The 109,436-nt window shown below is 66.6% G+C and carries 110 protein-coding genes, 1 tRNA gene and 6 pseudogenes (1 of these 117 running past the window's edge); 51 read left to right on the top strand and 66 right to left on the bottom strand.

From position 1 onward, the window contains the following. Positions 1 to 265 carry the 5' end (the start) of an ABC transporter ATP-binding protein gene (locus AB4Z46_RS24575; protein ID WP_442286159.1) on the bottom strand. The gene continues 803 nt to the left of window position 1, outside the view, so only the first 265 of its 1,068 coding nucleotides appear in the window; it begins with the start codon at positions 263 to 265; the stop codon falls past the left edge of the window. Between the two features lie 10 nt (positions 266 to 275). After that, entirely contained in the window at positions 276 to 1,310 is a 1,035-nt protein-coding gene (locus tag AB4Z46_RS24570; protein WP_442286158.1) for a putative 2-aminoethylphosphonate ABC transporter substrate-binding protein, read from the bottom strand. A 237-nt stretch (positions 1,311 to 1,547) separates the two neighbouring features. Between AB4Z46_RS24570 and AB4Z46_RS24565 the strand changes: the two genes are divergently transcribed. Continuing rightward, positions 1,548 to 3,314, top strand: coding sequence for an ABC transporter ATP-binding protein/permease (locus AB4Z46_RS24565; protein WP_442286157.1), 1,767 nt, complete (start codon positions 1,548 to 1,550; stop codon positions 3,312 to 3,314). Here AB4Z46_RS24565 and queC read toward each other — a convergent pair. From queC to AB4Z46_RS24540, 5 genes are all read right to left on the bottom strand, one after another. Beyond that, a complete protein-coding gene (gene queC, locus AB4Z46_RS24560; RefSeq protein WP_442286156.1) occupies positions 3,293 to 3,994 on the bottom strand; it encodes a 7-cyano-7-deazaguanine synthase QueC in 702 nt (233 codons plus the stop codon). The genes AB4Z46_RS24565 and queC overlap by 22 nt on opposite strands. Before the next feature lie 5 nt (positions 3,995 to 3,999). Continuing rightward, positions 4,000 to 4,437 (bottom strand): TA system VapC family ribonuclease toxin, encoded by a 438-nt coding sequence (locus AB4Z46_RS24555; protein WP_442286155.1) that lies wholly within the window; start codon positions 4,435 to 4,437, stop codon positions 4,000 to 4,002. Beyond that, positions 4,434 to 4,661 (bottom strand): hypothetical protein, encoded by a 228-nt coding sequence (locus AB4Z46_RS24550; protein WP_442286154.1) that lies wholly within the window; start codon positions 4,659 to 4,661, stop codon positions 4,434 to 4,436. The genes AB4Z46_RS24555 and AB4Z46_RS24550 overlap by 4 nt, the downstream gene beginning before the upstream one ends. Positions 4,662 to 4,733: 72 nt before the next feature. Further along, positions 4,734 to 5,210 (bottom strand): cyanophycin metabolism-associated DUF1854 family protein, encoded by a 477-nt coding sequence (locus AB4Z46_RS24545; RefSeq protein WP_442286153.1) that lies wholly within the window; start codon positions 5,208 to 5,210, stop codon positions 4,734 to 4,736. Further along, entirely contained in the window at positions 5,207 to 7,486 is a 2,280-nt protein-coding gene (locus AB4Z46_RS24540; protein ID WP_442286152.1) for a cyanophycin metabolism-associated ABC transporter, read from the bottom strand. Before AB4Z46_RS24540 ends, AB4Z46_RS24545 begins: the two co-directional genes overlap by 4 nt. Positions 7,487 to 7,613: 127 nt before the next feature. Here AB4Z46_RS24540 and AB4Z46_RS24535 point away from each other — a divergent pair, with 127 nt between their 5' ends. The 5 genes from AB4Z46_RS24535 (at position 7,614) to AB4Z46_RS24515 (ending at position 14,927) form a co-directional block, all read left to right on the top strand. Then, positions 7,614 to 9,854, top strand: a complete 2,241-nt coding sequence (locus AB4Z46_RS24535) for a cyanophycin synthetase (protein ID WP_442286180.1) — start codon at positions 7,614 to 7,616, stop codon at positions 9,852 to 9,854. 33 nt (positions 9,855 to 9,887) lie between these two features. Further along, entirely contained in the window at positions 9,888 to 12,455 is a 2,568-nt protein-coding gene (gene cphA / locus AB4Z46_RS24530) for a cyanophycin synthetase (RefSeq protein ID WP_442286151.1), read from the top strand. Between the two features lie 205 nt (positions 12,456 to 12,660). After that, positions 12,661 to 13,032, top strand: a complete 372-nt coding sequence (locus AB4Z46_RS24525; RefSeq protein ID WP_442286150.1) for a hypothetical protein — start codon at positions 12,661 to 12,663, stop codon at positions 13,030 to 13,032. A 108-nt stretch (positions 13,033 to 13,140) separates the two neighbouring features. Next, complete coding sequence (locus AB4Z46_RS24520; protein WP_442286149.1) at positions 13,141 to 13,392, top strand: hypothetical protein; 252 nt, start codon at positions 13,141 to 13,143, stop codon at positions 13,390 to 13,392. Between the two features lie 38 nt (positions 13,393 to 13,430). After that, on the top strand, positions 13,431 to 14,927 hold the full coding sequence (locus tag AB4Z46_RS24515; protein ID WP_442286148.1) for a CYTH and CHAD domain-containing protein: 1,497 nt from the start codon (positions 13,431 to 13,433) through the stop codon (positions 14,925 to 14,927). 9 nt (positions 14,928 to 14,936) lie between these two features. Here the strand turns inward: AB4Z46_RS24515 and AB4Z46_RS24510 are convergent, their stop codons facing one another. From AB4Z46_RS24510 to AB4Z46_RS24485, 6 genes are read right to left on the bottom strand one after another with little or no spacing between them, the layout of a single operon-like run. Beyond that, entirely contained in the window at positions 14,937 to 15,866 is a 930-nt protein-coding gene (locus AB4Z46_RS24510; protein WP_442286147.1) for a dihydrodipicolinate synthase family protein, read from the bottom strand. 9 nt (positions 15,867 to 15,875) lie between these two features. Further along, the gene (gene yjfF, locus AB4Z46_RS24505) at positions 15,876 to 16,910 is read right to left on the bottom strand and encodes a galactofuranose ABC transporter, permease protein YjfF (protein WP_442286146.1); all 1,035 of its coding nucleotides are present in this window, start codon (positions 16,908 to 16,910) and stop codon (positions 15,876 to 15,878) included. Beyond that, entirely contained in the window at positions 16,907 to 17,962 is a 1,056-nt protein-coding gene (locus tag AB4Z46_RS24500; protein ID WP_442286145.1) for an ABC transporter permease, read from the bottom strand. The genes yjfF and AB4Z46_RS24500 overlap by 4 nt, the downstream gene beginning before the upstream one ends. 8 nt (positions 17,963 to 17,970) lie before the next feature. Then, positions 17,971 to 19,500 carry a sugar ABC transporter ATP-binding protein gene (locus AB4Z46_RS24495; RefSeq protein ID WP_442286144.1) on the bottom strand — a complete coding sequence of 510 codons (1,530 nt, stop codon included), beginning with the start codon at positions 19,498 to 19,500 and terminating at the stop codon, positions 17,971 to 17,973. Between the two features lie 20 nt (positions 19,501 to 19,520). Further along, positions 19,521 to 20,486: an ABC transporter substrate-binding protein gene (locus AB4Z46_RS24490; RefSeq protein ID WP_442286143.1), complete on the bottom strand. Its 966-nt coding sequence runs from the start codon at positions 20,484 to 20,486 to the stop codon at positions 19,521 to 19,523. Positions 20,487 to 20,539: 53 nt separating this feature from the next. Further along, the gene (locus tag AB4Z46_RS24485; protein WP_442286142.1) at positions 20,540 to 21,994 is read right to left on the bottom strand and encodes an aldehyde dehydrogenase family protein; all 1,455 of its coding nucleotides are present in this window, start codon (positions 21,992 to 21,994) and stop codon (positions 20,540 to 20,542) included. A gap of 88 nt (positions 21,995 to 22,082) precedes the next feature. On the opposite strand from AB4Z46_RS24485, the gene AB4Z46_RS24480 reads away from it, so the two are divergent. The 5 genes from AB4Z46_RS24480 to AB4Z46_RS24460 all read left to right on the top strand — a co-directional run bounded on the left by AB4Z46_RS24480 (position 22,083) and on the right by AB4Z46_RS24460 (position 26,473). Beyond that, positions 22,083 to 23,042: a LysR family transcriptional regulator gene (locus tag AB4Z46_RS24480; RefSeq protein ID WP_442286141.1), complete on the top strand. Its 960-nt coding sequence runs from the start codon at positions 22,083 to 22,085 to the stop codon at positions 23,040 to 23,042. A 32-nt stretch (positions 23,043 to 23,074) separates the two neighbouring features. Then, on the top strand, positions 23,075 to 23,980 hold the full coding sequence (locus AB4Z46_RS24475) for an SMP-30/gluconolactonase/LRE family protein (protein WP_442286140.1): 906 nt from the start codon (positions 23,075 to 23,077) through the stop codon (positions 23,978 to 23,980). A 146-nt stretch (positions 23,981 to 24,126) separates the two neighbouring features. After that, complete coding sequence (locus tag AB4Z46_RS24470) at positions 24,127 to 24,477, top strand: alpha/beta hydrolase (protein ID WP_442286139.1); 351 nt, start codon at positions 24,127 to 24,129, stop codon at positions 24,475 to 24,477. Between the two features lie 253 nt (positions 24,478 to 24,730). Next, entirely contained in the window at positions 24,731 to 25,384 is a 654-nt protein-coding gene (locus AB4Z46_RS24465; protein WP_442286138.1) for a response regulator transcription factor, read from the top strand. Positions 25,385 to 25,507: 123 nt separating this feature from the next. Further along, positions 25,508 to 26,473, top strand: a complete 966-nt coding sequence (locus tag AB4Z46_RS24460) for a formylglycine-generating enzyme family protein (RefSeq protein ID WP_442286137.1) — start codon at positions 25,508 to 25,510, stop codon at positions 26,471 to 26,473. A gap of 47 nt (positions 26,474 to 26,520) precedes the next feature. Here AB4Z46_RS24460 and AB4Z46_RS24455 read toward each other — a convergent pair whose 3' ends face one another. The 4 genes from AB4Z46_RS24455 to AB4Z46_RS24440 are packed head-to-tail and all read right to left on the bottom strand — an operon-like array spanning position 26,521 to position 28,804. Next, positions 26,521 to 26,961, bottom strand: a complete 441-nt coding sequence (locus tag AB4Z46_RS24455; protein ID WP_442286136.1) for a glycine zipper 2TM domain-containing protein — start codon at positions 26,959 to 26,961, stop codon at positions 26,521 to 26,523. Positions 26,962 to 26,977: 16 nt separating this feature from the next. Beyond that, positions 26,978 to 27,541: a hypothetical protein gene (locus AB4Z46_RS24450; protein WP_442286135.1), complete on the bottom strand. Its 564-nt coding sequence runs from the start codon at positions 27,539 to 27,541 to the stop codon at positions 26,978 to 26,980. Positions 27,542 to 27,585: 44 nt separating this feature from the next. Then, positions 27,586 to 27,981, bottom strand: coding sequence for a hypothetical protein (locus AB4Z46_RS24445; RefSeq protein WP_442286134.1), 396 nt, complete (start codon positions 27,979 to 27,981; stop codon positions 27,586 to 27,588). A gap of 10 nt (positions 27,982 to 27,991) precedes the next feature. Continuing rightward, a complete protein-coding gene (locus AB4Z46_RS24440; protein ID WP_442286133.1) occupies positions 27,992 to 28,804 on the bottom strand; it encodes a hypothetical protein in 813 nt (270 codons plus the stop codon). 253 nt (positions 28,805 to 29,057) lie between these two features. Between AB4Z46_RS24440 and AB4Z46_RS24435 the strand changes: the two genes are divergently transcribed. Continuing rightward, the gene (locus AB4Z46_RS24435; RefSeq protein ID WP_442286132.1) at positions 29,058 to 29,447 is read left to right on the top strand and encodes a hypothetical protein; all 390 of its coding nucleotides are present in this window, start codon (positions 29,058 to 29,060) and stop codon (positions 29,445 to 29,447) included. 4 nt (positions 29,448 to 29,451) lie between these two features. On the opposite strand, the gene AB4Z46_RS24430 is transcribed toward AB4Z46_RS24435, so the two are convergent. From AB4Z46_RS24430 to AB4Z46_RS24420, 3 genes are all read right to left on the bottom strand, one after another. Next, complete coding sequence (locus AB4Z46_RS24430; protein WP_442286131.1) at positions 29,452 to 30,330, bottom strand: hypothetical protein; 879 nt, start codon at positions 30,328 to 30,330, stop codon at positions 29,452 to 29,454. A gap of 198 nt (positions 30,331 to 30,528) precedes the next feature. Further along, complete coding sequence (locus AB4Z46_RS24425; RefSeq protein ID WP_442286130.1) at positions 30,529 to 31,974, bottom strand: NAD-dependent succinate-semialdehyde dehydrogenase; 1,446 nt, start codon at positions 31,972 to 31,974, stop codon at positions 30,529 to 30,531. A 61-nt stretch (positions 31,975 to 32,035) separates the two neighbouring features. Beyond that, the gene (locus AB4Z46_RS24420; RefSeq protein WP_442286129.1) at positions 32,036 to 32,656 is read right to left on the bottom strand and encodes a hypothetical protein; all 621 of its coding nucleotides are present in this window, start codon (positions 32,654 to 32,656) and stop codon (positions 32,036 to 32,038) included. A gap of 274 nt (positions 32,657 to 32,930) precedes the next feature. Between AB4Z46_RS24420 and AB4Z46_RS24415 the strand changes: the two genes are divergently transcribed. After that, positions 32,931 to 33,374: a glycine zipper 2TM domain-containing protein gene (locus AB4Z46_RS24415; RefSeq protein ID WP_442286128.1), complete on the top strand. Its 444-nt coding sequence runs from the start codon at positions 32,931 to 32,933 to the stop codon at positions 33,372 to 33,374. Between the two features lie 271 nt (positions 33,375 to 33,645). On the opposite strand, the gene AB4Z46_RS24410 is transcribed toward AB4Z46_RS24415, so the two are convergent. The 17 genes from AB4Z46_RS24410 to AB4Z46_RS24330 form a co-directional block, all read right to left on the bottom strand. Beyond that, positions 33,646 to 34,692: an AI-2E family transporter gene (locus tag AB4Z46_RS24410; RefSeq protein ID WP_442286127.1), complete on the bottom strand. Its 1,047-nt coding sequence runs from the start codon at positions 34,690 to 34,692 to the stop codon at positions 33,646 to 33,648. A 10-nt stretch (positions 34,693 to 34,702) separates the two neighbouring features. After that, complete coding sequence (locus AB4Z46_RS24405) at positions 34,703 to 36,154, bottom strand: efflux transporter outer membrane subunit (protein WP_442286126.1); 1,452 nt, start codon at positions 36,152 to 36,154, stop codon at positions 34,703 to 34,705. A gap of 11 nt (positions 36,155 to 36,165) precedes the next feature. Beyond that, entirely contained in the window at positions 36,166 to 37,830 is a 1,665-nt protein-coding gene (locus AB4Z46_RS24400; protein WP_442286125.1) for a proton-conducting transporter transmembrane domain-containing protein, read from the bottom strand. Then, the gene (locus tag AB4Z46_RS24395; protein ID WP_442286124.1) at positions 37,827 to 39,338 is read right to left on the bottom strand and encodes a complex I subunit 5 family protein; all 1,512 of its coding nucleotides are present in this window, start codon (positions 39,336 to 39,338) and stop codon (positions 37,827 to 37,829) included. Before AB4Z46_RS24395 ends, AB4Z46_RS24400 begins: the two co-directional genes overlap by 4 nt. An 18-nt stretch (positions 39,339 to 39,356) precedes the next feature. Continuing rightward, positions 39,357 to 39,704 carry an NADH-quinone oxidoreductase subunit K gene (locus AB4Z46_RS24390; protein WP_442286123.1) on the bottom strand — a complete coding sequence of 116 codons (348 nt, stop codon included), beginning with the start codon at positions 39,702 to 39,704 and terminating at the stop codon, positions 39,357 to 39,359. After that, positions 39,701 to 40,645, bottom strand: coding sequence for a hydrogenase subunit MbhD domain-containing protein (locus AB4Z46_RS24385; RefSeq protein WP_442286122.1), 945 nt, complete (start codon positions 40,643 to 40,645; stop codon positions 39,701 to 39,703). The genes AB4Z46_RS24390 and AB4Z46_RS24385 overlap by 4 nt, the downstream gene beginning before the upstream one ends. Further along, positions 40,642 to 40,935, bottom strand: a complete 294-nt coding sequence (locus AB4Z46_RS24380; protein ID WP_442286121.1) for a cation:proton antiporter — start codon at positions 40,933 to 40,935, stop codon at positions 40,642 to 40,644. Before AB4Z46_RS24380 ends, AB4Z46_RS24385 begins: the two co-directional genes overlap by 4 nt. Continuing rightward, complete coding sequence (locus AB4Z46_RS24375) at positions 40,932 to 41,219, bottom strand: monovalent cation/H+ antiporter complex subunit F (RefSeq protein ID WP_442286120.1); 288 nt, start codon at positions 41,217 to 41,219, stop codon at positions 40,932 to 40,934. Before AB4Z46_RS24375 ends, AB4Z46_RS24380 begins: the two co-directional genes overlap by 4 nt. Next, positions 41,212 to 41,721, bottom strand: coding sequence for a Na+/H+ antiporter subunit E (locus AB4Z46_RS24370; RefSeq protein WP_442286119.1), 510 nt, complete (start codon positions 41,719 to 41,721; stop codon positions 41,212 to 41,214). Before AB4Z46_RS24370 ends, AB4Z46_RS24375 begins: the two co-directional genes overlap by 8 nt. Next, complete coding sequence (locus tag AB4Z46_RS24365; RefSeq protein WP_442286118.1) at positions 41,718 to 42,293, bottom strand: hypothetical protein; 576 nt, start codon at positions 42,291 to 42,293, stop codon at positions 41,718 to 41,720. The genes AB4Z46_RS24370 and AB4Z46_RS24365 overlap by 4 nt, the downstream gene beginning before the upstream one ends. Positions 42,294 to 42,324: 31 nt before the next feature. Beyond that, positions 42,325 to 45,390 carry an efflux RND transporter permease subunit gene (locus AB4Z46_RS24360; protein ID WP_442286117.1) on the bottom strand — a complete coding sequence of 1,022 codons (3,066 nt, stop codon included), beginning with the start codon at positions 45,388 to 45,390 and terminating at the stop codon, positions 42,325 to 42,327. After that, a complete protein-coding gene (locus AB4Z46_RS24355; RefSeq protein ID WP_442286116.1) occupies positions 45,387 to 46,490 on the bottom strand; it encodes an efflux RND transporter periplasmic adaptor subunit in 1,104 nt (367 codons plus the stop codon). Before AB4Z46_RS24355 ends, AB4Z46_RS24360 begins: the two co-directional genes overlap by 4 nt. Before the next feature lie 87 nt (positions 46,491 to 46,577). Beyond that, positions 46,578 to 47,768: an arginine deiminase gene (locus tag AB4Z46_RS24350; protein WP_442286179.1), complete on the bottom strand. Its 1,191-nt coding sequence runs from the start codon at positions 47,766 to 47,768 to the stop codon at positions 46,578 to 46,580. A 117-nt stretch (positions 47,769 to 47,885) separates the two neighbouring features. Further along, positions 47,886 to 49,307, bottom strand: a complete 1,422-nt coding sequence (locus AB4Z46_RS24345; protein ID WP_442286115.1) for a basic amino acid/polyamine antiporter — start codon at positions 49,305 to 49,307, stop codon at positions 47,886 to 47,888. A 235-nt stretch (positions 49,308 to 49,542) separates the two neighbouring features. Beyond that, positions 49,543 to 50,742, bottom strand: coding sequence for a surface lipoprotein assembly modifier (locus tag AB4Z46_RS24340; protein ID WP_442286114.1), 1,200 nt, complete (start codon positions 50,740 to 50,742; stop codon positions 49,543 to 49,545). A 375-nt stretch (positions 50,743 to 51,117) separates the two neighbouring features. Continuing rightward, on the bottom strand, positions 51,118 to 51,780 hold the full coding sequence (locus tag AB4Z46_RS24335; protein WP_442286113.1) for a ChrR family anti-sigma-E factor: 663 nt from the start codon (positions 51,778 to 51,780) through the stop codon (positions 51,118 to 51,120). Continuing rightward, the gene (locus AB4Z46_RS24330) at positions 51,777 to 52,436 is read right to left on the bottom strand and encodes a sigma-70 family RNA polymerase sigma factor (RefSeq protein ID WP_442286112.1); all 660 of its coding nucleotides are present in this window, start codon (positions 52,434 to 52,436) and stop codon (positions 51,777 to 51,779) included. The genes AB4Z46_RS24335 and AB4Z46_RS24330 overlap by 4 nt, the downstream gene beginning before the upstream one ends. Positions 52,437 to 52,545: 109 nt before the next feature. Here AB4Z46_RS24330 and AB4Z46_RS24325 point away from each other — a divergent pair, with 109 nt between their 5' ends. From AB4Z46_RS24325 to AB4Z46_RS24310, 4 genes are all read left to right on the top strand, one after another. After that, complete coding sequence (locus AB4Z46_RS24325) at positions 52,546 to 53,913, top strand: NAD(P)/FAD-dependent oxidoreductase (RefSeq protein WP_442286111.1); 1,368 nt, start codon at positions 52,546 to 52,548, stop codon at positions 53,911 to 53,913. Next, positions 53,910 to 54,704 carry a DUF1365 domain-containing protein gene (locus AB4Z46_RS24320; protein WP_442286110.1) on the top strand — a complete coding sequence of 265 codons (795 nt, stop codon included), beginning with the start codon at positions 53,910 to 53,912 and terminating at the stop codon, positions 54,702 to 54,704. Before AB4Z46_RS24325 ends, AB4Z46_RS24320 begins: the two co-directional genes overlap by 4 nt. Then, entirely contained in the window at positions 54,701 to 55,954 is a 1,254-nt protein-coding gene (locus tag AB4Z46_RS24315; protein ID WP_442286109.1) for a class I SAM-dependent methyltransferase, read from the top strand. Before AB4Z46_RS24320 ends, AB4Z46_RS24315 begins: the two co-directional genes overlap by 4 nt. A 75-nt stretch (positions 55,955 to 56,029) precedes the next feature. Next, positions 56,030 to 56,587 carry a fasciclin domain-containing protein gene (locus AB4Z46_RS24310; RefSeq protein WP_442286108.1) on the top strand — a complete coding sequence of 186 codons (558 nt, stop codon included), beginning with the start codon at positions 56,030 to 56,032 and terminating at the stop codon, positions 56,585 to 56,587. A gap of 22 nt (positions 56,588 to 56,609) precedes the next feature. Here AB4Z46_RS24310 and AB4Z46_RS24305 read toward each other — a convergent pair whose 3' ends face one another. Beyond that, positions 56,610 to 57,104, bottom strand: coding sequence for an Lrp/AsnC family transcriptional regulator (locus AB4Z46_RS24305; protein ID WP_442286107.1), 495 nt, complete (start codon positions 57,102 to 57,104; stop codon positions 56,610 to 56,612). Between the two features lie 139 nt (positions 57,105 to 57,243). Here AB4Z46_RS24305 and AB4Z46_RS24300 point away from each other — a divergent pair, with 139 nt between their 5' ends. The 3 genes from AB4Z46_RS24300 to AB4Z46_RS24290 all read left to right on the top strand — a co-directional run bounded on the left by AB4Z46_RS24300 (position 57,244) and on the right by AB4Z46_RS24290 (position 59,571). Next, a complete protein-coding gene (locus AB4Z46_RS24300; protein WP_442286178.1) occupies positions 57,244 to 58,440 on the top strand; it encodes an amino acid aminotransferase in 1,197 nt (398 codons plus the stop codon). Next, the gene (locus AB4Z46_RS24295) at positions 58,437 to 58,811 is read left to right on the top strand and encodes a RidA family protein (protein ID WP_442286106.1); all 375 of its coding nucleotides are present in this window, start codon (positions 58,437 to 58,439) and stop codon (positions 58,809 to 58,811) included. The genes AB4Z46_RS24300 and AB4Z46_RS24295 overlap by 4 nt, the downstream gene beginning before the upstream one ends. A 91-nt stretch (positions 58,812 to 58,902) precedes the next feature. Continuing rightward, positions 58,903 to 59,571 carry a murein hydrolase activator EnvC family protein gene (locus AB4Z46_RS24290; RefSeq protein ID WP_442286105.1) on the top strand — a complete coding sequence of 223 codons (669 nt, stop codon included), beginning with the start codon at positions 58,903 to 58,905 and terminating at the stop codon, positions 59,569 to 59,571. Positions 59,572 to 59,588: 17 nt separating this feature from the next. On the opposite strand, the gene AB4Z46_RS24285 is transcribed toward AB4Z46_RS24290, so the two are convergent. Genes AB4Z46_RS24285 through AB4Z46_RS24270 form a run of 4 tightly spaced genes read right to left on the bottom strand, consistent with a single transcriptional unit; the run spans position 59,589 to position 64,172 of the window. Then, positions 59,589 to 60,749 carry a CaiB/BaiF CoA transferase family protein gene (locus AB4Z46_RS24285; RefSeq protein WP_442286104.1) on the bottom strand — a complete coding sequence of 387 codons (1,161 nt, stop codon included), beginning with the start codon at positions 60,747 to 60,749 and terminating at the stop codon, positions 59,589 to 59,591. Between the two features lie 44 nt (positions 60,750 to 60,793). Continuing rightward, complete coding sequence (gene metC / locus AB4Z46_RS24280; RefSeq protein ID WP_442286103.1) at positions 60,794 to 62,011, bottom strand: cystathionine beta-lyase; 1,218 nt, start codon at positions 62,009 to 62,011, stop codon at positions 60,794 to 60,796. Beyond that, the gene (locus AB4Z46_RS24275; protein WP_442286177.1) at positions 62,008 to 62,976 is read right to left on the bottom strand and encodes an ornithine cyclodeaminase family protein; all 969 of its coding nucleotides are present in this window, start codon (positions 62,974 to 62,976) and stop codon (positions 62,008 to 62,010) included. Before AB4Z46_RS24275 ends, metC begins: the two co-directional genes overlap by 4 nt. Continuing rightward, positions 62,976 to 64,172 carry an amidohydrolase family protein gene (locus tag AB4Z46_RS24270; RefSeq protein WP_442286102.1) on the bottom strand — a complete coding sequence of 399 codons (1,197 nt, stop codon included), beginning with the start codon at positions 64,170 to 64,172 and terminating at the stop codon, positions 62,976 to 62,978. Before AB4Z46_RS24270 ends, AB4Z46_RS24275 begins: the two co-directional genes overlap by 1 nt. An 80-nt stretch (positions 64,173 to 64,252) precedes the next feature. Between AB4Z46_RS24270 and AB4Z46_RS24265 the strand changes: the two genes are divergently transcribed. After that, a complete protein-coding gene (locus AB4Z46_RS24265) occupies positions 64,253 to 64,969 on the top strand; it encodes an IclR family transcriptional regulator (protein ID WP_442286101.1) in 717 nt (238 codons plus the stop codon). 2 nt (positions 64,970 to 64,971) lie between these two features. Here the strand turns inward: AB4Z46_RS24265 and AB4Z46_RS24260 are convergent, their stop codons facing one another. Both AB4Z46_RS24260 and AB4Z46_RS24255 read right to left on the bottom strand, forming a co-directional pair. Further along, a complete protein-coding gene (locus AB4Z46_RS24260) occupies positions 64,972 to 65,181 on the bottom strand; it encodes a DUF2783 domain-containing protein (protein ID WP_442286100.1) in 210 nt (69 codons plus the stop codon). Continuing rightward, on the bottom strand, positions 65,178 to 66,797 hold the full coding sequence (locus tag AB4Z46_RS24255) for an FAD-dependent monooxygenase (RefSeq protein WP_442286099.1): 1,620 nt from the start codon (positions 66,795 to 66,797) through the stop codon (positions 65,178 to 65,180). Before AB4Z46_RS24255 ends, AB4Z46_RS24260 begins: the two co-directional genes overlap by 4 nt. Before the next feature lie 135 nt (positions 66,798 to 66,932). On the opposite strand from AB4Z46_RS24255, the gene AB4Z46_RS24250 reads away from it, so the two are divergent. Together AB4Z46_RS24250 and AB4Z46_RS24245 are read left to right on the top strand one after the other, a co-directional pair. After that, positions 66,933 to 67,448: a VOC family protein gene (locus AB4Z46_RS24250; protein ID WP_442286098.1), complete on the top strand. Its 516-nt coding sequence runs from the start codon at positions 66,933 to 66,935 to the stop codon at positions 67,446 to 67,448. Beyond that, on the top strand, positions 67,445 to 68,569 hold the full coding sequence (locus AB4Z46_RS24245; RefSeq protein WP_442286097.1) for an alpha/beta hydrolase: 1,125 nt from the start codon (positions 67,445 to 67,447) through the stop codon (positions 68,567 to 68,569). Before AB4Z46_RS24250 ends, AB4Z46_RS24245 begins: the two co-directional genes overlap by 4 nt. Before the next feature lie 93 nt (positions 68,570 to 68,662). On the opposite strand, the gene AB4Z46_RS24240 is transcribed toward AB4Z46_RS24245, so the two are convergent. Further along, the gene (locus AB4Z46_RS24240) at positions 68,663 to 69,649 is read right to left on the bottom strand and encodes a Bug family tripartite tricarboxylate transporter substrate binding protein (RefSeq protein ID WP_442286096.1); all 987 of its coding nucleotides are present in this window, start codon (positions 69,647 to 69,649) and stop codon (positions 68,663 to 68,665) included. Between the two features lie 381 nt (positions 69,650 to 70,030). Here AB4Z46_RS24240 and AB4Z46_RS24235 point away from each other — a divergent pair, with 381 nt between their 5' ends. From AB4Z46_RS24235 to AB4Z46_RS24195, 9 genes are all read left to right on the top strand, one after another. Beyond that, positions 70,031 to 70,558, top strand: a complete 528-nt coding sequence (locus tag AB4Z46_RS24235) for a DedA family protein (RefSeq protein WP_442286095.1) — start codon at positions 70,031 to 70,033, stop codon at positions 70,556 to 70,558. Between the two features lie 198 nt (positions 70,559 to 70,756). Then, the gene (locus tag AB4Z46_RS24230; protein ID WP_442286094.1) at positions 70,757 to 71,752 is read left to right on the top strand and encodes a hypothetical protein; all 996 of its coding nucleotides are present in this window, start codon (positions 70,757 to 70,759) and stop codon (positions 71,750 to 71,752) included. A gap of 69 nt (positions 71,753 to 71,821) precedes the next feature. Continuing rightward, positions 71,822 to 73,276: a hypothetical protein gene (locus AB4Z46_RS24225; protein ID WP_442286093.1), complete on the top strand. Its 1,455-nt coding sequence runs from the start codon at positions 71,822 to 71,824 to the stop codon at positions 73,274 to 73,276. After that, positions 73,273 to 73,533, top strand: a complete 261-nt coding sequence (locus AB4Z46_RS24220) for a YkgJ family cysteine cluster protein (RefSeq protein WP_442286092.1) — start codon at positions 73,273 to 73,275, stop codon at positions 73,531 to 73,533. The genes AB4Z46_RS24225 and AB4Z46_RS24220 overlap by 4 nt, the downstream gene beginning before the upstream one ends. A 152-nt stretch (positions 73,534 to 73,685) precedes the next feature. Beyond that, positions 73,686 to 74,657 (top strand): Bug family tripartite tricarboxylate transporter substrate binding protein, encoded by a 972-nt coding sequence (locus tag AB4Z46_RS24215; RefSeq protein ID WP_442286091.1) that lies wholly within the window; start codon positions 73,686 to 73,688, stop codon positions 74,655 to 74,657. A 51-nt stretch (positions 74,658 to 74,708) separates the two neighbouring features. Next, on the top strand, positions 74,709 to 75,779 hold the full coding sequence (locus tag AB4Z46_RS24210) for a 3-keto-5-aminohexanoate cleavage protein (RefSeq protein WP_442286090.1): 1,071 nt from the start codon (positions 74,709 to 74,711) through the stop codon (positions 75,777 to 75,779). 3 nt (positions 75,780 to 75,782) lie between these two features. After that, a complete protein-coding gene (locus AB4Z46_RS24205) occupies positions 75,783 to 76,772 on the top strand; it encodes a Bug family tripartite tricarboxylate transporter substrate binding protein (protein ID WP_442286089.1) in 990 nt (329 codons plus the stop codon). 43 nt (positions 76,773 to 76,815) lie between these two features. After that, positions 76,816 to 77,274, top strand: coding sequence for a hypothetical protein (locus AB4Z46_RS24200; RefSeq protein WP_442286088.1), 459 nt, complete (start codon positions 76,816 to 76,818; stop codon positions 77,272 to 77,274). Further along, entirely contained in the window at positions 77,271 to 77,636 is a 366-nt protein-coding gene (locus AB4Z46_RS24195) for a hypothetical protein (RefSeq protein WP_442286087.1), read from the top strand. Before AB4Z46_RS24200 ends, AB4Z46_RS24195 begins: the two co-directional genes overlap by 4 nt. A gap of 10 nt (positions 77,637 to 77,646) precedes the next feature. Here AB4Z46_RS24195 and AB4Z46_RS24190 read toward each other — a convergent pair whose 3' ends face one another. After that, positions 77,647 to 78,675: an AraC family transcriptional regulator gene (locus AB4Z46_RS24190; RefSeq protein ID WP_442286086.1), complete on the bottom strand. Its 1,029-nt coding sequence runs from the start codon at positions 78,673 to 78,675 to the stop codon at positions 77,647 to 77,649. Further along, positions 78,659 to 79,612 carry a LysR family transcriptional regulator gene (locus AB4Z46_RS24185; protein ID WP_442286085.1) on the bottom strand — a complete coding sequence of 318 codons (954 nt, stop codon included), beginning with the start codon at positions 79,610 to 79,612 and terminating at the stop codon, positions 78,659 to 78,661. Before AB4Z46_RS24185 ends, AB4Z46_RS24190 begins: the two co-directional genes overlap by 17 nt. 104 nt (positions 79,613 to 79,716) lie before the next feature. On the opposite strand from AB4Z46_RS24185, the gene AB4Z46_RS24180 reads away from it, so the two are divergent. After that, on the top strand, positions 79,717 to 80,805 hold the full coding sequence (locus tag AB4Z46_RS24180) for a YeiH family protein (RefSeq protein ID WP_442286084.1): 1,089 nt from the start codon (positions 79,717 to 79,719) through the stop codon (positions 80,803 to 80,805). Positions 80,806 to 80,869: 64 nt separating this feature from the next. Here AB4Z46_RS24180 and AB4Z46_RS24175 read toward each other — a convergent pair whose 3' ends face one another. Further along, positions 80,870 to 82,678, bottom strand: a complete 1,809-nt coding sequence (locus AB4Z46_RS24175) for a hypothetical protein (RefSeq protein ID WP_442286083.1) — start codon at positions 82,676 to 82,678, stop codon at positions 80,870 to 80,872. 601 nt (positions 82,679 to 83,279) lie between these two features. Here AB4Z46_RS24175 and AB4Z46_RS24170 point away from each other — a divergent pair. From AB4Z46_RS24170 to AB4Z46_RS24150, 5 genes and pseudogenes are all read left to right on the top strand, one after another. Continuing rightward, complete coding sequence (locus AB4Z46_RS24170; RefSeq protein WP_442286082.1) at positions 83,280 to 83,885, top strand: TnsA endonuclease N-terminal domain-containing protein; 606 nt, start codon at positions 83,280 to 83,282, stop codon at positions 83,883 to 83,885. An 817-nt stretch (positions 83,886 to 84,702) separates the two neighbouring features. Continuing rightward, on the top strand, positions 84,703 to 87,027 hold the full coding sequence (locus AB4Z46_RS24165) for a hypothetical protein (protein WP_442286081.1): 2,325 nt from the start codon (positions 84,703 to 84,705) through the stop codon (positions 87,025 to 87,027). Between the two features lie 421 nt (positions 87,028 to 87,448). Further along, a complete protein-coding gene (locus AB4Z46_RS24160; RefSeq protein ID WP_442286080.1) occupies positions 87,449 to 88,867 on the top strand; it encodes an ATP-binding protein in 1,419 nt (472 codons plus the stop codon). A gap of 16 nt (positions 88,868 to 88,883) precedes the next feature. Beyond that, positions 88,884 to 90,689 carry a TnsD family Tn7-like transposition protein gene (locus AB4Z46_RS24155; RefSeq protein WP_442286079.1) on the top strand — a complete coding sequence of 602 codons (1,806 nt, stop codon included), beginning with the start codon at positions 88,884 to 88,886 and terminating at the stop codon, positions 90,687 to 90,689. Next, positions 90,683 to 91,144: pseudogene (locus tag AB4Z46_RS24150) on the top strand (TniQ family protein); the annotation flags it as partial. The gene AB4Z46_RS24155 and the pseudogene AB4Z46_RS24150, both read left to right, overlap by 7 nt. A 290-nt stretch (positions 91,145 to 91,434) precedes the next feature. Here AB4Z46_RS24150 and AB4Z46_RS24145 read toward each other — a convergent pair. The 6 genes and pseudogenes from AB4Z46_RS24145 to AB4Z46_RS24120 all read right to left on the bottom strand — a co-directional run bounded on the left by AB4Z46_RS24145 (position 91,435) and on the right by AB4Z46_RS24120 (position 94,810). Next, positions 91,435 to 91,641, bottom strand: a complete 207-nt coding sequence (locus AB4Z46_RS24145) for a hypothetical protein (RefSeq protein ID WP_442286182.1) — start codon at positions 91,639 to 91,641, stop codon at positions 91,435 to 91,437. 774 nt (positions 91,642 to 92,415) lie between these two features. Next, positions 92,416 to 93,019, bottom strand: a pseudogene (locus tag AB4Z46_RS24140) (hypothetical protein). A 143-nt stretch (positions 93,020 to 93,162) separates the two neighbouring features. Beyond that, a pseudogene (locus AB4Z46_RS24135) lies at positions 93,163 to 93,570 on the bottom strand (phosphoketolase); the annotation flags it as partial. A 22-nt stretch (positions 93,571 to 93,592) separates the two neighbouring features. Continuing rightward, positions 93,593 to 93,751, bottom strand: coding sequence for a hypothetical protein (locus tag AB4Z46_RS24130; RefSeq protein ID WP_442286078.1), 159 nt, complete (start codon positions 93,749 to 93,751; stop codon positions 93,593 to 93,595). Next, on the bottom strand, positions 93,748 to 93,873 hold the full coding sequence (locus tag AB4Z46_RS24125) for a hypothetical protein (protein ID WP_442286077.1): 126 nt from the start codon (positions 93,871 to 93,873) through the stop codon (positions 93,748 to 93,750). The genes AB4Z46_RS24130 and AB4Z46_RS24125 overlap by 4 nt, the downstream gene beginning before the upstream one ends. Further along, positions 93,866 to 94,810: pseudogene (locus AB4Z46_RS24120) on the bottom strand (hypothetical protein). The gene AB4Z46_RS24125 and the pseudogene AB4Z46_RS24120 overlap by 8 nt, the downstream one beginning before the upstream one ends. 233 nt (positions 94,811 to 95,043) lie before the next feature. Here AB4Z46_RS24120 and AB4Z46_RS24115 point away from each other — a divergent pair. The 4 genes from AB4Z46_RS24115 (at position 95,044) to AB4Z46_RS24100 (ending at position 96,428) form a co-directional block, all read left to right on the top strand. Then, a complete protein-coding gene (locus AB4Z46_RS24115; RefSeq protein WP_442286076.1) occupies positions 95,044 to 95,196 on the top strand; it encodes a hypothetical protein in 153 nt (50 codons plus the stop codon). An 18-nt stretch (positions 95,197 to 95,214) separates the two neighbouring features. Further along, a complete protein-coding gene (locus AB4Z46_RS24110) occupies positions 95,215 to 95,613 on the top strand; it encodes a hypothetical protein (protein WP_442286075.1) in 399 nt (132 codons plus the stop codon). After that, entirely contained in the window at positions 95,610 to 96,026 is a 417-nt protein-coding gene (locus tag AB4Z46_RS24105) for a DUF427 domain-containing protein (RefSeq protein ID WP_442286074.1), read from the top strand. The genes AB4Z46_RS24110 and AB4Z46_RS24105 overlap by 4 nt, the downstream gene beginning before the upstream one ends. Positions 96,027 to 96,194: 168 nt before the next feature. Beyond that, positions 96,195 to 96,428 (top strand): hypothetical protein, encoded by a 234-nt coding sequence (locus AB4Z46_RS24100; RefSeq protein WP_442286073.1) that lies wholly within the window; start codon positions 96,195 to 96,197, stop codon positions 96,426 to 96,428. A 158-nt stretch (positions 96,429 to 96,586) separates the two neighbouring features. Here the strand turns inward: AB4Z46_RS24100 and AB4Z46_RS24095 are convergent, their stop codons facing one another. From AB4Z46_RS24095 to AB4Z46_RS24080, 4 genes are read right to left on the bottom strand one after another with little or no spacing between them, the layout of a single operon-like run. Further along, positions 96,587 to 97,120, bottom strand: a complete 534-nt coding sequence (locus tag AB4Z46_RS24095; RefSeq protein ID WP_442286072.1) for a nucleoside 2-deoxyribosyltransferase — start codon at positions 97,118 to 97,120, stop codon at positions 96,587 to 96,589. Next, complete coding sequence (locus AB4Z46_RS24090; RefSeq protein ID WP_442286071.1) at positions 97,117 to 97,332, bottom strand: hypothetical protein; 216 nt, start codon at positions 97,330 to 97,332, stop codon at positions 97,117 to 97,119. Before AB4Z46_RS24090 ends, AB4Z46_RS24095 begins: the two co-directional genes overlap by 4 nt. 44 nt (positions 97,333 to 97,376) lie before the next feature. Further along, complete coding sequence (locus tag AB4Z46_RS24085; RefSeq protein ID WP_442286070.1) at positions 97,377 to 97,529, bottom strand: hypothetical protein; 153 nt, start codon at positions 97,527 to 97,529, stop codon at positions 97,377 to 97,379. A gap of 24 nt (positions 97,530 to 97,553) precedes the next feature. Continuing rightward, complete coding sequence (locus tag AB4Z46_RS24080; RefSeq protein ID WP_442286069.1) at positions 97,554 to 97,757, bottom strand: hypothetical protein; 204 nt, start codon at positions 97,755 to 97,757, stop codon at positions 97,554 to 97,556. 182 nt (positions 97,758 to 97,939) lie between these two features. On the opposite strand from AB4Z46_RS24080, the gene AB4Z46_RS24075 reads away from it, so the two are divergent. Both AB4Z46_RS24075 and AB4Z46_RS24070 read left to right on the top strand, forming a co-directional pair. After that, on the top strand, positions 97,940 to 98,329 hold the full coding sequence (locus AB4Z46_RS24075) for an SOS response-associated peptidase family protein (RefSeq protein WP_442286068.1): 390 nt from the start codon (positions 97,940 to 97,942) through the stop codon (positions 98,327 to 98,329). Beyond that, positions 98,316 to 98,540 (top strand): hypothetical protein, encoded by a 225-nt coding sequence (locus AB4Z46_RS24070; protein ID WP_442286067.1) that lies wholly within the window; start codon positions 98,316 to 98,318, stop codon positions 98,538 to 98,540. Before AB4Z46_RS24075 ends, AB4Z46_RS24070 begins: the two co-directional genes overlap by 14 nt. Before the next feature lie 461 nt (positions 98,541 to 99,001). Here the strand turns inward: AB4Z46_RS24070 and AB4Z46_RS24065 are convergent, their stop codons facing one another. The 4 genes from AB4Z46_RS24065 to AB4Z46_RS24050 form a co-directional block, all read right to left on the bottom strand. Beyond that, positions 99,002 to 99,634, bottom strand: a complete 633-nt coding sequence (locus tag AB4Z46_RS24065) for a hypothetical protein (RefSeq protein WP_442286066.1) — start codon at positions 99,632 to 99,634, stop codon at positions 99,002 to 99,004. After that, positions 99,631 to 100,002: a DUF2493 domain-containing protein gene (locus tag AB4Z46_RS24060; protein ID WP_442286065.1), complete on the bottom strand. Its 372-nt coding sequence runs from the start codon at positions 100,000 to 100,002 to the stop codon at positions 99,631 to 99,633. Before AB4Z46_RS24060 ends, AB4Z46_RS24065 begins: the two co-directional genes overlap by 4 nt. A 243-nt stretch (positions 100,003 to 100,245) precedes the next feature. Then, the gene (locus AB4Z46_RS24055; RefSeq protein ID WP_442286064.1) at positions 100,246 to 101,208 is read right to left on the bottom strand and encodes a Bug family tripartite tricarboxylate transporter substrate binding protein; all 963 of its coding nucleotides are present in this window, start codon (positions 101,206 to 101,208) and stop codon (positions 100,246 to 100,248) included. Further along, on the bottom strand, positions 101,199 to 102,071 hold the full coding sequence (locus tag AB4Z46_RS24050) for a hypothetical protein (RefSeq protein ID WP_442286063.1): 873 nt from the start codon (positions 102,069 to 102,071) through the stop codon (positions 101,199 to 101,201). Before AB4Z46_RS24050 ends, AB4Z46_RS24055 begins: the two co-directional genes overlap by 10 nt. Before the next feature lie 218 nt (positions 102,072 to 102,289). Between AB4Z46_RS24050 and AB4Z46_RS24045 the strand changes: the two genes are divergently transcribed. From AB4Z46_RS24045 to AB4Z46_RS24015, 7 genes and pseudogenes are all read left to right on the top strand, one after another. After that, complete coding sequence (locus tag AB4Z46_RS24045; protein WP_442286062.1) at positions 102,290 to 102,919, top strand: TetR/AcrR family transcriptional regulator; 630 nt, start codon at positions 102,290 to 102,292, stop codon at positions 102,917 to 102,919. Between the two features lie 148 nt (positions 102,920 to 103,067). Next, entirely contained in the window at positions 103,068 to 103,205 is a 138-nt protein-coding gene (locus AB4Z46_RS24040) for a hypothetical protein (protein ID WP_442286181.1), read from the top strand. A 50-nt stretch (positions 103,206 to 103,255) separates the two neighbouring features. Next, a pseudogene (locus AB4Z46_RS24035) lies at positions 103,256 to 103,366 on the top strand (MBL fold metallo-hydrolase); the annotation flags it as partial. A gap of 705 nt (positions 103,367 to 104,071) precedes the next feature. Next, positions 104,072 to 104,509 carry a CsbD family protein gene (locus AB4Z46_RS24030; protein WP_442286061.1) on the top strand — a complete coding sequence of 146 codons (438 nt, stop codon included), beginning with the start codon at positions 104,072 to 104,074 and terminating at the stop codon, positions 104,507 to 104,509. 336 nt (positions 104,510 to 104,845) lie between these two features. Continuing rightward, positions 104,846 to 105,283, top strand: a complete 438-nt coding sequence (locus AB4Z46_RS24025; protein ID WP_442286060.1) for an Hsp20/alpha crystallin family protein — start codon at positions 104,846 to 104,848, stop codon at positions 105,281 to 105,283. A gap of 14 nt (positions 105,284 to 105,297) precedes the next feature. Beyond that, the gene (locus tag AB4Z46_RS24020) at positions 105,298 to 105,699 is read left to right on the top strand and encodes an Hsp20/alpha crystallin family protein (protein WP_442286059.1); all 402 of its coding nucleotides are present in this window, start codon (positions 105,298 to 105,300) and stop codon (positions 105,697 to 105,699) included. Between the two features lie 447 nt (positions 105,700 to 106,146). Beyond that, positions 106,147 to 106,356 carry a hypothetical protein gene (locus AB4Z46_RS24015; protein WP_442286058.1) on the top strand — a complete coding sequence of 70 codons (210 nt, stop codon included), beginning with the start codon at positions 106,147 to 106,149 and terminating at the stop codon, positions 106,354 to 106,356. On the opposite strand, the gene AB4Z46_RS24010 is transcribed toward AB4Z46_RS24015, so the two are convergent. The 4 genes and pseudogenes from AB4Z46_RS24010 to AB4Z46_RS23995 all read right to left on the bottom strand — a co-directional run bounded on the left by AB4Z46_RS24010 (position 106,353) and on the right by AB4Z46_RS23995 (position 108,675). After that, on the bottom strand, positions 106,353 to 106,841 hold the full coding sequence (locus AB4Z46_RS24010; RefSeq protein ID WP_442286057.1) for an SOS response-associated peptidase family protein: 489 nt from the start codon (positions 106,839 to 106,841) through the stop codon (positions 106,353 to 106,355). The two genes, AB4Z46_RS24015 and AB4Z46_RS24010, sit on opposite strands and share 4 nt — an antisense overlap. Beyond that, positions 106,802 to 106,939, bottom strand: a pseudogene (locus AB4Z46_RS24005) (hypothetical protein); the annotation flags it as partial. The pseudogene AB4Z46_RS24005 and the gene AB4Z46_RS24010, both read right to left, overlap by 40 nt. A 305-nt stretch (positions 106,940 to 107,244) precedes the next feature. Next, positions 107,245 to 108,477 (bottom strand): alpha/beta fold hydrolase, encoded by a 1,233-nt coding sequence (locus tag AB4Z46_RS24000; protein WP_442286056.1) that lies wholly within the window; start codon positions 108,475 to 108,477, stop codon positions 107,245 to 107,247. A gap of 113 nt (positions 108,478 to 108,590) precedes the next feature. After that, positions 108,591 to 108,675: transfer RNA gene (locus AB4Z46_RS23995), tRNA-Leu, on the bottom strand. Positions 108,676 to 109,436: the final 761 nt, after the last annotated feature.

Here is a 109,436-nt window from a genome sequence, read left to right as displayed (position 1 = left end):
GGAACAGCGCATAGGACTGGAACACCACGCCGAAGCCGCGCGCCGCCGGCGGCTGGCCGGCGATGTCCTGGCCGTTGAGCAACAGCCGGCCGCGATCGGCGTGCTCGATGCCGCAGACGATGCGCAGCAGCGTGGTCTTGCCGCAGCCCGAGGGCCCGAGCAGGCAGACGAACTCGCCGGGCTCGACGTCGAGGTCGATGCCGTCGAGCACGCGGCTGGCACCGAAGGACTTGCCGATGCCGCGCAGGGACAGGAAGCTGGTCATGCGGATGGCGTCACTGCGGCGGCTTCTTCTCGGACTTCGATTCGTAGCGCTTCGACCATTCGGCGAGGATGCGGTCGCGGTTCGCGGCGGCCCAGCCGAAGTCGTTCTTGGCCAGCAGCTTCTCGACGTCGCCCGGCACGAACTCCAGCTTCTCCTGGATGCCCGGCAGCGCGAGCACCGCGAAGTTCTTGGCATAGAGCTCGTTGGCCTGCTTCGTGACCGCCCAGTCGGCCAGTGCCTTGGCGGCCTCCGGCTTCTTGGTCGTCTTCATGACGCCGGTGGCTTCCATGTCCCAGCCCAGGCCTTCCTTGGGCAGCACGATGTCGATCGGCGCGCCGTCGCGCTTGGTCTTGTTGGCGCGGTATTCGAAGGACATGCCGAGCGCGAACTCGCCGGCGCCGGCCTGGCGGCAGGGCTTGCTGCCGGACTGGCTGTAGATGCCGATGTTCTGGTGCAGCGCGTCCATGTACTGCCAGGCCTTGGGCTCGCCCATCATCTGGATCCAGCCCGACACCATCAGGTAGCCCGTGCCCGAGGCCGCCGGGTTCGGCATCGTGATCTGACCCTTGTAGACCGGGTTCGTCAGGTCGGCCCAGCTGGTGGGCTTGGGCAGGTTCTTCTTCTGCGCCTCGGTGGTGTTGAAGCAGATCGCCGACGACCAGACGTCCATGCCGACCCACTTGGGCGGATTGGCGCTGTCGCGCATGGTCGGCTTGATGGCGTCGAGGCCCTTGGGCGCGTAGGGCTGCAGCATGCCCTCCTTGTCGAGCAGCATCAGCGAGGTGGCGGCCAGGCCCCAGACCACGTCGGCCTGTGGATTGGCTTTCTCGGCCAGCAGCTTGGCGGTGACGATCCCGGTGGAATCACGCACGAACTTCAGCTCGATCGAAGGGTTGTCCTTCTCGAAGGCCGCCTTGTAGGCCTGGACCTGGTCGGCCTCGAGCGCGGTGTACACCAGCAGCTCGGTGCGGCCCTGCGCGGTGGCGCCGGCGCCGAGGGTCAGCAGGACGGCGGGCAGGAGGCTCTGGAAGGTGCGACGCAACATTGGATGGATTCCTCAGGGGGATACGGAAAAATGCAGAAAGGCGCGCGTCGGTACGCGGCAGCCCTGGATCATCGGCAGCGGATATGACAGGCATTTGTCAACGCGGTGGCGCCTCGATGACAAATTGGCGCGTTGTCACGCAGATGACGCCGTTCAGCACCGCTTAAGAATCCGGCGCGTCCCGGGGATACGATGAAAGCAACGCGCCGCACCCAGGCGCGAACCTACTTCCACGCCATGACCACTTCCGCCGGCTCGCCCAATATGCTCACCACCCTGCGCCGCATCGGCGCGCTGGCCTCGCCCTACTTCAGGTCCGAGGAAAAATGGATGGCGCGCGGGCTGCTGGCCGCCATCGTGGCGCTCAACCTCGGTGCGGTCTACATGCTGGTGCTCAACAACCAGTGGTACGCGCGCTTCTACGATGCGCTGCAGAACAAGGACCAGGCGATCTTCTGGAAGGAGATCGTCTTCTTCTGCTGGATCGCGGCCGGCTTCATCGCGATCGCGATCCTCAGGTTCTACCTGACCCAGCTGCTGCAGCTGCGCTGGCGCGCCTGGATGACCCGCAGCTACCTGCAGCGCTGGATGGCCGACCGCACCTTCTACCGCCTCGAACTGGCGCGCTACGGCCAGCAGGACGGGCAGACGCCGGACAACCCCGACCAGCGCATCCAGGAAGACATGCAGATCTTCACCGACTACACCATGACCCTGTCGATGGGGCTGCTCAACGCGGTGGTCACGCTGGTGAGCTTCATCGGCATCCTCTGGGGCCTGAGCGGCGTGGCGAACTTTTCGCTGTTCGGCCATGACTTCTCGGTGCCGGGATCGATGGTCTGGATCGCGCTGGCCTACTGCGCGGCCGGCACGGTCATCACCCACTACATCGGCCGGCCGCTGATCGGCCTGAACTTCCAGCAACAGCGCTACGAGGCCGACTTCCGGCACCACCTGGTGCGGGTGCGCGAATACAGCGAGGCGATCGCGCTGGACCGCGGCGAGAAGGTCGAGCACGGCCAGCTCCAGCTGCGCTTCGGCGCGGTACTGAAGAACTACCTGCAGCTGATCAGGAAGCAGAAGAACCTGGTCGCCTTCACGGCGTCGTTCGGCCAGGCCTCCGTGATCTTCGCCTTCATCGTGCAGGCGCCGCGCTTCTTCAGCGGCGCGATCCAGCTCGGCCAGCTGATGCAGGTCAACTCGGCCTTCGGCCGGGTGCAGGATTCGCTGAGCTGGTTCGTCGACAACTACGACCGGGTGGCCGTCTGGCGCGCCACGGCCGACCGGCTGAGCTCGTTCGAGGCCGCGATGCGGGCCAATGCGGGCGCGACCAGCGCGCTCGAACGCGCACCCGCAGACAACGCCAAGGGCCTGCGCGCCGATGGCTTCGGCGTCACGCTGCCCGACGGCGCGCGCCTGATCGAAGGCGCCGCGCTGGCGGTTCGTCCGGGCGACACCGTGATGCTGCAGGGCCCCTCGGGCAGCGGCAAGTCGACGCTGTTCCGCGCCTTCGCCGGCATCTGGCCCTTCGCCAAGGGCCGGGTCTCGATGCCCGACAACACCATGTTCATTCCACAGCGGCCCTACGTGCCGGACGGCCGTCTGCGCGACGCGCTGGCCTATCCGCAGCCGGCGAGCGAGTTCAGCGATGCGCAGCTGGTGCAGGCCCTGAACGACGCGCTGCTGCCCGACCTCGCGGGCCGGCTCGACGACCGCGATGCGTGGAGCCAGAAGCTCTCGGGCGGCGAACAGCAGCGGTTGGCGATCGCGCGCGTGCTGCTGCGCAAACCCGCCTGGCTGTTCGCCGACGAGGCCACCAGCGCGCTCGATGCCGACAGCGAGGCCACGCTCTACAAGCGACTGACGGCGATGGTGCAGGCCGCCGGCGGCGCGATGGTGTCGATCGCGCACCGGGCCTCGGTCGGCGACCATCACCAGCGCCGCTGGACGCTGGTGCCGCAGCCCGAAGGCAGCGGCGTGCGCTACAAGGTCGAAGCCACGTAGCGCTCCCAGCCCCGCGCGCGCAGCTCGCAGGCCGGGCAGGTGCCGCAGCCGTAGCCCCAGTCGTGGCGCTGCGTGCGGTCGCCGAGGTAGCAGGTGTGGGTGTCTTCGACGATCAGCTCGACCAGCGGCTGGCCGCCGAGCCGGTGGGCCAGGCCCCAGGTCGCGGCCTTGTCGATCCACATCAGCGGCGTCTCGATCACGAAGCGCCGGTCCATGCCGAGCGTGAGCGCGACCTGCATCGCCTTCATGGTGTCGTCGCGGCAATCCGGGTAGCCCGAAAAGTCGGTTTCGCAGACCCCGGTGACGATCACCTCGAGGCCGCGCCGGTAGGCCAGCGCGCCGGCCAGCGTGAGGAACAGCAGGTTGCGGCCCGGCACGAAGGTGTTGGGCAGGCCATTGGCCTGCATCTCGAAGGCGATGTCCTGGGTCAGCGAAGAGGCACTGACCTGGCCCAGCACGTCGACCGCGAGCAGGTGGTCGTCGCCGAGCCGCGGCGCCCACTGGGGAAAGCGTTCGCGCAGGCGCGCCAGCACCGTGAGGCGCGCATCGAGTTCGACGCGATGGCGCTGGCCGTAGTCGAAGCCGATGGTTTCCACGCGCTCGTATTTGGCGAGCGCATCGGCCAGGCAGGTGGTGGAGTCCTGGCCACCGGAGAAGAGGACGAGTGCGGTGCTGTGCATGAATGTCAGTCCGGGATCTTGATGTGGCGTTGCCGCTCGGCGGCGGTGGCGAGCAATTGCGAGATGCCGCCGTCGAAGGTGACCAGCCTCGCGCCATGGCGCATGGCCAGCGTCACGAGCCAGGCATCGGTGATCTGCCGATGTCCGCGCAGGCCGCCGGTGCAGCAGCCCAGGACCTCTTCGATGCCGAAATCCAGCGCAAGGAAGCGATGCTTCGGATGCGCGGTGTTGCGCAGCAGGACTTCGGCGACCTCGCCGATTGAAATGGCCTGCCCCGAGAACACCGGCTGCGAGATCACGCGCACGAAAGCGGCCTGCGTCAGCGCCGTGGTGGCCCAGCCGTCGCGCGCATGGCGCTGGAACCAGCGAATCATGCGCTCGTGGTGCTCGTGCGCCGGCCAACCCAATGCAATCAGCGCGTTGGCGTCCAGCAGCCAGCTCAAGGCGCGTCTTCCAGCAGATCCTTGACCTGGCGGCTCGTGACACGAGGGGCATCCGGCGGCAGATCGAACACCCAGACGCCCGCCTTCTTGCGCACCGGCAGGCGTTCGCCGCCGCCGCGCCGGATCAATTCGGAGATCGCCTGCCCGAGCTTCAGGGCGCGCGCCTGCGCATAGGCCTGAGCCACTTCGAAGGCGTCGTCTTCCAGCGTGACCGTGGTGCGCATGGCTGATGCACTTTCATTGATTTGATGCACTTCATTGTATTTGATGCACCTCCGCGCCGCGCGCCGATGACCCTACAGGAACCGCTCCAGCAACTTGCGCGATCCGCGGTCCAGCGCCTTCACGTCGGGAATGCGGAACTGCACCCCGTGCGCGCTGGCGATCAGCAGCGCGCCGCCTTCGAGCCGGCGGATGTCCTCCTCGGCCTTCAGCACGAAGCGGGTCTCGCCGCGGTCGGTGTCGACGGTCCAGGTGCTGGGCACGCCGAAGCTCGACACCTTGTGCAGCTTCTGCAGCGTGGGCGCGAAGTCCCGGGCCGCGAGCTCGTGGCCGAGCAGTTCGCGCGTGGCCTCGGGCAGCCGGTCGAGGCGATCGATCCAGACCAGCTCGCGGCCGTCGGGGCCGACCAGCGAGATGCCGTCGTCGGGCGCGGTCAGCGGAAAGGCCCGCACCGGCAGCACGCCGGCATGGCGCATGCCGCTGTCGTCCGTCAGCACCAGCCGGCCGAAGGCGTCGCGTTCGAGTTGAAATTGAAGCTGAATGTGGCTCATGCGTCCCCCGCCGGATGTGCTGCGTGTCCGCCCAGCGCCAGGGCCACCGAGGCGCGCTCGGCCGCCGCGCCCGCGCTCTCGTCGTCAGCCTGCCGAAGCTGCGCCTGGTAGAGCCGCCAGTAGGCGCCCTGCTTCTCCATCAGCGCGTCGTGCGGCCCGACCTCGACGATCTCGCCGCGGTCCATCACGACCAGCCGGTCGGCCTTGCGCAGCGTCGAGAGCCGGTGCGCGATCGCGATCGTGGTGCGTCCCTGCACCAGGTTGTCGAGCGCCTTCTGGATCTCCTTCTCGGTCTCGGTGTCGACCGCCGAGGTGGCCTCGTCGAGGATCAGGATCCGCGGGTCGATCAGCAAGGCACGTGCGATGCTGATGCGCTGCCGCTCGCCGCCCGACAGCCCCTGGCCGCGCTCGCCGACCAGCGAGTCGTAGCCGTGCGCGAGCCGCAGGATGAAGTCGTGCGCATGCGCGGCGCGGGCCGCGGCCACGATCTCCTCGCGCGTCGCGTCGGGCTTGCCGTAGGCGATGTTCTGCGCGATGGTGCCGAAGAACAGGAACGGCTCCTGCAGCACCAGCCCGACGTGGCGCCGGTAGTCGGCCACCGCGAAGCGGCGGATGTCGCATCCGTCGACCTTGATGGCGCCGTCGGTGACGTCGTAGAAGCGGCAGATCAGGTTCACCAGCGTGCTCTTGCCCGAGCCGCTGTGGCCCACCAGGCCGATCATCTCGCCCGGCTCGATCACCAGGTCGAGATCGCGGATCACCGCCCGGCTGCCGTAGCGGAAGCCCACGTCGGCCATCTCGATGCGGCCCTGCACGCGCTCCACCTTCACCGGGTTCGCGGGCTCCGGCACGTTGCTCACGTGGTCCAGGATGTCGAAGATGCGCTTGGCGCCGGCGGCCGCCTTCTGCGTCACCGAGACGATCCGGCTCATCGAATCGAGCCGGGTGTAGAAGCGCCCGATGTAGGCGATGAAGGCGGTCAGCACCCCGACCGTGATGCGCCCGCGCGCCACCTGCCAGATGCCGAAGCCCCAGACCACCAGCAGGCCGATCTCGGTCAGCAGCGAGACGCTGGGCGTGAACAGCGACCAGGTCTTGTTGAGCTTGTCATTGACCTGAAGGTTGTAGACGTTGGCGGCATGGAAGCGCTTCGCTTCCCGCTTCTCCTGCGCGAAGGCCTTGACCACGCGGATGCCGGGGATGGTGTCGGCCAGCACGTTGGTGACCTCGCTCCACACGCGGTCGATCTTCTCGAAGCCGGTGCGCAGCCGGTCGCGCACCACATGGATCATCCAGGCGATGAAGGGCAGCGGCACCAGCGTGACCACCGCCAGCAGCGGATTGATCGAGAACAGGATCACGGCGGTCATCGTGATCATCAGCACGTCGGTCAGGAAATCGAGCGCGTGCAGCGACAGGAAGACGTTGATGCGGTCGGTCTCGGAGCCGATGCGCGCCATCAGGTCGCCGGTGCGCTTGCCGCCGAAGTAGTCGAGCGGCAAGGTCAGCAAGTGTTCGTATGTGGTGGTCCGAAGGTCGGCGCCGATGCGCTCCGACACCAGCGCCAGCAGGTAGGTGCGGGCCCAGCCCAGCGCCCAGCCGACCAGTGCCGCGGCCAGCAGCGCGCTGAGGAACATCACGACCTTGGCGACCGCGATCTGCTGCCCGTTCTGGAACGGGATCAGGATGTCGTCCATCAGCGGGATGGTCAGGTAGGGCGGCACCAGGGTCGCCGCAGTGGAGGCCAGGGTCAGTAGAAACCCGGTGATCAGCTGCTTGCGGTAGGGCTTGGCGAAGCGGCCCAGGCGCAGCAGCACCCAGGTCGAGGGCGGGGCCTGGAGCTCCGGCTCGCCGGGCGCCGCGTCGTCCGCATCGGCACCCGACGCTGTCGCCTGCGCGACATCCTCGATCCTTGCCTCGAACAGTTTCTGCAGCCGCAGCGCCGCCGGCTGCTGGGCCAGGGTGTAGCGCCAGCGCGCCAGCCGGCCCCGCGCGTCCAGCAAATCGAGCGTCCCGACGCCGGCGTGGTCGCCGAACTGGAGCTCCAGGCCCCCGGCCGCGGAAATCGGCCATTCGGTCCAGATTCCCCCGGCGCTGCAGGCCAACAGGCGCCGATCGGTCAGCGCCAGCAGGCCGGACTTAAACCGAAGTTCCTCATCGAGGTCAACCGGGAGGGTCGCCAGAACGTTTTCCGCGACTGAGAGCCGACTTTTCAGAGCGTCTGAGGCCTCCCCTGCTTCGCCCCCCGGGGCTCCGAATGGATCTTGATGTTGCATTGTGTTTCTGTACTTCCGGCCCTCCGACGGACCCTTTCTGGCGCACGTCGGGCGCCGATTCTGACTGATCGCCATGGGCGCGCTTGAAGGCGCCGTGGTGCTCGGTCAAAGCACATCGAACGTTTTCATGACCCGTTTCGACGACATCCGTCTGCTGCGCATCAACTATTTGCGCGGTCCGAACCTCTGGACCTACCGTCCGGTGCTCGAAGTCTGGCTCGACCTCGGCGCGCTCGAGGACCATCCTTCCAACACGATCTCCGGCTTCACCGAGCGCCTGACCACGCTGCTTCCGGCCCTGATCGAGCACCATTGCGGCGTCGGCGAGCGCGGCGGCTTCATCCAGCGCCTGAACGAAGGCACCTGGGCCGGCCACGTGCTGGAGCACGTCGTGATCGAGCTGCTGAACCTGGCCGGCATGCCGACCGGCTTCGGCCAGACCCGCAGCACCTCGCAGCACGGCGTCTACCGCATGGTGTTCCGGGCCCGCGACGAGCAGGTCGCCCGGGTCGCGCTGGCCGAAGGCCACCGCCTCCTGATGGCGGCGATCAACGGTGACCCGTTCGGCACCGCCGACGTGCAGCGCGCGGTCGATGCGGTCAAGGCCAAGGTCGAGGACTGCTACCTCGGCCCGAGCACCGCCTGCATCGTCGGCGCCGCCACCGACCGGGGCATCCCGCATCTCAGGCTCAACAGCGGCAACCTGGTCCAGCTCGGCTACGGCGCCAACCAGCAGCGCATCTGGACCGCCGAGACCGACTACACCAGCGCCATCGGCGAATCGATCGCCAGCGACAAGGAGCTCACCAAGTCGCTGCTCGCGAGCTGCGGCGTGCCGGTGCCCGAAGGCCAGGTGGTGGCCAATGCCGAGGAAGCCTGGGAAGCCGCCGAGGACATCGGGCTGCCGGTGGCGGTCAAGCCCTCGGACGCCAACCACGGCCGCGGGGTGTCGCTCGAACTCCACACGCGCGAGGAAGTCATCGCCGCCTTCGCGGTCGCCGAGCCCGAAGGCAGCGACGTGATGGTCGAACGCTTCATCCGGGGCTACGAGCACCGCCTGCTGGTGGTCGGCGGCCAGGTGGTCGCGGCCGCGCGCGGCGAGGTCATCACCGTCACCGGCGACGGCAGCTCGACCGTGGCCCAGCTGATCGACAGCCAGCTCAACAGCGACCCGCGGCGCGGTGCCGAAGAGGAATTCCCGCTCGACGTGATCGTGGTCGACACCGACGCCAAGCTGCAGCTCGAGCTCAAGCGCCAGGACCTGGACGCCGCCGCGGTGCCCGCCGCCGGCCGGGTGGTCACGATCCAGCGCAACGGCAACATGGCGATCGACTGCACCGACCAGGTGCATTCCGAAGTCGCCCATGCGGCCGTGCTGGCCGCCCGCGTGGTCGGCCTGGACATCGCCGGCGTCGACATGGTGGCCACGGACATCTCGCGCCCGCTGGCGGCGCAGGGCGGCGCGATCGTCGAGGTCAACGCCGGCCCCGGCCTGCTGATGCACCTGAAGCCGGCCGTCGGCTCGCCGCGGCCCGTGGGCCGCGCGATCTGCGACCACCTGTTCCCGGACGACGCCCCGGGCCGCATCCCCGTGGTCGGCGTTGCCGGCTCGCAGGGCACGGCGGTGCTGTCGCGCCTGGTGGCCTGGCTGATCGGCCTCGGCGGCCGCCACACCGGCCTGGCCTGCCGCGACGGCCTGTTCCTCGAGCGGCGCCGGGTCGATGCCCGCGACAGCGCCCACTGGGAAGCCGGCCATCGACTGCTCGTGAACCGCGCCGTGCAGGCGGTGGTGATCGAGAACGGCGCCGAGACCATCCTGCGCGACGGCCTGGCCTACGACCGCTGCGAAGTCGGCATCGTGACCGACCTCGAAGGCGCCGAGTTGCTGGGCGAATTCGACATCTCGGCCAGCGACCAGATGGTCAAGGTGCTGCGCACCCAGGTCGACGTGGTGCTGCCCGAAGGCACCGCGGTGCTCAACGCGGCCGATCCACGGGTGGCTGGCCTGGCGCCGCTGTGCGACGGCGACGTGATCCTCTACTGTGCCGACCCGCAGGCCGCGGCGCTGACCGAGCACCAGGCCGAAGGCGGCAAGGCGGTGCTGGTGCGCCAGGACCGCGTGGTGCTGGCCAACGGCAGCAGCGAATCCTTCCTGCCGGGCCTCGGCCGGCTGACCATCTGGCGCGCCACGCACCCCGGCGTCAGCCTCGACAGCCTGCTCGCGGCGGTCGCCGCGGCCTGGGCGCTGGGCATCCCGCTGAACCTGATCGGTGCCGGCGTCGAGGCCTTCGAAGCCGACCTGCAGGCGGCGCTCGCGTCGCTGCAGCTGTCCCAGACCCTTCTCTCGCCCGAACAACAATTTGCCTGACCGTCGGACCCTGGTCCGACGGCACCCCACGCCATGGAAGTCACCCGCATCCGCGCCCTGCGCGGGCCCAATTTGTGGAGCCGCCACACCTGCATCGAGGCGATCGTCCGCTGCACGGCCGATGAAACCGCGATCGAGCGCCTGCCGGGCTTCGAGGACCGCCTGCGTGCGCTGTTCCCGACCATCGGCGAACTGCACCCGATCGTGCTGGGCCAGCCGCTGGCGCTGGCCCACGTGCTCGAGAACGCCGCCATCGCGCTGCAGGCGCAGGCCGGCTGCCCGGTGAATTTCGGCCACACCTCGCGCACCCTCGAGGACGGCGTCTTCCAGGTCGCCTTCCAGTACAGCGAGGAGGCCGTCGGACGGCGCGCGCTCGAGCTGGCCAAGGCCCTGATCGATGCCGCCCACGCCGGCACCGAATTCGACGCCAACGCGGCCATCACCGAGCTGCGCGACCTCGACGAATCCGAGCGCCTGGGGCCGAGCACCGGCTCCATCGTGGACGCGGCGGTGGCGCGCGGCATTCCGTACCGCCGGCTCACGCGCGGCAGCCTGGTGCAATTCGGCTGGGGCTCGAAACAGCGCCGGATCCAGGCCGCCGAGGTCGACAGCACCAGCGGCGTGGCCGAGGCGATCGCGCAGGACAAGGAACTCACCAAGCAGCTGCTCAACGCGGCCGGCGTGCCGGTGCCGCTGGGCCGCCCGGTGGCGGACGCTGCCGACGGCTGGGCCGCGGCGCTCGAGATCGGCCTGCCCGTGGTGGTCAAGCCGCAGGACGGCAACCAGGGCAAGGGCGTCACGGTCAACATCACGACCCAGGAGCAACTGTTCGCCGCCTACGACTCGGCGGCGGCCTACGGCGAGGTCATGGTCGAGAAGTTCCTGCCGGGCTTCGACTTCCGCCTGCTCGTGGTGGGCGACCGGCTGGTGGCCGCGGCCCGCCGCGATCCGCCGCAGGTGATCGGCGACGGCACGAAGTCGGTCCGCGAGCTGGTCGAAGGGGTCAACCAGGATCCGCGCCGCGGCGAGGGTCACGCCACCTCGCTGACCAAGATCAGGCTGGACGACATCGCCATCGGCCGCCTCGAGGCGCAGGGCCTGAAGCCCGACAGCGTGCCGGCCCTGGGCCAGCGCGTGGTGCTGCGCAACAACGCGAATCTCTCCACCGGCGGCACCGCCACCGACGTCACCGACACGGTGCACCCCGAAGTGGCGGCCCGTGCGATCGACGCCGCCCAGATGGTCGGCCTGCACATCTGCGGCGTCGACATGGTCTGCGAGAACGTGCTGCGTCCGCTCGAGGAGCAGCACGGCGGCGTGGTCGAAGTCAATGCCGCGCCGGGCCTTCGGATGCACATCTCGCCCTCCTTCGGCCGCGGCCGCGCGGTCGGCGAGGCGGTGATGGACACGCTCTTCGCGCACGGCGACGACGGCCGCATCCCGGTGGTCGCCGTGACCGGCACCAACGGCAAGACCACCACCGCGCGCCTCATCAATCACCTGCTCGCCGGCAGCGGCCTGCGCACCGGCATGACCAACACCGACGGCGTCTACGTCGACGGCCGGCAGACCGACAGCGGCGACTGCAGCGGCCCGAAGAGCGCGCGCAACGTGCTGCTGCACCCGGACGTCGATGCCGCGGTGTTCGAAGTCGCGCGCGGCGGGGTGCTGCGCGAGGGCCTGGGCTTCGACCGCTGCCAGGTGGCGGTGGTGACCAACATCGGCAGCGGCGACCACCTCGGCCTCAACTACATCACGACCGTCGAAGACCTGGCCGTGCTCAAGCGCGTGATCGTGCGCAACGTCGCTCCGGGCGGCTACGCGGTGCTCAACGCCACCGACCCCAACGTGGCCGCGATGGCGACCACCTGCCCCGGCAGCGTGATCTTCTTCGCCGCCGACCGCGCGCACCCGGTGATGGCCACGCACCGCGCGCAGGGCAAGCGCACGGTCTATGTCGACGGCGACGCGCTGGTGGCGGCCGAAGGCTCGTGGCGCGAGCGCATTCCGCTGCGCGACGTGCAGATCACGCGCAACGGCACCATCGGCTTCCAGGTCGACAACGTGATGGCCTCGGTGGCCGCGGCCTGGGCCGTGGGCCTCGACTGGGACACGATCCGCAGCGGCCTCGCGAGCTTCAAGAACGACGCCGCCGGCGTGCCTGGCCGCTTCAACGTGATGGACTACCGCGGCGCCACCGTGATCGCCGACTACGGCCACAATACCGACGCCATGCGTGCGCTGGTCGCCGCGGTCGACACCATGCCGGCGAAGAAGCGTTCGGTCGTGATCAGCGGCGCCGGCGACCGGCGCGACTGCGACATCCGCGACCAGACCGCGATCCTCGGCCAGGCCTTCGACGACGTGATCCTCTACCAGGACGCGGCGCAACGCGGCCGCGCCGACGGCGAGGTCATGGCGCTGCTGCGCCAGGGTCTGGAAGGCGCGGAGCGCACCCGCTTCATCGACGAGATTCGCGGCGAATTCATCGCCATCGACGCGGCACTGGCCCGGCTGCAGCCCGGTGACCTGTCGCTGATCCTGGTCGATCAAGTCGAGGAAGCGCTGGCGCATCTGTCGAAACGGATCGCCGCGGGGTGATCGGCTCGGGCCGCAGGCCGCCTTGGGGCGGCCCGGCGCCGGCCTGAGCCCTCGTCCGGCATCGGACGCGACCCTGTCTGACAGCAAGGCGCGCCTCCGGGCCCTCGCGCCCGGCCCCGCCGTCCCACACGCTCCTTCTTCATCGGGCCGCAGACTGAAGGCCTGGGGTGGCGCGAGTCCGCGCCGCCATGAACAAGGAGTCACCATGAACACCGCACTGCATTCCTGCTTCGCCGCCCTGCTGGCCGCCGGCAGCCTCGCCGGCGCATCGGCCGCCTTCGCCGCCGGCCCGCCACTCGGCTCGATGCCCGGCTCACTGCCTTGCGACGGCATGCTGCAGGACAAGGCCGCCTGCCTGCGTGAACGAGGCGCAGCGGCCGAGACGGCACGCCGGGGCGGCTTCCCAGCGCCGGATGCGGCCACCCTGCAACAGAACGCGCTCGCGCGCTGCGCCCGGCAGCCGGAGAGCGACCGCGAGGCCTGCGAGACCCGGGTCATGGGCGGCGCTTCGACCACCCTGACCGGCAGCGTGCTGGGCGGCGGCGTGATTCGCCAGGCCGAAACGCCGGTTCGCTGAACGCGGCATGGCGGGCCGGCAATACCCGAGCCCGTCATGTGACTGTCACAAAGCGCATGCGGGCGCTGGCTATAGTCAGGGGAATGTACTAACGAGGAAGATTTCCCCATGAACGCCATCAAGGTCGCCCGCCGATTCATCGAAACGGACCCGGCCAACGCGTCTGCAAAGATCCTCGCCCGATTGGTTCTGGCGCTCGAATCCGAGGCCAGCTTCGAGCTGGTCACGCTCTATGAACTCGACTACAAGAGCTTCCAGCTGGCGATGGACATCCTCAGGGAATGGCGCCTCGACCGCTACTACGCGAGCAAGTCCAAGCTGTACGATCTATCGCTGCAGGTCAGCGAACTGAAGGAGTGAAGCCGGCGCCATCCGCGTTGGGGTCACCGAGTGACCCAGTGACCGAGTTCGAGCTCAAATTCCAGGTCGACGCGCCGAACCGGGCCGCGGTGGAAGCGGCCGTCGCGCGGGGACGTTCGCATCGCTCCCGGCTGCGCGCCCGCTACTACGACACGGCGGACGGCGCACTGGCCGCCCGGCACATCGTGCTGCGCGTGCGCAAGGAAGACGGCGCCTGGATACAGACCGCCAAGGCCCCGGGTGCGAGCCCTGTCGAGCGCCTGGAACACAACGTCGAGCTGCCGCCCGTGCGGGCCGGCGAAGCGCCGCTGCCGCTGGCCGGGCGGCACGACGGGACGGCGGTCGGCGAGCGGATCGCCCTGGCCCTGCGCCAGGCCGGGCACGACCCGGCCGAGGTCGAGTGGGTGCCGCTGTATGGCACCGATGTCTGGCGCACCACGCGCGAAATGCGCAGCGGCGACGCGCTGGTCGAACTGGCCTTCGATGTCGGCGAAGTGCGCAGCGGCGAGCACTCGCAGCCACTGTGCGAACTCGAGATCGAGCTCAAGCTCGGCAGCGCCTCGTCGATGCTCGAGCTTGCCCGGCGCTGGCGCGGACGCTACGGACTCTGGCTCGACACCGTATCCAAGTCCGAGCATGGCGAGCGGCTGGCGCGAGGCCTGGCCTACGGCCCGCCGACCAAGGCCCGGGCGCCTCGGCTGGACGCCGATGCCGATGGCCCGCAGGTGTTTCGCGCCGTGCTCGACAGCTGCCTGGCGCAGATGCTTCCAAACGCCAGCGAGGTCGCGGCGGGCAGTCCCGATCCCGAGCACGTGCATCAATTGCGGGTCGGCATCCGGCGGCTGCGCACCGCGCTGCGAGAGATGGCCGGCTTCGCGCCGGCGGTCGACCCGGCCTGGGAGCCCGTGCTGGTTGATACCTTCCGCGCGCTCGGCCGCCAACGCGATCGCGACCACGTGCTGCAGGTAGTGCAGCCGCAGATGCTGGCCCATGGGGCACCGCCCTTCGGCTTCGCGCAGGCGGCCGGCGAGATCCCCGAGGCGCAGGCAGTGGTCCGGGCGGCGAGCTTCCAGGCGGTCCTGATGGATCTGATCGCCGCCGCCCTTCCGGGCCGAACCGAGGGGGAGCCTGAGAAGAAGGGCGCACCGGCACGCAAGGCGCTGCGGGTCCGGCTTTCGACGCTGCATCGGCAGGTGCTGCGCGACGGCAAGCGCTTCGACCGCCTCGAGCCGGCCGAGCAACACCGCGTGCGCAAGCGCCTGAAGCGGCTGCGCTACCTGGGCGAATTCGCGGCTCCCCTGTTCGGACGGCGCGCCGCGCAGCGCTTTCTGGAACAGTTGGAGCCGGCGCAGGACGCGCTCGGCGCGCACAACGACGCCCAGATGGCGATGACCGCCTGCCGCGAGGGTGCCGCGCACGACGGGGCGGCCTGGTTCGCGGTCGGCTGGCTGGCGGCGAGCCAGCCGGCCAGCGCCGCACAGTGCCGCAAGGCGCTCGCCAAGGTCGCGGACCTGCGGCCGTTCTGGACCCGCTGAGCGGGCCCCTCAGCGCCCCCAGCGCAGCACCAGCGGGTCGAGGGCGCGCGCGGTTTCGATCAGCCCGGCGCGGGTGTCCGGATGCATCGCCGGCAATGGGTGGCGCGGCGCTTCGCAGTCGATCACGCCACCCTCCTTCATGAGCGCCTTGCAGGCCAGCAGCCCGGCCTGCCGGTTCTCGTAGTTGATCAGCGGCAGCCATTGGCGGTAGCGCTCGACAGCCTGTTCGCGGCGGCCGGCCAGGTGGTCCGCGATGATCGGCCGCAGGCCGTCGGGGTAGCCGCCGCCGGTCATCGAGCCGGTGGCGCCGGCGTCGAGGTCGGGGATCAGCGTGATCGCCTCTTCGCCGTCCCAGGGGCCTTCGACCGCGTCGCCGCCGAGCCGGATCAGCTCGCGCAGCTTCGACGCCGCGCCCGCGGTCTCGATCTTGAAGTAGGACACCTGTTCGATCTCCCTCGCCATGCGCGCGAGGAAAGGCGCCGTCAGCACGGTGCCGCTCGCGGGTGCGTCCTGGACCATGACCGGGATGCCGACCGCATCGGACAGCCGCGCGTAGAACTCGAAGATCTGCGGCTCGGGCACGCGGAACGTGGCGCCGTGGTAGGGCGGCATCACCATCAGCATCGCGGCGCCCAGGTCCTGCGCGCGGCGGCTGCGCTCGGCGCACACCCGGGTGCTGAAGTGCGTGGTGGTGACGATCACCGGCACCCGATCGGCCACGTGCCCGAGGATGGTGCGGGTCAGCAGCTCGCGCTCGTCGTCCGACAGCACGAACTGCTCGGAGAAGTTGGCCAGGATGCAGAGCCCGTCGGAGCCGGCGTCGATCATGAAATCGACGCAGCGCTTCTGGCTCGCAAGGTCGAGCTCGCCCGCTTCGGTGAAGGGGGTCGGAACGACCGGGAAGATGCCTTGGTAGCGGCGCGTCGGGATATCGGACATTCGATGAACTCAGTGAGGCCCGCCGCCGCGCGCGCTGAACAGGCGCTGCAGCAGGCAGAACACGAACAGCAGCACGCCGACCACGATGCGGGTCCACCACGAGCTCAGCGTGCCGTCGAAGGAAATCAGCGTCTGGATGATGCCCAGCATGAGCACGCCGAAAAGCGTGCCCACCACATAGCCGACGCCGCCCGTGAGCAGCGTGCCGCCGATCACCACCGCGGCGATCGCGTCGAGTTCGAGCCCGACCGCGTGCAGGCCGTAGCCCGACAGCATGTAGAAAGTGAAGACCACGCCGCCCAGCGCCGAGCAGAAGCCCGAGAGCGTGTAGACGCCGATCACGGTCGAGCGCACCGGCAGGCCCATCAGCAGCGCCGACTGCTCGTTGCCGCCGATCGCATACACGGCGCGGCCGAAGGGCGTGAAGTGGGCGACGAACACCGCCAGCGCCACCACCGCCAGCGCGATCAGCCCCGACAGCGAGATCGACGCGTCACCCCACACCGGCAGCCGCCACTGCGAGACCTTGGCATAGAACTCGTTGGTGATGCTGATCGAATCGATGCTGATCAGGTAGCAGAGGCCGCGCGCGAGAAACATGCCGGCCAGCGTCACGATGAAGGGCTGCAGCCGGAAGCGCTCGATCAGGAAACCCATGAAGGCGCCGAAGCAGGTGCCCATCGCCAGCACCAGCGGAATCACGATCGACGGGCTCCAGCCGTGCTTCTCGACCAGCGAGGCGGACACCATGGTGGTCAGCGCGATCACCGAGCCGACCGACAGGTCGATGCCGCCCGACAGGATCACGAAGGTCATGCCGACCGCGACGATGCAGACGAAGGCATTGTCGATCAGCAGGTTCAGGAACACCTGCGGCGAGAAGAAACCGTCGTAGAAAACCGAGCCCAGCGTCGCCATCAGCATGAAGAGCGAGATGGTCGCGGCCAGCGGCAGGTACTTGGGGTTGAGGCGCGCGGCCGCGGATCGGTTGCGCGACGCCGGCGCAACGCCCGCCTGGGATCTGTTCGACACGAGTGCGCTCATCGCACCGTCCCCCCGCGCGCCGGCCGCTGCGCCAGCTGCCGCAGGCCGGCGCGGAACTCCGGCGACTGCAGCAGCATCACCGCGAACACCACCACCGCCTTGACCACCAGGTTGATCTCGGGCGGCACGCCCAGCGAATAGATCGCATAGGTCAGCGTCTGGATGATCAGCGCGCCGATCACGCTGCCGACCAGGCTGAAGCGGCCGCCGGTGAGCGCGGTGCCGCCGAGCGTGACCGCCAGGATGGCGTCGAGTTCGAGCAACTGGCCGGCGTTGTTGCCGTCTGCGCTCTTCACGTTGGAGCTGATCAGGAGCCCGGCGACGCCGGCGCAGAAGGCGCAGAACATGTAGGCGCCCACGACGATGCGGCGCGCCCGCACGCCGGCCACGCGGGCCGCGCCGGGGTTGATGCCTACGGCCTGGATGAACAGGCCCAGCGCGCTGCGCGTGATCGCGAGATAGACCAGCGCGAACACCAGCGCCGCCACGTAGACCGAGAACGGCAGCCCGAGCAGGTAGCCGCTGCCGATGAAGAAGAAGGGCGCGTAGTAGATCGTGATGATCTGCCCGCCGGTGATCAGCTGCGCAATGCCGCGGCCCGCCACCATCAGGATCAGCGTGGCGATGATCGGCTGCATGCCGACGCGCGCCACCAGCAGGCCGTTCCACAGGCCGCAGGCCAGCGCCGCGCCGAGCGCGCCGACGATCGCCAGCCACATCGGGAAGCGGCTCACCTGTTCGGCCGCGCCGTTGCGCATCACCAGCGAGCCGCCGATCATCCAGGCCGCCAGCGCCGCCGCGATCGCCACCACCGCGCCGACCGAGATGTCGATGCCGCGCGTCGCGATCACGAGCGTCATCCCGAGCGACACCAGCACCAGCGGCGCCGCGCGGTTGAGGATGTCGATCAGGCTGCCGTAGAGGTGGCCGCTGCGCCACTCGAGGTGCAGGAAGTTCGGGTTGAAGGCGGCGTTGACCGCCAGCAACAGCGCCAGCGTGACCAGGGGCCAGGCCAGGCGGTGCCGGAACAGCCTTGCGATGACGTCGGGCATTGTTCTGCTCATGCGTCCGCCGCGATCAGCTCGTATACCGCGTCCTCGCTGCTGCCACCGGGCAGTTCGCCCACCTTGCGCCGGTCGCGCAGCACCGCGATGCGGTGCGACACGCGCACCACTTCGATCATCTCGGAGGAGATGAACAGCACCGCCGTGCCGCCGCGCGCGAGGCGCAGGATCTCCTCCATGATCTCCTGCTTGGCCGCGACGTCGATGCCGCGGGTCGGCTCGTCGAGGATCAGCAGCCGGGGCTCGATCGCGAGCCAGCGCGCCAGCACCGCCTTCTGCTGGTTGCCGCCCGACAAGAGGCCGATGGGCGTGTCGACGCTCGCCGTCTTGATGCCCAGCGCCTTGACGAAACGTTCCGCCAGTGCGGTCTGCTCGGCGCGCGACAGCGTGTTGCGCACGCCGCGCCGCGCCTGCAGCGCCAACGCGATGTTCTCCCGCAGCGACAGCTCGGCCACGATGCCGTCGGTCTTGCGCTCCTCGGGGCACAGCGCGAGGCCGTGCTTCACCGCGTCGGCGGGGCTCGCGAGTTCGACCACGATGCCGTCGATGCGCAGGCGGCCCTGGTCGGGCTTCGCCAGGCCGAACAGCAGGCGCGCCAGTTCGGTGCGACCCGAGCCGAGCAGCCCGGCCAGGCCGAGCACCTCGCCGGCGCGCACCCGCAGGTCGATCGGCTGCAACTGCCCGCGCTGGCCCAGGCCCTCGACCTGGAGCAGCGCCGGCGCCGCCTCGCCGATCGGCGGCAGTTCGGCATGGCCGCTGGCCTGCGCCGCGAACTCGCGCCCGACCATGGCCGAGATCAGGGCCTGGGGCCCCAGGTCGCCGGTCGGCCATTCGCCCACCCAGGCGCCGTTGCGCAGCACCGTGATGCGGTCTGACACCGCGTAGACCTGGTTCAGGAAGTGCGTGACGAACAGGATCGCGAGCCCTTCGCCGCGCAGCCGGCGCAGCACCGCGAACAGGCTCTTCACCTCCTCGTCGTCCAAGCTGGAGGTCGGCTCGTCGAGGATCAGCACCCTGGACGACAGGCCCAGCGCGCGCGCGATCGCCACCATCTGCTGCACCGCGACCGAGTAGCTCGACAGCAACTGCGTGACGTCGATGTCGACGTCGAGCCGTGCCAGCAGCGCGCGCGCCCCGCGATGCACCGCGGCCCAGTCGATGCGCAAGCCCTGCGCCAGGCCGCGCCGCGGATAGCGCCCGGCGAAGATGTTCTCGGCCACCGACAGGTTGGGGCAGAGATTCACTTCCTGGTAGACCGTGCTGATGCCCATGCGCTGCGCATCGAGCGGCGACGACGGCCGGATCGGCTGGCCGGCCAGCCGCATCTCGCCGCCGTCCGCCGGGTAGACGCCGGTCAGCACCTTGATCAGCGTCGACTTGCCGGCGCCGTTCTGCCCCAGCAGCGCATGAATCTCCCCGGCACGCAGGCGCAGCGCCACCCCCGACAGCGCCGGCACGCCGAGGAACTGCTTGTCGATGCCACTCAGCTGCAGCATCGGCACGTCGGAAAGATTCTCGTTGCTCATCGTCTCCAGGAACCTGGGGGTCAGTACTTCCTATTCGGGAACTCCGACTTCGCCACTTCCATCGGGAAGATGCCCTCCTTGGTCAGGATCCGCTTGGGCAGCGGCTTGCCGGCCTGGATGTCGGCGACCGCGCTCATCAGCTGCGGGCCGAGCAGCGGACTGCACTCGACCGAGACGTTGAGCTTGCCGGCCATCATGGCCTCGAAGGCGCCCTTCACCGCGTCGATCGAGATGATGATGATGTCCTGCGCCGGCTTCATGCCGGCTTCCTCGATGGCCTGGATCGCGCCGATCGCCATGTCGTCGTTGTGCGCGTAGAGCACGTTGATCTTCTTGCCCTCGGCCTTCAGGAACGCCTCCATCACTTCCTTGCCCTTGGCGCGCGTGAAGTCGCCGGTCTGCGACCGGATGATCTTGAACTTCGGGTCGGCCTTGATGATTTCCTCGAAGCCCTTCTTGCGGTCGATCGCGGGCGCCGAGCCCACGGTGCCCTGCAGCTCGACGATGTTGATCGGACCCTTGTTGTCCTTCTCCTTCTCGACCAGCCAGCGGCCGGCCTTGCGGCCTTCCTCGACGAAGTCGGAGCCCATGAAGGTCACATAGAGCGAGTCGTCCTTGACGTTGACGGAGCGGTCTGTCAGCACCACCGGAATCTTGGCCGCCTTGGCCTCCATGAGCACGGTTTCCCAGCCCGACTCGACCACCGGCGAGAAGGCGATGACATCGACCTTCTGCGCGATGTAGGAGCGGATCGCCTTGATCTGGTTCTCCTGCTTCTGTTGCGCATCGGAGAACTTGAGTTCGATGCCGGCCTCCTTGGCGGCCGACTTGATCGACTCGGTGTTGGCAGTGCGCCATTCGCTTTCGGCGCCGACCTGGGCGAAGCCCAGCACCGGTTTCTTCTGCGCCAGGGCGGGGCCCGGCAGCAGCGAGGACAGCGTCGCGGATGCGAGCGCGATGTTGAGCGTGCGACGGTTCAGCTTCATGATGTCTCCTGGTTGGCGTGGTGAAAAATGCGACTCTTCAATCCCGCAAGGTCTCAGGCGAGCACATAGCCGGTCTTGACGCTGGTGTAGAACTCGGCCGCATGCCGGCCCTGCTCGCGCGGGCCGTAGCCCGAGGCCTTCCGGCCGCCGAAGGGCACGTGGTAGTCGACGCCCGCGGTCGGCAGGTTGACCATCGTCATGCCGACCTTCGCATGGCGCTTGAAGTGCATGGCGCGCGACAGCGAGGTGGTGCAGATGCCGGCGCACAGGCCGAAAGGCGTGTCGTTGGCGATCTGCAGCGCATGCTCGTAGTCGTCGGCCCGCAGCACGCAGGCCACGGGGCCGAAGATCTCCTCGCGCGCGATGCGGTGCTCCGGCCGGGCCAGGAACAGGGCCGGGCTCATGTAGTGGCCGACCGTCGCGCGCTGCAGCGCTTCGCCGCCCCACACGTGCTCGGCGCCCTCCTCGACCGCGCTGGCGACCGCGGCCAGGTTCTGCGCCAGCTGCACGCGGTCCACCACGGGACCGATGTCGGTGCCGCGCTCCAGCGCATGCCCGACCTTGAGCCCTGCCATGCGGCGGCGCAGCCGCGCCACGAAGACGTCGTGCACGGCGGCCTCGACGACCAGCCGGCTCGATGCGGTGCAGCGCTGGCCGGTCGAGAAATAGGCGCCCTGCACCGCGCAGTCCACCGCCCGGTCGAGGTCGGCATCGGCCAGCACCACCAACGGGTTCTTGCCGCCCATCTCGAGCTGCACCTTGGCCCGCCGCCGCGCCGCGGCCTGCAGGATCTGCTCGCCGGTGGCGGCCGAGCCGGTGAAGCTGACCGCATCCACCAGCGGACTGTCGACCAGGGCATGGCCGACTTCGCGGCCGCTTCCCATCACGAGGTTGAAGGTGCCCGCCGGCAGTGCGGCGCGGCTGATGATCTCGGCCAGCGCCCAGCCGCAGGCCGGCACCAGTTCGGCCGGCTTGAAGACCACGCTGTTGCCCCAGGCGAGCGCCGGCGCGATCTTCCAGGCCGGGATGGCGAGCGGGAAGTTCCACGGCGTGATCAGTCCCACCACGCCGATCGGCTCGCGCGTGACGTCCACCTGCACGCCCGGACGGACCGAGGCGAGGGTTTCGCCGCCGCTGCCGCGCAGCGCCTCGCCGGCGAAGAACTTGAAGATGTGGCCGGCCCGCGCGGCCTCGCCGACGGCCTCCGCCAGCGTCTTGCCTTCCTCGCGCGCCAGCAGCAGGCCGAGCGCTTCGCGGCGCGCGAGGAGCTCGCTGCCGATCTGGTCCAGCGCGTCGGCGCGCCGCTGCGGCGTGCTCTGGCTCCAGTGGGGAAAGGCATCGGCGGCGGCGCGGACCGCCACCTCGGCCTGGCTGCGGTCGCCACGCGCGTACTCGGCCACCACCTCACGGGTGTCGGACGGGTTTTCGCTCAGGCCCATGGTGACGCCGCTCTCCCAGCGGCCGTTGATGTACTGCCGTGCTTTCTGCTGGAGATCGCTTCGCTTCAAGGTGAGGCGAGTCTAGGAATCGCACCCATATCTTTCCAATCAATATTTGGATGCAATACATACCTGAAGAAGCATTCAGGTAAACCCCATGACGAACTACACGCACTGGTTCATCCGTGCGCGTCTCAAGACCCGGCAACTGCTGCTGCTGGTGGCCCTGGCCGAGGAGGGGAACATCCATCGCGCGGCGCAGGTGCTCAACATGACGCAGCCGGCGGCATCCAAGCTGCTGAAGGACCTGGAGGACGTGCTGGAGGTTTCGCTGTTCGACCGCCTGCCGCGCGGCATGCGGCCGACCTGGTATGGCGAGATCATGATTCGCCACGCGCGGATCGCACTGGCGAGCCTGAACCAGGCGCACGACGAACTCAGCGCGATGAAGGCCGGGCGAGCCGGCCAGGTCAACATCGGCGTGATCACGGCACCGGGGCTGGTGCTGCTGCCTCCGGCGGTCGCGGCGGTGAAGCGCGAACAGCCGAACCTGCGCATCGCCGTCGAGATCGAGACCAGCCCGGTGCTGCTGGAACGGCTCGAGCAGGGCAAGCTCGACCTGCTGGTGGCGCGGCTCTTCGCCGAGCACGACAAGACCAGCCTGCGCTACGAGGCCCTGACGGAGGAACCGGTGTGCGCGGTGGTACGCCCCGGCCATCCGCTGCTCGGCATGGCCGGGCTCGGGCTGCGCGACCTGGTGTCCGCGGGCTGGATCGTGCCGCCCGCGGGCAGCGTGCTGCGGCATCGCTTCGAGCTCATGTTCCAGGAGGAAGGCCTGGCGCCGCCGATCAACGTGATCGAGACCGCGGCGCTGCTGTTCATCACGCGCATGCTTCAGCAAAGCGACATGATCGCGGTGCTGGCCACCGACGTGGCCCGCTACTACGCGGCTCACGGCATCGTCGCGCTGCTGCCGGTCGAGATCCCCTGCCACATGGACGCCTTCGGCATCATCACGCGCACCGACCGGCTGCTGTCGCCGGCGGCCAAGGTCATGATGAAGGCGCTGAAGGCGCAGAGCTTCGACGTCTATGGGCGGCGCTTCGAACCGGACTGATCGCGTCATCGCAGTTTCGCCAGGAGTCCCTCATGAATCCGATTCCCCGCCTCCTCGAAGCCCCGCGCTGCGTCTGGCCGGCCGCCGCGGCCCTCGGCGAAGGCACCCTGTGGTCGCAGCGCGAACAGGCGCTGTACTGGGTCGACATCCTGGAGCGGCGGCTGCACCGCTTCGAACCGGCCGGCAAGGGGCGCACCAGTTGGCAGTTCGACGAGGACATCTCGGCGCTGGCCGAGAGAGCGCAGGCGCCCGGGCTGATCGTCACGCTGCGGCGCGGCTTCGCGCTGTTCGATCCCGCCCGCGCCGACGCGACGCCCCGCTACCTCCACCAGCCCGAGGCCGAACGGGTCGACAACCGCTTCAATGACGGCAAGTGCGATGCCGCAGGACGGTTCTGGGGCGGAAGCATGGATGTCGCCTGCAAGGCACCCACCGGCGCGCTCTACCGCTTCGATCCCGACGGACGTTGCAGCCGGCACGACGACGGTTTCGCGGTCACCAACGGGCCGACATGGTCGCTCGACGGGAAGACGATGTACTTCAACGACACGGTTCGGGGCCGGATCCACGCCTACGATTTCGATGCCGTGGCCGGCACGCTCTCCAACAAGCGCCCCTGGCTTCGCTTCGCGCGTGGCGACGGCCTGCCCGACGGCATGACGACCGACGCTGCCGGCCGGATCTGGATCGCCCACTGGGGCGGCGCCTGCGTCAGCTGCCACGACCCGGTGAGCGCCGCGGAGCTCTGCCGCATCCCGCTGCCCACCCGCCACATCACCGACTGCGCCTTCGGCGGCCCGGGCCTGCGCACCCTCTACATCACGAGCGCCACCCGCGGTCTGACGCCGGCCCAGCGCGAGGCCGAACCGGAGGCCGGGGGACTGTTCGCGGTGTCCTTGGATGTGGACGGCCTGCCGGCCGCGCTTTTCGGCGGCTGAGCGCGGAAACTTCCGATCATTGTTTCCGCTCGGGCAACAGCGCGATTCTTTTTATGCGGGTTTTTACCTAGATGCCGGGGCTAAACTTGCCAGCACGGATCGCAAGAACGGTCCGGCCCGTTCATCCAAAGCCAGAAAGAAATCCAATGAAGACCTCGAAGATCCTCGCCGCCGCCGCCCTGTCGCTGCTCGCCGCCGCCGGCGCCCATGCCGAAATCTATGATGGCGTGCACGCCCTGACCTCGGCCAACAACCGCGCCGAAGTGAGCGCCCAGGCGGCCGTCGCCGCCCGCAGCGCCAATCCCTACGCCGAAGGCTATGCCAGCGGCGTGACCACGATCGCCAGCACCCGCGACCGCTCGTCGGTGCGCGAGGAGGCCGTTGCCGCCGCCCACGCCCCGAACCAGAACGTGCGCCGCGAGTCCTTTGCCGGCAGCGTGATTCCTTCGCAGTTCGGTGGTGCCCGCATCAGCACGACGCGCCAGGCCGCCCTGTAATCCGCGGCGCGCAACAACGACCGGCCCTCGCGAAAGCGGGGCCGGTTTTTTTTCGCCTCGGGCTTGGATATCCACCAATTCGTAAAACCAAATAGCTACATCAGTAGTCATTGAAGCCTCACTTACACCAAAGGGCAGCTTGTCACGCCCTTGGGCTGCGTGTTCAATGCACCTTCGCCGTCGGCGAATCCGGCCGCCTGATGGCGGGCGGCCAGCGCTGACCGGCATCTGGAGGTTCGGAATGGGCAAGTTGATGGCTTCGAATACAGACGGCGAAATTCCCACGATTCGGCTGATCGACGACGACGTCTCGTTTCGGCGCGCGCTGCAGCGGCTTCTCCGGGCCGCCGGCCACCGGGTGGCGGAATACGGCTCGGTCGGCGAGATGCTCCTCGAAGGCATCGGCAGCGCACCCGGCTGCCTGGTGCTCGACATCCACATGCCGGGCCCCAGCGGACTCGATCTGCAGGAGATGATCGCCAGCCAGCCCGAGCCCCTGCCCGTGATCTTCGTGACCGCCGAGGCCACGGTGCACGAAACGCTGCGGGCGATGAAGGCCGGCGCCGCCGATTTTCTGTTCAAGCCGGTCGACGGCGAGACCCTGCTGTCGGTCATCGGCAAGGCCGTGCAGGACGACGCCGCCCGGCGCCAGGCGCGTCGACGGCTGTGCGCGCTCCAGACCCGCTATTCCCGGCTCAGCCCGCGCGAACGGCAGGTCATGGAAATGGTGGTCAACGGTGCGCTCAACAAGCAGATCAGCGCCCAGCTCGGTGCCGCGGAGCGCACCGTCAAGGCCCATCGCGCGCACGTCATGGAGAAGATGGAAGTGAGTTCGCTGGCCGACCTCGTCCGGGCCGTGGGGCAGTTGGGCGTGTCACCCAGCGACGCCAGCCACGCCGGCGCCTGAAAGCAAGGACCGACCACCCCTGCGGAACCTGGGCCCGCTTGCCCCAAGGGGCAGCCCGAGCCGCCGCCCGACCCGATGGGCAACGCCGGCAGGCGACTCCATTATTCTTCAGCCATGCCCCCCATGTCCGACTCCACAGCTGCCCCCCAAACCGCCCCGCATCCCGCCATGGTGTGGATCCCCGACGGCAATTTCCTGATGGGGTCTGACCGGCACTATCCCGAGGAAGCGCCGGCGCACAAGGTGGCGGTGAAGGGATTCTGGATCGACACCCACACCGTGACCAACGCCGAGTTCAAGCGTTTCGTCGATGCGACCGGCCACGTCACGCTGGCCGAGCGTCCGGCCCGGGCGGAAGACTATCCCGGCGCCGACCCCGAACTGCTCGCGCCCTCCTCGGTGGTCTTCCGGAAGACGGCGGGACCGGTGGACATGGGCAATCCGCACAACTGGTGGACCTACCAGCGAGGCGCCGACTGGCGCCATCCGCGCGGCCCCTCCAGTTCGCTCCAGGGCCTGTGGAAGCACCCCGTGGTGCATGTCGCGTTCGAGGACGCCGAGGCCTACGCGGCCTGGGCCGGCAAGTCGCTGCCGACCGAGGCCGAATGGGAGTTCGCGGCCCGCGGCGGGCTCGAGGGCGCCGAATACTGCTGGGGCGACGAGTTCAAGGTGCGCGGCCGGTCGATGGCCAACACCTGGCAAGGTCAGTTTCCACGGCAGAACCTGCTCGAGGACGGCTACGAGTGGACCGCCCCGGTCGGCTCCTTCGCGCCCAACGGCTACGGCCTCTACGACATGGCGGGCAACGTCTGGGAATGGACCACCGACTGGTACCAGGAGCACGGCCGCATCACGCACGCCTGCTGCACGCTGGACAACCCGCGCGGCGGCCCGGTCGACGGCAGCTACGACCCGCGAACGCCCGAGGTACGCATTCCGCGGCGCGTCATGAAGGGCGGCTCGCACCTGTGCGCACCGAACTACTGCCACCGCTACCGGCCGGCCGCCCGCATGGCGCAGCCGGTCGACACCTCGACCTGCCACCTGGGTTTCCGTTGCATCGTGCGCGCCGGGCAGGCGCAGTCCTGAATGAAGAAGGAGCGGAACAGGATCGCCCCGCCCTTCCCTGTGGCCGGCTATTGGGGCAGGACGCGCGCGCCCTCGCCGCTGCCTTCGATGTAGACGCGCTGCCCGACGCGCAGCACCGTCCCCGTCGGCTGCGTCACCGAAACCAGCACGCCGCTCTTGGTGCGCACCACGATCTGCTCGCCGGCGATCGGCTGCGAATACCGGTTCGCGAGCTCCGAGCCGGCGATGGTGCCGCCGATGGCGCCCGCGACCATCGCCACGTCGCGTCCGGTGCCGCCGCCGATCAGGCTGCCGATGCCCAGGCCCGCGAGGCCGCCGACGACCGCGCCCACGCCGGTATGGTGCGAACTCTGGATCTGCGTCGGTGTGATCTGCTCGACGACCCCCTGGCGGATCTCCATCGATCCGGATTGCGAGCCGGGCGCGGCACAGGCCGCCAGCGTCAGGACCAGTACGAAAGCCGCAATGCGGGACAGAAAAGTCTTCATGATCGACCTCGCTCCTTCAAAGAGTGGACTGGGGATTCTTCAACCGAAAACCGGTCACCAGCAAGCACAGGCCCACCGCCAGCGCAAAGGCACCGATCAGCAGGCGACGCCCGTCGGCCGTTCCGAAGCCGAACAACAGGCCGATGCCCAACAGCAGCGTGCAGGCGCTCACGATCAGCACCGGCACCACCCCGCCGCGCCGGACCGGCGCACGCCGGCCCGCCAGCCCAAAGATCAGCCCGACCGCACCGAGCGCGATGCAGGCCGTGATGGTGCCGCCGAAGAAGGCGACCGAGCCCAGGATGCGGGCCTCGATGTCCGGGTAGGCAAAGGCCACCGCGCCGATCGCCAGGCGCACCAGGGCATCGACCAGCGCCAGCACGAACAGCCAGTGGAAGCGCGGCGCCTTCGACAGCGCGAAGGCCACTGCCAGCGCGAGAAGCCCGTCGACCAGCGCGAAGGTGCCGTTGCGGCCCAGCATCTGCGCCGTCGACGTCGATGCCGGCGCCAACAGCACGACCAGCGCAAATATCGCGCCGAACGCGCCCCGAAGCAAAAGCAGGACTCGCAGCAAAGGCATGAAAGCTACTCCTTCTTATCCGACGACAGGATTCCGCCCGCGGATCAGCCCTCCGTCCACGGCGCCACCAGTTCCCACGGCGGTGTCTTGGACTTGGTGTTCTTGCAGAAGATGTAGCCGCCCGCGCCGAGCATCGTCTTGTGGCGGTTCTCGATCTGCGCCAGCCGGCACCCGGCGCGGCCCTTCGGGTCCTTGGCCGGCGTGATGCTGCCGCTGTTGGAGGTGGCCGGGTTGTCCCAGCTGACCTTGACGCCGTCCGCACCCGTGTCCAGCGTGGTGTAGATGGTTTTCTTCATCAGGGCCATGTCGGCCTTTCCGAACTTGGTGATCGGTGTGTCGCGCATCGAGTTGTAGATGCTCAACGGGGTGGCCGCCGCCGAGGCCGAGGCGGCCATCGCCACGGCCATCGCCAGCCCTTTCAATGTGTCGCTCGTTCGCATGACTGAATCCTTACTTGGGGAGAACGAAATTGACCTGGAACCGAACGAACCAGTCCGAGGCATTGTCGGGCCGAATCACGTTGTAGCCGGCGCCGACGACGAAGTTCATCGGCACGAAGCCTTCGGGCCGGACCAGCAGCGAGTAGGAAACGCCCAGCGGCACGGTCCAGCGCTGGCTCGATCGCTTCTGCTCCCAGTCCGCAGTGAGGATGCCCACATAGCCGAGCGACTGCTTCGAATCGAGCCGGTAGCTGACGATGGGCTGCAGCGTGAACGCGTTCACGTTCGGCTGGTTGTCGTCGCCCGCGAAGGACCAGACCTGCGTCGCCAGCGCACCGACGGTCCAGGGGCCGGTCTCCTTGAGCGCCACGGCCGCGGGGCCCAGGGACCACTTTCCGGCGCCCAGCCGGTCGTCGGTCGCGGTGCGCATGATCATCGCCGGCCCGACGCCCCAGATCCATCCGCCTTCGCCCGGCGACGGCGCGAAGAAGCCTTCGTAGGTGATGTCGCCGAGACCATCCTTGCGATCCTGGCCCGGCAGCACCGCGGGGTTGGACAGCAGCGGCACGATGGCGCGGTTGATCAGCGACCAGCCGCCGCCGATCTTGATCGGGTAGACCGGCTGGATGTTGAGCGTGTACTGCGGCTTCTCGAACGGCCCGGCGTTGAAGTTGGTGGTCCACTGGAAGGGCAGCGTGACGATGTCGGCGATCGGGTTCGAGAGCTTCTTCTGCAGGTCCGAATCGACCTGCGCCCAGGCCCCGCAGGCCGCGAACGATGCCGCCGCCATGGCAACCCGGAGCGGGCGCTTCGCGATCGTCATTGGGTGTCCTCATGAAGGCCGGCATTGCACTGTGGGCGACGAACCGATCTTGGGTGCGGCCGCTGAAGCTGCAAATTGGCCCAACGGGCAAGCCCGGTTGCCCTTTCGGGCAATCCGGGCTTTTCGCCGAGATTTCAATTCATGCGGGCACTCTGTGCAACAGCGCACATTGCCGATAAGACAAGAGGCCGGCGCCGCCGTACCATGAAGATCGAGCGTGAGACAGATGCATTTCCAGTCAGCAGGGGGACACATGAAAACACAACAACTCGCATTCGCAGCATTGCTGGCAGCCGCCGTCATCGGCATGCCCCTGGCGGCAAGCGCCCAGCAGGCCGCAGACGCCGCCGTGCCGATTTCCGGCGAGCAGCAGGAGGCGGACTATCGCGTGATTGCCGCGCGCTGCGGCTCGCCGGCTTTCGAGAAGGCCTTCTACAAGCAGTCCAGGGCGGTGGTCGCCGCCGGACTGGTCACCAAGCACCGCGACCCGGTACAGGTCGAGAAGACCGTCACGGCGCTGCGACGCAGCCCCTTCGTGCTGGTCGCGACCCAGGCGGACTGCGCCGCCGAACTCAAGCGGCTGGCGGAACTGCAGAAGAGCCGCGCCGAGATGCTCAGGACCGGGCGCGGACAAAGAAAATGATCCCCTACTGGGTCTTCAGGCGCTTGTATTCGTTGCGCTTCATGTCGAGGTAGTCGCTGCGGTCCACCTCGTGCAGCTGGCGCGCATAGCGCTCGGTGCTGTCGAACCATTGCGCCAGGCGCTTCTGCAGCTGGGCCTCGGCCGGCGCGTCGAGGTAGGAGTCGATCGCCAGGTAGTAGCGCATGGTGTTGCGCTCCACCACCCCGCGCACGCCACCCACCAGTTCCGGCTGACCCGATCCGTCCTTGTCCTTCGTGCTGAAGCCGACCTTGTCGCTGCCGATCGTCGCGAGGTAGCCCTGCATCGCCATCCGCGCCGCCGTGCCGTAGGCATAGGCGTAGGCCATGTGGATGAACGTCTTGCCGTTGGGCAGGGGCGTGGCCTCGAACTCGATGCGGTAGTCGCGGGTCGACAGCGGCCCCTTGTCGGCGCTCAGGCGCACGCTGAGGTAGTCCGCGGACACGGTCGCGGGTTGCCAGACGAAGTCGATGCGCTGCGCATCCGACAGCGGCTGGTCGAACTTTCGACCGACCGAGACCGCCAGGGTGGTCGCTGCCCCGCCCCCGCGCACGGCGCAGTACTTGGTATTCAGATGCAGCATCAGCACATCGCACCACACCGCCGGCTTGCTGAGCGAGGCACTGACCTGCTCGAAGGGATGGTCGACGAGCGCGAAGATGTCGCCGCTCAACTGGCCCGAGGCCTCGCTCGATTCGAGCACCAGCGGCCGCCCGAACGCGTTCTTGTCGAACTGCGACTGGACGGCGTTGAACTTGGCCTGCAGCGCCGCGGCGCTGCCGAGCTGCTGCGCCCAGGCCGCGACCGGCAGGAGCAGCAACAGGCAAAGACACAGACCCACCCGGCGAAGCAACGCGTTTTGCATGATGCCCGCCATTGTGTTCCCGTCCGACCCGGAAGCAAATGCCGCTCGTCAACGTGGCCAACGCGGGGTCGGCACCCGGCCGGCGCAGCCAGGCCCGTTGGTGAAACACCGCGGAACCGGCTCCGCCGGGCCGCTGGTGTTGCCCCCGGTAGGGGGTGGGCGCCCGGACACGAAGTGCCGGGCAACCTGGGGGCGAGCCTATACAGCCATGATGGAAACGGCTTTGGTGTTCAGGTAGTTTTCCATCGCCTCCGGTCCGCCCTCGGACCCGTAGCCGGAATCCTTGATGCCGCCGAAAGGCATTTCGGGCGAAGGCGCGGCCGGCTGGTTGATCCACAGCATCCCGACTTCCATGCGCTGCGACAACAGGTGCGCGTTCTTGATCGACTGCGTGAAGGCGTAGCCGGCCAGTCCGAAAGGCAGGCGGTTGGCCTCGGTGATCGCCTCGTCGAGCGAGTCGAAGCCGCGGATGGCCGCGATCGGGCCGAAGGGCTCGTTGTTGAAGACGTCGGCCTCGAGCGAGACATCGGTCAGCACCGTCGGCGCGAAGAAATTGCCGCTGCTGCCCACGCGCTCGCCGCCGGTCGCGACCTTGGCGCCGGTGGCGCGGGCGTCTTCGAGTACCTTGGCCATGGCGCCCAGGCGGCGCGCATTGGCCAACGGGCCGAGCGTCGTGCCCTCTGCCAGGCCGTCACCGAGCTTGAGGCTTTCGGCATGCTTGACCATGGCTTGCGCGAAGGCCTGCTTGATGCTGTTGTGCACCAGGAAGCGGGTCGGCGAGATGCAGACCTGCCCGGCATTGCGGAACTTGGCGCCGCCCGAGGCCTTCACGGCCAGTTCGACGTCGGCGTCGGCCGCCACGATCACCGGGGCATGGCCGCCGAGCTCCATGGTGGCGCGCTTCATGTGCAGGCCGGCCAGGGCCGCAAGCTGCTTGCCCACCGGGGTCGACCCCGTGAAGGTGACCTTGCGGATGATCGGATGCGGGATCAGGTAGCTCGAGATTTCGGCCGGATCGCCGAACACCAGGCCGATCACGCCCTTGGGCACGCCGGCATCGACGAAAGCCTGCAGCAGCGCGGCCGGCGAGGCCGGCGTTTCTTCCGGTGCCTTGACCAGGAAGGAGCAGCCGCTGGCCAATGCCGCACCGAGCTTGCGCACGATCTGGTTGATCGGGAAGTTCCAGGGCGTGAAAGCCGCCACGGGGCCCAGCGGCTCTTTCATCACCAGCTGTTGCGCCGCCAGGTTGCGTGAAGGCACGATGCGGCCATAGACGCGGCGGCCTTCGTCGGCGAACCATTCGATGATGTCGGCACCGGCGAGCACCTCGCCACGGGCCTCGACGAAAGGCTTGCCCTGCTCCTGCGTGAGGATGCGGGCGATCTCGGGCGCGCGCTCGCGCACCAGCGCGGCGGCGCGGCGCATGGTGACGGCGCGTTCGTTGGCCGGGATCCGGCGCCAGACCTCGAAGCCGCGCTGGGCGGCGTCGAGGGCGCGGTCGAGGTCGGCGATCGCCGCGAAGGCGACCTTGCCGATCGGCTTGCCGGTGGCCGGGTTGATCACGTCCTGGGTCTTGCCGCTTGCGGCGTCACACCATTCGCCATCGATCAGCAGGCGGGTGTCGGGGTAGCTGGGGGTGGTCATGCAGAGTCCTTGAATTGCGAGGCCGCCTGGAGGCAGGGGGGCGGCCGCCAATCCTACCTAACTAACTCGGCGGGCGCCGGGATCGCAGCGCCGGGCTGTTGGCGCGCACCCAGTAGAACTGCTTTGCCGCGGGTGCCGGCTCGACCCGCAGCCGCCGCACCGGATGGGCGCCGACGAGGCCGTCGACCGAGCAATAGAGCGGCTGGCCCTCGGGGAGGCTGCGATGGACGTCGAGCATCGATCGCAGCGAAATGGCGCAGCTGCTGCGCCCGGTCTCGACCGAGCGCATGAAGAAGCGCTCGCGGGTCGCGACCAATTGGCTGCGGGAGGTCGAATCGTCACCGGCGCCGGCCATCCGGCCCCCTGTCCATGCCGCCTCGACGTCGAAGGCCAGCATCACCGCATCGGGCGTGTCGATGCCCTTGAGGGATCCGCTCTGGGCGGCGGCCAGCCAGCCCAGCAACTGCGGCGTGAGTTCGAAGCAGACCGAATCGGGGGCCGCGCCGGGACGTCCGGGCACGTCGACGAAGACGCTCCTGCAACTGCGGCGCGCGCTCTCGATCCGCCGCGCCTGTTGCCCACGCCGCTTCGCGCGCACATGGGCAACGGCCGCGAACCCGGCCACTGGCGCGGCAACGGCGAGAACCTTGAAGGCATCGTAGCCATAGCCGGTCAAGGTCATCCCCGCCCCTTCGGGCGCGTGCCACGGCTGTCGTCCACCGACCTGAGATTCACGCTGGCTCCTCGTCGCGACCTGCCGCCCCGTCCGACACGGCGGGTGGCATGCGCTGACCGTATATCGGCGGCGAAGCGGAAAACTTGAGGGGTTCCCGGCGTTGCGCGGGCGTGACGCCGGCTTCCATTTCAGTGCCGATACGCTCGGCTGAAGCAGGTTCACGGTATTCTGAAAGCGGTGTTTATTCGACACTGCAACAACCCCGTTTAGGAGGAACTTCATGGCAGCAAGGCTTTTCTACCGCGTCGCGGCGTTCGCGATGGCGCTGGTGCTCACCGCTTGCGCGGCGCCCGGCTCGCAGCCAGGATCGATGACGATCCGGCAGGGCAAGATCGAGCAGATCACGCCGACGCAGATCGCGAGTTCGCACCACACCGGCGTCGGTGCGGTGCTCGGCGGCCTGACTGGCCTCGGCATCGGCAGCCTGATCGGCGGCGGCACCGGCCGCGATGTCGCGATGGTGGTGGGTGCGATCGGCGGCACGATGGCCGGCAGCGAAGTCGCCAGGCGCTACGACTCGCCGGTGGCGGGGCAGGAGATCTTCGTTCGCACCGACAGCGGCGTGCTGGTCGAGGTGACCCAGCCCGTCACGCCGGGCCTGCGCGTCGGCCAGCGCGTATTCATCCAGGGCAACGGCGAAGCCGCACGCGTCGTACCGCAATAGGCTCGCCCCCCAGGTTGGGCTCACTTCGTGTAGCCCGCCCACCCCCCTGACCGGGGGGCGACACCGGCGGCCCGGCGGAGCCGGTTCCGCGGTGTCTCACCAACGGGCCTGGCTGCGCCGGCCAATCAATCACCACGCTGTGTCTATCTTCGGCTGCGCGTAGCGCGCCTGTTCGGGGGCAGCCGCGGAACCGGCTTCGCCGGGCCGCGGGCTGCGCCCCCGGAAGGGGGTGGGCGTCCCGACACGAAGTGCGGGACAACCTGGGGGAGAGCTACGGCTTTCCGTTTTGGGAGAGCAGGATGGCGATGGGGCGGGTGCCGGGGAACTCCGAGAAGATGATGGTCATCATGGCGGTGATCGGGACCGCCAGGAAGGCGCCGGGCACGCCCCACAGGGCCACCCAGACGGCCAGGCTCACGAGGATCGCGAACGGGCTCAGGTTGAGCGAGTTCCCCATGATGTAGGGGTCCAGGAAGTTGCCGATCAGGAACTGGACCACGGCCAGCATCGTCATGATCTGGATGGCCTCGCCAGCGCCGCCGAACTGGGCCACGGCCATCAGCCCCGGCAGCACCACGCTCAGGAACGAGCCGATGTACGGCACATAGTTCAGCAAGGCGATCATCACCGCCCAGAAGCCGGCGAACTCAAGGCCGGCCATGCGCATGATCACGTAGCTCAGCGCGCCGAGCAGCACGCCGAGGAAGGTCTTGAGCGCCAGATACGTGCCCACCCGGGAATTGATGTCGGCGATGACCTGCTTGATGCGCTGCGCATGCTGGGGGCTGCGCGCGATGGCGGAGATCTTCATGTCGAGACGGCCGCGCTCGACCAGCAGGAAGCAGGCATACAGCGCGACCACGATCACGGTGGCGAACAGCGACGACAGCGACGACAGCGCCGAGCCGACCACCCGCTGCAGGCTCACCTGCGCCAGCAGGTCGCGCCGGAGCGTGGTCCATGTCGGCTCCGCCTCGACGCGCATCAGCACCGCCACCCGCTGTACGGCCGCCAGCAGCGACTCCTGGTAGCGCGGCGCCATCGCGATCACGCTGTCCTTGTTGGCGAGGATGGTGTAGACCACCATGCCAAGGCCGAGCGCGATGATCAGCACCGACAGGATCGAGATCACCAGCTGCGGCAAGGCCGGCCCCAGCAGCGGCACCCTGCCGATCAGGCGCGCCAGGCCGAGGATCACGTAGACCACGAAGACGCTGAACATGATCGGCACGAACACGTTGCGCCCGATGTAGAACACCCAGCCGATCATCAGCGCGATCGCGGTGCCGTAGACCAGCGTCTGGAATCGTTCGTTCATGCCGATCCCGTCAGCGCGTGCGCCGGTTCGCCATGTCGACCGGTCGCGCCGTCTGCGAGTCCGCGACATCCACCCAGCCGCCGCCCATCGCCTGGTACACGCCGATCGCCTGCGTATAGCGGTTGGCCTGCAAGGTCACGAAGGCCAGTTCGGCCGCGAACAGTTCGTTGTCGGCCACCAGCACCTCGAGATAGCCGACCAGGCCGTTCTCGAACTTGAGCCTGGACAGCCGCGCGAATTCGCGCAGCGCCTTGACGCGCCCGCGCTGGAACTCGACCCCTTCGATGCTCTTCTGTGTGCCGATCAGCGCGTTGTTGGTGTCGCGGAAGGCGCCCAGGACGGTCTGCTGGTAGACCAGCTCGGCCTGCGCCTTCTGCGCCTCGGCCGACCGGACCTGCCCTTCGATGGCGCCGAAGGTGAAGATCGGACCGGTGAGGCCCGCGACCACCGACCACGCGGTGGCCGGACCGGTCATGAAGTTGCTGAAGGAAGTGCTGGTGGAACCCAGGGCTCCGGTCAGGGAGAGGCTAGGGTAATAGAGAGAGCGAGCGACACCGATGCTGGCATTCGCGGCCACCAGGTTCTGCTCGGCCGCCAGGATGTCCGGACGCCGCTGCAACAGGTCGGAGGGCAGGCCGGCCGGGATCAGCGGCGCCACCAGTTCGTCGATGGTCCGCCCGCGCGGGATCGGCGCCGGATCGCGGCCCAGCAGGATCGAGATCTGGTTCTCCAGCGTCGCGATCTGCTGCTCGAAGGTGGGGATCGCGGTGAGCGCCTGCTGGTACTGGGAGCGCACCTGCATCACCTCGGTCTGCGACACGAGGCCGGACTTGAAGCGCAGGTCGAAGATGCGCGCGGTCTCGCCGAAGTTGGCGGCGGTGGACTTCGCGATCTCCAACTGGCGGTCCAGTGCGCGCAGCGCGACATAGCTGGTCGCCACGCCGGTGACGAGCGTGAGCACGACGCCGCGCTGGCCCTGTTCGCTGGCATAGACCTGGGCCTGGGCGGCCTCGCTCATGCGTCGCACGCGGCCGAAGAGGTCGATCTGCCAGGTCGCGTTCAGGCTCGCCTGGTAGAGCGAGAAGTAGTTGCTGACGGGCTCCGGGATCGGGGGCTGGCCTTCGCGGCTGGCCCGCGTGCGGGCTGCCCCGGCGCCATAGCCCAGCTGCGGATAGGCCTGCGAATCGGTGGTGGTCAGGGCGCCGAGGAACTGATCGATGCGTGCCGCCGCGACGCGGACGTCCAGGTTGTCGCGCAGCGCCGTCTCGATCAGCTGGTTGAGGACCGGGTCGCCGAACTGCTCCCACCATTTCGTGTTGGCGACCTCGGCCGCCTTCGGGTAATCGATCCGCCATGCGGTCGGTGACTGCACCGACGGCCGCACGAAGTCCGGCCCGACGGTACAACCCGCAAGTCCGACCAGGACCGCAGCGCAAACCGCTGCAAGCGTTAACTTCCTCATCTCGTTCTCCTTCAGCCGAGCGCCATCAGCGCGTAGCCGAACAGCAGTGACACTACCAGCAATGCGATGCTCGCCACGGCCCAGCGCCGCGCGAAAGTGTCGATCGTTTCAAATGCACGGCCCGCCGCCGTGACGCCGCCGGCGAGCCGACCCAGCGCGACGCCGACATCGCCCGCCGGAATGCGCGGCAGGTGTCGGCCGAGGCTGTCCAGGCCGAGCGCGATGGCGCCGCCGATCAGAACCGGCCACAGGGCCGCCCACAACGCGGACGGCGCCAGCGCCTCGGGCAGCGCGCCGAGCGGCAGCGCCAGGCACAGCGCCCACGGCAGCGCCACCGAGGCCAGCGCCATCGCCAGCCAGGCCCCGGCCAGCACGGCCGGCGCGCGGGCGCCCGGGTCGGCGGCGGTGTCCGCGCTCAGCCGCCGCAGGAAATGGACCATCAGCAGCGTGGTGGCGATCGACGACACCACCGCCACGGTGGCGGCCAGGCCGCTGCCCATGAGGTCCTTGGCCGCGTACTTGGCCAGCGCGCCACCGGTCAGCGGCAGGCCGCCGAGCCCCAGCGCGATCACCGCGGCCGGCAGCAGCATCGGCCACAGGTGCCGGCGGCCGGTGAGCATGACCACGCCGACGGCAAGGAACAGCGCGCCCTTCACGAGCAGGTGGTGCGCGGCATAGAAGGCGGCGGCCAGCGCGGTGCCCGGGTCTCCGGCGGCCAGGCCCAGTCCGATCACCGCCGCCAGGAAGCCCATCTGGCTCACGCTGGAGTAGGCAAGAATCAGCTTGGGCTGGGTTTGCGTGATGCCGATCGCGACCCCGTAGAGGGCGCCGAAGAGGCCGACGGCCGCCAGCGGCAGGCCGAAATCCGGCAGCGCGACGTCGAGCGGCAGGAAACGGATCAAGGCGATGATGCTGGCCTTGACCACCGCGCCGCTCATTACCGCGGCGGCCGGGATCGGCGCCGCGCCGTAGGCGAACGGCATCCAGAAATGCAGCGGCACCAGGCCGGCCTTCATGCCGAGGCCGACGATCAAGAGCAGCAGCGTGAGATCGCGCCAGGGCGAGCCGGGCAGCGCCGCCGCGGCGTCGCGGATCAGCAGGCTGCCATCCGGCGTGGCCTGCGCGAGCAGCAGCAATCCGGCGAGCAGGAAGGCCTCGGCCAGCAGGGCGAGCCCGAGATAGAGGGCGCCGGCGCGCCAGGCCTCCGGCCCTTCGCCCTGAAGCACGAGGCCGCTGGCGCCGACGCTCAGCACCGCGAGCAGGAAATAGAAGCCGATCAGGTCGGCCGCCAGGAAGACGCCGACACAGCCGGTCAGCGTCATCAGCCAGCAGACGATGAAGCCATCGCGGTCGGGCCGGTCGCGCAGCCAGCGCGCGGCATAGGCGCCCGCGAAGATCCACAGCAGCGACGCGACGCCGAGCAGCATCGCCCCCGGCACATCGAGCGCGAAGGTCAATTCGAAGAAGGCGTTGCCCAGCACCAGCTCGGGCTCGCCGCCGGCCAGGAAGGCCGCCGCCAGGGCCGGCACCGGCGCCAGCACGAACAGCGCCGGCAGGCGCCGCCGCAGCCGCGGGAACACGCATGCGAGCAGCAACAGCAGCGGCACGCCGAGCGCCAGCGGCAGCAGCACCGGCACCTCGAACACGACGGCGGCAAGCGTGACGGACCCGATCATCGCGCCCCCATCGACAGCAGGCCCGTGCGGCCGATCTGAACCACGTCCACCGGCAGCAGCGCCACCACGCCGAGCAGGAACGAGCACAGCGCGAGCGCCAGCACAGCCCCCTGCTGGTAGCGCGGAACGCGCGCCTTCGGCACCCAACCGAGCGCGGCCGGCGCCATCGAGCGCACCACCACCATGAACACGTAGGCGCTGGTGAGCAGGCCACCCACCAGCATCACGGCCACCCACCACCACTGGGCGGTGGCGATCGCGGCCGACAGCAGCAGCCACTTGGCGAGGAAGCCGCCCGAGGGCGGCAGCCCGATCAGCGACGCGCCCGCCAGCGCGAAGGCCGCCATGGTCATCGGCAGGGCCCGTCCGGCGCCGCGCAGGTCGGCCACGCGGTCATGGCCGAGCGTGCTGTAGATGAGGCCGGCCGCCATGAACATCGCCGCCTTGGCGGTCGCGTGGGAGATCGCCTGCAGCAAGCCGCCGGTGACCGCGATGCCACTGTCGAGCCGTGCGGCGTCGAGTCCCGCGACCAGCGGGAACATCAGGAAGAGGTAGCCGATCTGGGCCACGGTCGAGTAGGCGATCAGCAGCTTCAGGCGGGCCTGGCGCAAGGCCACGACGTTGCCCACCAGGATCGCCGAGGCGCCCAGCGCCGCGAGCAGCTGCGCCGAGGGCAGCGTCACGACGCCGGCGAAGACGTCGACCCACAAGCGCACCACCAGGAACCAGGCGCCCTTGATCACCAGCGCGGACAACAGCGCGCTGGCCGCCGCCGGGGCGCCGGCGTGCGCGGGCGGCAGCCACAGGTGGAGCGGGAAGAGCGCGGTCTTGGCCAGCAGCCCGGCGGTCATCAGCGCAGCGGCGGCCCATGCCACGGGTTCGGGCCCGACGCGTTGCGCCAGCAGCGCGATGTCCAGCGTGCCGTAGGCGCCGTACAACAGGAAGGCGCCGAGCAGATAGAACATGGAGCCGACCAGCGCATACAGCAGGTAGCGCAGCGCCGCCTGCAGCGTCTCGCCGCGGCCGTCGAGGCTGACCAGCGGCACGCCCGCAAAGGTCAGCAGTTCGAGTGCGACGTACAGGGTGAAGACGTCGCCGCTCACGAACACCAGGTTGAGCGAGCCCCAGACCGCGAGCAGCAGCAGCCAGAAAGTCAGCGGCCCGCGTTTCTCGCGCAGCTCGGCGGGCGTGCCGAAATCGCCGTTGGCGTAGACGCCGATCCCGCAGACCACGAGCATGACGGCCAGCATCATGCAGACCGACAGCCCGTCGGCCCGCAGGGTGACGCCGAGCGGCGGCGCCCAGCCGCCGAGCAGGTAGACCAGCGCGTCGCCCGAGACCCAGAGCCGGTGCGCGATCGCCAGCACGAGCCCGATGCCGAGCACGATGGTGGCCCAGGCCACCTGCTGTGCGCGCCGGCCGCCGAGCACGAAGCCGAGCATCACGCCGGCAAACGGAAGCAGCACGGCCAGCACAAGCAGCAGGCCGCCGGGTGTCGTCAGATCCACGGGCACGGAATGCGGCACTTAAGAAACCTCGCCACCGACAGCATCCGGCTTCGGCGCGTCGCCCGCCGCGGACAGCGAACTGGACCCGGTCTCCTCGAACAGCCTCAGCACCAGCGCGACCGCCAGCGCGGAGGCCGCGAAAGCCACCACCAGGGCGGTGATCAGCAGCGCCTGCGGCACCGGGTCTCCGCCCATTCCCGCGCCCGCGCCGCGGCGCGCGATCACCGCGCAGACCAGGAAGATGCCGTTGCCCATCACGTTGAAAGCCATGATCTTGCGCAACGGGTGCGGGCTCGTGATCAGGCCATAGAGCCCCAGGCCGACCAGCACGGCGGCGCACAGTCCGAGCAGGGTCGGCGTGTTCATTGTCCCGAATCCGTTCGTCGCGGCGGCCCGGCCAGCAGCAAGGCCAGGGTGACTGCCAGCGAGGGCAGCAGCGCCGCCTCGACGACAACGATCAAGGGCTTGGCGATCGCTTCGGGAAGGCCCAGGAAGGCACCTGCGATGCCCACGCCCAGCAGGCCGATCGCAACGAACACCGCCGGCCCCCCGACCAGTGCGACCCGGACCCAGGTCCGGTTCACGGCGGGCGCATCGGAGAGGCCTGCCAGCATGACCAGCAGCCACATCGCCGCCAGCACCGTGGCGCCCTGGAACTTGCCGCCCGGATGGTCGGCGCCGACCCAGAGGATGTAGACGCCCACGACGATCCCGATCGGCGGCAGCACGCGCGCGAAATAGCCCAGAATGCCGTTCGGATCCTCCGTCGGCTGCGGTCCCGGCCGCCCGCCCCAGAAGCGGTCGGGCGCCAGCGACCAGATGCCGATCAAGCCGAGCAGAAGCACGATGGCCTCGAGCAGCGTGTCCATCGCGCGGAAGGACATCAGCACCGCGGTGATCGGATTGCCGACGCCGGTGGCGGCGATGTTCTGCGCCACCGCCGGCGCCAGGGTCGGGGCCGGATCGGGCAGCAGCAGCACGCAAGCGCCGATGGCGGCAGCGACGGCGGCCGACACAATGGCGGCCAGCACCCGCGTCAGCGCGCCCGGCCGCTCGGCCCAGGCCGGCGCCTCGGTCGAACGCAGACGCGCCGCCGCGGCGATCAGCAACACGCCGGTCAGGCCGGCACCGATCGCCGCCTCGGTCATCGCGACGTCGACCGCCCGCAACTGCAGCCAGGCCAGCGTGAGCAGCAGGCCGTAGGGCACGAAGCCGGCCACGGCGGCGAAGGTGTCGCGCGCGACCAGGGTCCAGACGGCGAGCGCCATCAGCAGCGCCACGAGGGCGATGGTCAGCGTCTCGGTCATGGCTTGGGCCCGCCGCGCCGCACCGCGCGCGCAATGAGTTGCGACACCGTCGCCGAGGCCAGCAGCACCATCAGCCAGACCAGGATCAGCTTGAGGCCGGCCAGCACGCCGTCCATCTGCGGCAGCAGGCCCAGCACCACCAGGCCGAGCCCGAGGTTGTCGGCCTTGGTCAGCGCATGCAGCCGCGTGAAGGTGTCGGGGAAGCGCAGCAGCCCGACGGTGCCCGCGATGAAGAAGAACGCGCCCGCGACCACGGCGACGATCGTGAAGATGTCGGCGATGGTTTTCATGGCCGCTCCTCGGATTCGGCCTGGCCGGGCGCCGAGTGCGCGCCGGCCTTGACGAAGGCGATGGCGGCGAAGGCCGCCAGCACCGCCAGGATCAGCGCCAGGTCGACCACGGCCGCCGCGCCGATCGCGGCGCCCAGCAGCAGCAGGGCCGCGATGCCGGCGGTGCCGAACAGCTGCACCGACATCATGCGATCGACGTCGTCGGGCCCGCGCAGGATGCACACCAGGCCCACCGCGACCGTCAACAACACGAAGGCCGAGGCGCCGAGCAGGAACTCAGTCATGGCGCTCCCCCGCGACCAGCGCCTTCTGCAGGCGCCGCTCTTCGGCCGCCATCTGCTCGGCGACCGGCTCGCCGATGTCCAGGCAGTGATAGACCATGCTGTCCTCCGAATCGCCGACCGGCACCGAGCCCGGCAGCAGGCTGGTGATCGAAGCGAACTCGTTGCGCGCCAGGCCGGGGCGGAACCCGACCCGATAGACGATGAAGCCGGGACGCAGCGGCATCCGCGGGGACATCGCGCGGCGCGCGACATCGACGCCCGCCAGCACCGACTGCCAGAGGAAATGCGGCAGGAAGCCGAGCAGCGCGCCGAGGCGCAGATGCCCCGCCTCGGGCGGCAGCAGGCGCAGGCTGGCGAAGGTTCCGGCGGCCACCGCGACCAGGCCCACCGCCAGATCGGCGGGCTTGGCACTGGGCATCAGCAGCAGCCAGAGCAGGAGCAGCAGCGCCCCGCGATACAGCGCCGTGGCGAGCCGCGAGGGCGGGGTCGAAGCGGGCTTCATCGGGTCGTTCCCGCGCCACTGCCGGCGCAGACCAGGCGGACGTCGAGTTCGCTCAGGCGCTCGTAGAGCCGGGCCTCGGCGCGCACCGGCCACCAGTCGTAGAGGAAGATCTCCATCGGCCGCCACAGCGCGACCCAGGCGCCGATCACCAGGCTGTCGTGGATCAGCGTCGCATAGCGCCCCTTGCTCACGAAGCTGGCGATCGACTCGCCGACGATGGTGGCCGTGCCGACGAACAGCACGCCGATCAGGAGGCTGATGCGGCCGGTGYGGAACATCTTGCGCAAGCCGCGCCAGGTGGTCAGCGCGCGCTGGCGGAAGTACTCGTCGACGGCCTCCTCCAGCATCGCGGCATCGGCCGGCGTGACGCTCTCGGCATCGACCTGCACGACCAGCTCCAGCGGCCGGCCGGCCGGGGCCTCCTGCGCCCATTCGACGATGTAGGCCTGCGCCTTGGGATCGAGGTCGCGTTGGCGGAAAGGCGCCGGGTCCATCGAGTTGAACAGCTGCCTCAGTTCGGCCACGTGCAGGTCAAGCACCACGGGCTCGAGAGGTGTTGCGGCTACCTGCATGGGGATCGATCGATGCGCCGGAACCGCCCGCTCACGCCGGCTCGACCGCGGCCGCCGGCGGCATGGGCTTCTCCTTGCCGAACGCCAGCATGTACAGCGTCGGCAGGAACACCAGCGTCAGCAGGGTCGCCACCAGCAGCCCGCCCATGATCGCGAAGGCCATCGAGCCCCAGAACACCGTGGGCGCGATCGGGATCAGGCCCAGCACGGTCGAGATCGAGGTCAGCATCATCGGCCGCATCCGCGAGGTGGCCGCAGACACCACCGCGTCGAGCACGCCCTGCCCCTCCGCGCGGTTGGTCTCGATCTGGACGATCAGGATCACGCCGTTCTTGGCGATCATGCCGATCAGCGCCAGGATGCCCAGGATGGCGACGAAACCCAGCGGCCGGTTGAACACCAGCAGCGTGATCACCACGCCGATCAGGCCCAGCGGCATCACGCAGACCACCATCGCGAGGCGCCGGAAGCTCACCAGCAGCACCATCATGCTCAGCAGCATCAGCACGATCATCAGCGGGACCACGGCGAACACCGAGGCGCTCGACTCCGCGCTTTCCTCGGACAGGCCGCCGGTCTCGATCTTGTAGCCCTTGGGCAGCTTGGCGTTGAGCTCCTTGATCTTCGGCGCCAGCGCTTCGACCACCGTGTCGGGCAGCGCGCCGTGGATGACGTCCGCGCGCACCGTGAGCGTCGGCACCCGGTTGCGGCGCCAGACCAGCGGCGACTCCTGCTCTTCCGAGAAGGTCGCGAACTGGTTCAGCGGCACCATCCGGCCGCTGGCGGTGGGCACCTGCAGCGTGCTGAGGGTCTGCAGCGACAGGCGCTGCTCGGCGCTGGCCCGGGCCACCACGTTGACCAGGTAGATGTCGTCGCGCACCTGCGTGACCGGGGTGCCGGTCACGGTGGCGTTCATGATGCCGGCCAGCGCGGCGGTGCTGATGCCGAGCTGGCGCGCCTCGTCCTGGTTGATGCGGATCTGGATCTGCCGCGCCGGCTCCATCCAGTCGAAGTTGACGTGCCGGGCTTCCGGATGCGACCCGAGGAGGCCGGCCAGCTCGAGCGAGATCCTCCGGACCTCGTCCTTGTCGGGCCCCATCACGCGGTACTGCAGGGGCCAGCCCACGGGGGGCCCAAGCTCGAGCGGCGAGATGCGCGCGACGATGTCCGGGAACTGCTCGGCCAGCGCCTTCTCCAGCTTGAGCTGCAGCCGGTCGCGCGCCTCGAGGTCCTTGGCGACCACGATCACCTGGGCGAAGAAGGGGTTGGCCAGCTGCGCGTTGAGCGTGAGGATGAAGCGCACCGCGCCACGGCCCACGTAGGTGCTGAAATGGTCGACGTCCGGGTCGTCCTTGAGCAGGGCCTCGAAGCGCTTGGCCTGCTCCTCGGTCGCGTAGATCGAGGCGTTCTGGCGCAAGGTCAGGTCGACCGTGAGCTCGGGCCGGTCGGAGGCCGGGAAGAACTGCTGCGGCACGAAGCGCACCAGGAACATCGACGCCACGAAGGCCGCGAGTGTGAGCCCGATGGTCAGCCACTTGGCGCGGATGGCGCCTTTCAGGAAATCGCTGAAGGCGTTGAGGAACTTGCTGGGCTTGACCACCGCATCGGCCTTGGGCGTCTTGAGCAGCGCCTTGCCGACCAGCGGCGCGAAGATCACGGCGCCGAGCCAGGAGACGATCAGCGCGATCGCCACCACGGCGAAGATCGAGAAGGTGTATTCGCCCGCCGAGCTGCGCGCGAAGCCGATCGGCACGAAGCTGGAGATCGACACCAGCGTGCCGATCAGCATCGGCGCGGCCAGCGTGCGGTAGGCGAAGGTCGCGGCCTGGTCCTTGGTGTCGCCGGCTGCGAGCCGGTTCAGCATGGCGTCGACCGTCGTCATGGCATCGTCGACCAGCAGCGTCAGCGCGATGATCAGCGCCCCGAGCGAGACCCGGTGCAGGTCGATATGCACGAAGTCCATGACCGCGAACACGATCGCCAGCGTCAGCGGGATCGACAGCGCCACCACCGCGCCCGGGCGCACGCCCAGGCTCACGAAGCTGCACACCAGGATGATCGCGATGGCCTGCCACAGCGAGGCCATGAAGTCGTTGATCGCGACGTCGACCGTGACGGCCTGGTCGGCCACCAGCGTGGGCTCGATGCCGTGCGGCAGGTTGGCCGTGATGTCGGCCATCTCGGCCTTGATGTTGCGGCCCAGCGCCAGGATGTCGCCGGCGTCGCGCATCGCGATCGCGAGGCCGATGGCCGGCTTGCCGTTGACGCGGAACATCGGCTGCGGCGGATCGGTGAAGCCGCGCCGCACGGTCGCGATGTCGCCCAGGCGGATGTTGCGCCCGCCCAGCACCAGGTTGACCGCCTCGATGTCGCGCTCCGAGTCGAAGGCGCCCGTGACGCGCATGAACATGCGCTCCTGCTCGGTGTGCAGGGTGCCGGCGGGGCGGATCACGTTCTGCTGCTGCAGCGCCGCCACGATCGCGCCGTAGTCCAGACGCAGGCCCGCGAGCCGTTCGGTCGAGAACTCGATGAAGATCTGCTCGTCCTGCGCGCCCAGCACCTCGATCTTCGAGACGTCGGGCACTTGCAGCAGGCGCGAGCGGGCCGACTCGACCTGGTCGCGCAGCTCGCGGAAGGTATAGCCGTCGGCGGTGAAGGCGTAGATGATGCCGAAGGTGCTGCCGAAGTCGTCGTTGAAGAAGGGGCCGACCACGCCCGAGGGCAGCGTCTGGCGCATGTCGCCGATGTTCTTGCGCACCTGGTACCAGATGTCGGCCACCTCGCCCGGCGGCGTCGATTGCTTCAAGTCGACGAAGATCGTGGTCTGGCCGGCCGTCGTGTAGCTGCGCACGCGGTCGAGGTGATGGGTTTCCTGCAGCGTGCGCTCGAGCCGCTCGGTGACCTGCGACAGGGTCTCGTCGACCGTCGCGCCTGGCCAGCCCGCGGCCACGATCATGGTGCGGAAGGTGAAGGTCGGGTCTTCGCCGCGACCCAGCTTCAGGAAAGACAAGGTGCCCGCGATGACCGCGATGATCATCAGGAACACCACCAGCGAGCGCTTCGAGAGCGCCCACTCCGACAGGTTCGGGCCGATCACTTCGCGGCCTCGAGCCAGCGGACCTTCTGCCCCGGCCGCAGCGCCTGCACGCCGGCCGTGACGATCACGTCGCCCGGTGCGAGCCCCTTCGTGACCTGGACGCGGGCCGCGTCATAGGCGCGGACCTCCACATTGCGCGCCGACACCGTTCCGGCCTTGGTATCGACGACCCAGACGGCGGTCTGGCCGCCGCTGCGCGTGAGCGCGCTGGCCGGGATGTCGAGCGCCGCCTCGGTGTTGAGCTTCATGCGCCCCGTGACGGTGCTGCCCAGGCGCATGGCCGCGGGCGGGTTGATCAGGCGGACCCGGACCGCGAAGGTGCCGGTGACCGGGTCGGCGCGCGGGGAGACCTCGCGCACCTTGCCGACAGCCGTGACGCTGGGGTCGCCGCCGAGCGCGACCGTGATGTCGGGATTGCTCGGCGCGATGTCCTTGATCTGCGCCGGCACGTCGAAGACGGCGTCGATCGCGCCCTCGCGCGCCACCTGCACGACCATCCGGCCGGCCGCCACCACTTCGCCGGGCTCGGCGCCGCGCGCCGTCACCACGCCGGCCACGTCGGAGAGCAGGCGGGTGTAGCTCAGGCGGTTCTGCGCGATGTCGACCAGCGACTGCGCCGAATTGATCTGCGACTGTGTGACCTTGAGCATCGCCTCGGATTGCTCGAACGACGCGCGCGAGACCGCGTTCTCGGCCAGCAGGTCGCGCATCCGGTTGAACATGTTGCGCGCTTCCGCGCCCTGGGCCTGCGCCGCGGCCAGCTGGGCCCGCGCGGATTGCAGGCTGCTGTCCTCGTTCATCTGGTCGAGCCGGGCCAGCAGCTGGCCGGGCCTGACCCGGTCGCCGATGTCCACGGTGCGCTCGATCAGCCGACCGTCGATCCGGAAGGACTGGTTGACCTCGCTCTGCGCCTGCACGCGCCCGGTCAGGGACACCGAGTCGCCGACCGTGCGCCGCTCGATGGTCATCGCCCGGACCGGCCGGATCTCGGGGGCCGGGGCCTCTTCGGCACGCCGGCAGGCCGACAACGACACCACGGCGGCGAGCGCGAGCAGCGCCGTGGTCCTGGGCAATTTACGAATGCGTTGAGCAGCAGACACGTGCCGTCTTCCTCTCTCTATTGATCGATCGTCCGGGCGCCTCGCGGCAGCCCGTGCCTTCCCGCCGGCCCTTCGGCCGGCCTTCGCTCAGAAGTCGACCGGATCGCGGATGATCGGGCAGGTCATGCAATGGCCGCCTCCACGTCCACGGCCCAGTTCGGCGCCGACGATCGTGACCACCTCGATGCCCTGCTTGCGCAACAGCGTGTTGGTGTAGGTGTTGCGATCGTATGCATAAACCACGCCCGGCGAGGCGCAGACCAGGTTCGCGCCGCTGTCCCACTGGGTGCGCTCGCGCTGGTAGTCGCTGCCGCCGGCCTCGACCACGCGCAGCTTCTTGAAGCCGAGCGCCTGCGCCACGACGTCGACGAAGGGCTTGTTCTCGGCATGCAGCTCGACACCGCTCGGATGGCTGCTCGGACGGTACGAGTAGGTGCGGGTCTGGTTCATGAAGTCCGGGGCCAGCAGCACGCAGTCGCGGTCGGCGAAGGTGAACACGGTGTCCAGGTGCATCGCGGCGCGGATCTTCGGCATCGCCGCGACGATCACGCGTTCGGCCGCGCCCTTCTTGAACAGCGTGGCCGCCAGCTGGCTGATGGCCTGGCGCGAGGTGCGCTCGCTCATGCCGATCAGCACGTTGCCCTTGCCGATCGGCATCACGTCGCCGCCCTCGAGGGTCGCCAGGCCGTGGTCCTCGGTCGGGTCGCCCCACCAGACGTTGACCTTGCCGGCGAAGTCGGGATGGAACTTGTAGATCGCGGTGGTGAGGATGGTTTCCTCGTGGCGCGCCGGCCAGTACAGCGGATTGAGCGTCACGCCGCCGTAGATCCAGCAGGTGGTGTCGCGCGTGTAGAGCGTGTTGGGCAGCGGCGGCAGCAGGTACTCGGTGGCGCCGGCCGCCTCGCGCACGACCTCGAGCGCCTTGCCGCCGACCGACTCGGGAAAGTCGTTGGTCGACAGTCCGCCGATCAGCGTCTCGGCCAGCGTGCGGTTGTCCAGCCCTTCGAGATAGCTGCGCAGTTCGGAGATGAAGCCGAGCCCGACCTGGTTGGGCACGACCTGGTTGTCGAGGATCCACTTCTTGCCCTCGGGCACCGCCACCGTCTCGGCCAGCAGGTTGTGCATCTCGACCACCTCGATGCCGCGGTCGCGCATCTTGGTGACGAAGTCGAAATGGTCGCGCTTGGCGTTCTCGACCCACAGCACGTCGTCGAACAGCAGCTGGTCGCAGTTGCTCGGCGTCAGGCGCGAATGGGCCAGGCCCGGTGCGCACACCATCACCTTGCGCAGCTGCCCGACTTCCGAGTGCACGCCAAACTTTGTCTCTTTCACTTCCGTAGTCGCCATGATGACCTCCAAAAAATCGATGCCTGAACGTTTATCCGGTCGGTGTGACTAGATGGTGATACTGCCGGTCGCAAGCCCGTAGATGCCCACCACGGCACCGATGATCGCGACGATGAAGATGGCCCACTCGACAGCCGTGAAGACGGTCAGTTTCTGTTCGCGCCGGGCCCAGATGTACAGCAGCGTGCCGGGCGCGTAAAGAACGGCCGACAACAGGATGAACTTCATGCCGCCCGCGTAGATCATGAAGATCGTGTAGACCACCGCGACCGAGGCCAGGATCAGGTCGCGCTTGCGCTCCTCGGGGCGCAGCTGGTAGCTCTCGCCGCGCTTGGAGATCATGAAGCCGTAGGCCGCCACGAACAGGTACGGGATCAGGGCCATCGCGCTGGTGAGGTTCAGCATCAGCGCGAAGGCGTCGTTCGAGAAGTAGGTGGTGATCACCAGCAGCTGGACGACGATGTTGCTCAGCCACAGCGCGTTGGCCGGCACCTTGTTCTTGTTCTCCTTGGCGAAGACAGCCGGCATGTCCTTGGTCTTGGCCGCGGTGAACAGCACTTCGGCGCAGATCAGCGACCAGGCCAGGTAGGCGCCGAGCACCGAGACGATCAGGCCGACGCTGATGAAGATCGCACCCCAGGGCCCGACGACAGCCTCGAGCACGCTGGCCATCGAAGGCTGGCGCATGCCCGCGATGTCGGCGCGCTGCAGCACCGCATAAGGCAGCATCGACACCAGCACCATCAGGCCGGTGACGCCAACGAAGCCGAGGATGGTCGCCTTGCCGACGTCGGTGCGCTCCTTGGCGAAGCGCGAATAGACGCTCGCGCCCTCGATGCCGAGGAAGACGAACACCGTCACCAGCATGGTCGCCCGCACCTGCTCGAAGATCCCGCCCTCCAGGCCGCCGCCGTACAGGTTGGCGCTGAACAGGTCCATCTTGAAGGCGAAGATCAGGATGCCGATGAACACCAGGATCGGAATGATCTTGGCGACCGTGACGACGCTGTTGATGAAGGCGGCCTGCTGCACGCCGCGCAGGATCATGAAGTGGAACAGCCAGATGCCCACCGACGCGACGACGATCGCGATCACGGTGTTGCCGTCGCCGAAGACCGGGAAGAAGGCGCCGAGCGTGGACTTGATCAGCACCCAGTACGAGACGTTGCCGATGCAGCTGCCGATCCAGTAGCCGAAGGCCGACAGGAAGCCGGGGTAGTCGCCGAAGCCGGCCTTGGCGTAGGCGAAGACACCGGCGTCGAGGTTCGGCTTGCGCTCGGCGAGGGACTGGAACACCCTGGCCAGCATGTACATGCCGGTGCCCGCGATGAGCCATGCGATGACGGCGCCCAGCGGCCCGGTCGCGTTGGCGAAGGTCCGCGGGAGGGAGAAGATCCCCGCCCCCACCATGCCGCCCACCACCATCGCGGTGAGCTGCATGCGGGACATCTTTTGCTCAGTCGAAGCCATACCTACTCCTTGTTATTTCTTTTCGATCGATCCGTCGCGTGTCTCGCGCTTGCCACACGAACTCAATGAGCGCCCCGATGGTTGGCGCCCATTAAACGTCGTCTCCGTGACAAAACAAGCCGACCGCCATGGCGATGAGGTGCGCTTGTGACTACAAGCTGCAACTAGGATCAATGTGCTCATAAAGTTTGTCAAGGCGCACAGACCCAGGTCGCACACATGCAATCAGAAGCAATCAGAAGCCCTTGCGGACGTTGAGCCAGAACTCGGTCGAGCTGTAGTTGAAGCCGACCGAGTTGCTCTGATCGCGAATCCAGAGGAGCTCGGGCCGAAGCGTCCAGCTCGGCGCGAACTCCCAGACCAGATAGGCGCCCACCTCGTAGAGGTTGTCCTTGCGTCGCAGCACCACGCTGTTGTCGAGCGCGTCCGGGTGGAAATGCACCCGGTCGGCGTTGTAGGCATCACGCTCCCACCAGGCGAAGGTGCCCCAGCCCAGCTTGTTGTTGACCGTGAAGTCCAGCGCCACCGTGGCGCCGTAGAAGCTGGAGTTGCCATCCGGCCGGTCGGTCGCGAAGTGCTGGCCGCCGTGCGCCGTGACCGTCAGGCTCCCGCTGCCGTCCAGCAGCGAACGGACCCAGCCGGCCGAGGCGTCCGCACTGGTGCGGCTGCGATCGCGCAAGCGGCCTTCGGGGTACCGGCGCCGGCGGTACTCGGCGCCCAGCGTGAGTTGGTTGTCGGGGTCGATCCTGTAGCGGTAGTCGGTGAAGAGCCCGGCATCGTTGCGGTAGTCGCCATCGCCGCGGTAGCTGGTGCGGCCTCTGACGCCGACCGCCAGGTTGCTCTCGCCGAAGGAGCGGCTGCCCGCCAGGCGCCAGCGCAGGTCGGAGTCATCCCGGCTGTCCGGGTTGTCGTAGTAGCGGAAGCGGTAGTCGAGACTGCCATCGATTGCATAGCCGTTCTGCAACGCGTAGTTGAGGCCGCCGCCCACGCGCGCGTTGTAGAAGGTGTCGCGGCGGTCCCCGCCGCCGAGCGCGTCGGTGCCGCGCGTCGAGTTCACGCGGTAACGCCCGACGCCGGTCTCGGCATAGCCGAAACCCGTGAGCGCGCGTTTCTCGTCCAGCGCCTGTTTCGCCGCCTGGTTGTAGATCTCGACCTGGCTCAAGAGGTCCTGCGGCAAGTTGTCGAAGCGCAACACCGTTTCGAATTCGATCTTGGCTTCCGCGTACTGCCCCAGCACGTAGTACGCGCGGCCGAGTTCCAGGTGCGCCGCGACAGTGTCGGGCGCCTTGGTCTCGGCGGCCTGAACGATCTCGCGAGCGCGCGCCGGGTCCGGGTCGGCCGCGAACGCCACGGCGGCGCCCAGCAGCGCCATCGCGCCGACGAACACGCGCAGCGCGCCACGGCTCGCTCCCTCCAACCTCCTGCTTCGGCTCATTCGCTCTCCTCCTGAGGCGCATTGCCCCTTTTTCGGGCATTAGACACAGCCTTTTCTGCATGGGCAATTCGAACGAACAGAACAATTGCACCTTGACAACTTTGCGAATTCTTGCAATTCCGGCATCGCGTCCATATGCAAATGCTTGCCGAACCAAGGCAGGCCAACGCGCAGCACTACGAGCTGCCGGCAGCACACGGCGCCGCGGCCACCATCCGGCGGAACCGGTGGCGCGTGTTCTTCATGTCGGTGGCGGACCTGTTCGGCTTCGCCGGCGGCAGTCAGCGGGAAGTGCGCCTCTGCCTGTTCGAGCACGCGCGGCACGCACCCGGTACGCGGGATGCAAGAGGGCCGGCCGATGCCGCAGGCGGCACTCTACATCCCGACCAACGAGCCCAGCAGGCGCGCGACCGCGCCCTGAAACAGCACCCGGCCTTCGACCGAGGCGAGGCAGATGCATTCGCCGACCGCCAGCACCTTCGGCTGGTGATGGGTGTCGCCGTCGGCCTCGTCGAAATCGCCCGGGCCGAACAAGGCCCGGCCGTCATGAAAGGCGCCGTGCAGCACCTGCGTCAGTTCGCTTCGGCTGTGGGTGTGGAAGGGCAGCTCCTTGCCGGCACCGATGCGCAGCAGGAAGACATTGGCCGCAGCGTCGCAAGGCACGGTGACGCGGCTCCATCGCATGCCGGGCCCGAGCCAGCGCCAGGCCGTCGCGCTGCAGCCCTGCAGCGACCGGGGCCAGGCCATTCCTTCGGGCAGCACCGGCCGGCTGCGGCGCACCGGGCGCAGCGCGCTCGGCGGCGGCTGTTGCGGCGGAGCGTCGATCGCAGCCAGCGCTTCGGCCAGCGACTGCGACGGCAGCACGGCAGGCGCCAGTTCTTCGAGCAGGGCGCCGCCGATCGATTCAAGCTCGCGCAGGCGGGCACGGCAATGGGCGCAGCCCTCGACGTGGCTGGCGACCAGCAGCGAATGGCCGCTGGAAAGAGTGCCGGCCGCCTGGGCCAGCAGGAGTCCGTCGTCCGGATGGTGGTGGATCATGGTTCAAGCTCGTCGAGCAATCGACGCAAGTGGTTCACGGCAAGCCGCACGCGGGACTTGACGGTGCCCAGCGGAATGCCCAGGTCGTGCGCGATCCTGGCATGGGGCTGTTCCTCGTAGAAGGACAGGTGCAGCACTTGCGCCTGCTCGGCCGACAAGCGCGCGAACGCCTCGCGCACGCCGCGCTCGCGCCGGCCGGCGCGCAGCTGTTCGTCGAGTGCGAGGGCGGGGTCGGGCAGCTCGGCGCCGTCGTTGTCTTCGCCCTCGACGAAGGCGCCGTTGCCCTGGCGCCGGAAATGATCGACCCTCAGGTTGCGGGCGATGGTGAAGATCCAGGTCGAGACGCCGGCCTGGCGCGGATCGAACATCGCGGCCTTGCGCCAGACGCCGATCAGGGTCTCCTGCGCCAGTTCCTCGGCCAGCCCCTCGGCACTGCCGCGGCGCATCAGATAGGCCTTCACGCGCGGCGCGAAATGGCGGAACAGCACGGCAAACGCCTGCCGGTCGCCCTGGACGGCAACGGCCTGCAGCAGCGCGCTGAGTTCTTCGCTGGTCGGCATTGCGCCCCGGTTCTGGTGCAGCGTCAGGATCGACCGGCCAGGCCTCGACGACACAGGCCTCGCGGCCGCAGCGGAGGGCTGTCGCACGGTGTTCATGGCCTTGATACGCAGCAGCGGGGAAATTAGATCACAGCGCGCATCCCGCGAAGCAATCCAAATCCCGGTCGCCTGCGTACAAGCTGCAGACCCAACGCGTCCCTCACCCATGAGAACCCATTTCGCGCCCGACAGCGCCGCCGCCCGCGCGGTCGATCGCCCGCGGCTCGACATCGCGGTCATCGGCAGCGGCATCGCGGGCCTCTCGGCAGCCTGGCTGCTGTCGCAAAGGCACCGGGTCACGCTGTTCGAGGCCGCTCGCCGGGCCGGCGGGCACAGCCACACGGTCGAGGTGCCGGCGCCGGGCGGCCCGATCGCGGTCGACACGGGCTTCATCGTCTACAACGAGGCCGCCTATCCGAACCTGACGGCGTTGCTGGCCCATCTCGAAGTGCCGACACAGGCCTCGGAGATGTCCTTCGCGGTCAGCCTCGACCAGGGCGCGCTGGAGTACTCGGGCAGCGGCCTGCGCGGCCTCTTCGCGCAGCCGCGCAACCTCGCGAGCCCGCGCTTCTGGTCGATGTTGCGCGACCTGGTCCGCTTCTACCGACAGGCGCCGGCCGACGCCGAACGCATCGGGTGGATGCCGCTGGATGACTACCTCGACCAGCGAGGCTTTGGACGCGCCTTTCGCGACGACCACCTGTACCCGATGGCCGCCGCCATCTGGTCGACCCCGGCGGCGCGGATCGGGCAATTCCCGACCGAGGCCTTCGTGCGCTTCTGCGAAAACCACCAGTTGCTGCATCTCGGCCGGCGCGAAGCCTGGCGCACCGTGCAGGGCGGCAGCCGAAGCTACGTGCAGCGGATGACCCGCCTGCTCGGCAGCCGGCTGCGACTGGACAGTGCCGCGATCGAAGTGCGCCGCGGCAAGCAATGCACCTTCGTGCGAACCGCCCAGGGCGCCGACGCCGAGCGCTTCGACCACGTGGTGATCGCGACCCATGCCGACCAGGCCCTGCGCCTGCTGGCCGATGCCGGCAGCGACGAAAAGCGGCTGCTGGGCGCCTTCCGCTACAGCCGCAACCGGGCGGTGCTGCACAGCGATGCGGCCCTGATGCCGCAACGCCGCGCCGTGTGGTCGAGCTGGAACTACGCCGCCGATCGCCAGCGCAGCGAGGCCCTGAGCGTGACCTACTGGATGAATCGGCTGCAGGGCATTCCGGAGGCGACGCCGGTGTTCCTGACGCTGAATCCCATGCGCGAGCCCGCGGCCGGGCGACTGATCCGCAGCGAGGTCTACGAGCACCCGATGTTCGACGCCGGCGCGATCCGCGCACAGCAACAGCTCTGGTCGCTGCAGGGCCGCGAGCGGACCTGGTTCTGCGGCGCCTATTTCGGTTCCGGCTTCCACGAAGACGGACTGCAAGCCGGCCTGGCAGTGGCCGAGGCGCTGGGCCAGGTGCGCCGTCCCTGGAACGTCGCGAACGAATCGGGGCGGCTGCGGCTGGCCGCTCTTGCGGCCCACGGCTCATGAGCGAATCGGCACTCTATGTCGGCAGCGTGATGCACCAGCGGCTGCGGCCGGTGCGGCACCGCCTGGACTACCGCCTGTTCTCGCTGCTGGTCGACCTGGACGAACTGGACGGTCTCGATCGCCGCCTGCGCTTGTTCTCGGTCGGCCGCTTCAACCTCTTCAGCCTGCACGAAAGTGACTACGGCGATGGCCAGGGCCTGCTCCAGCACGTGGAACGACAACTCGCCGCCGCCGGCCTGCGCACCGGCGGCGCGATACGCCTGCTGAGCATGCCGCGCATCCTTGGCCATGCCTTCAATCCCCTGTCGGTCTACTTCTGCCACCGTCCGGAGGATGCCGCGCTGCAAGCCATCCTCTACGAAGTCAACAACACCTTCGGCGAGCGCCACAGCTACCTGATCCCGGTCGACGAGTCCGAGGCCGGCGCCGAGCGCGTCACGCAGCAGTGCGACAAGGACTTCCACGTTTCGCCCTTCCTCGGCCTGGACCTTCGCTACGGCTTCCGCATCGAACCGCCGCGGCAGGATCGCGACGGCCTCGGCATCGGCGTCAGCGCGAGCGACGCCGAGGGCGTGGTGCTCAATGCGCGCCTCGACGCGCGCCGCCGCGCGCTCGGCGATGCGGCACTGCTGCGCGTCTTCGTCACCCATCCCCTGCTGGCGCTCAAGGTCGTGGCTGCGATCCACTGGGAAGCGCTGCGGCTGTGGTTCAAGGGGGCGCGCCTGCACCGGCGCCCCGCCCCGCCGGCGAAGCCGGTCACTCTCGTCATCGTCAAGGCCAAGGATTCATGAGCGCTTCTTCTTCCGATGGCTTCGCCGACGACAGCGCGGGCCTCATCGACGCCGGGTTCGGCACCGACGGCGCCGGGCCGCTTCGCAAGATGCTGGCGCGACTGCTGCGCAGCGTGAGCCATGGCGCGCTGAGCGTGCAACTGCCGGACGGCTCGCGCGTCGAAGGCCGGGGCGCGGCCGACGGACCGCAGGCTTCGATCGCGCTGAAGCGCTGGCGCCCGCTGGCCCGTCTTCTGCTCAAGGGCGATCTCGGGCTCGCGCAGTCCTACCGCGACGGCGACTGGACGAGTCCGGACCTCACGGCGTTGCTGGCGTTCGGGATCCGCAACGAGGCCAGTTGGGACGGCGTGCTCGAAGGCTCATGGCTCGCGCGCCGGCTCGGTGACCTGTTCCGCCTCAGCCGCGCCAACACGCGCCGCGGCAGCCGACGCAACATCGCCTTCCACTACGACATGGGCAACGACTTCTACGCCCAGTGGCTGGACCCGGCACTGATCTATTCGAGCGCCCTCTACGCCACCGGCGACGAATCGCTCGAAGCGGCGCAGGCCGCGAAGCTCGATCGCATCCTCGCGCTGCTCGACCTGCAAGCGGGTGCGACGGTGCTCGAGATCGGCTGCGGCTGGGGCGCGCTGGCCTCGACRCTCGCGGCCCGCCACCGTGTCCGCGTGACCGGCCTGACGCTGTCGACCGAACAGCTCTCGCATGCGCAACGGCAGGTGCGCGAGCAAGGGCTGGTCGATGTCGACCTCCGGCTGCAGGACTATCGCGACATCGACGGTCGATACGATCGCATCGTCTCCATCGAGATGCTCGAGGCGGTCGGCGAGCGCTACTGGCCGACCTACTTCGACACGCTGCGCGAGCGGCTCGCGCCCGGCGGCTCGGGAGTGCTGCAGGTCATCACGATCGCCGACGATTGCTTCGATCGCTACCGGCACGGCACGGATTTCGTCCAGCGCTTCATCTTTCCGGGCGGCAAGCTGCCGTCGATGAGCGCGATGCAAGCGCAGGCCGAACGCGCCGGGCTGAGGCTGCAGACCTCGGAGACCTTCGGCGCCAGCTACGCGCTCACGTTGGCCGAATGGCGCCGCCGCTTCCAGGCCGCGTGGCCCGCGATCGCCGCGCTGGGCTACGACGACGCCTTCCGGCGCCTCTGGGAGTACTACCTCTGCTACTGCGAAGCGGGCTTTCGCACCGGTCGCGTCGACGTCGGCCTCTTCCGCTTCTCGCACGCACCGAAAGACTGATCCCTTTCACCCGCGGCTGCGTATCAATGGCAGCCGTTGCGCATCTCGTGGCGGCCCCATCAACAGGAGCATTCCATGCAGATCAGATTCAAACGCGCGGCTTCCATCGCGCTCGCCGTCTCGCTCGCGGTCGGCACCGCAACGGCAGTCGCCCAGGTGATGGTCGGCGGTGCGCCGATGCTGCCGACCAAGGACATCATCGACAACGCGGTGAATTCCAAGGACCACACGACCCTGGTGGCTGCCGTGAAGGCCGCGGGCCTGGTCGACACGCTCAAGGGCCCGGGTCCGTTCACCGTCTTCGCGCCCACCAACGAAGCCTTCGCCGCACTGCCGCCCGGCACCGTCGACACGCTGCTGAAGCCGGAGAACAAGGGCAAGCTGACCACCATCCTGACCTACCACGTGGTGCCCGGGAAGATCGACGCGGCGACGCTGGCCAAGCAGATCAAGGATGGCGGCGGCATGGCCTCGCTGAAGACCGCGGCCGGCGGCACGCTGACCGCGAAAACCGGCAATGGCCGCGTGATGATCGTCGACGAGAACGGCAACGCGTCCACCGTCGCCATTGCCGACGTCATGCAGTCCAACGGCGTGATCCACGTCGTCGACAAGGTGCTGCAGCCCAAGTGAGGCGCAGGCGAAGCGCCGCGACCTACGGCGAGAGCGAGGGGGAATCCGGCGCCGGGATCGGCAGGTCGTCGAAGCGCCTGAACTCCTGCAGCGAGAAGCTGCTCTGCACCTGCCGGACGCCCGGCAGTCGGTGCAGCTTGCTCGTCAGCAGGTTCGAGTAGGCATCCAGGTCCTCGGCGACCACCATCAGCAGGAAGTCCGCGCTGCCGGTGATGCCGTGGAACATCACAACCTGCGGGATCGCCAGCACCGCCTCGACGAACTCGGTCGAGCGCGACTCGTTCTGGAAGTCGATGCTGATGCTCACGAAGGCCACCACGCCGTAGCCGAGCGCGCGGCGATTGAGGCGCGCATGGTAGCCATCGATCAGCCCCGACTCCTCCATGCGCTTGATGCGGCGCCAGCACGGCGACTGCGACAAGCCGGTCATCTGCGCCAGTTCGCTGGTGGTCAGCCGTGCGTTCTGCTGGAGGGCCGCGAGCAGCTGCCGGTCGGCCTCGTCGGACTCGATTCGCATAAAAAAACCCACAAATTATGATTGGCAGACAAAATTATGCGCCAATCAGAAACCACTTGGCATGACGATCCGCCCTATGAAGAATCCGGGGTTTCCCAGGCCTCTTCAGGAAACCCCCATGCCCGCTCTTTCGTCTTCGCTGTTCAGCCATGTCCCGCCCTACGAGGGCGACCCCATCCTGTCGCTGATGGAGGCGTTCCAGACCGACCCGCGCCAGCACAAGGTGAGCCTGAGCATCGGCGTCTACTTCGACGACGAAGGGCGCCTGCCCGTGCTGCCCTCGGTGCGGCAGGCCGAGACCGCGCTGCTGCAGGAGATCGGCCCGCGCCCCTACCTGCCGATCGAGGGCATGGCCGACTACCGCAGCGCGGTCCAGCGCCTGCTCTTCGGCGCCGGCCATGAAGCCGTGACCAGCGGCCGCATCGCCACGCTCCAGACACCCGGCGGCTCCGGCGCCCTCAAGGTCGGCGCGGACTTCCTGCGCCGCTACTTTCCCGAGGCCGGCATCTGGATCAGCGACCCGACCTGGGACAACCACCGGGCCATCTTCGAAGGCGCGGGGCTCGCAGTCCACACCTATCCGTACTACGACCCGGCCAGCGGCGGCCTCTCGTTCGACCGGATGCTGGCCAGCCTCGACGCGCTGCCGCGCCACAGCATCGTGCTGCTGCACGCGAGCTGCCACAACCCGACCGGCGTCGACCTGTCGCAGGCGCAGTGGGAGGCGCTGATCCCGGTGCTGCGCGAACGCGAACTGATCCCCTTCGTCGACATCGCCTACCAGGGCTTCGGCGACGGCCTCGACGAAGACGCCTTCGCGCTGCGCGCGCTGGCGGAGGCGGGCATCCAGTTCTTCGCCGCCAGTTCGTTCTCGAAGAACTTCTCGATGTACGGCGAGCGCTGCGGCGGCCTCAGCGTGGTCTGCAGCGACCGCGCGGCGGCCGATACCGTGCTGGGCCAGTTGAAGGCGACCGTGCGCCGCAACTACTCGACGCCGCCCACGCACGGCGCGCGCGTGATCGCCCGCGTGCTGAACGACCCCGCGCTGTTCGCGCTCTGGACCGAGGAGACGGCCGCGATGCGCAAGCGCATCCGCGCCATGCGCGAACGCCTGCTCGCGGTGCTCGACGAGAAGTTCCAGGGCCGGCGCGACTTCGGCTACCTGGTCACGCAACGCGGCATGTTCAGCTACACCGGACTGAGCGAGGCACAGGTGGCGCGGCTGCGCGACGAGCACGCGATCTACTTGGTGCGCTCGGGCCGCATGTGCCTGTCGGGATTGACCACCGGCAACGTGGACCACGTGGCGACGTCGATGGCGGCCGTCCTGTCATGAAGCAGATCGTCGACACCGGCCTGCCGCCGCTCGCGCAGCCCTTCTCGTGGGCGGTGAAGGCCTCGGGCCTGCTGTTCACGGCCCACGGGCCGGTGCGCGCCGACGGCAGCATCGACACCGGCCCCATCGAGGACCAGGCGCGCCTGACCTTCGCCAACCTGCAGCGCGCCGTGGAGGCGGCCGGCGGCGGCCTCCAGGACGTGACCCAGGTGCTGATCTACATGACCGACGTGAAGGACATGCCGAAGATCGACGACGCGTACCGCGAGTTCTTCGCCGCGCCCTATCCGAACCGCTCGAGCATGGGCGTCTCGGGCCTCGTGGTGCCGGGCATGAAGATCGAGATCGTTGCCTACGCGGTGATCGCGTAGCGGAGGCGACGCGGGTGCGCGAGCTGCTGGCCTCGCACCTCGTCTGAGCCCGCACCGTCGCTGCGAGTGGGCGCTGCCTTACAGTCGACGCATGACAGGTCAGCACAAGACAATCATCGGCCGCGCCACCTCGGCCCTCGCCTGCGGCATCGCATGCGCCGCGCTCATCGGCTGCGCAACGAAGCCATCGCCGCCACCGAAGAGCGCAGCGCCAGCGGCCTCCCCCTCGGCGGCGCGTCCCGGCACCCGCACCGAACCCTCGACGCAGCAGGCGACGCGCACCGCCAAGGCGTCCAAACCGTCCAAGCCGAAGAAGGCCGGCACGCGCGCCGGGTCCGACAAGCCGGTGGCCGCAGCCAAGGTCGACCGGAACTTTCTTCGGCCCGTGAACGGCGCCGTCGTGGCGCGCTACGACGGCGGCAGGAACAAGGGCGTGGACTTCGGCGGAGCCAAGGGCGACCCCGTGCGCGCCGCGGGCGACGGCAAGGTGGTCTTCTCGGCGGCCACGCTGCGCGGCTACGGCCGGCTGGTCATGATCAAGCACGACGCCACCTACATGTCGGCCTACGCGCACAACAGCGAGCTGCTCGTGAAGGAAGGCCAGACCGTGAAGCGCGGCCAGGTCATCGCCCGCATGGGGAACACGGAGACCGATTCGGTCAAGCTGCACTTCGAGCTGCGAAGGAACGGCAGCGCGGTGAACCCGCTGCCGTACTTCGACGCCGGCGGCGCGGCCGCGCAAGCGCCTGCCGACGACTGAGGGGGCCGGAGGCCGCGTCAAGGCCTGGCGAGCGCGGCCGTGTACGCCGCGCGGATCTCCTGTGTGTGCTCGCCGAGCGCCGGAGGGCGCAAGCGCACCGGGAAGCCCTGGCCGTCGAACCGCACCGGGGATGCGAAGGTGCGCGTGGTCCGGCCGTTGGGCAGTTCCAGCGGCTGCACCCAGGCCATGTGCTCGGTCTGAGGGTCGGCCAGCGCGGACGCATAGTCGTTGATCCGCGCATGCGGCACGCCGGCCTCGTTGAAGGCCGCGATCCAGTGCGCGACCGGTTCGCACTCGAAGACGGCTTCCAGCAGGTCCTTGAGTGCCGCCTGATGCCGCGCGCGATCGGTGGGGGTCGTGAAGCGCGCGTCCTGCGCCAGCCCGGGCATGCCGACCACATCGAGCACCTGAAGCCAGAGCTTGTGGTTGCCGGCGGCGATGGCGAAGTAGCCGTCCGAGGCCCGGAAGGCCTGGTACGGCGCGTTGCGCGGATGCGCCGAGCCGAGCTTGGCCGGGCTGCGGCCGTTGCCGAAGAACTCGCTGGTCTGGAGCGCGGCGATGCCCAGCGTGCAGCCGAACATCGGGATGTCGATGTGCGCGCCCGATCCGCCGGCGCGCACCTGCGCCAGCGCCGCGGCGATCGAGAAGGCCGCATACAGGCCGGAGGCGAAGTCCGACAGCGGCACGCCGCACTTGACCGGCGCACCGTCGGGCTCGCCCGTGACGCTCATCACGCCGGCCGCGGCCTGGATCGTCAGGTCGAAGCCGCCCTCGCCCGCGCGCGGCCCTTCCTGCCCGAAGGCCGAGATCGAGCAGTACAGGAGCCGTGGGTGCTGCGCGGCGAAAGACTCGTAGCCGAGGCCGAGCCGGCCCATCACGCCGGGCCGGTTGTTCTCGATCACGATGTCGGCGTCCATGATCAGGCCGTGGGCAACCGCGCGGTCCTGGTCCTGCTTGAGGTCGAGGACCACCGAGCGCTTGTTGCGATTGAGCGAGGCGAAGTTCTCGCTGTAGCCCTCGTTCAGCGGCGGCCACTGGCGCAAGCCGTCGCCCGCGGGGGGTTCGACCTTGATGACATCGGCCCCCATGTCGGCGAGCAGCATGGCCGAGAAGGGACCGGCGGCGGTCGAGCAGAATTCGACGACACGCACGCCGGCGAGAGGGAGTCTGGGTTCCATGGGAAAGAGCTCTGTGGGGGAATGGAAGTTCGCGCAGCCGCCGCTCAGTCTCGCGCCGCAGCCATCGCCGCGAAGCCGGCTTCGAGGTCGGCGATCAGTTCGTCGGGCGACTCGAGGCCGGCATGCAGCCGTATCAGCGGCCCGCCGGTCCACGGCCTGGCCGTGCGCAGCGCGCCGATGTTGGCCGGCATGATCAGGCTTTCGAAGCCGCCCCACGAGAAGCCGAGCTTGAAATGCGAACGGTGGTCGCACAGCGCGTCGACCTGCGCCGGCGTCGCATCGCGCAGTTCGAACGCGAACAGGCCGCTGGCGCCGAGGAAGTCCCGCTTCCACAGTCCGTGCTGCGGATGCGACTCGAGCGCCGGGTGCAGCACGCGTGCCACCTCCGGCCGGCCCGCCAGCCAGCGCGCGAGCGCGAGCGCATGGCGCTCGTGCGCACGCATGCGCACCTCGAGCGTGCGCATGCCGCGCAGGATCAGCCAGGCATCGTCGCCGCTCACGCACAGGCCCTGCTGCCGCACCGCCTGGTGCAGCCGCGGCCACAGGGGCTCGCGCACCACGGCGGCGCCCATGAGCACGTCGGCATGGCCGCTCCAGTACTTGGTCAACGGCAGCACCGAGATGTCCACGCCCCAGTCGAAGGGCCGCGCCAGCACCGGCGAGGCCCAGGCGTTGTCGATCGCGGTCAGCACGCCGCGGCGGCGCGCGAGTTCGCAGATGGCGGGCGTGTCCTGGATCTCGAAGGTGTAGCTGCCCGGGCTCTCCAGGTAGACCATGCGGGTGGACGGACGCAGCAGCGACTCGACGCCGGCGCCGAGGCAGGGGTCGTAGAAGGTGGTCTCGATGCCGAAGCGCGCCAGCATGCCCTCGGCGAACACGCGCGCCGGGCCGTACACCGAATCGCTCATCAGCAGGTGATCGCCCGGCGAGAGAAAGGCCTGCAAGGTGACGGCGATGGCCGACAGGCCGCTCGGCATCAATGCCGCGCGCGCCGCATGCGGTCCGGCCTCGAGTTGCGCCACCGCATCCGACAGCGCGAAGGTGGTGGGGGTGCCGGCGGTGGCGTAGTTGGCCGCGCGCCGCTCCCCCGCGACCGTCGCCGCCACTTCGGCGCGCATGTCGGCGACGTTGGAGAACAGCACGCTCGATGCCCGCCAGACCGGCAGGTTGACGGTTTCGTACGGCTTGCCCGGGCTGCGCGCCGCAGTGACCAGGCTGGCGCCGAGCGAGGCCGGCGAATCAGGGTTCGGGCGATTCGTCATGACCACGCCACCTGGGTGCCGAGCCCCCGCGCCTGGGCCGTTGCCAGCGCCAGTTCGAGCGCCGCCAGGTCCAGCGCACCGAAGCCGAGGGACTTGTACAGCGTGATCTCCCCGGGCGAGCTGCGCCCCGGATGGCGACCGCACAGCACTTCGCCCAGTTCGGCGCGGACGTGCGCCTCGCCGATCGCTCCGGCGGACAGGGCGCGCCGGACGTCGCCGGATTCGGCGAGCGCCGCCTCGCGCCGATCGACGAACAGGCTCGCCGCCGCCATCAGGGCCGGTTCGATCTCGCAGGCCGCGGGCGTGCTCGACCCCACGGCGTTGACATGGCAGCCCGGCGCCAGCCAGTCGCGGCGCAGGATGGGATCGATCGCCGCGGTGACCGTGCACACCACATCGGCGTCGCGCACCGCCGCCTCGATGGAGGGCGCGGCCTCGCAGCCGGTGTCGCGCGCCAGCGCCGCGGCTTTCTCGGGCGTGCGTCCCCACAGGCGCAGGTGCGCGTCGGGCAGGATCGCGCGCATGGCCTCGATGTGGGTCCGCCCCTGTGCGCCGGCGCCGACGATGGCGACCGTGCGCGCATCGGGGCGCGCGAAGGTCAAGGTGGCCAGCGCCGTGGTCGCGGCCGTGCGCAGCGTCGTGAGCTCGGGTGCGTCGGCAATCGCGAGCACACGCCCGTCGCTGCCGTCGTGCAGCACGACGACGCCTTGCAGCGGGTCGAGCCCGTGGGCCGCGTTGCCCGGCGTGACCACCATTTCCTTGACACACCAGCGACGCGGCACCGCCGTACGCAGCGCCGGCATCAGCGTCATGCCGTTGGGGCTTTCGCCCGCCGGCCGCACGCGGCTGCGCAGGGGCGCATGGAAGCCGCCGTTCGCGACCTCGACGAAGACGGCGCGCATGGCGTCGATGCAGGCGCGCAGGTCGAGCGTGGCGCGCAGGGTGCGCGCATCGAGCAGCATCATCACAGGGCCGTCCTGAAGTTGGGGCCGCAGCACGCCACCACGGGGCGCAGCCTGGGCGGGGGTGTCTGGCGGCTGCGGCCGGAGACGACCGCCCGGCCGTCGATCAGCACATGGGTGATCCCCGGCAGATCGCCATGGGCCACGGCGTCGCCCAGCGAACGGCCCGCCGAGCCTTCGACCGGACCGCACAGCGCGAGGTCGGCCGGCCGGCCGGGCGCCAGGATGCCTTCCTGCAGCCCGTGCGCGCGGCCCGTGTTGCCCGTGGCCACGGCGATCGCCTCGCCCGGCGACAGGCCGCACATCGACGCCAGGAACAGCACGTTGCGCCAGGCGCCGCGCGGAATGATGCCGGTGCCGCCGGGCGTGTCGCTGCCCAGCGTGAGCCGGTCGAGCCGGCCGCGCGCGACCAGCCGGCGCACCGCGCGATGGCCCGATGCGTAGTTGCCGGACGAGCAGATCTCGAGCGGGAATTCCGTCTCGTCGATGACGCGGTCGAGGTCTTCGTCGCACATGGGAATCGGCCCGCCCGAGATATGCGCCGCAATGTCGGGCTGCAGCCAGGAGAGGATCTCGAAGCCGCAGATCTGGCTCACGCCGGAACGCGACACGCCGCCGGTATGCACCTTGCTGCGCAGCCCGCGCTCGCGGGCCCAGCGCACGTAGCGCCGCGCTTCGTCCGGGTCGAGCGCGAAGGGATAGAACAGGAACTTGACCAGCTTGGCGCCGGCGGCGGCCAGACGGTCGAAATGCGCCTCGGTCATTCCGGGCACCAGCAGCGCGGTGCCCGCATGCAGCTTGACGCCGCTGGCGCGCTGGCTGCCGAAGGTCGAAGCCGTCACCTCCGCCAGCGAGGTGACGAGATCCGGCGTCAGGCGCCCGTAGTCGAGCCCGGGCATGTGCAGCTCGCCGGCCGACAGCATGGTGGTGGTGCCGCCGTGGAGATAATTGCCGACCCAGCCGATCGCGTCCTGCGTCGGCGTCCACTCGCCCGCGACCGGATGCACGTGGCCGTCGATCAGGCCCGGCACCACCGCGCAGCCGTCGGCATCGATCACCGTGTCGAAGCCTTCGTGCGAAACGGGGTCGAATTCGGCGATGCGCGTTCCCTCGATCGCCAGCGATCGCACCGGCTTCATCGGCTCGGCCAGATCGCCCGTGTAAAACTCGCCGATGTTGTGGATCAGGACTCGTTCCAAGATGCCTCCGCAAGAGTTCGAATATCAGACGACGAAGGTCGATAATCGGTCAACGATTCACTTGAACCCACCGACCCGACATGACCGAAATCTCCAAAACGGCTGACCAGGCCCTGGTTCTGCTCGCCTACGTCGCCGAGCACGGTCCTCTGGGCACGACGGATCTCGCGCGGCGCCTCAAGATGCACCGCACCGTGGTGCATCGCTTGCTGGCGACGCTGCAGGGCCGCGGCTTCGTGCACCGGGTCGACCAGGGCTACCTGCCCGGCACCGCGCTGCTGCACCTCGCGCAGTTCGTCGAGCCGGAGCTGATCGGCGCTTCGCGCACGACCCTGAACGCGCTGGCCCAGGAGCACGGGGAGACCTTCATCCTCACGGCCCTGCAAGGCAGCCACGAGGCGATCCAGGTCGAGCAGGCGGTTGGCGGCGATCACTTCATGCGCGTGCAGCTGTCGCGCGGATTCCGCCACCCCTTGTCCAAGGGCGCGAGCGGTCGCTCCATCCTCGCCTACTGCGACGAGGCGGTGATCGGCTACTTCCTCGAGAAATCGGATGATCCGGGACTGCTCGCGAGCCAGCTCGAACAGGTTCGCGCCGACGGCTTCGCGGTGTCGCACGACGAGCTGTCGCCTGGCGTGCATGGCGTGTCGGTGCCGATCCTGGTCGGCAAGAAGCCGGTGGCGTCGATCGGCGTGGTCTACCCCGCGGTGCGCGAAGAGACGGCTCCGACGTATGCGCGGGCGCTGAAGAAGGCGGCGCTGACCATCGCCCGCGCCATCAAGAATCCGTCGAGCTGAACTCATAGCGGGCTCTCGACCTTCACCACTTCCGGGAAGCCCTCGGTGGCTTCGGCGATGGCCACGCGCAGGCGCGCCGCGTCGCCCACTTCGTGCATGAGAAGCAGCGCGAGGCGCGCAAGGATCTGCGGCGCGGCCGCTTCGCCGGCCCGGGCCATCCGGTAGCACAGATCGGTGTAGAGATCGTCGAGTTCCTGGGGTGCGAGGGTCACGGGGTGCCTCCGTTGCAGCAATGTTGGATGGCGGCGCGGACCGATTCGGCACTGGCGCTGCGCCAGCGCGCGAGCAGGTTGCCGTCGGGACGGAACAAGTAGACGGTGCCAGGCCGCGCGTCATAGCGTTCGGCCAGGGCTCCAGCGGCCGACAGGGGCAGCACCGCGACCGGCGCGGGCGAGCTGTCGATCCCGTCCAGCAGGCCCGCCGGCACATCGAAGGCCAGCAGCGTGAAGCGCGGACCCATGTGCTGGCACAGGTACGTGCCGTCGGCCAGAGGGCCATCGAGGAAGGCGAAGCCGCTGGCGGGACCGGCCGCGAAGTCGCCATCGCCCGCGCTCTGGTTGAGCGGCGAATCGGGATAGCCGACCGTCGTGCTCTGCCGCGGATCGATCAGGCGCCGCACCCACGGGTGCCGGGCCGCAAGGCCGAGCACTGCCGAGCGCATGAGCGCGAAGGCGGGCGCAGGCGGCGCCATGAACTCGGCGCTCTTCGACGCATGGCGCATGTTCTCGCGGGTGGCGAACACCCGCTCGGCCGTGTAGCTGTCCAGCAGGCGCGCGCCGCCCCAGCCGCGGATCGCGAAGGCCAGTTTCCAGGCCAGGTTGTTGACATCCTCGATGCCGGAGTTGAGCCCCCGCACGCCGAAGATCGGCACCAGGTGCGCGGCGTCGCCCGCGAGCAGCACCCGTCCGTGACGATAGTCCTCCAGCGTCAGGCAGCTTGCGCGATAGAGGCTGATCCACACCGGCTGCCAGGGCGCGCGCTCGCCCATGAGCGCCAGATGGTCGCGGATGCGCCCGAGCACGTTCTCGGGCTTGACCGCCTCCTCCGGGTCCTCGTCCTCGCGCAGCTGGTAGTCGAAGCGCCAGAGGTCGTCGCGGTGCTTGTGCAGCAGCAGCGTCGCGCCCGGATTGGAGGGCGGATCGAACCAGGCGCGCCGCCCCGGCGGCAGGCTGCTGGCCATCTTGATGTCGGCAATGATGTACTGGCCGTCGTAGCGGGTGCCGACGAAGCGTGCGCCGAGCGCCTTGCGCACCGCGCTGTGGGCGCCGTCGGCGGCCACCACCCAGTCGGCCGACAGTGTGTAGTCGCCCGCGGGCGTCGACAGGTCGAGCTCGACGCCGTCGTCCGACTGGCGCAGCGCCTCCAGACGGTTCTGCCACCGGATCTCGATCAGGTCGCCGTAGCGCGCGCGCACCGCATCGACCAGGTACTGCTCGATGTAGCACTGCTGGATGTTCACGAGCCGCGGGAAGCGCGCGGCGGCATCCTGTGGCACCTCGAGGTGCAGGACCTCGTCGGTGCGGTAGTAGCTCCAGCCCTCGGCCCACGGCAAGCCCTGGCGCATGACGTCGTCGGCCAGGCCCAGCTGCTCGAAGATCTCGAGCGTGCGCGAAGTCACGCAGCCGGCGCGGCTGCCCAGGCAGACGCTGTCGTCGGCCTCCAGCACCACGCTGGCGATGCCATGCCGGGCCAGGCCGATCGCCACCGCGAGACCGATCGGCCCTCCGCCCACCACCGCCACGGCATGCCGGCGCGGCTCCCTGCCCTGCGCGAGCGGTGGCACCACCGCAGCGTGCTGCTCATAGTCGAAGTAAGAAACGAAATCCATGAATGTCCTTGGCCGCAAAAAGAAACTGTGGCAAACTGAATGTCCAATAATCGAACGTTAACATCCTATATGCGGACAGTCTAGCGGCGACGCCGCAGCCCGTCAACCACTGCGCAACAACATCGAGAGGTATCCATGCAACCCGCAGATTTCAATGTGAACCGACTCAACCACGTCGCCTGGCGCTGCCGCGACGCCGAGGAAACGCGTGCCTTCTACGAGGACGTCCTGGGCCTGCCGCTCGCGCACGTCGTGCGGGAGGATCGTGTGCCCTCCACCGGCGAGGAAAGCTCGTTCGCCCACTTGTTCTTCCAGATGCGCGACGGCTCGTATGTCGCCTTCTTCGACCTGGGCGACGGCCAGGGCGCCGCCGACCCGACCACGCCCGCCTGGGTGAACCACCTGGCGATGTCGGTCGGCTCGCTCGACGAGCTCGAGCGCGCGCGCCAACGCCTGCTGGGCGCGGGCGTGGAGGTGCTCGGCATCGTCGACCATCACTGGCTCAAGTCGATCTACTTCCACGACCCGAACGGGCTGCGGCTGGAGCTCTCCTACCAGGTGGGCGGCGCGGATGCGCTGGCCGAGTTCTCGCGCAAGGCGCACGCCACGCTGACCCAATGGACCGCCGACAAGGCAGGGGCAGGCCAATGACGGCGCAGGCGAAGGAACTGCTGGTCCTCGACGTCAAGCCCGGCCTCGCGATGGAATCGCAGTCGGGCATCGCCCAGCTCTGGCCGAAGATCTATGGGGCGCTGGTGCGCGCCGAAGGCAGCCGGACCGCCGCCATCGTGATGCATCCGGCCAGCAACTTCATGGGGCACTACCTGCTGGAGCCGATGGCGGCCGCCGGCATCACCATGCTGGGCCTCAACTCTCGGTACGTGAACAACGATTCGCAGCTCGTCATGGAGCGCGTGCTGCAGGATCTCGGCGCCGGCGTGCGCTACCTGCGCGACCAGGGCTACGACAAGGTCCTGCTGATCGGCAACTCCGGCGGTGCCGCGCTGGCCTCGTACTACCAGGCGCAGGCGGAGAACTTCACGGCCACGCACACGCCCGCCGGCGACCCCTCGGGCCTGTCGCCGCAGGACCTGCCGCCGGTGGACGGCATCGTGCTGACCGCGGCGCACCCCGGCCGCTCGCGCCTGTTCTCCGAGTGGCTCGATCCCTCGGTCATCGACGAGCACGATGCCTTCTCGGCCGACCCCGCGCTCGACATGTTCAATCCGGCCAACGGACCGGCCTATGCGCCCGACTGGCTGGCGCGCTACCGCGCGGCACAGTTGGCCCGCAACGCGCGCATCGAACAGTGGGCGCGCGCGCAGCTCGCCTACATCCGGTCGCTGCCGCATGGCGTGCGCGACATGGCCTTCGTCATCTATCGCACGGCCGCCGACCCGCGCCATCTCGATCCCTCGATCGACCCCAACGACCGGCCGGCGGGCAACATCTGGGGCAATCCGCGCGAAATCAACTACGGCGCCAACAACATCGGCCGCTACACCACCCTCACCGCCTACCTGAGCCAGTGGGCCGCGTCGACCCAGGCCGACGGCCCGTCGAACCTGGTCGAGACGACAGTGCCCGTGCTCTCGATCGAGCACACGGCCGATGCCTCGGTGGTGCCGGCGATGAATGCGCTGTGGGTGTCGCGCACGCCCGGACGGATCGTTCGCCACACGCTCTTCGGCGGCACGCACTACCTGGCCGGCCAGCCCGAGAAGGTGCGCGAGACGGTGGACGTCATTGCCGCCTGGGCGCGCAACGTCTGACAAGCCGCGACGAAAAAAGGCGGGCTCCAGGGCCCGCCTTTTTTCGTTCGCCGATCCGAAGGTCTCAGGCCGGCGCCGGACTGCCCCAAGGCCTCATTCAGCTTGGAGGTTCTTGGCCTTGATCACGCCCGTCCACCTGGCGCGCTCGGTCTCTGCGAAGCTCTCGAACTCGGCCGGGCTCTTGCTCGTCACCGGCTCCAGCCCCATGGCGCGAAGACGCTGCGACACTTCCGGACTCTCGATGGCGTCGTGGATGCCCTGATAGAGGCGATCGACCACCGCCGGCGGCGTGCCGCGCGGCACGGCGAAGCCCATCCACGACATCGACGCGTAGCCGGGATAGCCCTGCTCCGCGATGGTGGGCACATCGGGCGCCATGGCCGAACGCGCCTCGGTGGTCACGGCCAGCACGCGAATCTTTCCGCCCTTGATCTGCGGCAGCGCGACCGGAGAGTCGATGATCGCGACATCGACGACACCGGCCAGCAGATCGGCGAGCGCGGGACTCGATCCCCGGTAGGCCACATGCTTCACGTCGATCTTCGCTTGCGCATCGAACAGTTCCATCGCCATGTGATGGATGGTGCCGATGCCGGCCGAGGCATAGGAAAGGCCGCCGGGGTTCTTGCGTGCCGCATCGACGAAGCCGGCCAGCGTCTTGTAAGGGCTGTCGGGCTTGACCGCGATGAAGAGCGGCGTGCGCACGATCTGCGTCAGCGGGGTCAGCGTCTTTTCCGGCAGTGTGATCGGCTTGCTTTGCAGCGCCGCAGCCACCGCGAGCGTGTCCGCGGTGGCCGCCAGCACCGTGTAGCCGTCGGCCGGCGATGTCGCGACGGCCTGGGCGCCGATCAAGGTGCCGGCACCCGGCTTGTTGTCGACCACGATCGGCTGGCCCCAGGTGGCAGTCAAGCGGTCGCCCACCATTCGCGCGATGACATCGGCGCCGCCGCCGGCCGCGAACGGCACCACCACGCGGATGGGCTTGTTCGGAAAGGAGTCGGCCAGCGCCGGCACGAAGGCCTGCGCCGCCACCAGCGAAGACACCAGAAGAAGGCCGCGAACAACTGTCTTGAGTTTCATCGGGAAGCTCTTTCGAAAAAACAGGGAACTGACTTCAACGCCGGCTTGCACACCATGCCCCGGCGCTCGGGACAGAGATTTCAATAGTCCGAATATCGGATGATCGTATTCGAATATAGAACACCCACATCCTGCCATGGCGCGCCGCGGATGGCAAGGATTCGACGCATCGGGCGACCGGGCCCAGGCCACTTTCCCACGGCCCTGCGATGGCTGCGGAAGCGCATCTCGGCCACAAGGCACACCCGTCCGGTATGCCGTCGAGTGTGTGAGACTCTGGACGCCCGGAGGGCGCGTCGACGCCTTGCCGAGGTCTTGGCAATTCGCGCTTCCGTGAAGTCCTTCCTTCCCCGACCCCACTCAGAACTCGCAAAATCTCCAATGATTCTTGACGACATCACTCGAGCTGCCATCGCCGTCATCCAGGAACACGAGGCCTGGGGCGTTCCCATCGTGCTGGCCCTCGCGTTCGGGGAATCTCTGGCCTTCATATCCCTGTTGTTGCCGGCCACCGTGATCCTGCTGGGCGTCGGCTTTCTCATCGGCAGCAGCGGCATCGCCTTCTGGCCGCTCTGGTGCGCCGCCGTCGTCGGGGCCTTCCTGGGGGACTGGTTGTCCTTCTGGATCGGCGGACGGCTGAAGGGCGATGTCGTCAACTACTGGCCCCTGTCGCGCCATCCCGACCTGATCCCGCGCGGCCACAGATTCTTCGAGCGCTGGGGCGTCGCCGGCGTCTTCTTCGGGCGCTTCTTCGGCCCCTTGCGCGCATCCGTGCCGTTGGCGGCGGGCATCTGCGAGATGCCGGCGCTGACGTTTCAGCTCGCCAACATCTCTTCAGCCGTCGTGTGGGCGACCGGCATCCTGGCGCCCGGCGCGTTCGGCCTCAAGTGGGTGCAGGAGTGGATCTGAAGCGCGGATCCGATCCACGCGTCGTGGCCGGAGCCGCCCTGCGCCAACCAGAGAATTTCAGCCCCAAAGGCCGCGCGCGATCAAGGGCGCCCTCTTGTCACGCTGCGCATTTGGCTTGTATTCATCTACTTGTTACTATAGTAACCACACGTAACCAAACGACCTGTTTTCATTCACGTCTCACATAAGGATCCCAACGTGCCCATTCCGTTTATCTTGGCTGGAGCAGCACTCCTCGCCGGTGGCTATGGCGTGAAAAAAGGCCTCGACGCCAAGCGCGACTTTTCGGATGCGAACGACACCAATGACGGTGCCAATCGCATTTACGACAGGGCACGTTCAGCGCTCGAAGAAGTGCGCAAGTCGACCCAGGAAGAGATCGAGGCCTTGGGCAGCATCAAGATCAAGGCCTACGACGATGCCTTGGTTCCTTTCTATGAGACCTTCAGCAAGGTCAAGAATTTCGAGTTCTCCACCGAGGTGAAGAACGACGAGTTCGTATTCACCAGGGAGCAGCTGGCCCAGCTCGCAAGCTCCGTGAACTACATGAACCCGATCCTGGCATCGGGCGCGACCTCGCTGGGCGCCGGCGGGTTGGCAGGCCTGGCCGCCTATGGCGGTGCGGGCTTGCTGGCCGCCGCCTCCACAGGCACACCGATCGCGGCCCTCAGCGGCGTTGCCGCAACGAATGCCACCCTGGCCTGGTTCGGAGGCGGTGCCCTGAGCGCCGGCGGACTGGGCATGGCTGGAGGCACGGCTGTCCTCGGGGGCATCGTTGCCGGACCTGTGCTGGCCATCGGCGGCATGATGCTGGCCTCCAAGGCAGAAGCCGCGAAGCATGCGGCCTACGAGAACCTGGCCAAGGCACGGACCGCCGCCGAAGAGATGAAGGGCGCCGCCGTGGTGGCCGGCGGCATCGGCGAATCGTTCAAGCATGTGCGTCTCGTCATCGACGAATTGCTCGGGCGCTTCAGCCCGATGCTGCAGGGCATGGAGGCTGCCGTGTCGGTCAACCCGGACTACGCAAGCCACACTCGCGCAACGCAGCAAGGCATGTACATGACCTGCGAACTGGCCAGTGCCATCGCCCGCCTGGTCGAGATGCGCCTCCTGAGCGACGAGGGAACCATCATCGAGGGAGTCATCGGCAACGTGGACGCCGATCGCGACCGGATCGTCGACAAGCTCGCCTGATCGGGCTCTCGATCGTCGACCCCGAAGGGCCACAGGCCCTTTGGATTCCATGCCTTCTGAAACGACACCATGACCGATACCAGAGCCGATGCTCCGGCGTCCTACTTCTCGGCGCTGATGGCTGAACACAACACCAAGGTGCTCAGTGAACGTACCCGTGATTTCTTCTCCGATACCGAGCGCCTTGGCATCATCGCGCGCCAGCGCCAGAACATGGCGGCCGAGCAGGCCCAGGGCTGGGTCTTCGAGCAACTGGAAGTCGCCAAATTCAACCTGGACGCGCTGCGCAACAACTCCTCGTTGAAAGCCAGCACGACCGATGTCCTCGGCCAGGTCAACGACCCGGTCGCCGACATCGTGATTCGCAACCGGGACAACGCCGAGCGTTTGAAGACCTACCAGGCGAAGTCCAGCGGCAAACCCGTTGAGACCATCAAGCAGATGTCTCCGGAAAAGTACGAGAAAGTGAACCTCGTCGGTCCCGCCGACCAGCACGAGCGCATCAACGAATTGATGGACAAGCGCATCGAGACGGGAGGCATCAACACCGAACGCTACAAGAGCGTGAAGGAGCGGCTCGACAAGGGCATCGAGCACGAGGGCGTCGGCTCCGGCGGCACGACTTACGACGAGGCCGTCAGGAACACGGACGCCGTGCAGGCCGACCGGACGGCCCGGACCCTCAACCGGCAAGCCATCGGCAATGAGATGCATCAGGCAGGCATGCAAGCCGGGGTTGTTGGAGGTGCCATGGGCGGCGGCTTCACGCTTGCAGCGGGCCTCTGGCAGATGCACAAGGGCACGGCCTCCGGCTCCCGGGTTGCGCTCGATACCGTGTATTCCACCGCGGGCAGCTTCGCCACGAGCTATGCCACGGCGGCGGCGTCCAAGGGCATCCCACACCTCCTGAGCCATATCGGGGTCAGCAAGACCGTCGTGGGCGCGCTCAACCGCTCCAATGCCCATGTGGCCATCGCCAGCGGCGTCGTACAGTCCGCCAAGCACCTCACGATGTACCTCAAGGGCGACATCGAATTCGACGCCATGATCAATGAGGTCAGCGGCACGGCCATCCTCACTTCCAGCACCTTCTACTACGGCGCCTTGGGACAGGTGTTGATTCCCGTGCCGGTCGTGGGCGCCATGGTGGGCTCCACCCTGGGCTACTTCATCGGCAGCATGCTCCACCAGTCAGGCGTGATCAGCCTGGGAGAAACGACCGAAGTGCGCATTGCGCGCGAACGCCGCGAGCGCATCGAGGAACTCTGCTACGAGTCCATTGCCCGCATGCAAGCCTCCCGCCTGGCCATGACCGAGCTGCTCGATGCGCACTTTGCCGACCAGGCCGCCACGCTGGCCGGTGCCTTCGATAAAATGGACACGGCCATGACGGACTGGAATGCCGACAGCTACGTCCAGGGCCTGTCGAAACTCAATGCCACCTTTGGCCACAGTCTCAAGTTCGAGAACTTCGACCGTTTCGATGCGTTCATGATGGACGATCGAGCTGTGTTCGTCCTGTGACGCCTTTCCCCTGCACCGCCTGCGGTGCCTGCTGCCGGCATGTCGACCTGTCAGAGCAGACGCGCTTTCTCGATCGCGGCGATGGTGTCTGCCGGATCTATGACGAGGCGACGCGCCGGTGCACGGAATACGCCCATCGCCCAGCGATCTGCCGCGTCGATGTGCAGTACCAGACGCGCTACCGGGACCAGATGAGCTGGGGCGAGTTTTCCGCCCTCAACAGCCAGGCATGCATCGTTCTGCAGCAAATCAGCTGATTCATCCCTCTTTGCGAGCCTGAGAGCCACTGTCGCCAGCCTTGTCCCAGATTGACAAGAACGCGTCCCGGAAAGGCAATTGCCAACGCCTTTGACGCCAGATACTGACTGCGTCGGCGCACCTGCCGGACATCGAGAATCTGGAGGCAAAGATGAAACTGCAGCAACTTGCACGCCCTGCCATGGGGGTGCTGCTCGGGTGGTCGCTGACCCTCAGCGCCTGGGCACTTGGTGACAAGCCCTTGAAGGTCATCGTTCCGGCGCCAGCGGGCGGAACGTCAGACATCGCCGCCCGTGTGATCGGGAATCAAATATCCGAGGACATCGGCCGACCGGTCGTCGTCGAGAACCGCCCCGGCGCCACCGGGTCGATCGGCCTGAGCGCCATGCTGAAGGCCGACCCCGACGGCAACACGATCGCGCTGGGGCCGAACAACATGCTGGTGGAAGCACCGCAGGTAATGAAGGTCCCCTACGACCCGCTCAAGGACATCGTGTCCATCGGCAGAGTGGCCTTCACGAGCTATGTGCTCGTCACTGCGGCGAACTATCCTGCCAAGGATTTCCCGCAACTGGTCCAACACCTGAGGACGCGCAAAGGCAAGTCATCCTTCGCGAGCTACGGAACGGGCACGGTGTCCCAGTACTCGGGACTGATCTTCAGCAGCCGCGCCGATCTGGGCATGCAGCACGTGGGCTATCTCGGATCCCCGCCGGCGCTCCAGGACGTGATCGGCGGCCAGGTCGACATCATGTTCGATGGCATGGTGACTTCCCTGCCCTTGATCAAGGGCGGCATGCTGCGCCCCTATGCGGTGGCCGGGAAGAACCGGTCCAGGTATCTCCCTGACGTGCCGACCATGACCGAGCTCGGCTACCCGGACATCCAGTTTCAGGGGCAGATGTGTTTCTACGGCTCCAGCAAGCTGCCGCCCGATGTCCTGCAGAAGCTCCAGGCGGCCATCAAGAAGGCGGCGAGCGCACCTGCGGTTCAGCAGAAGCTCCTCGACGTGGGCCTGGAGCCTGACGTCAGCGTGGACTCGTCCGCGCTGCAGGCCGAGAACAAGCTGCTGTTCCAGCGCAACGCCGCCATCGTCAAGAAATTCGACATCCAGGCCAATTGAGCCCCCATCGGGCGCACCCGACATCCCGCAACGACTCCAGAGGACCATCGCATGAACTTCCTTGACGGACACCTGTACCCTGAAAACCAGCAGCCTTTGATCATCACGGCGGCGCCCTACGCGCCGGGCTGGATTCCCTCCGACTTCCCGGAAGACATCCCTGTCTCCATGGAAGACCAGATCCAGAAGGCCGTGGATTGCTACGAAGCCGGTGCCACGGTGCTGCATCTGCATGTGCGCGAGGCCGACGGCAAAGGCAGCAAGCGCCTGTCCATGTTCAACGAGCTGATCGCCGGGGTGCGCAAGGCGGTGCCCGAGATGGTCATCCAGGTGGGCGGCTCCATCAGCTTCGCTCCTGAAGAAGGACAAGCGGCCAAGTGGCTGAGCGATGACACGCGGCACATGCTGGCAGAACTCGATCCGACGCCCGACCAGGTGACGGTGACGGTCAACACCACGCAGATGAACGTGACCGAGCATGCCGGCATTGACGACTTCAGGGGCGTCTCGCGCGGATTCCCGCACCTCTATGCCGCCTACAAGGACATGATCGTGCCCTCGAACCCCAGTTGGGCCGAGGAGCACATTCGGCGCCTGACGGCCGCGGGGATCCAGAGCGAGTTCCAGGTCTACAACATCAACAGCTTCGAAACCATCGAGCGGATGATCCGCCGCGGTGTCTACAAGGGACCCCTGGTGATGAACTGGGTGGCCATCAGCGGCGGCATGGACCAGGCGAACATCTACAACCTCGCCAACATGCTGCGTGCCGTGCCCGACGGGGCGGTGGTCACGGTCGAAAGTTCGGTGCTCAACGTGCTGCCCGTCAACATGATCGGCATCGCCCTGGGGCTGCACGTGCGCTGCGGCATCGAGGACGTGCTCTGGAACCAGTCCCGCACCGGCAAGATGAGCTCCGTCGAGCAGATCAGGCAGCTTGTGCGCATCGCCGGCGAGTTCGGCCGCCCCATCGCGACCGCGCAGCAGGCGCGCGAGATCATGAAGATCGGCGTCTTCTACGACAGCGTGGAAGAGACGCTGCAGGCCAATGGCTTCGCGCCCAATCGCAATGGCGGCAACCAGGGGTTCCTGCGCAAGCCCGACATGGCGCTGGGGAAGTGACAGATGGCGACGTCACTGACTCGCAGGCAGATCGTGCTTGGCGCCGCGGCATCGCTGGCAAGCGGCCTGGCCGGTGCACAAGGCGGCAAAGACTGGCCCTCGCGCCCCGTCAAGGTCATCGTGCCGGGCGGTGCGGGCGGGGTGCTGGACACGCTGGCCCGGCAGCTCTATACCCGGCTCCAGGAAACGCTCGGCCAGCCATTTGTCGTGGAGAACCGCCCGGGCGCCAACGGATTGATCGGCTCGTCGGCCGTGAAGAACGCCGCACCCGACGGCTATACGATCCTGCACAGCACCGCCTCGTCCATGGTGATGGCGGAAGCACTGAATCCAGATCTTCCGATCAAGACCTTGCGCGATCTGGAGCCTGTGGCGCTGTCTGCGGTGGGGGGTATCCTGCTTGCCGTGCATGCCTCGGTGCCAGCGAAGACGCTGCCCGAGCTGGTCGATCTGCTGCGAAGTGACCCCCGAAAATACCAATCCTACGGAAGCTGGGGGCTCGGCTCGAACGGGCACCTGACGATGGAGTGGATCAAGCAGCGGGCGGGCCTGAACATCGATCACGTTCCATACAAGACATCGCCCGCATTGCTCACCGACATCGTCTCCGGCGTGATTCCGATCGGCTGGATCGACGTTGTGTCCCCCCTGGGTTTCATTGCGCAAGGGAAGCTGCGTGGCATTGCCCTGACCGGCACGGTTCGCAGTCCCAGATTGCCGGATGTCAAGGTGCTCTCGGAGCAAGGCTATCCGTTCACCGCAGCGGGTTGGCAGGGCGTCTTTGCACCCAGGGGCACGCCGGCGGAGATCGTGGAGCGGCTGCACACGGCCATCAATCACGAGCAGGTGCAGCCCGCGTTCAGGACGGCGCTGCTCCAAGCCAATGTACCGCCTGCGGATGCCGTGTCCCGCGAAGCGTTCGTGCAGACCATCAAGAGCGACCTGACCACGTGGAAGAAGGTCGTCGCGGACGGCAACCTCAAGCCGGAGTGACCCTGACCCTCGGGACAGGGAGGACTTCAACCCTCAGACAACCATGAAGATTTCCTCTCACGCGGACAAGATAGGCCGCCTGTTGAAGCTGCGCGATCGACTCGACCCTCTCGAGGATTTCGAGCTCTGGTATTGGACGAGCCTGACAGCCGGAACCAACATCTGGAACGCCACGCTGCATGCGGCAGGACTCACCAGTGAGGCGCGCGCCTTTTCGACGATCCCCGGCGTGCACGTGGTGCCTCAAGGCGACGGCAGCTGGCGAAGGGAGCTTCGCGGCCCGGGCGATGTGAGCCACGTCGGCTGGCCTCCCATTCCAGGCGAGATGCCGCAGCCCATCCAGCGCCTGGAGGCCGCGCTGCACGCACTGGAAGCGCACCGCGACCCTTGCCTGCGCGGGGGCCGCACGCCCACCCGGGCGATCGTTGATGACTGCGATCGCGCAATCCTGCAGGCCATATCCGTCTATCAAGCATTGGTCCACCAGGACGTACGCTCATGACTCCCGAGAATCACCGCGACAAGGCGCAGCGGATCGAGCGATCGCTGGCCAAGCTCAACGACTCGGACTGGGAAATCCGGATCGAGGCCGCCATGCTCGCAGGCACGCACTGGGTCAACCATGTCCTGCATCGGGTCGGCGCGAGCGAGATGTCGGAAGACATGGTGCATGCATCCATGTGCATGGTCAGCGTGCTCCGCAAATACAAGCTTGCCGAGCCCGAACTGATCGCGCAGCTTGAGGAGATCGAGGAGCTTCGTCCGCTCTTCGTGCGCGGAGACATGGACGGCGGCGCGAAAGCGGCGGACAGGGCGATCGCGCTGCTCGGCTCGATCGGAGAGCGAGCAAGAAATCTCCCTTGAGTGTCGCCCGCTACCGTTTCGGCGACCCTGTCCCGGCGGCCTGTTTGCTCCACTGCGAGGCGCTGCAGCCAAAGAGCTTCTGGAACCAATGGCTGAAGCTGCTGGGCGTGGCGAAACCCAGAAGTTGTGCGACCTCGCTCAGGGGCAGGTCGCTCTCGCGCAAGTGGTGCTTGACCAGATCCGACCGCACCTGGTCGAGCAGGCGGCTGAAGCTGAGGCCCTCCGCATCGAGCCGGCGATGCATCGTGCGGCGGTCGACGTGCAGAAACCGTGCAACCTCCTGGGCCGTGCAGGTGCCACCAGGGAGAAGTGCCAGGATGACCTGGCGGCAGGCCTCCTGGGCGCTTTCACTGCGATCCGTCAGGGCCGCATCCAGGTACTTTCTCGCAAAACCGGCGGCCACCTGGTCGCCGAATTCGCGCCGCCCGGACAGGTCGCTGGCCAAGCAGACCAGGCCGTTGAATTCCTGATTGAACTTGACGTTGCGTCCGAAGAACGCCTGATGCGCAGAGGTGTTGCTGGGCGGACGATGGGTGAAGCAGACTTCAAGCGGCCGCCAATGCTTTCCGATCAGCTCGCCAAGCATGCGGAACATGGTGCCCACGGCCAGCTCTACCGACTGCCGCATCTGCAGCCCCGGGGTTGGCAGCAAGTCTTCCCGGATCACAACCACGCTGCCGGTGTCTTCGACGCGGATGATCAGGGAGGCGTTCACCAGTTTCAGATAGCGGCACAGCGTGTCGAGGGCGGCCCTCGGCGTCGGGTCCTCCCTGAGCACGAGGCTGATCGGCCCCAGGGCGGAGAGCCTGCGCTGCGCCGCAAGACGCAGCGCCAGGTCTTCAGTCTGCGTGGCGCGGGCGGTGATCTCAAGCAACTCGCGCACGGCATCCCTCGGGATCAGCATCTCGGGGTCCTCGAGAAACTCCGCCTGCAACCCCACGGTTCGCATGAACGCATAGGGATCCCTGTCGAGCGACTTGACAAGCTCGACGTAGCCGTTCAGGCTGCCGCTGCGCACGAAATCAGAGATGTGCTTCATGCGGTGAATCTCGTGAAGCCGTGCCGCATGACTTCGCGCCGACCTCCGATTCGGCTGCCAGCAACGCATCCAGAGGCGCAGAGAATTTCTTGAACTGATGTCGAATGCAATAGAGGGGCCGGTCGAGCAAAGGCAAGGCGGTGTGAAGGATGACCAGCCTGCCCAGCGCCACCTGGTCGCCTACGGTGCACAAGGGCAGACAAGCGATGCCCAGGCCCACTGCGGTGGCCTGCTTGATCGCCTCGGTGTCACCCAACTGGGTCGATGATGCGAATCCGCCTAGATGAGGCAGCAGCAACTGATCCAGCAACTCACGCGTTCCCGATCCGCCTTCGCGCAGGAGCCAGCGCTCCTTCCCAAGCTCCAGCGCGCTGACAGGCCGGCCCAGCATTGCGAAGGGATGGTCTGCCGCGGCCACGATCACCATCCGGTCGGTGGCCCAATGCTGAACCTCCAGTCCGTCGGCATGGCACGGCCCCTCGATCAATCCTGCATCCACTTCCATGCGCAGGACGGCATTGACAACGTCCTGCGTATTGCCGATGCGCAATTCCACCGCGATGCGAGGCAGCTCGCGCTGAAGCTGAGCGATCCTGGCCGGCATCACGTAGTTGCCGATGGTGGTGCTGGCGCCCAGCCGGATGTGCGCGGGCGGGAACGCGTGCTCGGCGCCGCCCCCAACCCCGAAGTCGCGCTCGATTTCCATTGCGGCGTTCAAGGCGGCGCGGGCGCGCACATGCAGTGCGCGGCCGGTCTCGTTGAGGATCAACCGCTTGCCCACACGGTCGAACAGGGCCGATCCAAGCAGGGACTCAAGCTCCGCCAGTGCGGCGCTTGTGGCCGATTGGGACAACGGAATGCTGGCTGCCGCCGCCGTCGTGCTGCCCAGCTCCGCAATCGCCGAGAAGATGTGCAACTGCCTCAGCGTGACTCTCACAGACCGGCCTTACTCATAAGATGTGTTGATCATATTCATATAACTCGTTTTTGAATTGAAGCCACTGCGGCCAAGATCGCTTCGTCCTCGTAGATGAAGTCTTCATGTCCGCCACCAGCCACAGCAAGCCCCCCGCAGTCGAACGGGCTGCATCACCGCCCCTCCCTTCCCTTGCATCCGGTCTGCTCCTGGCGGCCGCCATTGCCGCGATGGCGCTCTGGCTGGGCGCGCTGCCGTGGTTTCGCAGCAAGGGACTGAGCACCCTCACGCTGACGATTGCCATGGGCATGCTGATCGGCAACACGGTCTATCCGAAGTGGGCTCCCAGGGCCGGCCCAGGGATCGCGTTCTCCAAGGCGACCCTGCTGCGGGCCGGCATCGTCCTGTACGGCATGCGCCTGACGTTCGCAGAGGTCGCGACCATCGGCGCTCAAGGATTGCTGGTCGACGTCCTCATGCTCGCGAGCACCTACCTGGGCGCCTACTGGCTCGGCACTCGACTGCTGGGTCTGGATCGTGAAACCACCCTGCTGATCGGCGCCGGCAGTTCCATCTGCGGCGCCGCCGCAGTCATGGCCGCGCAGCCTGTGGTCAAGGGGCGTGCCGAGCATGCGACCGTTGCAGTGGCCACCGTGGTGGCCTTCGGCACCCTTGCCATGTTTCTGTGGCCCGCGGTCTACCGCATCGGGGTCGATCACGGGCTGCTGCACTGGACCCCGCGAGACTATGGCGTTTTCGTGGGATCGACGGTGCACGAGGTGGCCCAGGCGGTTGTTGCAGGCCGGGCGATCGGACAAGATGCGGCGGATGCGGCGGTGGTCACCAAGATGGTGAGGGTGATGATGCTTGCGCCCGTGCTCATGATCGTGGCGCTGCTGATGTCTCGGTCGCCTGGCCCCACCGATGAGCCCGGCCGCCGCAAACGCATTGCCATACCCTGGTTCGCGTTCGGTTTCATCGCCGTGGCGGCATTCAATTCGCTCATCGCCGTGCCTGAGTCGTTGAAGCACATGGCAATCGCCATCGATGACCTGCTGTTGGCGATGGCAATGGCCGCCCTGGGATTGACGACGCATGTGTCCACCCTTCGGAGCGCGGGCGCCCGACCGATGTGGCTGGCCTTGATGCTCTTTGGCTGGCTGCTTGCCGGCGGACTGCTCGTCAACGACGTGGTCGGTCGGTGGCTGGGATAGCGACAGTCCGACGGTCCGCGGCAAGATTTCGCGCGACAGACCTGGATCGCCGTTGCGAGACAACTCAGTTGGACGCCTTGCTCCGGTCGTCGATGAACATGCCCCCGCCGCTCTTGGCCACGTCAAGGGCATCGCGATGCCAGAGCAAGCCGTCGTACTCGCGGTCCAGCTTGTAGATGAGGTAATAACGCGTGGCCGCGGGGTGATCCTCTTTGACCAGCGTGCCATCGCAATTGGCCTGGATGTACCAGCGCTCGATCGTATAGACGTACTGCGGCTTCGGTGCGCCGTGCACCTCGAAGGTGCCGGAGCCGCCGTTCGGATTGAGCCGCGTCAGCGGGTGCCCGTTGCGCTCGGGCGCGTTGTAGGTGCCGTCCACCGTGACGCCCGGGATGCCGCGCGAACCAAACAGCTCGGTCAGGTCCGGGTGGAGCGCCTTGACGTTCTGCACCGGGATGCGCTCCGCCGTGCACCGGCGGTCGGTCTGCGGCGCCGCGCTCACCTGGATCAGGGCCAGCGGCGTCTTTTGCGAGTCGTCCTGGCCTTCCTTGTAGGCCACCAATCCGCGCGATACCACGCCCAGCATGTAGCGCGTGCCATTCGGATGCACGAAAAGGTACTGGCAATTGCCCATGTGCTGGTAGGGCGACGTGCGATTGGGTTCCACGACCATGAGCTTGTCACCCGAGAACTTCACCTCGATGCGGTAGTTGCTGGCGACCACCCCGTAGACGCCGTCAACGCCGCCGCAGCGGTTGGTCGGCGCGGCAGGCGCAGGAGCGGACGTTGCGACGGTGGTGCTGCTTGCGCCAGCGCCTCGCGGAACCTTGGGGGCCTCAGCCGCGGCCAAACCCTTGGCCTCCTCCGCCTTGGCCTTGGCCTCGGCGGAGGCGGCGCGGCGCGCCTCTTCCTCGCGGGCGCGCGCTTCCGCATTCGCGCGCTGCGCTTCGGCCGCCTTGGCCTGGGCCTCTTCGCGGGCGCGGGCCTTGGCCTCAGCCAGCTCGCGGGCGCGCGTTTCGGCGGCCAGACGTTGCTCCTCTGCGGCACGAGCCTTGGCCTCGGCCTGCTCGCGAGCGCGGGCTTCGGCGGCCTGACGCTGCTCCTCCGCGGCGCGGGCCTTGGCCTCACGCTGGGCACGCCGCTCGGCCTCGCGCGCTTCAGCCGCGGTGACCGGCTTTGGCGACGCGCCACCGGAGGTGCCCTGCTGCTCCACCTGCTTGGACAGCAGGTCCATCTTGGCCTTCATCGCCGCGAGTTCGGCACGCAGCTTCTCGTTCTCGGTGGCCGACGGCGCGGGTGCAGAAGCTGCAGGGCCCTTGTCCGCCGCGTTGCCCGCCATGCCGCGCGTGGCGGCCGCAAGCTGCGCAGCGGTGACGGGCTTGAGCTCGTGCTTGTCGCTGTACAGGATGGTGCTGGCCCTGTCGAAGCTCAGGGCCTCGGCGGTGAATACACCGACCAGGCCGGTCCCCGCAAGACGCACCGAGCCATCGCCTTGCACGCGCCCGATGTACGAGGCCTGGCCCTGATCCAGGAATTCAAGCTGGCCCGACTTCTCGTCCCAGCGGACCAGGTACACCGTGCCCTGACACTGCTGCGCCACACAGAAACCGCGGTGATAGCGCATGGCGGCGCCCGGCACGATCCAGCGGATGTCACGCCAGACGGCGGCGACGTCGCCAGGGACCGACTGCAGCCAAGCCTTGCCGGCGACCAGCGCCAGGTCGCCCCAGCGGGAGCGTTGCACCTGCGGATCGTCGGTGGCGACGCGGCGCAGTTGCGTCAGGGCTTCGGTGCTGAACTCGGGTGCCGCCGGGACGGGCGCGCCCTGGGCGACGGCGCCAGCGGAGGCGAGTGCAAGTAGCGCGGCGAACACCAGGCGATGGAGTGCGGGACGGGCAACGATCATCCGATCGAGTCTAAGGTTCTGCGCGTCGCCTGGCAGCTGCGAACGCCTTCGGCTCGCCGTCGGATGTCCCCATGTGCGTGCAAATTTGCCGTAGCTTTGCATCGATTGCGGACAAAACTTCGCCTCAGTTGTGGACAATTTGACCACAGCGCCGCTCGCATCGGAGTTCAATCTGGCGGCGGCATGCGGACCGCCATGCCTATCGCGTAGGTTGAACTAGGGATGGCTCCAGCACACTCTCAAGAGCCTGACAGTCGCCGAACCCCATGAAGGGAGGGTCTCTCAACCTCGCTACCCCGGAAACATTCGTATCGCATCCATCGAGAACGTATCAATTTCCGACCTAGTGACGCGCTGGAAAACGAGGTCGATCGAGGTCGTAAGTCCTCGGACGCGTGATTGCATGCGCTCGGCGCGAGGAGTCCTGCGTCGCGGCCACCCCTTGCCCTAAGGCGCGTCCCCAGGGGAGACACACCGCAAATCACGACCCCAGCGCAATAACCGGCCACTCTTCAAGATTTTTATTCTCCGTATCGCACTATTACCGCGAACTTTTCCCGCCAATTCCATGCAAGAAGCATGTCTTTACCTGTGGTTTGCCAGACAGCAAGAATATTTTTCTTCCCAGCAACCCTTCTCGAAAGGATGCACTGTGGAATGGCCATTCGACCTCTCCCTCTACCCGCCCTTCCTGAGGGCTCGACTCAAGAAGGGCTTTGGACTCGGTCAGGGCGAGACGTACATGCCTTGGATCAGAGTTCGAGACTTCGGCTCGCGCGGCGACTCGGCGAATCCATCCGGAATCAAGATCGACAGGCCCTACCACTTTCTATCCACGCCTGAGAAGTGCTACTTCTACGTTCTGGAACGAGAAGAGGACGTGGTCGACATTCAGGAGCAGTTCCCGATCCTCGATCTCGGCAACACGATCCGGCTCTGTGCCAAGTACAAAGTTCGGCACGCGTACCGCAATGGGTTCCCAGAGCCCTTCACCATCGACTTCATCGTGACCCGGCGTACGGACACCGGCACCATCACTGAAGCACGTAGCGTCAAGACCAAAGAGGACTTTGACAAGCCTCGCACGAAGGAACGCCTGAACATCGAACGGCAATGGTGTAGCGAGGCAGGAATCGACTGGGCTCGCGTCGACCCCACCCCCTTTCACCCGTGAGGTCGAGAGCAATCTCCGGTTCATCCGCCGGTGGCACGTCGATTCGTACGTTCCCGGTTCACTCAAAGCCATGCGCCGATTCGCTGCTACCTTTCGCCGTGAATTCAAGGTTGGTGTTCCTCTGAAGGACCTGATTGAGGCTACCGCCTCTCGAGCCAACTTTCCTCAGAAAGACGCGCAGAACCAGTTCCAGTATTGCGCCTGGGCGAACCTAATCCGCATCGATTTGCACCGGCCCGTCAGTCTCAATCACTCTGTCGTACTGCTCGATCATGACCACTCCTAAACGTGCACCTACTGAATGCATCGGGACCCCGTCAGCCACCCCTTTGAACGGAAATGGCTGCGCCATCCGGGCCTTGGCTCGAGACCGGTCCTATTGGTCGTGGATCGCGATCCGGAGTTCCCCTCGGCCGCCTTCCTCGAGGTCCGCGCAGCGTTGCTCGCCACGAACAATCGAAGAAACCCGACTCGACTGCCTGATAGCCCCAGGCTGCCGCCTAGTCGACCTTGAGCGACTTCCGAAGCGTCCGCGGCTGTACAGCAACCCGGCTTCGCCGCGAGAGAGAAGCTCCAAAGGAGATCCGAATGACGACGGCTTCACTTCCACTTCACCTCAAAGCCTGTGTCGAGCGCGTCCTCTACCCAAACAGCAGCGCGAACGGCACCTATGCCCTTTTCCATAGCCTAAGAGCATCAAAGGCGACGCGGCGACGCGGCTCGGAACGGCACGTAGAACCTTCGCGAAGGGAAATTCATCGCGAGTTGCTCGAGGTCCTGCGGATCCAAGACTCAACGAGCTCCAGGTGAGGCCTCTATGGCTGGTGAGTATGAGGACGCTGCCACCAATGAGTTGCAGGTCGGTCTCCTTCTCAAGGCAGGCAAGGAAGAAGATGCCGTCCGCCTGCGTATCACTCATGCCTTCAGCAGCAGCATCTATGTCGTTAGCTATATCGGCCCGCCAGGAGCCAGGTATTGCCGCAAGCCGCATCGACTCCGTCGAAGCGAAGTTCAGGCCTCTGTCGATGCAGGAAGCTGGAGGCTACAGCGCACCGCTCTACCTGCGGAGTTCTTTCAAGGCGAGGCGCTTGAATCGAAGAGCAGATCGAAGTCGCGGATCTTGCCTGATGAGATCGAATCCGACGTCGATGCAGCCTATCGTTGGATCAAGCCGCTGGTCGACTTCTTCGACACAGAAGCACACTTGGCACGCTGCCACTTTCACACAAGGATCAAAGAACGCGCGCTAGAACTTGAACTGCAGTGGCGAACGATCCTGCGGCTGCTCCTGCGTTACTACTACTTTGGCAGAGTCGAAGCAGGGCTGAGGCACCTGAACCCAGGTCCGACGCCGTGCAGCAGCAAGGTCGACTCACATGATGCGTCCGAATCCGAGCGCGAACCGCTGCAGGCAACGCTGTTCCCCGAACTTGACCTCGAACCACAAATGGTCGAGCGCAAACGAAGGGTTCCGCCAGGTCCTCAACAGAATATCGCCAAATCGAAGGGGCCAAACCATTTCGTCATCGATCACGTAGTCGATGACCAGGAGATGGTGGATACGGTCAAAAAGGTGGGCAAAGATCCATCCACGCTCGCAAAAGCGCACTGGACCTATCTGAATGGACCGTTTGCCCTGCGATATCCCAAAGTTTACGCACAGTGGCAAGCGGGACAGGCGCCGTTGCCAATTACCTACTGGACGTTTCGACGATCCGTTCGAGATGGAGAGAACTACGACAAGGATCTCCTCGACAACATTCCCGCACTTTCCTCAGACAAGAAGGGTAGAAGCTCCTTCGTCCGGGGACCCGGCGAAGTGTACGAAGTGGACGCCACCGGAGGGCGCATCGAATTGATCGCCAAAGACGTACATGGAGATCCTGTGTGCGTTGGGAAGCCGTGGATCTATCTATTGATAGACCGGGGCTCAAAGTTCATCGTCAGCATCTACGTAACACTCAATTCTCTTTCTTGGGAGGAGTTGAAGCAACTCCTGCTCCTTGCACTCTCCCCAAGGGCTTCACGTCTTCGCGCGTTGGGCATCGAGTACGACGAGAGACGTTGGGTTCGCGGACGGGTTCCCAACGTGATCGTGCAAGACCGCGGAAGCGAGTTTCTATCGAACAACAACATTGAAGCGCTTCGCCGCCTGAAAATCGAGGTGGTGACGTTGCCTCCACAAACACCGAATGGCAAGGCAGTCGTTGAGCGTGTATTTCGAACTCTCAAGCAAAGGATGGCGTCCAGCCAGCTTTTAGGCACCTACGCGCGTCGCCCTTTGGACCCAAAAAGCAAAAGGCAAGCGCGCAAGGCAAAGACCTACGCCGCCGAGTCATTGCAGGACGTCTACCGTGCTCTGGTAGAGGCCGTCGATCGTTACAACAATCGCGTTCACCGCGCCCTTGAGAAGCACCTGGCGGTGTTGCAACATGGCGTCCCTCCGACTCCGAGTGCAATCTATGTTTGGGGCTGTGACAACATCACCGGGGCAAAGGTCAGCACCCTGACAGAGGACGATGTCCGGCGCGCACTTCTGGCACACGGCCGAGGCTCCATCTCGGACGGAATACTCACGTTCGGCAAGCACAAGTACTACCCCGCCGATCGCGAAGCGCTATCTCTTGCCCAGGATCCAACAATGAGTGCGCACGCGCACGCGGTCGGGCGCCACGCGCTCAGGAGCACCCACGGAGTTGATGTCCGGTCGGACAAGACATACCGTGAGGAAGTGCAAGTAGTGACCAACCGCGGTCGAACGTGGTCCACCTGGGCAATGTCGGAGCTTGATGCCCAGCAGTTACGAGGCCTGACGACCGAAGAGGAAGCCGCAGCGGTAGAAAGGGCCCGCCTCCTACGCGATGAAACGAGGAACGACACACTCATACACGACAGCAAGCAACCGAAAACGCCTCGTCATCCTCGTCCCAAGTCGCCGCCTTTGCGGGAGGATGCGGCCACCACTCGACTTCACCGCCAGGAAGAGACGCGCAAGGTCAAAGGCCTCCTTGACGGGCGTCTCGCCCCGGATCCCGCAAAGCCCAAGCGATCTCCCAGGTCCAAGCCTGAATCCCAACGGTTGGAGGAACAGGAGCGCGCCGCGGACATCGCAAGGCTTGCCGACGCTCTGCGTCAAGGATGATGCAACACATTTCGATGTATGGACCGCGAGGCGCAGACGCTTTGCATAGGTATGGGCAACAACGTCGGGCCTTTTCAGGCGAAGTTCATTCACCCTTCTCTAGCAATCATATTTCCTCGGAAGGACCTGCAATCATGACGCGTCAATACAAAACTCAGAAGACCAGCTACAAGTCGACTGGAGCGTCGCCGTACGACGGCAATCCATGGATCGAGGCGCTCCCTCCGATGGAGTCGGACAAAACTCAAGCTGCCCATCGGATCGCTCACATGCAATATGTCCCCCGACGGCAGACAGATCTGTTGGCCATGCTGCATGCTTTGACACTCGACTCGTGTCAACAGAAGTCTCGCCCAACGATAGTTCTCGCAGTCTCGGGGACTGGGAAGACACACCTTGGCAGTAGGGGGAACCATCAATCATGACCTATCAATACATCACGCAGAAGGCCATCTACGAGCCGACTGGAGTGTCGCTGTACGATGGCAACCCCCTGATCGAGGCGCTCCATCCGATGGAGCCGGACAAGATTCAAATTGTCCATCGCATCGCTCACACACCTCCGCCATTTTCGCGTGTCCTCCGGAAGAAGGCAGAGATGCAACGCCTGGCAGAGCTCGCCCATCTAGACTTCTTCGTCTATCCATTTGCCGAATACAAGAATGTCGGCGAGAAGCTGACAACGATGATTAGGGACCCATACATTACAAGAAACCCATTGTTGCCCACTGGGCGTCAGCACGACTATTTTCTGCACTCACTGGGTATCAATGCTTCGGAACTCAACTCGTTTCAGCAGAAATCTCGCGCAATCATAGTGTCTGCAGTCACCGGAAGTGGAAAGACAACCTTTGCCAGTAGATTCTTGGCGCCATACCTTAAGGTAATTGAGCACACCGAGTACAAGAGCAGACCCTTCAAGAGACGCCAGGTCCCAGTTGTCTGCTTGTCCACGCCACACGACGGCACACTCAAGAGCCTCTGTCTTCAATTCTTTCAGACTGTCGATGACATACTAGAGAACACCCACTATGTAAAGTTGGCAAAAGCTGTATCCAGCATCGCCGGCATGGCGCAGCTTATCCATCAGGTGTCCTCAACCATCTCTCTGGCGATGATTTTTGTCGACGACCTTCAGCATCTCAGAGCAGCGACCGGAAAGAATGCCGATATCGTTCTCAATTTTTTCAGTCAGCTTGTCGAGCGCGCTGGCGTTTCGCTCTTCGTATGCGGCACACCAGCGCTGGTACCTGTTCTGAAGAAAAGCGTCGCAAACACGAGGAAGCTTGGACGCCTCGGTGACTACCCATTTCCTCAGATGCGAAGGTCCGATCCACAGTTTATTGCCTTCTGCGAGGCTCAGTGGAAGTTCTTACTGGTGAGGAACCCTGTGAATATAGACAACGACATCTTGGGCGCGTGGTGGGAATGCGGTGGAGGCAACCCCGCGTTCACCACCATGGCGTTCACGCTTGCCCAACGCAAGGCGATCGGAGGTAACGAACAGGTAGACGCTCGATCCTTCGAACGCGTGGCCGAAAACGAGATGGGCATTCTCAGCGAAGCAATCAAGGCGCTCAAGGCCGGCGGCAGGTCCCTTTATAAATTCGAGGATCTGCTGTTCGCTGTCGATCCGATCATGCTGCGCCGGCTCGCTGGGCTGCCTGAGGCCGAGGATGATGAATCGGCAGAGACCGATGAGGAGTTCGGTGAGGTAGAGCAGGCGCTCCAAGAGGGCGACCCCGACAAGCATGAGGCACCTCGACGCAAGACCTCTAAGGCGACCGGTGCTGGTTCCAGCTCCTACAAGGATCTCCCAACCATTACGCCCAGATTCTGATTCGGAGGAGAGAGCGATGAACGACCAAACGTTGCCAATCACGCTGAGTCACCTTGAAGACGAAGCGTTGTACAGCTACCTCGGGCGAGCCAACCTGAGCAATTGCATGGGGACTAGCAAGCAATTCGTCGCGCTTGCGTTTGGACGGCTGAAGGCGGTCATCAGCGCAGACCTTCCGTCAGACCTTTCCGTTTTGCTTGAGACGGCGCCGCAACTGAGCCCATACCCTAGCTTGGAGCAGATCATCGAGCTTACGACACAGTATCCGTACTACAGGCCGTTCATGTCGGAAGCAAAGTGGAACGAACTCGTAACACGGGCCACGAGAGGCACCGGCCAGTCACTCAAGACTTGGCTCGGACTGCCGGCGCATCGATTTTCGGCGACCACGATGTTCCGGTCGTGCGTTATGTGCGACCGCACGGCATGGGATACCGAGGGAACGTTCTACTGGCATCGTGCCCATCTTCTTCCAGGAGTTGTTGTCTGTTCGATCCACGGAACCCCGCTCGTCAAGTATTTTCTCCAGAGCAGCGATACGGCCCGAAGTGCGCTTCGACGCATCCCCTCTCCGCCAAGGATGCAAATTTGTGTTCCAGCGAGCGCCCTGGAGGCGCTCACGCATTTTGCGCTGACCTCCCACGCAGCACTCAATTCATCCGATCTGCCTCTCTCCGGTGAGACTTGCCGATCTGCTTACCTAGCCAAGCTCGCTGACCTCGGCCTGGCAACGTCCGGTGGCCGCATTCATTGGGGCGAGCTTTCGCAGGCCATTCTCGAGAAGCATCGGAACTTTGAGCACTGGCCCCTGGGCGAGCGCATAGCGCAATCGTCGAACGGCGTACTCGGCTGGCTATTTGGCTTGCTACGACCCAGAAGCCGCTTCTCGCATCCAGTCACGCACATTGTTCTGATCAACTTTCTCTTCGAATCGTTTGCCTCCTATGCGGAGGCGGTAAAGCTGGCCTCGAAGGAGTCGCTTGAGTTAGACGAGATCAAACGGATCGCTGCGCCGCCGACAGCCGACGGATTGTCGGAGCTCGTCTTGACGGACGACTCGCTCAGCTGTCGGACGGCTGCCAAGAAGCTGGGACTGAGCGTCACGACCGTTGTGAAAAGACGCCGTATCCTCGGCTTGAGGATCGCAGAGCGGCGAAAGTCGCTCACGCCCAAGAGAATTTCTGATGCCAGGGGCTTGCTCGCTGCGGGCACGGCGCCCATGAAGGTCAGCGACGCAACCCGTCTGTCGCTGAGCTCCGTCTATCGGATAAGGGCCACCTTGGCCCTGCCGTCGAAGGTCCCCACGCCAGATCAGCTCACAGCGCACCGCGCTATCTGGCTCGCGAGCGCCGCCCACGGGCGCTCTGTGCGAGAGCGCCGAGCCTTGGTTGCAAGTAGCTACGCCCTGCTCTATCGGCACGATCGCGCATGGCTGCTCGAGGCAAATGCCGACAAGGCGATGGCCGCGAAGCCGCGCACGCGCGTCAACTGGGAGAAGCGCGACGAGCTCTATGCGGGCCGAATTCGGACGGCGTCTACCAATCTGCGTGGGACGTCTCCGCGTGGACGTATCTCCCGTACGTTTTTGATGCGCGCCGGCGGCCCGGAAGCATCGATCAGGGGAAATGTCTATCGGCTACCGCTCGTGCGCGAGGCTTTGGACGAAAGCGAAGAGACGGTCGAGCAGTTTCAGCGGTTTCGGTACAGCCGCGCCATTGTCAAGCTTCGAGATCTCGAAGGCAGCTATGGGGCCTGGAAGCCCCTCAAACTTGCCGGCTTGCGCAAGGCGCCTGGAGGATTCGAGGAGACCACGCGATGCTAGCGCTTCCGCGCCTTCCAGTGGCGTTTGAGGATGAGATCGTTGGGACATTTCTCGGACGCATCACGGAGGAGAATTCTCTGGGTTCGCCACATGTCCTTCTGACGTGGCTTGGCGCGAGCAAATACCAGCGCAATTCACTGCACATGGACGTGAGTGTACTTACGCCGAAGTGGGTCAACTTGGCCAACAGGATCGGGCTAGACATTGCGTACATAGTGGACGTTCTCAGCACCAAGCCATACTGGGCCTTTTTTACGACTCCTTGCGCCGTTGCTACCCAGTGCAAAGACCAGGAAACCCCTCGGGTCCCCGCCTTTGTTTTATCGCGAGCATCTCGTATCCGTGCCGAACTCAGAGTCTGTACGGCCTGCTTGCGCGAAGCCAAGCACGCCGGGCGGGCCCCCTACGCGTTGAGGAGCCATCAACTACCGGGTTCCAACATCTGTTTCAAGCATCGCACGCCGCTGATCCATCGATGTCCGGCATGCAACCGCGTCTTGCTTTCAAGCTTAGGGCCCTTGAACCTGGGATTCGCTTGTGAATGTGGAACTGACCTGTCAATTGAGCGCGATGTTGTCTCGAAGAATGACCCCTTCTATCGCCTTGCCTGCCTAGAGCATGAATGTCTGACAACAAATCTTCCCAGAGTTTCCGCGCTTCAGGCCACCCGTTTGATAAGGCGGGAGTGTCGTGCGCGCGGCGACTCGGTGGAATCGCTGCTCCACAAGTGCTTCGGCAAGCCGTCTCACGACTGGCGCATGGTTGAACCGAACGCGCCGCCCATCGGTCGGGTCTTGCGCAGCAGGACGCCGGAGATCTGCGTATACCTGACTTCCCTCGGGCTGGACCTATCAAGCGCGTGCGAAGCGATCAGCAGCATGCCGGAGCCGGATGAACCGGTTCCACGCAGGAGAAAACCGACCATGCCCGACAGCACGTCGGAAGCGCGCAAGGAGTTGCTAGCTATGAAGTCATTGGACAGCGGTATCAAATGGAAAGCCGTGCGTACGCATTCACGATTTGTGTTCTGGCGACTCTTCCTCCAAGACCAAGCATGGCTGGGCGAGCAGCTTGTTGGCGGTCGAAGCGCAAGACTGTCGGTTCCATCGCTAGCAGAGGATCGCGTCACAATCGCCGGGGTAAGCAGGTCCCGATATCGCCTTGATCAGGCGACAGCTCGCGCTTGGTGTCGCGACAGGCGCTGGCTCAATTCGTTCAGGGAGCGTGCCAGATCGGCTAGAGCCGATGCGCGAGATCGAGCCCTTGTAAAATTGATCAGGACACAAATGGACCTTACGTTCTGCCGAGAGGGACGCCCAGAGAAGTTCGGGCTGCGTGAAGCCGCCACCGCAACTGGGCTATCACCATCGGGGGTCCTAAATCTCTGCCGTCGGGTCCGGGCATTCGAGCATGCTCTTTGCGAGTCGGCTCTGCACTATCGACTGCGCCTTCTGACTTGGGCCTTGCAGGAAATGCACGAGGTAGGGACGTACATATCGCCATTCCGTCTGATAAGGAAGGCTGGCTTGGAACCGCAGCCCATCAACCGATTCCTCGCGGCCAGCGTCATCTACGTTCAAGTAGATCCGGCGGATTTACCAAGCAGCGGTTCCCGAGCGTGAAGTGGTGGGCGACCGGTTCTCGCTTGCCTCGCCCCTGACAGCAAGCACCTCACCGGCCTTAGTCTATTGGTGAGGAGGTCGGACCCTGAGCTGCCGGGCGCTCACTACCTCCGGTTCGGAGCCTTCCGCCTTCCCGTGCAAGATCGCCGAGATCTATGGTAGCGCCACTGCGCGATCTCGGGCATGTCGATGCCGTGTTGCCGTACATAGGAGCGGTGATCGAGCAGCCGGTCGCGCAACAACTGCTGCACATGGCCGGCCTGATCACGCAGACGCGGTACACGGTCAATCGCATCGGATGCGAGACTACAGCGGTCAAGCCGGTTGAGCACCGTCATGTCGAACGGGGTGGTGGTGGTTCCCTCCTCCCGATAGCCGTGCACATGGAAACTGTCGTGATTCGCGCGCTTGTAGATCAGCCGATGGATGATCCATGGATAACCATGAAAGGCGAAGATCACCGGCTTGTCGCCGGTGAAGATGGAATCGAACAGCGTCGGACAGTCCGTGCGGGTGCTCCTCCTGTGATTGCAGCGTCAACAGATCCACCACGTTGACCACCCGCACCCGCAGCTGAGGCAGGTGCTCGCGCAGCAAATCGACCGCCGCCAGGGTTTCCAGCGTGGGCACGTCGCCCGCGCAGGCCATCGCCACGTCCGGCGATACCCCCTCGTCGTTGCAGGCCCAGCGCCAGATGCCGGCGCCCATGCTGCAGTGACGAATGGCAGAAGCCATGTCCAAACACTGGGGCTGCGGCGGCTTGCCCGCCACGTTGACGTTGACGTACCCCGACTGCGCAAGCAATGATCCGTCACCGACAGCAGCGTGTTCGCGTCGGGCGGCAGGTAGATGCGAACCACCTCCGCCTTCTTGCTGGCCACGTGATCAATGAAACCCGGATCCTGATGGCTGAAGCCGTTGTGATCTTGCTGCCAGACATGGCTGGTCAACAGGTAGTTCAGAGAAGCGGTCGGGCGTCGCCAGCCAATCTCGCGTGCGACCTTGAGCCATTTGGCATGCTGGCTGAACATCGAGTCGAGGATATGGATGGAAGCCTCGTAGCACGAGAAAAATCCATGCCGCCCGGTCAGCAGGTAGCCCTCGAGCCAGCCTTGGCAAATGTGCTCGCTCAACACCTCCAGGACCCGGCCGTCGGGTGCCACATATTCGTCGCCAGGAAGAATTTCCGCCGTCGACATCCGATCCGTCACCTCGAATACTGCGTCAAGGCGATTGGAGGCCGTTTCATCGGGCCCCATGAGCCCGAAGTTGCTCTGTGCTTCATTCAGGCGCGTCCTCGCGCAACAGTTTGCCGGCCACAAGGGTTGCCTCGGCAGTTGCAGCCCCCGGCGCAGGCACATCCACCGCGTGGTCACGAAAGTCCGGCAGGTGCAGTTCCTTTAGCAACAAGCCGCCGTTCGCGTGCGGGTTGGCGCTCATGCGGCTTGCGCCGCGGGGGCCAGCGCCGCGATGTCGTCGAGAAACGCGCCCTCCGCGCTGAACAGCTCTTGTGGCCGGTAGCTTCGCATCCACGCTTCCAGCAGTTCGATGCGCTCATGCATGGTCGGCAAATCCTGCCAGCGGCACCTGCTGCGCCCGCTGCGTTCCCTCCACCGGCACGCCATCCACCTCCTTCGGGCCGGTCCAGCCCTTAGGAGAACGCAGCACGATCACCGGCCAGGATCGCCGGCGCACAGAGCCACCAGCGCGCGCCTCCTGCTGGATGTCGTCAATCTCGTCGAGCGCTTCATCGAGCGCGGCAGCCATGTCGCGATGCATCGCGACCGATTCCCTACCTGAGACGCAATGCGGCGAATACCCATTGCCCCGCAGCAGCTGCAACAGTTCCTCGTCCCCGATGCGGGCCAGCATCGTCGGCCCGGCAATCTTGTAACCATTCAAATGCAGTATCGGCAGCACGGCCCCGTCGCGCTGGGGATTGAAAAAGCTTGTTCGAATGCCAGCTCGCAGCCAGCGCACCAGTTTCCGCCTCACCGTCGCCAATCACGCAGCACGCCAGGAGGCCGGGGCTGTCGAAGACGGCGCCATAGGCATGCAGCAGCGAATAGCCGAGTTCGCCGCCTTCATGAATGGAGCCTGGCGTCTCGGCCGCCACGTGACTCGGGATTCCTCCCGGAAAGGAGAGCTGCTGAACAAGCGGCGCATGCCCTCGGCGTTGCGTCCGACGTGGGGATAGACCTCGCCGTAGGTTCCTTCAAGGTAGGCTTCATCGCCGGTCCTGGGCATGGCGGACCAGGCGTCGTCGCCAACACCGATCGAGCTCAGATGCCGGTTCGCGAACACGCGATTCATGTGGGCGTAGATAAAGCTCAGCCCGAGCGTGGTACCCCAATGGCCCAGCAGGCGCTTGATGTGTGCGAGCGACAGTGGCTCGTGCAGCAGCAGGTTGTCGAGCAGATAGATTTGCCCGACGGACAGATAGTTGGCAGCTCGCCACCAAGCATCGACTTTCTCGAAGGTGCGGACTTCTGACGCCATGGATTATTCCATCTCCGTCTGGATACGTCTGTTTCGTGCATGGCGCCAAGCGCACGGATCGGTTGCGGCAGTCTCGTTTTGTAGGATATCTTCCCGCGACCTCGGAAAGATGACCTCAACTCCTTCGGAGTTCTGGTTCTGTCAGCGCAAAGTGAAATCGTCCGACATGCTCTCTCGCGGTTGCAGCCGAGAATGAATTTGTTTTGCCAACACCAAATGGAAAGGAGTCTCCGATGATCCGAAAACTTGCCACGGGGGAATACCGTCTCTATTCGCGCAAGACCGATCCCAAGACCGGCAAGCGCCGCAACCTTGGCACATTCAGCTCGCGAGAAAAGGCGCAGCAGCATGAGCGCGAGGTTCAGTACTTCAAGCGCCATGGCTGAGCACTCAAGGTCGCAGGCATGGCGGACAGCGCCCACACCCATTCGGGCCTGACTGCACAAGAGGGACAGGAGGCCGGCATGCCAGGACCTTTTCTGAAATTCGATCTGCAAGTTGCCTGCTCGCAATTCAGGCAGGTGCACGAGCGGCGCTCCCGTTGCCAGCGGAGATCGATGCGACCGGCTCCGCCGCACGGTTCCGTGAAAGACGGGCCGACAGGCAACGATAACGCGCGCAAGGCAGCTGAGGCGAAAGTGGATAGCTACGGTGCGGCTATGAAGAATTGCGACAACCTGAAGGACGCTGAGAAGTCCGTCTGCGCGGCACAGGCCGAAGCAGTAAGAGCCAAGGGCATGGCGGACATCAATACCCCGGCCCGCACCACACCGAAAAGACGATCAACTAGGAGGACGAAGTGAGCAGATCACCCGGTCACCGGAAGCAACCCGACCATCAGGTGCGGGAAACACGCCTCCGCCAACCTGTCGAAGTCGAGGTCGAAGGCGTCGTCATTGCCACCTCGGACAGCGTCGTGAGAGTCGATGAGGACAACGCTCCCGCGCGCTACTACTTCCCTCGTTCCGACGTCAGGATGGAGAAGCTGAAACGCTCGACGACGACCACCGAATGCCCTTTCAAGGGAACGGCGAACTACTCCAGCCTGGATCTCGGCGAAAGGCGGCTGGAGGACGCCGTCTGGACCTATGAAGACCCCTACGAGGAAAGACCCCTACGAGGAACATCAAGGCTTGGTGGACGCTTTGGTTTTGCCATCGGACGCACCGCCAGGCAAGCGCGAAACCCTGTCAAGGCTGGGCCTTCAGGCGATTGACGGCGCCTCTCAGAAGAGCTAGTTTTTCTATCGCGTCCACTGCCGATGGTTTGAAGGGGCGGCCTCCGGCGCTGGTAGGGGATGCACTAGGCACCGCTCCCAGACGGAGCGGATTCCCCGATGCCGGCGACCGCCCTCCAACTGGTTCCGAGCCACGAGGAGCCTGCTATGCCGATGGAACTGCTTCAGGCGCTCGCAGATGCCGAGTTGCCGATCGAGATCGTGAATCCTGCCGTGCAGCAGGAGCTCCGAATACTCCACGCCGCCGGGCGCATCATCTGCAGCTTTCCCCCGACCGGGACGGCCCAACCTGCGCAGGTCCACATGGTCACGGCGCTGGGTCACAAGGCGCTAAGGCACTTCGGACCGAAGTCTGCGTCCGGCCGGATCGGCGCTCCATGAAAAAGCCCGCCGAAGCGGGCAAGACCAAGTTGGTCGAGAGGAAAGGATGGCGGATTCATGCTGAAACGCGCGGTTGAACGGAACCTGAATCCCCTCGCGCGCTTCCAGGTGTTTGGTGCCGGCTCGATCTCCTCGCGCTGGTGCCGCGTTTGGGCGGTCTACCTTCGCAAAAGCACGCTGGCCAGCTTGGCCAAGGCGGCCTCGGCGCACGGTTCCAGCGTCACCGAGCAGCTCAGCATCAAGTTCAGCGACAGGCCGAAGTCCTCGACCGCTGCGCCGCCGGCATCGCGCAACACGCCGTCCCCATCCCGTTGCGTCGCGAGGGCCGCCGCCGCGCGATCGGCGTAGGTTCCATCGGGCAATCCGTAGGCGACGACAGGCAGACCCAGCGCAACCGCGACGCCCACCTCGAACACGGTCCCCGAGGCAGGCTCGAGCCCGCGGAAAGGCTGCAGTTTGGCAATGACGCCGTCTGCATGGCGCAGCAACACCATGTTCGACTCGTAGATGTGCCTGGCTCGCTCGGGGCCGGATCCCGAGGCGACAGCGCACTCGGCCGGGATCAGGGCCTCCATGTCGAGAGCGTGGCACTCCTGCGCCAAGGCTTGCAGGTGCGCCTCGGCATCGGGACGGAACACGTCGGGCCCGGCCAGGTAGACCCGAGGGCGGGAGCGGCTGCCAGGAGGATTCACCAGAACCGCCAGAACGGACGGCGGCGCGCCGGCGCCGGCTCCAGTGGGGCACTCAATGTCGTGGCCGATCCGAAGCGCCGCCGAACCTCGACCTCGTGAAGGTGAGCAGATCCCCGCGCCTCCGAGTGGCCGCGCAGTGCCAACAAGCGCAGTTGGTGCGCGCGGTTGAGCAGTTCTTCATCATCGAGGCTTCCTGGCTCCGTCATGCTCATGGTGGGGCTCCTTCAATCGTCATGCTACCCGGGGCAACTGGCTGTCATGCATCGTCCAGGTTGGCGTCGAACCCGGTCGTGCAGCGAGGGTTCATCCGCTCCAGCGCCGCGAAGCCGATGTCGTCCTCGGTGATGCACCACCAGGTCTGCTTCTTCGCTTCCGGCTTGCTCTTGCTGGCCCGAAAGTGGATCTCCATCCCTTCGATCAGGACGCCGCCATCCTAGATGATCACCACACGGGCGTACTGCAGGGGCGGCAAGAGGTCTTTGTCCATGCCCTTGAGGGACAGCAGTCGGGCCTGCATGCTGTTCCCATAGTGCTCGACCTTGGCCTTCCTGAAGTCGAGCACTCCCGACCACGGGCGCTCCTCCAGAACCTGGGCTCTGGAGATCCAGGAACCGTGGGAGCGGAGGAGAACGGCCATGAAAAAAACCCGCCGAAGCGGGCGAAGACCTTGGAGGTCGGAGGAGGATCCCATGGTCGCGACAGCCCCTGAACTGGGCCTGACCTCCCGCACAATGCGCAGATGTGCAGATGTGCAGATGTGCAGCAACTATGAAGCCGTCAGCAGGGCTGCCCGGCTCCTGAGCTTCTTCGGCGTAGCCCGTGAGCGAGACGAGCCGCCTGCCGTCACCTTTCTCACCGGACTGGCTCCGTTCGTCCGCCTGGTCGAAGACGGTTCAGGAAAATCGGCGTGTCGACGATGGCGCCTTCGGCCTGCTGCCGTATTTCGCCAAGGAGCTCGCCTACGGGCGRCGGACCTACAACGCGCGGTCGGAGACAGTGGCCACGCTCCCCAGTTTCCGCGACGCGTGGAGGCGAAGCCAACGCTGCGTGGTCCCGGCCGAGGCCATCTTGGAGCCGAGCTACGAGACCAGCAAGGCGGTGCGATGGCGCATCCAGCAACCGGGTGAGGTGCCGATGGGCATCGCGGGCATCTACACGAAATGGCGCGGAGGGGCTGGAGCTTTTCAGCTTCGCCATGCTGACGGTTGACGCGGACGGCCACCCGGTCTTCCAGCGCTTCCACAAACCCGACGAGGAGAAGCGCATGGTGGTGATCCTCGACCCCGCGGACTACGACCGCTGGCCGTCCAGCCCACTGGTAGAGGCGCCGACGTTCTTCAAGCAGTGGATGGGGCAACTGGATACGTTCGCCGCTCCGCTGCCGCCGAGGCCGCCGAAGCCTTGGTCGCCGACTACCTGAACGGACGCTCCTTGCCGGAGGCTGTGCACAAAGCCGCAGTGCAAGCCGCCCGAACGCACCTACTCAATGGGGATGTGCCGATCCTTGATAAGAAGCTGCGTAGCGATACTGACAGCGAGGCGAGTAAGCCGATTTCGCCTTGAACTACTAAAATCCAAGGAATCTGACGAGCCGGTCGAATCTTCGGCCGTTTACGCTCGAACCGGCATCGCCTGCGGCCCTGCTTTTCTCCCCTTATCGGTCAGTTATTGATAGGTGGATCTCCCGCAACTAGACCGGCCAATCGCGGTTCTCGGATCTGTAGGACTCCATCGCGGCGACACGGACGGCCTCCGGCGCTGGTGGAGGACGCTTCGGCATCCACCCGGGCACGGGCGGTTCCTCGATGCCGGCGGCCGTCCGCCCAACGCGCATGAAAAAGCCCGCCGCCTGCGGGTGGAATCCCAATGTATGCGAAGTGCCTAGCGGGACCCTTCCTGACTGCCAAAAAATAGGCGTCTGATCTGTGCGCTGAGATTCGCTAAGCGGCCTGTGAACGTGCCCGAAGCCGCCCTCCGAGACCGGTGCGCATCGCGTTCGTGGCGTAGAGCAACATTGAGGGCCTTGAAGCTTTGCGGGTTGCGCCTCCAGACTCCGGCAACCGTGAAATTGCCCCGATTTGATGGCGTGAAGCTGGGGATGATGTCGATCTGTTGTGCACCGATCTGATGCAGGAACTGGGCACGGTCCCTTGCGACCTTGAGGAAGTCGTCGTGACTTTCAATGGGCGAATTCAAGGAGACCCTGATCGTTGGTACCGTCGCGAAATGCTCAGCCAAGAATGCGACTACCTCAACGAGCACAATCTTCCTCATCACCCATCCATGCCGCATTTCGATGGCTGAGGGCACGAAGCGGTCCAAGTGAACCTCGTTCCCACCCGGTGATACGGTCACTGCCCCGATGGTGCCGACATGTGTCTCGCCATCATAGAGATACATGAGCTCCCCGAGTTTGTACGGAGCAGACCCAGGCCCTGTGATGCGGAGCTCGGGGAAGGTCAGCGAATGCCCTGCAGACGAGTTCTTGCCGCGCGTTGAGGGAATGTTGCTCAATTGGGCCCTGCCTGATCCGCGAGCCGCCAGGTCTTCAACACCGGCACGAGCGCTGCCGCAGCAATCGTGACCATGTGCGCGGTCCCGCGACCACCCTTGAACGCGAGCACGAGCTCCGGACGACCCTCGCGCAGCATCTGAGAGTTTCTGATGGGCACAGCGCGGTGCTGATAGCGATTCCAGTCGGCGCGGTACGTGGCAACCTCGATACCTCGTGCGATGGCCCATCGGCGTGCGAGATTGTCTACACCCGTCGCACCGCCTTCGATCAGGAGCGTGACGGGTTGGCGGGCATGAACGCGGTCGAGGACATTCACGATGAACGCCGAGTCGTCGTCGTCGCGTCCGCCGCAGACTAGTACCCTCATGCCGTCAGTTCAGCATGAAGAACGCCCGGGTCCGCGTATGGGCATTCGCGTCCATGGCGTAGTGGTGGTCTTTGCATGCTTTCTGCTTAGTAGTGGAATCGCCAAAAAGCAAACCCCGCCGAAGCGGGGTTGGGTGATTGACTGGCGTTTTTGCGATGATAGCCTCGATGACCGCGATCTATAAGTCCTTGGGAAAGCCGCGTGATTCATTCACCCCGAAGATGACCAGGCGGCTCGGTTGGCCTATTCGGGCTGAATGTTGGCCTTCTTAGCCAACTGCTGAATGCTCGAAATCTCGCTGCGTACGAACTTGTCCAGCTCTTGGGGTGTCCCAATCCACGGCTCGACGAACTGCGTGCGCAACCGATCTCGGACCTGCGGCTGCGCAAGGACAGACCGGATTGCAGTGCTGAGTTCTGCAATCACCGGGGCGGGCAAATTGGCCGGTCCGAAGGCCGCCCACCATCCGAGAACCTCAACGTCAGCCACCCCTTGCTCACTGAGCGTCGGCACATTCGGAATAAACCGCGACCTCTCGCGAGCCAAGGTTGCCAAGTAGTTGATCTTTCCGGTGGATTGGAAAGGCAACACGGACGACATCGTTGTCACGCTGTACTGGACATGTCCGCCAGCCACATCCGTGGCGGCGAGAGCCGTGCCCTTGTATGGCAATGCGACCAAGGGCAGTCCCGTTGTCTCGCGAATCTGTTCGACAGCCAATCGAGCCGATGAGTCAGCGGTGGCGAACGACAGCGACTTTGAATCGCGCTTGCTCAACGCAACCAATTCAGTCCAAGACTTCACGTTGGATGCACTGGAGGAAACCAAGACCAGTGGCGATTTCGCGAGCGGCGCGATGGACGTGAAATCCTTGAGGGTGTCGTAGGGAAGCTTCTTCGAGAACGTTGGATTTGTCACGTGCCCGTTCTGCGCAATCATGATCGTGTAGCCGTCGGGCGGCGCCTTGAGCACTTGCTCGGATGCCATCTGGCCGCTTGCGCCCGGCCGGTTCTCGACCACCACCGGAACTTTCAGGGTTGTGGACAGTGCATCTCCCAAGAGACGTGCGATGCCGTCGGTTCCACCGCCAGGTGCAGTGCCGATGAGAATTCGGATCGGCTTGCTTGGATACGTATCCGCTGTCGCTGCGAAAGTGACAAGGAGCATCGCGACGAGGAGGACGATCCGCGAAATGATCAGGCGCATACTTCCTCCTTCCCAAAATAGGGCATTGCGAGAATCAATGCTTCAGAAGTGTTCTCAGCCGACAGGTCCATCGTCTCGCCTGCGCAGAGGTGCACGGCGCTGTGCGCGCTCCATGAATCGGTCGTGCAGATCTTTCCGGTGCCCGTGGTGAAGAAGAGAAGGCGTCCTTGTTGAACGAGGGGCAAGGTGTAGCGCGCACCCGCCTCAAGCCGGATTGCACCGAGGCGAACATTTCGCTCTGTGAAGACGCCAAGTTCCTTCGAATACGTACCCTCGGCGCCTCGAACGGGAACCCACGGGATGTTGTCCGCACGGAAGTGAACCGGATCCGTCAGGCGGGGAGCCGGGTACTCCAGTTGCCGTCCGTTGTGCTCTTCCCAAGTAGCCTCATACGAATCTTGGTTCTTCCGCTCGCCTTGCGCTGGTGCTTCTCGATGAAACACGCCGCCCTCAAAACGCCCTGCCGATTGAAGGCGCTGCTGCGCTTCCAGCATTTGTCTGGCGCTCATATAGCCGTTGCCGGACGCGCCACCGAACTGAATGACCATCGCAACGCTGGCACTGCCCACCAGTTCTTGGTCTTGTGGTCCGTAGTACGTCGCCTCCGGAAAGTAGGCCACGTCGCCCACCGCAATGTTCTGCTTCGGGCCGTAGTTGGTCGACCCGCTCAATGTGACGCGGATCTGATCGAAGTTATGACGGTGGCGCGGCGACTTGAAGCTCTGATCCGTATCGACCACCGTGAGAGCGAAATTGTCGGGAGACCCTTCCTCGCCCTCCAGGAGGTACTTGAATCGAAGGAACCCGCCACGCAAAGTGCGTGGCGCACTCCACGCATGAGTCTCGACGCGGGCAATCTTCATGGGGCTTTCCTTGCATTCAGGTGGGCACAGTCGGGAGCGAGGCAGCGACAATGAATATCGAAGCTTGCGAACAAAAGGCCAGGTTATGAAAAAACGAACAACAGGTTCCGGTGCACGCACAGCGTGCGGGCCGGCGTCGGACCAGCGAGCGCGAAGCATGCTGCCCTTCGCCGAGGGGCTTGCACGCCGACCTCACTTTGGCTAATCATAATAGCCGTATGCCTACTGTCATTAGGAAAACTACCGAGAAGCCGTCGCGTCCTGTCGCGGGCGCCAGCAGTGCAGCCCCACAGACCAGGAAGGGCATTGATCGCCAGCAAGTGCTGAACGCTGCGCGGGAGCTGTGCAACGTGCGCGGCGTGGATGGCCTGTCCATCAAGGAGATCGCCGATCGGCTCGGGATCCGTCCGCCATCGGTGTATGCCCACTTTGAGGGTCTTCCCGAGATCCGTGCGGAGCTCGCTAAGACCGGTCACCACGCGCTGGCGCATCAACTGCGCAGCAGCGCTGTCGCTCAAACAGGTGCTAGCGGTGTGATCGTGGTTGCCAAGGCGTATCTGGCTTTTATTCGCGACCAGCCGGGGCTCTATTCGGCCACGATGCAGCCCAGCTCCAATTTAGAAGCCCGGGCAGCCGCTGACGAATGGCTGTCGGTGATCCAGAGGTTGCTGGAGTCCATGGGGCTTTCCGGTGACGACTTGATCCATGCGCTGCGAGGGATCAGAAGTATGGTCCATGGTTTCGGCCAACTCGAAGTCATCGGGCAGTTCAGAACGCAGGTTGACCGCGACGCGAGTTTCGACCGCATGGTGTGCGCGTTCGTGGATGCCATCGGCCGCAAGTCGTAAGTGTCGTTGCTCGACCCTGACGCACGCTGGCGCGCGGCGGCGCGTGATCGGCTGGCCAGAACGGGGTATCCGTATTCTTTCGACAAATTGACACGGTCAGGGGCCGGCGAGCAGCGAGCGGAGCTTCTAATTGAGGCGCCCAGTGTCCATGGGGGGATCCGACGAAGTCCTCGATGTGGCCGAAGTGGTGTGGCAGGCCGCGAACGACTCCTCACCGCGCCTGCGCTTCGCCGCGGGCGCCGATGCGGTGGCTCTTGCGAAAGCCCATCGGAGTGAATTCGCCTGACGCGCGACTTTGCGGCGCTTCCACCCGATGCTATGGCCGAGCTTGTAGACCGCGTGGGCATTGGCGCCCAGATTCGACAGGTACAGGATGTGTTCGGGACACTATTCAACGCTGGCAGCGAGTTCGCCCGTGATGGAAGTCAGTTCGACCACTTGTTCGCACATCAGGTTGAAGTCGAGGTCACGGGTCCGATCATCACTCGGGGATTCACTCGCTGCGAGGCCCGGCTCGCGTGCGATGGCGCCTTGATTATTTCTGTCGGGGCGTCGCCCCGACCCGACACCTTGTTGCCGCAGAGTGGGATCTCCGTCGTTCGAGCCCTTGTCGTCCAGGCCGATGACCCTGTTAGAGCGTCACTCGGCCTCGCTCGTACGTTTAGTCCTTTCGCCATACGAGGTGAGCCGGCTGGACTTCTGTGCCACGTCGACGGCTTCGACATTTGTGTGATCTCCCCTGCTGCCGTTCAGGAACGATACGGAATATTGGCGGAGCCTGGGCGCACGCAGTGTGTGGCCGTCGTAGCAAACCGGCTGCGCAGCTAAGTCGACGGTATTGCGCCAATGCCCCATGGGTGTTGCCTATATCCCCTGGGCTTTCGCGTTGTGTTGGCCGCATTCTGCCTTCCCCCTTGCCGGCGTGGCGTGCGCGCCGTGCGGGCGTGCCGGCCCGCTGATCGGCTCCCCGGCCCTGCCTCGTCCCACTCGCCAGGCGTACTCCCGGCAGCAGCCAGCGACACCCGCTGCAGGCGAGCCGGGCCACTCCACCACCAGGCTCGCGCGGCGGCGCGGCGGGCACCCTCGAAAGTCAAGCCTTGACCCGCCCGGCCTCGGAGCATTCCAATCTTTCAACCAGTTCAGGACACTCGAATGAGCCTCCTCGTCAACATCAACAGCATGATCTATCCCTCGTGCACGCTGCGAACACGCAAGCGCTGCGACTGCCGGCGCACCGGCGCCCGCTCGGGGCGCCCCCAGCGGCGGCGTCATGTACTACAGCAGGATGCGCCAAACCGTCTGCCTCGAGTACCGCGCGCGATGCACGATTCCATCGCTGCTTGGTTGGCGGCAGCGCGTCCGCGCAGCATCCCGCCTCTGAGCGTTCACCTGGAAGGAATCGACATGAACAAGGATCAAGTCAAAGGCACCCTCGAAAAGGCCAAGGGCAGCGTCAAAGAGACGGTGGGCAAGGCCGTCGGCAATGAAAGGTTGCAAGCCGAAGGCTCTGCGGACAAGGTTGCAGGAGCAGTTCAGAAGAAGGTCGGCGATGTCAAGGATGCTGTAAAGACCGTCGCGAAGAAGCCCTGACGGCGCTAGTTGCATCCTGCAAAGCGGCCAGTAGGCGCTGCCGGCCCGGGGATATTGCGGCCCCAATGCCGTTCAGTGACCCTGCGGCCATGGTGACGCCCGCGTCGACGCCGCGCGGGCCCAAGACGCTCGATGCCGCCCTCGCCATGGTTTCGGTGGGGATGGCCTGGTGGTACCGGGCCTACTCGCGCAGCAGACCGCCCAGGAGCGCGGGCGCCCCCGCGCGGGTTGGGCCAGGCCATCTCTTGAACTTTCTCAAGCGGCTCCCAGTTTCCATTCCGGAAGCGCTGGAAACGCCTCCGGCGCACCCTTCAACCCCGAATGGAGGTTTTCGCCATGTATCGATCCCTGTTCCCGCGCGACATGTTCGCCGAGATGGATCGCCTGCAGCGCGAGATGCAGCAGGCCTTCGATCTCTCCCCCACCATCCGCGGCTTCGGCCGCAGCGGCTTCCCGGCCCTCAATGTCGGTGGCACGGCCAAGACCGTCGAAATCTATGCCCTGGCGCCGGGCGTCGATCCYGCGACGCTCGAGATCCACCTCGACCGAGGCATCCTCACCATCGCCGGCGAGCGCCGGAGTGCGGCGCCGCAACCCGGCGACAAGGAGACGCTGCACATCAACGAGCGTTTCGAGGGCGCCTTCCGCCGGGTGCTGAGCCTGCCCGACGACGCCGACCCCGACGCGGTGGAGGCCAAGGCGCGCGACGGCGTGGTCCACATCACCGTCCAGCGTCGCGCCTCCGCCCTGCCGCGACGCATCGCCATCCAATGATCGGGAGAACAGTCATGAACGACATCCAAAAGAGAAACGAGTCCTCCGGCGCCCTCGCGCGCAAGGACGATCGGCGCTACGCCGAGGCCACCCTGACGCCTCCTGTGGACGTGATCGAGGACAGCACCGGCATCACGCTGTATGCCGACCTGCCCGGCGTTCCGCGCGACAAACTGCACCTGAACGTCGAATCCGACTCGCTGACCATCGAAGGAGAGATCGACATGACGGTGCCCGACGGGCTGCAGTCCACCCACACCGAGGTCGGCGTCGGCCGCTTCCATCGGGTCTTCACGCTGAGCAAGGAACTCGACACCGAGAAGATCTCGGCGGAGCTGGCGCAGGGCGTGCTCAAGCTGCGGATTCCGAAGGCGGAGCACGCTCAGCCGCGACGAATCAATGTGGAAGTGAACTGAGGAACTGAGCGCCCGGGCGCAACGCGTGGGGAGACCGTCGATCGAGCCAGTCTGTCTCCCACTGCGCGCAGGCCCATTCATGCTGCGTTCAGCGATGCACTCGGGCGGCCAGGCGGCTCGGCCAACGCATCGGGAAGCGCGCCTTGAGCGCTCAGCCTCGGCAAAAATGGCGGTGGCCCCACGCAAACGCCAGAACGCGGCTGCCCCCGACACTCCCCGTGGTCGTCGGGCTACGCCTTGAAGGCCTTGGTGGCCTCGGATCGCCAACGATGCCGAGCCGATGCGACTTGGGACTGGCGAAAGGCTCAACACGGGGGCTGATCGGGGTTTTCCACCAGGCTCGTGGACAGCCCTGTGGAAAACTGCATGCGAAACCTCGGGGATCGACTCCAGCTGGGGCCTCCAATGCGGTGCCGCAAAAACGGGCACCTCCGCTATGCTGGCGACATGTGGGAACCCAATCCGCCAGTTGTCCGCCACGGCCAAACGCTGAATCGCCGCGAGGCGTGGCTTCATCTGTTCCACCAGGAATGGGCCCGCTTGACTGAGGGCCTGGCCGATGATGAAAGTGTGACCGAGGTTGCGATCGAGCTTTACGAAAAAGAGGGAGAGCGCGACCCAATCGAGGTTGCCCTCGAGCTGTTCGGGCCTACTTAGATCGGCCCGGCGTCGCACACCTCGACCGGTGCCAGCCTCATCAGCTGCTGCGCCTCCTCGACGGTGCCGGCCAGCCACTGGTCGACGTCGCTCCGCTCGATCGGGATCACCGTGCGCTTGTCCTGCTGGTCGGGTGGCAGCAGCTTCGGATCCGGCTTGTGCATCCGGCTCATCAGCGGGTGGTGGTCGGCGTTCAGGGTGAGCATTGTGTAGCGCTCGTGCACCTCGCCCGTTGCCTTGTCGGTCCAGATGCTCCGGAGCCCGGCCAGGCCCCAAGGATCGCCGTCGGCGCGGCGAAACTGCCACCACTGGTTCTTGCCGCTCTCCCAGTTCGGCTCGTCGAAGGTGGCCGCGGGGATGATGCAGCGCTGGCCGCGATTCCAGGGTCCTTGAAGGTAGCCTTGGCCGCCAGCTCCTCTGACCGCACGTTGTTCGTGCTGAAGGTCAGCTTCGGCGTCTTGGCGAACCAGGAGATCAGGCCCCATTGCCCGATCACGAGCTCGGGCTCGTAGCCGGTGGAGTGGCGCCGGTGGCGGATGAACGGGCCCGGCGCGCGCGGGAACACCTGCTTCGGCCAGGGCATCTCGTTCTGGCGGCCAACGTGCCAAAAGCGCTCGGCCTCGCGTTCCTCGGCGGTTTCGTATCGATGCACATCAGGGCATTGTGTTGGACGCATGGCGGGAACAGCGTCGCCTCAAGAATGACTGGCCGCTTGGGGCCCGGAGCCGTCATACAGCCGCCTGTAGCGGATGTCTGCTTTGCAGTGCGGATTCAACCGGTCGAATCCGCAAGCGAAAGCAGCCCTTCAGGAAGGCAAGCACGGAAGACCGCTAGCCAGCCCTCTGCAGACATTCCTTTGCCGGGTCCGAGAAGGCCACGTCCATCGGTTCACGCCCGGCCGCGGACCATGTCGAGCAGGCGACCCACGATGCGCTCGCCATCGGCCCGCAGGCCGTTGTGGGCGTACTCGTTGGTAACCCAGGCCCGCAGCCCACGAACGCCACGGGCCGTCTCCTCGGCAAATGATCGCTCCACGTAGACATCGTCGACGTACACGGTCGCTGCCACTGGGACCTCATTGCGGGCGAGGCGGTCAGCGTCGTACAGGCGCGGCCATGGATGCTGGGCCAGAAGCTGCGCCACCTCGCGGTGCGCGCGCAAGCCCGCGTAGTCGTCCCACATCCAAGGGAAGACGTGCTCTGCGCCGAGAAGGTCGCCGGTCATCGCCTCCTCGGGCGCGAGCCGGTGTGCCGACCAGCGAGTGGCACCCCCGTCGGCGTACGAGGACTCATGGAGCGTCGCGTAGATCGGATTGCGCTCCCAGGATGACGCCATCTGCGCGTCGACCATGAATGCGGCCGAGCCGAAGGGCAGCTCGAGCAGGTGGTGCAGCCGTTCGAACCCGGCGCTGTCGCCGAGCCACATTCCGGTCTGCCGAAACCGACGCGATGTGAGGCGGTCGCCGTTGGGCAAGCGGACCTCTTCCTCGTCGAGCCGGCGCAGGATCGTCCGCAAACGATCGAGGTCTCCTGGGTATCGCGCGTGATAGCGCTGGTTCGCTTCGCGCACGCGCGCCCATGTCGCCGCATAGACTTCGTCGACCGGCCGATTCGTGATCGGCGCGAGGCCGCCGGTGATCAGTACCTCCCGCAGGCCCTCGGGCGCCAGCGACAGATAGGTGAGCGAGGTGAATCCCCCGAAGCTCTGACCGAGCAGACTCCAGCAGTCGACGCCGAGTTCAGCACGGATCAGTTCGAGGTCGCGCACGATCGAGTCGGCGCGGAAATGCGTGAGGTACTCGGCCTGATCGGCAGGCGCCGCCCCTGGAATGACTGGCCCGACGGGCGTGGAGCGCCCTGTGCCCCGCTGGTCAAGCAGCAGGACCCGGAAGTCCGCAAGGGCACGCGCCATCCACCCTGAGGGCGGGCTCGTCGGGCGGGCGGCCTCGAAGCCTGGGCCGCCCTGCAGGAACACGAGATAGGGGCGATCAAGACCGTCTTGGGCAGCAAGCTCGCGCGTGAACACGCTGATCGTGCCACGCAGCGGGTCGCCGTGAACCAACGGAACCGAGTGCTCGCGCTCGGTCAAAACTGCCCCGGGCATGCGGTAGGTCGTACTCATGTCTCGCATTAGAACCCGAACGTACGCCCGCTTCTCAGCCATGCGCTCTTCATCTGCCAGCTGCAAAAAACAAAGCCGGCCAACGCGATGTTGATCGGCTTCATCAAGTGCTCTGGTGCCCAGGAAGGGACTCGAACCCCCACGATGTTACTCGCTAGTACCTGAAACTAGTGCGTCTACCAATTCCGCCACCTGGGCATTTCAGGAAGCGGTGGATTCTATATCGACCAGCAAGCGCGACCGGTTCGATGTCGCGCTGCCGTTTGCGCGAGCCGGGGTAGAAAACGGCAAGCCGCTTAACGCGGAATTTGGCAATTCCAACCAGTTGTCAGTCGCCGCTCCAGGTTAGCCGCAGTTGCGTTACTGGGTGGTCGATGGACCTCTTCGGGGCACGAAGCAGTCAGTCGCGCGGACATCTCTCAACGGCTGCTTTCAGTCTGAAGCGGTCATAGCCCTTGAATTGGCGACCGACCGGTCATGGCCGGGACCGGCCGGCTGTTCGCCGCATTCTGCCTTTTCCATGGTTGCCGTGGCGTGCACGCCGTGCGGGCGTGCCGGCCCGCTGATCGCTCCCCGGCCCTGCCTCGTCCCACTCGCCTGGCGTACTCCCGGCAGCAGCCCGCTGCAGGCGAGCCGGGCCACTCCACCACCAGGCGCGCTCGGCGGCGCGGCGGGCACCCTCGAAAGTCAAGTGGCGCGTTCGCGCAGGTCCAGTGTCGTTCCGCAGTTCACCCGGCCTCTTCCACCTTGACCCGCCCGGCCTCGGGCATTCCAATCCTTCAACCAGGAGACTCTACTGGGCGCCAACACGATCTATCCCTCGTCGCACGCTGCCAACGCGCAAGCGGTGCGACTGCCGGCGCACCGGCGCCCGCTCAGGGCGCACCCTGCGGCGGCGTCATGTACTACAGCAGGATGCGCCAAACCGTCTGCCTCGAGTACCGCGCGCGATGCACGAT

The sequence above is a fragment of the Variovorax sp. M-6 genome (assembly GCF_052114385.1).
GTDB lineage: Bacteria > Pseudomonadota > Gammaproteobacteria > Burkholderiales > Burkholderiaceae_C > Variovorax.
The sequence above is the reverse complement of the archived record's forward strand: the minus strand, read 5'-3'. Positions and strand labels throughout refer to the sequence as shown.

Excerpts from the sequence above, each read along its gene's own strand:
- AB4Z46_RS24550 (WP_442286154.1), bottom strand. The coding sequence starts at position 4,661 with ATGCGCACCACGGTCACGCTGGAAGACGACGCCTTCGAAGTGGCTCAG.
- AB4Z46_RS24055 (WP_442286064.1), bottom strand. The coding sequence starts at position 101,208 with ATGCGCCTGATCATTTCGCGGATCGTCCTCCTCGTCGCGATGCTCCTT.
- AB4Z46_RS24350 (WP_442286179.1), bottom strand. The coding sequence starts at position 47,768 with ATGGTGTGCGCACCGGGCCTGGCCCATTCGCGCCTGACGCCGAGCAAC.
- AB4Z46_RS24510 (WP_442286147.1), bottom strand. The coding sequence starts at position 15,866 with ATGTCCGATATCCCGACGCGCCGCTACCAAGGCATCTTCCCGGTCGTT.
- AB4Z46_RS24465 (WP_442286138.1), top strand. The coding sequence starts at position 24,731 with ATGGCTTCGAATACAGACGGCGAAATTCCCACGATTCGGCTGATCGAC.
- AB4Z46_RS24240 (WP_442286096.1), bottom strand. The coding sequence starts at position 69,649 with ATGAAACTCAAGACAGTTGTTCGCGGCCTTCTTCTGGTGTCTTCGCTG.
- AB4Z46_RS24015 (WP_442286058.1), top strand. The coding sequence starts at position 106,147 with ATGTGGGAACCCAATCCGCCAGTTGTCCGCCACGGCCAAACGCTGAAT.
- AB4Z46_RS24210 (WP_442286090.1), top strand. The coding sequence starts at position 74,709 with ATGAACTTCCTTGACGGACACCTGTACCCTGAAAACCAGCAGCCTTTG.
- AB4Z46_RS24110 (WP_442286075.1), top strand. The coding sequence starts at position 95,215 with ATGGCGGACAGCGCCCACACCCATTCGGGCCTGACTGCACAAGAGGGA.
- AB4Z46_RS24320 (WP_442286110.1), top strand. The coding sequence starts at position 53,910 with ATGAGCGAATCGGCACTCTATGTCGGCAGCGTGATGCACCAGCGGCTG.
- AB4Z46_RS24290 (WP_442286105.1), top strand. The coding sequence starts at position 58,903 with ATGACAGGTCAGCACAAGACAATCATCGGCCGCGCCACCTCGGCCCTC.
- AB4Z46_RS24540 (WP_442286152.1), bottom strand. The coding sequence starts at position 7,486 with ATGCAACATCAAGATCCATTCGGAGCCCCGGGGGGCGAAGCAGGGGAG.
- AB4Z46_RS24265 (WP_442286101.1), top strand. The coding sequence starts at position 64,253 with ATGACCGAAATCTCCAAAACGGCTGACCAGGCCCTGGTTCTGCTCGCC.
- AB4Z46_RS24500 (WP_442286145.1), bottom strand. The coding sequence starts at position 17,962 with ATGCCCGACGTCATCGCAAGGCTGTTCCGGCACCGCCTGGCCTGGCCC.
- AB4Z46_RS24390 (WP_442286123.1), bottom strand. The coding sequence starts at position 39,704 with ATGAACACGCCGACCCTGCTCGGACTGTGCGCCGCCGTGCTGGTCGGC.
- AB4Z46_RS24285 (WP_442286104.1), bottom strand. The coding sequence starts at position 60,749 with ATGGAACCCAGACTCCCTCTCGCCGGCGTGCGTGTCGTCGAATTCTGC.
- AB4Z46_RS24375 (WP_442286120.1), bottom strand. The coding sequence starts at position 41,219 with ATGACTGAGTTCCTGCTCGGCGCCTCGGCCTTCGTGTTGTTGACGGTC.
- AB4Z46_RS24545 (WP_442286153.1), bottom strand. The coding sequence starts at position 5,210 with ATGAGCCACATTCAGCTTCAATTTCAACTCGAACGCGACGCCTTCGGC.
- AB4Z46_RS24405 (WP_442286126.1), bottom strand. The coding sequence starts at position 36,154 with ATGAGGAAGTTAACGCTTGCAGCGGTTTGCGCTGCGGTCCTGGTCGGA.
- AB4Z46_RS24225 (WP_442286093.1), top strand. The coding sequence starts at position 71,822 with ATGACCGATACCAGAGCCGATGCTCCGGCGTCCTACTTCTCGGCGCTG.
- AB4Z46_RS24250 (WP_442286098.1), top strand. The coding sequence starts at position 66,933 with ATGCAACCCGCAGATTTCAATGTGAACCGACTCAACCACGTCGCCTGG.
- AB4Z46_RS24475 (WP_442286140.1), top strand. The coding sequence starts at position 23,075 with ATGAATCCGATTCCCCGCCTCCTCGAAGCCCCGCGCTGCGTCTGGCCG.
- AB4Z46_RS24330 (WP_442286112.1), bottom strand. The coding sequence starts at position 52,436 with ATGAACACCGTGCGACAGCCCTCCGCTGCGGCCGCGAGGCCTGTGTCG.
- AB4Z46_RS24430 (WP_442286131.1), bottom strand. The coding sequence starts at position 30,330 with ATGCAAAACGCGTTGCTTCGCCGGGTGGGTCTGTGTCTTTGCCTGTTG.
- AB4Z46_RS24305 (WP_442286107.1), bottom strand. The coding sequence starts at position 57,104 with ATGCGAATCGAGTCCGACGAGGCCGACCGGCAGCTGCTCGCGGCCCTC.
- AB4Z46_RS24470 (WP_442286139.1), top strand. The coding sequence starts at position 24,127 with ATGAAGACCTCGAAGATCCTCGCCGCCGCCGCCCTGTCGCTGCTCGCC.
- AB4Z46_RS24340 (WP_442286114.1), bottom strand. The coding sequence starts at position 50,742 with ATGAGCCGAAGCAGGAGGTTGGAGGGAGCGAGCCGTGGCGCGCTGCGC.
- AB4Z46_RS24215 (WP_442286091.1), top strand. The coding sequence starts at position 73,686 with ATGAAACTGCAGCAACTTGCACGCCCTGCCATGGGGGTGCTGCTCGGG.
- AB4Z46_RS24070 (WP_442286067.1), top strand. The coding sequence starts at position 98,316 with ATGCTGACGGTTGACGCGGACGGCCACCCGGTCTTCCAGCGCTTCCAC.
- AB4Z46_RS24335 (WP_442286113.1), bottom strand. The coding sequence starts at position 51,780 with ATGATCCACCACCATCCGGACGACGGACTCCTGCTGGCCCAGGCGGCC.
- cphA (WP_442286151.1), top strand. The coding sequence starts at position 9,888 with ATGGAAGTCACCCGCATCCGCGCCCTGCGCGGGCCCAATTTGTGGAGC.
- AB4Z46_RS24570 (WP_442286158.1), bottom strand. The coding sequence starts at position 1,310 with ATGTTGCGTCGCACCTTCCAGAGCCTCCTGCCCGCCGTCCTGCTGACC.
- AB4Z46_RS24245 (WP_442286097.1), top strand. The coding sequence starts at position 67,445 with ATGACGGCGCAGGCGAAGGAACTGCTGGTCCTCGACGTCAAGCCCGGC.
- AB4Z46_RS24180 (WP_442286084.1), top strand. The coding sequence starts at position 79,717 with ATGTCCGCCACCAGCCACAGCAAGCCCCCCGCAGTCGAACGGGCTGCA.
- AB4Z46_RS24125 (WP_442286077.1), bottom strand. The coding sequence starts at position 93,873 with ATGCATGAGCGCATCGAACTGCTGGAAGCGTGGATGCGAAGCTACCGG.
- AB4Z46_RS24460 (WP_442286137.1), top strand. The coding sequence starts at position 25,508 with ATGTCCGACTCCACAGCTGCCCCCCAAACCGCCCCGCATCCCGCCATG.
- AB4Z46_RS24480 (WP_442286141.1), top strand. The coding sequence starts at position 22,083 with ATGACGAACTACACGCACTGGTTCATCCGTGCGCGTCTCAAGACCCGG.
- AB4Z46_RS24310 (WP_442286108.1), top strand. The coding sequence starts at position 56,030 with ATGCAGATCAGATTCAAACGCGCGGCTTCCATCGCGCTCGCCGTCTCG.
- AB4Z46_RS24130 (WP_442286078.1), bottom strand. The coding sequence starts at position 93,751 with ATGAGCGCCAACCCGCACGCGAACGGCGGCTTGTTGCTAAAGGAACTG.
- AB4Z46_RS24085 (WP_442286070.1), bottom strand. The coding sequence starts at position 97,529 with ATGGAGATCCACTTTCGGGCCAGCAAGAGCAAGCCGGAAGCGAAGAAG.
- AB4Z46_RS24020 (WP_442286059.1), top strand. The coding sequence starts at position 105,298 with ATGAACGACATCCAAAAGAGAAACGAGTCCTCCGGCGCCCTCGCGCGC.
- AB4Z46_RS24205 (WP_442286089.1), top strand. The coding sequence starts at position 75,783 with ATGGCGACGTCACTGACTCGCAGGCAGATCGTGCTTGGCGCCGCGGCA.
- AB4Z46_RS24030 (WP_442286061.1), top strand. The coding sequence starts at position 104,072 with ATGAGCCTCCTCGTCAACATCAACAGCATGATCTATCCCTCGTGCACG.
- AB4Z46_RS24415 (WP_442286128.1), top strand. The coding sequence starts at position 32,931 with ATGGCAGCAAGGCTTTTCTACCGCGTCGCGGCGTTCGCGATGGCGCTG.
- AB4Z46_RS24440 (WP_442286133.1), bottom strand. The coding sequence starts at position 28,804 with ATGACGATCGCGAAGCGCCCGCTCCGGGTTGCCATGGCGGCGGCATCG.
- AB4Z46_RS24535 (WP_442286180.1), top strand. The coding sequence starts at position 7,614 with ATGACCCGTTTCGACGACATCCGTCTGCTGCGCATCAACTATTTGCGC.
- AB4Z46_RS24525 (WP_442286150.1), top strand. The coding sequence starts at position 12,661 with ATGAACACCGCACTGCATTCCTGCTTCGCCGCCCTGCTGGCCGCCGGC.
- AB4Z46_RS24435 (WP_442286132.1), top strand. The coding sequence starts at position 29,058 with ATGAAAACACAACAACTCGCATTCGCAGCATTGCTGGCAGCCGCCGTC.
- AB4Z46_RS24255 (WP_442286099.1), bottom strand. The coding sequence starts at position 66,797 with ATGGATTTCGTTTCTTACTTCGACTATGAGCAGCACGCTGCGGTGGTG.
- AB4Z46_RS24420 (WP_442286129.1), bottom strand. The coding sequence starts at position 32,656 with ATGACCTTGACCGGCTATGGCTACGATGCCTTCAAGGTTCTCGCCGTT.
- AB4Z46_RS24010 (WP_442286057.1), bottom strand. The coding sequence starts at position 106,841 with ATGGGGCCTGATCTCCTGGTTCGCCAAGACGCCGAAGCTGACCTTCAG.
- AB4Z46_RS24050 (WP_442286063.1), bottom strand. The coding sequence starts at position 102,071 with ATGAAGATTGCCCGCGTCGAGACTCATGCGTGGAGTGCGCCACGCACT.
- AB4Z46_RS24295 (WP_442286106.1), top strand. The coding sequence starts at position 58,437 with ATGAAGCAGATCGTCGACACCGGCCTGCCGCCGCTCGCGCAGCCCTTC.
- AB4Z46_RS24195 (WP_442286087.1), top strand. The coding sequence starts at position 77,271 with ATGACTCCCGAGAATCACCGCGACAAGGCGCAGCGGATCGAGCGATCG.
- AB4Z46_RS24520 (WP_442286149.1), top strand. The coding sequence starts at position 13,141 with ATGAACGCCATCAAGGTCGCCCGCCGATTCATCGAAACGGACCCGGCC.
- AB4Z46_RS24160 (WP_442286080.1), top strand. The coding sequence starts at position 87,449 with ATGACCTATCAATACATCACGCAGAAGGCCATCTACGAGCCGACTGGA.
- AB4Z46_RS24490 (WP_442286143.1), bottom strand. The coding sequence starts at position 20,486 with ATGAAGCTGAACCGTCGCACGCTCAACATCGCGCTCGCATCCGCGACG.
- AB4Z46_RS24170 (WP_442286082.1), top strand. The coding sequence starts at position 83,280 with ATGCAAGAAGCATGTCTTTACCTGTGGTTTGCCAGACAGCAAGAATAT.
- AB4Z46_RS24000 (WP_442286056.1), bottom strand. The coding sequence starts at position 108,477 with ATGAGTACGACCTACCGCATGCCCGGGGCAGTTTTGACCGAGCGCGAG.
- AB4Z46_RS24325 (WP_442286111.1), top strand. The coding sequence starts at position 52,546 with ATGAGAACCCATTTCGCGCCCGACAGCGCCGCCGCCCGCGCGGTCGAT.
- AB4Z46_RS24190 (WP_442286086.1), bottom strand. The coding sequence starts at position 78,675 with ATGAAGCACATCTCTGATTTCGTGCGCAGCGGCAGCCTGAACGGCTAC.
- yjfF (WP_442286146.1), bottom strand. The coding sequence starts at position 16,910 with ATGAGCGCACTCGTGTCGAACAGATCCCAGGCGGGCGTTGCGCCGGCG.
- AB4Z46_RS24165 (WP_442286081.1), top strand. The coding sequence starts at position 84,703 with ATGGCTGGTGAGTATGAGGACGCTGCCACCAATGAGTTGCAGGTCGGT.
- AB4Z46_RS24115 (WP_442286076.1), top strand. The coding sequence starts at position 95,044 with ATGATCCGAAAACTTGCCACGGGGGAATACCGTCTCTATTCGCGCAAG.
- AB4Z46_RS24400 (WP_442286125.1), bottom strand. The coding sequence starts at position 37,830 with ATGATCGGGTCCGTCACGCTTGCCGCCGTCGTGTTCGAGGTGCCGGTG.
- AB4Z46_RS24565 (WP_442286157.1), top strand. The coding sequence starts at position 1,548 with ATGACCACTTCCGCCGGCTCGCCCAATATGCTCACCACCCTGCGCCGC.
- AB4Z46_RS24345 (WP_442286115.1), bottom strand. The coding sequence starts at position 49,307 with ATGGCTTCGACTGAGCAAAAGATGTCCCGCATGCAGCTCACCGCGATG.
- AB4Z46_RS24045 (WP_442286062.1), top strand. The coding sequence starts at position 102,290 with ATGCCTACTGTCATTAGGAAAACTACCGAGAAGCCGTCGCGTCCTGTC.
- AB4Z46_RS24450 (WP_442286135.1), bottom strand. The coding sequence starts at position 27,541 with ATGCCTTTGCTGCGAGTCCTGCTTTTGCTTCGGGGCGCGTTCGGCGCG.
- AB4Z46_RS24100 (WP_442286073.1), top strand. The coding sequence starts at position 96,195 with ATGCCGATGGAACTGCTTCAGGCGCTCGCAGATGCCGAGTTGCCGATC.
- AB4Z46_RS24410 (WP_442286127.1), bottom strand. The coding sequence starts at position 34,692 with ATGAACGAACGATTCCAGACGCTGGTCTACGGCACCGCGATCGCGCTG.
- metC (WP_442286103.1), bottom strand. The coding sequence starts at position 62,011 with ATGACGAATCGCCCGAACCCTGATTCGCCGGCCTCGCTCGGCGCCAGC.
- AB4Z46_RS24455 (WP_442286136.1), bottom strand. The coding sequence starts at position 26,961 with ATGAAGACTTTTCTGTCCCGCATTGCGGCTTTCGTACTGGTCCTGACG.
- AB4Z46_RS24275 (WP_442286177.1), bottom strand. The coding sequence starts at position 62,976 with ATGATGCTGCTCGATGCGCGCACCCTGCGCGCCACGCTCGACCTGCGC.
- AB4Z46_RS24370 (WP_442286119.1), bottom strand. The coding sequence starts at position 41,721 with ATGAAGCCCGCTTCGACCCCGCCCTCGCGGCTCGCCACGGCGCTGTAT.
- AB4Z46_RS24235 (WP_442286095.1), top strand. The coding sequence starts at position 70,031 with ATGATTCTTGACGACATCACTCGAGCTGCCATCGCCGTCATCCAGGAA.
- AB4Z46_RS24495 (WP_442286144.1), bottom strand. The coding sequence starts at position 19,500 with ATGAGCAACGAGAATCTTTCCGACGTGCCGATGCTGCAGCTGAGTGGC.
- AB4Z46_RS24445 (WP_442286134.1), bottom strand. The coding sequence starts at position 27,981 with ATGCGAACGAGCGACACATTGAAAGGGCTGGCGATGGCCGTGGCGATG.
- AB4Z46_RS24155 (WP_442286079.1), top strand. The coding sequence starts at position 88,884 with ATGAACGACCAAACGTTGCCAATCACGCTGAGTCACCTTGAAGACGAA.
- AB4Z46_RS24385 (WP_442286122.1), bottom strand. The coding sequence starts at position 40,645 with ATGACCGAGACGCTGACCATCGCCCTCGTGGCGCTGCTGATGGCGCTC.
- AB4Z46_RS24200 (WP_442286088.1), top strand. The coding sequence starts at position 76,816 with ATGAAGATTTCCTCTCACGCGGACAAGATAGGCCGCCTGTTGAAGCTG.
- AB4Z46_RS24380 (WP_442286121.1), bottom strand. The coding sequence starts at position 40,935 with ATGAAAACCATCGCCGACATCTTCACGATCGTCGCCGTGGTCGCGGGC.
- AB4Z46_RS24080 (WP_442286069.1), bottom strand. The coding sequence starts at position 97,757 with ATGGCCGTTCTCCTCCGCTCCCACGGTTCCTGGATCTCCAGAGCCCAG.
- AB4Z46_RS24040 (WP_442286181.1), top strand. The coding sequence starts at position 103,068 with ATGGGGGGATCCGACGAAGTCCTCGATGTGGCCGAAGTGGTGTGGCAG.
- AB4Z46_RS24060 (WP_442286065.1), bottom strand. The coding sequence starts at position 100,002 with ATGAGGGTACTAGTCTGCGGCGGACGCGACGACGACGACTCGGCGTTC.
- queC (WP_442286156.1), bottom strand. The coding sequence starts at position 3,994 with ATGCACAGCACCGCACTCGTCCTCTTCTCCGGTGGCCAGGACTCCACC.
- AB4Z46_RS24090 (WP_442286071.1), bottom strand. The coding sequence starts at position 97,332 with ATGAGCATGACGGAGCCAGGAAGCCTCGATGATGAAGAACTGCTCAAC.
- AB4Z46_RS24425 (WP_442286130.1), bottom strand. The coding sequence starts at position 31,974 with ATGACCACCCCCAGCTACCCCGACACCCGCCTGCTGATCGATGGCGAA.